This is a genomic window from Crossiella sp. SN42 (genome assembly GCF_023897065.1).
Taxonomy (GTDB): domain Bacteria; phylum Actinomycetota; class Actinomycetes; order Mycobacteriales; family Pseudonocardiaceae; genus Crossiella.
In genome coordinates this window covers 113693-207720 of record NZ_JAMHIV010000018.1, presented here as the reverse complement: position 1 = coordinate 207720, position 94028 = coordinate 113693, and the positions used below count along the sequence as shown (strand labels likewise).

Annotated in this window: 91 protein-coding genes and 1 pseudogene; 44 read left to right on the top strand and 48 right to left on the bottom strand. The window is 71.4% G+C overall.

From position 1 onward, the window contains the following. The 5 genes from M8C13_RS22760 to M8C13_RS22740 form a co-directional block, all read right to left on the bottom strand. Positions 1-1084: hypothetical protein (locus M8C13_RS22760; RefSeq protein WP_252482691.1), on the bottom strand; the 1084-nt coding region annotated here is incomplete at its 3' end. Next, on the bottom strand, positions 1072-1692 hold the full coding sequence (locus tag M8C13_RS22755) for a hypothetical protein (RefSeq protein ID WP_252482690.1): 621 nt from the start codon (positions 1690-1692) through the stop codon (positions 1072-1074). The genes M8C13_RS22755 and M8C13_RS22760, both read right to left, overlap by 13 nt. An 86-nt stretch (positions 1693-1778) precedes the next feature. Further along, positions 1779-2297, bottom strand: a complete 519-nt coding sequence (locus tag M8C13_RS22750; protein WP_252482689.1) for an SLATT domain-containing protein — start codon at positions 2295-2297, stop codon at positions 1779-1781. 15 nt (positions 2298-2312) lie between these two features. Continuing rightward, entirely contained in the window at positions 2313-3056 is a 744-nt protein-coding gene (locus M8C13_RS22745) for a glycerophosphodiester phosphodiesterase family protein (protein WP_252482688.1), read from the bottom strand. Positions 3057-3196: 140 nt separating this feature from the next. Continuing rightward, entirely contained in the window at positions 3197-4075 is an 879-nt protein-coding gene (locus tag M8C13_RS22740) for a LysR family transcriptional regulator (RefSeq protein WP_252482687.1), read from the bottom strand. A gap of 84 nt (positions 4076-4159) precedes the next feature. On the opposite strand from M8C13_RS22740, the gene M8C13_RS22735 reads away from it, so the two are divergent. Then, positions 4160-4999 (top strand): PhzF family phenazine biosynthesis protein, encoded by an 840-nt coding sequence (locus M8C13_RS22735; RefSeq protein ID WP_252482686.1) that lies wholly within the window; start codon positions 4160-4162, stop codon positions 4997-4999. A gap of 8 nt (positions 5000-5007) precedes the next feature. Further along, on the top strand, positions 5008-5637 hold the full coding sequence (locus M8C13_RS22730) for a GNAT family N-acetyltransferase (protein WP_252482685.1): 630 nt from the start codon (positions 5008-5010) through the stop codon (positions 5635-5637). A 4-nt stretch (positions 5638-5641) separates the two neighbouring features. Here M8C13_RS22730 and M8C13_RS22725 read toward each other — a convergent pair whose 3' ends face one another. From M8C13_RS22725 to M8C13_RS45510, 10 genes and pseudogenes are all read right to left on the bottom strand, one after another. Further along, a complete protein-coding gene (locus M8C13_RS22725; protein ID WP_252482684.1) occupies positions 5642-5788 on the bottom strand; it encodes a hypothetical protein in 147 nt (48 codons plus the stop codon). Positions 5789-5935: 147 nt separating this feature from the next. Next, entirely contained in the window at positions 5936-7642 is a 1707-nt protein-coding gene (locus M8C13_RS22720; RefSeq protein WP_252482683.1) for an EAL domain-containing protein, read from the bottom strand. 109 nt (positions 7643-7751) lie between these two features. After that, positions 7752-8921, bottom strand: coding sequence for a lycopene cyclase family protein (locus M8C13_RS22715; protein ID WP_256509487.1), 1170 nt, complete (start codon positions 8919-8921; stop codon positions 7752-7754). A gap of 14 nt (positions 8922-8935) precedes the next feature. Continuing rightward, positions 8936-9850 carry a ribonuclease Z gene (locus tag M8C13_RS22710; protein WP_252482682.1) on the bottom strand — a complete coding sequence of 305 codons (915 nt, stop codon included), beginning with the start codon at positions 9848-9850 and terminating at the stop codon, positions 8936-8938. 38 nt (positions 9851-9888) lie between these two features. Further along, positions 9889-10557 (bottom strand): response regulator transcription factor, encoded by a 669-nt coding sequence (locus M8C13_RS22705; protein WP_252482681.1) that lies wholly within the window; start codon positions 10555-10557, stop codon positions 9889-9891. After that, positions 10557-11642 (bottom strand): sensor histidine kinase, encoded by a 1086-nt coding sequence (locus M8C13_RS22700; protein ID WP_252482680.1) that lies wholly within the window; start codon positions 11640-11642, stop codon positions 10557-10559. The genes M8C13_RS22705 and M8C13_RS22700 overlap by 1 nt, the downstream gene beginning before the upstream one ends. A gap of 15 nt (positions 11643-11657) precedes the next feature. Further along, on the bottom strand, positions 11658-12395 hold the full coding sequence (locus tag M8C13_RS22695) for a hypothetical protein (protein ID WP_252482679.1): 738 nt from the start codon (positions 12393-12395) through the stop codon (positions 11658-11660). A 62-nt stretch (positions 12396-12457) separates the two neighbouring features. Continuing rightward, a pseudogene (locus M8C13_RS22690) lies at positions 12458-13111 on the bottom strand (ATP-binding cassette domain-containing protein); the annotation flags it as partial. 85 nt (positions 13112-13196) lie between these two features. Continuing rightward, positions 13197-13865: a response regulator transcription factor gene (locus M8C13_RS22685; protein ID WP_252482678.1), complete on the bottom strand. Its 669-nt coding sequence runs from the start codon at positions 13863-13865 to the stop codon at positions 13197-13199. Beyond that, positions 13858-15933: an ATP-binding protein gene (locus tag M8C13_RS45510; RefSeq protein WP_252482677.1), complete on the bottom strand. Its 2076-nt coding sequence runs from the start codon at positions 15931-15933 to the stop codon at positions 13858-13860. The genes M8C13_RS22685 and M8C13_RS45510 overlap by 8 nt, the downstream gene beginning before the upstream one ends. 226 nt (positions 15934-16159) lie before the next feature. Here M8C13_RS45510 and M8C13_RS44640 point away from each other — a divergent pair, with 226 nt between their 5' ends. Beyond that, complete coding sequence (locus M8C13_RS44640) at positions 16160-16282, top strand: hypothetical protein (RefSeq protein ID WP_256509486.1); 123 nt, start codon at positions 16160-16162, stop codon at positions 16280-16282. Positions 16283-16306: 24 nt separating this feature from the next. Here the strand turns inward: M8C13_RS44640 and M8C13_RS22675 are convergent, their stop codons facing one another. The 5 genes from M8C13_RS22675 to M8C13_RS22655 form a co-directional block, all read right to left on the bottom strand. Next, entirely contained in the window at positions 16307-17314 is a 1008-nt protein-coding gene (locus M8C13_RS22675) for a LacI family DNA-binding transcriptional regulator (protein WP_252482676.1), read from the bottom strand. Between the two features lie 94 nt (positions 17315-17408). Then, positions 17409-18824 carry a Gfo/Idh/MocA family protein gene (locus tag M8C13_RS22670; protein WP_252482675.1) on the bottom strand — a complete coding sequence of 472 codons (1416 nt, stop codon included), beginning with the start codon at positions 18822-18824 and terminating at the stop codon, positions 17409-17411. A 498-nt stretch (positions 18825-19322) separates the two neighbouring features. Further along, positions 19323-20228: a 1-phosphofructokinase family hexose kinase gene (locus M8C13_RS22665; protein WP_252482674.1), complete on the bottom strand. Its 906-nt coding sequence runs from the start codon at positions 20226-20228 to the stop codon at positions 19323-19325. Beyond that, positions 20225-21064, bottom strand: coding sequence for a class II fructose-bisphosphate aldolase (locus M8C13_RS22660; protein WP_252482673.1), 840 nt, complete (start codon positions 21062-21064; stop codon positions 20225-20227). Before M8C13_RS22660 ends, M8C13_RS22665 begins: the two co-directional genes overlap by 4 nt. A 35-nt stretch (positions 21065-21099) precedes the next feature. Continuing rightward, positions 21100-21987 carry an SIS domain-containing protein gene (locus M8C13_RS22655; RefSeq protein WP_252482672.1) on the bottom strand — a complete coding sequence of 296 codons (888 nt, stop codon included), beginning with the start codon at positions 21985-21987 and terminating at the stop codon, positions 21100-21102. 149 nt (positions 21988-22136) lie between these two features. Between M8C13_RS22655 and M8C13_RS22650 the strand changes: the two genes are divergently transcribed. The 5 genes from M8C13_RS22650 (at position 22137) to M8C13_RS22630 (ending at position 28146) form a co-directional block, all read left to right on the top strand. Beyond that, positions 22137-22922 carry a DeoR/GlpR family DNA-binding transcription regulator gene (locus M8C13_RS22650; protein WP_252482671.1) on the top strand — a complete coding sequence of 262 codons (786 nt, stop codon included), beginning with the start codon at positions 22137-22139 and terminating at the stop codon, positions 22920-22922. Between the two features lie 146 nt (positions 22923-23068). Beyond that, entirely contained in the window at positions 23069-24364 is a 1296-nt protein-coding gene (locus M8C13_RS22645; RefSeq protein ID WP_252482670.1) for an ABC transporter substrate-binding protein, read from the top strand. Beyond that, complete coding sequence (locus M8C13_RS22640) at positions 24364-25323, top strand: carbohydrate ABC transporter permease (protein WP_252482669.1); 960 nt, start codon at positions 24364-24366, stop codon at positions 25321-25323. Before M8C13_RS22645 ends, M8C13_RS22640 begins: the two co-directional genes overlap by 1 nt. 16 nt (positions 25324-25339) lie before the next feature. Further along, positions 25340-26206 carry a carbohydrate ABC transporter permease gene (locus tag M8C13_RS22635; RefSeq protein ID WP_252482668.1) on the top strand — a complete coding sequence of 289 codons (867 nt, stop codon included), beginning with the start codon at positions 25340-25342 and terminating at the stop codon, positions 26204-26206. Next, positions 26203-28146: a DUF5107 domain-containing protein gene (locus tag M8C13_RS22630; protein WP_252482667.1), complete on the top strand. Its 1944-nt coding sequence runs from the start codon at positions 26203-26205 to the stop codon at positions 28144-28146. Before M8C13_RS22635 ends, M8C13_RS22630 begins: the two co-directional genes overlap by 4 nt. On the opposite strand, the gene M8C13_RS22625 is transcribed toward M8C13_RS22630, so the two are convergent. Beyond that, a complete protein-coding gene (locus tag M8C13_RS22625; RefSeq protein WP_252482666.1) occupies positions 28111-28905 on the bottom strand; it encodes an alpha/beta fold hydrolase in 795 nt (264 codons plus the stop codon). The genes M8C13_RS22630 and M8C13_RS22625 overlap by 36 nt on opposite strands. A 64-nt stretch (positions 28906-28969) precedes the next feature. Here M8C13_RS22625 and M8C13_RS22620 point away from each other — a divergent pair, with 64 nt between their 5' ends. Continuing rightward, positions 28970-30265, top strand: coding sequence for a cytochrome P450 (locus M8C13_RS22620; RefSeq protein WP_374213117.1), 1296 nt, complete (start codon positions 28970-28972; stop codon positions 30263-30265). Here the strand turns inward: M8C13_RS22620 and M8C13_RS22615 are convergent. Together M8C13_RS22615 and M8C13_RS22610 are read right to left on the bottom strand one after the other, a co-directional pair. Then, entirely contained in the window at positions 30246-30620 is a 375-nt protein-coding gene (locus M8C13_RS22615) for a hypothetical protein (RefSeq protein WP_252482664.1), read from the bottom strand. The two genes, M8C13_RS22620 and M8C13_RS22615, sit on opposite strands and share 20 nt — an antisense overlap. 112 nt (positions 30621-30732) lie before the next feature. Continuing rightward, positions 30733-32514 carry a discoidin domain-containing protein gene (locus M8C13_RS22610; RefSeq protein WP_252482663.1) on the bottom strand — a complete coding sequence of 594 codons (1782 nt, stop codon included), beginning with the start codon at positions 32512-32514 and terminating at the stop codon, positions 30733-30735. Between the two features lie 292 nt (positions 32515-32806). Between M8C13_RS22610 and M8C13_RS22605 the strand changes: the two genes are divergently transcribed. The 3 genes from M8C13_RS22605 to moaA are packed head-to-tail and all read left to right on the top strand — an operon-like array spanning position 32807 to position 34886. Further along, positions 32807-33379: a hypothetical protein gene (locus tag M8C13_RS22605; RefSeq protein ID WP_252482662.1), complete on the top strand. Its 573-nt coding sequence runs from the start codon at positions 32807-32809 to the stop codon at positions 33377-33379. Positions 33380-33419: 40 nt separating this feature from the next. Continuing rightward, a complete protein-coding gene (arfB, locus tag M8C13_RS22600; RefSeq protein WP_252482661.1) occupies positions 33420-33845 on the top strand; it encodes an alternative ribosome rescue aminoacyl-tRNA hydrolase ArfB in 426 nt (141 codons plus the stop codon). Between the two features lie 42 nt (positions 33846-33887). Next, entirely contained in the window at positions 33888-34886 is a 999-nt protein-coding gene (gene moaA, locus M8C13_RS22595; protein WP_252482660.1) for a GTP 3',8-cyclase MoaA, read from the top strand. On the opposite strand, the gene fdhD is transcribed toward moaA, so the two are convergent. Genes fdhD through M8C13_RS22580 form a run of 3 tightly spaced genes read right to left on the bottom strand, consistent with a single transcriptional unit; the run spans position 34883 to position 38199 of the window. Further along, the gene (gene fdhD / locus M8C13_RS22590) at positions 34883-35716 is read right to left on the bottom strand and encodes a formate dehydrogenase accessory sulfurtransferase FdhD (RefSeq protein ID WP_252482659.1); all 834 of its coding nucleotides are present in this window, start codon (positions 35714-35716) and stop codon (positions 34883-34885) included. The genes moaA and fdhD overlap by 4 nt on opposite strands. Before the next feature lies 1 nt (position 35717). After that, the gene (locus tag M8C13_RS22585) at positions 35718-37163 is read right to left on the bottom strand and encodes an NAD(P)H-dependent oxidoreductase subunit E (protein WP_252482658.1); all 1446 of its coding nucleotides are present in this window, start codon (positions 37161-37163) and stop codon (positions 35718-35720) included. A 43-nt stretch (positions 37164-37206) separates the two neighbouring features. Then, positions 37207-38199, bottom strand: coding sequence for a 2-dehydropantoate 2-reductase (locus M8C13_RS22580; RefSeq protein WP_252482657.1), 993 nt, complete (start codon positions 38197-38199; stop codon positions 37207-37209). A gap of 105 nt (positions 38200-38304) precedes the next feature. On the opposite strand from M8C13_RS22580, the gene M8C13_RS45505 reads away from it, so the two are divergent. The 7 genes from M8C13_RS45505 (at position 38305) to M8C13_RS22545 (ending at position 48645) form a co-directional block, all read left to right on the top strand. Further along, a complete protein-coding gene (locus M8C13_RS45505; RefSeq protein WP_252482656.1) occupies positions 38305-40080 on the top strand; it encodes a selenocysteine-specific translation elongation factor in 1776 nt (591 codons plus the stop codon). Between the two features lie 220 nt (positions 40081-40300). After that, positions 40301-42028 (top strand): thiamine pyrophosphate-binding protein, encoded by a 1728-nt coding sequence (locus M8C13_RS22570; protein WP_252482655.1) that lies wholly within the window; start codon positions 40301-40303, stop codon positions 42026-42028. Positions 42029-42049: 21 nt separating this feature from the next. Next, positions 42050-43279: a formyl-CoA transferase gene (gene frc, locus M8C13_RS22565; RefSeq protein WP_256509483.1), complete on the top strand. Its 1230-nt coding sequence runs from the start codon at positions 42050-42052 to the stop codon at positions 43277-43279. A gap of 3 nt (positions 43280-43282) precedes the next feature. Next, positions 43283-45421, top strand: a complete 2139-nt coding sequence (locus M8C13_RS22560; RefSeq protein ID WP_252482653.1) for an acetate--CoA ligase family protein — start codon at positions 43283-43285, stop codon at positions 45419-45421. Between the two features lie 113 nt (positions 45422-45534). After that, entirely contained in the window at positions 45535-47052 is a 1518-nt protein-coding gene (locus M8C13_RS22555) for an Nramp family divalent metal transporter (RefSeq protein WP_252482652.1), read from the top strand. 4 nt (positions 47053-47056) lie between these two features. Continuing rightward, entirely contained in the window at positions 47057-47611 is a 555-nt protein-coding gene (locus tag M8C13_RS22550) for a hypothetical protein (RefSeq protein ID WP_252482651.1), read from the top strand. Beyond that, entirely contained in the window at positions 47611-48645 is a 1035-nt protein-coding gene (locus M8C13_RS22545) for a TerC family protein (RefSeq protein WP_252482650.1), read from the top strand. Before M8C13_RS22550 ends, M8C13_RS22545 begins: the two co-directional genes overlap by 1 nt. A 73-nt stretch (positions 48646-48718) precedes the next feature. Here the strand turns inward: M8C13_RS22545 and M8C13_RS22540 are convergent, their stop codons facing one another. The 3 genes from M8C13_RS22540 to M8C13_RS22530 all read right to left on the bottom strand — a co-directional run bounded on the left by M8C13_RS22540 (position 48719) and on the right by M8C13_RS22530 (position 51378). Next, positions 48719-48922 (bottom strand): hypothetical protein, encoded by a 204-nt coding sequence (locus M8C13_RS22540; RefSeq protein ID WP_252482649.1) that lies wholly within the window; start codon positions 48920-48922, stop codon positions 48719-48721. A gap of 108 nt (positions 48923-49030) precedes the next feature. Continuing rightward, on the bottom strand, positions 49031-49795 hold the full coding sequence (locus M8C13_RS22535; protein ID WP_252482648.1) for a GntR family transcriptional regulator: 765 nt from the start codon (positions 49793-49795) through the stop codon (positions 49031-49033). A 239-nt stretch (positions 49796-50034) separates the two neighbouring features. Next, complete coding sequence (locus M8C13_RS22530) at positions 50035-51378, bottom strand: MFS transporter (protein WP_252482647.1); 1344 nt, start codon at positions 51376-51378, stop codon at positions 50035-50037. A 120-nt stretch (positions 51379-51498) separates the two neighbouring features. Here M8C13_RS22530 and sucC point away from each other — a divergent pair, with 120 nt between their 5' ends. From sucC to M8C13_RS22490, 8 genes are all read left to right on the top strand, one after another. After that, the gene (gene sucC, locus M8C13_RS22525; RefSeq protein WP_252482646.1) at positions 51499-52671 is read left to right on the top strand and encodes an ADP-forming succinate--CoA ligase subunit beta; all 1173 of its coding nucleotides are present in this window, start codon (positions 51499-51501) and stop codon (positions 52669-52671) included. A gap of 4 nt (positions 52672-52675) precedes the next feature. Next, the gene (gene sucD / locus M8C13_RS22520) at positions 52676-53569 is read left to right on the top strand and encodes a succinate--CoA ligase subunit alpha (RefSeq protein WP_252482645.1); all 894 of its coding nucleotides are present in this window, start codon (positions 52676-52678) and stop codon (positions 53567-53569) included. 188 nt (positions 53570-53757) lie between these two features. Continuing rightward, entirely contained in the window at positions 53758-54966 is a 1209-nt protein-coding gene (locus M8C13_RS22515) for a transposase (RefSeq protein WP_252482644.1), read from the top strand. Then, complete coding sequence (locus M8C13_RS22510) at positions 54932-55852, top strand: hydroxypyruvate isomerase family protein (RefSeq protein WP_252482643.1); 921 nt, start codon at positions 54932-54934, stop codon at positions 55850-55852. The genes M8C13_RS22515 and M8C13_RS22510 overlap by 35 nt, the downstream gene beginning before the upstream one ends. Continuing rightward, positions 55849-56739, top strand: coding sequence for a 2-hydroxy-3-oxopropionate reductase (locus tag M8C13_RS22505; RefSeq protein WP_252482642.1), 891 nt, complete (start codon positions 55849-55851; stop codon positions 56737-56739). The genes M8C13_RS22510 and M8C13_RS22505 overlap by 4 nt, the downstream gene beginning before the upstream one ends. Continuing rightward, the gene (gcl, locus tag M8C13_RS22500) at positions 56736-58451 is read left to right on the top strand and encodes a glyoxylate carboligase (protein WP_252482641.1); all 1716 of its coding nucleotides are present in this window, start codon (positions 56736-56738) and stop codon (positions 58449-58451) included. The genes M8C13_RS22505 and gcl overlap by 4 nt, the downstream gene beginning before the upstream one ends. Positions 58452-58639: 188 nt before the next feature. Beyond that, on the top strand, positions 58640-58834 hold the full coding sequence (locus M8C13_RS22495; RefSeq protein WP_252482640.1) for a hypothetical protein: 195 nt from the start codon (positions 58640-58642) through the stop codon (positions 58832-58834). A gap of 34 nt (positions 58835-58868) precedes the next feature. After that, positions 58869-61823 carry a helix-turn-helix transcriptional regulator gene (locus M8C13_RS22490; protein WP_252482639.1) on the top strand — a complete coding sequence of 985 codons (2955 nt, stop codon included), beginning with the start codon at positions 58869-58871 and terminating at the stop codon, positions 61821-61823. A 6-nt stretch (positions 61824-61829) separates the two neighbouring features. Here M8C13_RS22490 and M8C13_RS22485 read toward each other — a convergent pair whose 3' ends face one another. Then, entirely contained in the window at positions 61830-62222 is a 393-nt protein-coding gene (locus M8C13_RS22485) for an NUDIX domain-containing protein (RefSeq protein WP_252482696.1), read from the bottom strand. 47 nt (positions 62223-62269) lie between these two features. Between M8C13_RS22485 and M8C13_RS22480 the strand changes: the two genes are divergently transcribed. Then, a complete protein-coding gene (locus M8C13_RS22480; protein WP_252482638.1) occupies positions 62270-62818 on the top strand; it encodes an EF-hand domain-containing protein in 549 nt (182 codons plus the stop codon). A gap of 52 nt (positions 62819-62870) precedes the next feature. Next, a complete protein-coding gene (locus tag M8C13_RS22475; protein WP_252482637.1) occupies positions 62871-63605 on the top strand; it encodes a DUF4429 domain-containing protein in 735 nt (244 codons plus the stop codon). Between the two features lie 7 nt (positions 63606-63612). Here the strand turns inward: M8C13_RS22475 and M8C13_RS22470 are convergent, their stop codons facing one another. Next, a complete protein-coding gene (locus M8C13_RS22470; protein ID WP_252482636.1) occupies positions 63613-64611 on the bottom strand; it encodes a LysR family transcriptional regulator in 999 nt (332 codons plus the stop codon). 116 nt (positions 64612-64727) lie between these two features. Between M8C13_RS22470 and M8C13_RS22465 the strand changes: the two genes are divergently transcribed. Continuing rightward, positions 64728-65660, top strand: a complete 933-nt coding sequence (locus tag M8C13_RS22465; RefSeq protein WP_256509480.1) for a trypsin-like serine protease — start codon at positions 64728-64730, stop codon at positions 65658-65660. 41 nt (positions 65661-65701) lie between these two features. On the opposite strand, the gene M8C13_RS22460 is transcribed toward M8C13_RS22465, so the two are convergent. From M8C13_RS22460 to M8C13_RS22450, 3 genes are all read right to left on the bottom strand, one after another. Next, positions 65702-65902, bottom strand: coding sequence for a hypothetical protein (locus tag M8C13_RS22460; protein WP_252482634.1), 201 nt, complete (start codon positions 65900-65902; stop codon positions 65702-65704). Positions 65903-66011: 109 nt separating this feature from the next. Next, positions 66012-66995: a helix-turn-helix domain-containing protein gene (locus M8C13_RS45500; protein WP_252482633.1), complete on the bottom strand. Its 984-nt coding sequence runs from the start codon at positions 66993-66995 to the stop codon at positions 66012-66014. A 169-nt stretch (positions 66996-67164) separates the two neighbouring features. Further along, positions 67165-67728 (bottom strand): TetR/AcrR family transcriptional regulator, encoded by a 564-nt coding sequence (locus M8C13_RS22450; protein ID WP_252482632.1) that lies wholly within the window; start codon positions 67726-67728, stop codon positions 67165-67167. A 109-nt stretch (positions 67729-67837) separates the two neighbouring features. Between M8C13_RS22450 and M8C13_RS22445 the strand changes: the two genes are divergently transcribed. From M8C13_RS22445 to M8C13_RS22435, 3 genes are all read left to right on the top strand, one after another. Then, complete coding sequence (locus M8C13_RS22445) at positions 67838-68302, top strand: hypothetical protein (RefSeq protein WP_252482631.1); 465 nt, start codon at positions 67838-67840, stop codon at positions 68300-68302. Positions 68303-68364: 62 nt separating this feature from the next. Further along, on the top strand, positions 68365-68784 hold the full coding sequence (locus M8C13_RS22440; RefSeq protein ID WP_252482630.1) for a VOC family protein: 420 nt from the start codon (positions 68365-68367) through the stop codon (positions 68782-68784). Between the two features lie 6 nt (positions 68785-68790). Continuing rightward, positions 68791-69510, top strand: a complete 720-nt coding sequence (locus M8C13_RS22435; RefSeq protein WP_252482629.1) for a DNA alkylation repair protein — start codon at positions 68791-68793, stop codon at positions 69508-69510. On the opposite strand, the gene M8C13_RS22430 is transcribed toward M8C13_RS22435, so the two are convergent. Further along, the gene (locus M8C13_RS22430) at positions 69500-70504 is read right to left on the bottom strand and encodes an MBL fold metallo-hydrolase (RefSeq protein WP_252482628.1); all 1005 of its coding nucleotides are present in this window, start codon (positions 70502-70504) and stop codon (positions 69500-69502) included. The two genes, M8C13_RS22435 and M8C13_RS22430, sit on opposite strands and share 11 nt — an antisense overlap. A gap of 87 nt (positions 70505-70591) precedes the next feature. On the opposite strand from M8C13_RS22430, the gene M8C13_RS22425 reads away from it, so the two are divergent. Then, positions 70592-71545 carry a LysR family transcriptional regulator gene (locus M8C13_RS22425; protein ID WP_252482627.1) on the top strand — a complete coding sequence of 318 codons (954 nt, stop codon included), beginning with the start codon at positions 70592-70594 and terminating at the stop codon, positions 71543-71545. Further along, positions 71542-72396, top strand: coding sequence for a serine hydrolase (locus M8C13_RS22420; protein ID WP_252482626.1), 855 nt, complete (start codon positions 71542-71544; stop codon positions 72394-72396). Before M8C13_RS22425 ends, M8C13_RS22420 begins: the two co-directional genes overlap by 4 nt. Here M8C13_RS22420 and M8C13_RS22415 read toward each other — a convergent pair. Beyond that, the gene (locus tag M8C13_RS22415; protein WP_252482625.1) at positions 72393-73406 is read right to left on the bottom strand and encodes a helix-turn-helix transcriptional regulator; all 1014 of its coding nucleotides are present in this window, start codon (positions 73404-73406) and stop codon (positions 72393-72395) included. The genes M8C13_RS22420 and M8C13_RS22415 overlap by 4 nt on opposite strands. A 115-nt stretch (positions 73407-73521) precedes the next feature. Further along, complete coding sequence (locus M8C13_RS22410) at positions 73522-74187, bottom strand: DUF6766 family protein (RefSeq protein WP_252482624.1); 666 nt, start codon at positions 74185-74187, stop codon at positions 73522-73524. Between the two features lie 301 nt (positions 74188-74488). Between M8C13_RS22410 and M8C13_RS22405 the strand changes: the two genes are divergently transcribed. From M8C13_RS22405 to M8C13_RS22395, 3 genes are all read left to right on the top strand, one after another. Then, positions 74489-75562, top strand: coding sequence for a type III PLP-dependent enzyme (locus M8C13_RS22405; protein WP_308202841.1), 1074 nt, complete (start codon positions 74489-74491; stop codon positions 75560-75562). A gap of 104 nt (positions 75563-75666) precedes the next feature. Then, positions 75667-76074, top strand: coding sequence for an adenosylmethionine decarboxylase (gene speD, locus M8C13_RS22400; protein ID WP_252482623.1), 408 nt, complete (start codon positions 75667-75669; stop codon positions 76072-76074). Then, positions 76071-76952: a spermidine synthase gene (locus tag M8C13_RS22395; protein ID WP_252482622.1), complete on the top strand. Its 882-nt coding sequence runs from the start codon at positions 76071-76073 to the stop codon at positions 76950-76952. The genes speD and M8C13_RS22395 overlap by 4 nt, the downstream gene beginning before the upstream one ends. Positions 76953-76997: 45 nt before the next feature. On the opposite strand, the gene M8C13_RS22390 is transcribed toward M8C13_RS22395, so the two are convergent. From M8C13_RS22390 to M8C13_RS22370, 5 genes are all read right to left on the bottom strand, one after another. Beyond that, positions 76998-78248, bottom strand: a complete 1251-nt coding sequence (locus M8C13_RS22390) for a hypothetical protein (RefSeq protein ID WP_252482621.1) — start codon at positions 78246-78248, stop codon at positions 76998-77000. A 1-nt stretch (position 78249) separates the two neighbouring features. Further along, entirely contained in the window at positions 78250-78849 is a 600-nt protein-coding gene (locus M8C13_RS22385) for a DUF3558 domain-containing protein (RefSeq protein WP_252482620.1), read from the bottom strand. Continuing rightward, entirely contained in the window at positions 78846-79277 is a 432-nt protein-coding gene (locus M8C13_RS22380) for a hypothetical protein (protein ID WP_252482619.1), read from the bottom strand. Before M8C13_RS22380 ends, M8C13_RS22385 begins: the two co-directional genes overlap by 4 nt. 196 nt (positions 79278-79473) lie before the next feature. Next, complete coding sequence (locus M8C13_RS22375; RefSeq protein WP_252482618.1) at positions 79474-80334, bottom strand: trypsin-like serine protease; 861 nt, start codon at positions 80332-80334, stop codon at positions 79474-79476. Continuing rightward, the gene (locus M8C13_RS22370; RefSeq protein WP_252482617.1) at positions 80331-81188 is read right to left on the bottom strand and encodes a trypsin-like serine protease; all 858 of its coding nucleotides are present in this window, start codon (positions 81186-81188) and stop codon (positions 80331-80333) included. The genes M8C13_RS22375 and M8C13_RS22370 overlap by 4 nt, the downstream gene beginning before the upstream one ends. A gap of 493 nt (positions 81189-81681) precedes the next feature. On the opposite strand from M8C13_RS22370, the gene M8C13_RS22365 reads away from it, so the two are divergent. The 5 genes from M8C13_RS22365 (at position 81682) to M8C13_RS22345 (ending at position 87337) form a co-directional block, all read left to right on the top strand. Continuing rightward, a complete protein-coding gene (locus tag M8C13_RS22365; RefSeq protein ID WP_252482616.1) occupies positions 81682-83214 on the top strand; it encodes an MFS transporter in 1533 nt (510 codons plus the stop codon). A 10-nt stretch (positions 83215-83224) separates the two neighbouring features. Continuing rightward, on the top strand, positions 83225-83827 hold the full coding sequence (locus M8C13_RS22360; RefSeq protein WP_252482615.1) for a class I SAM-dependent methyltransferase: 603 nt from the start codon (positions 83225-83227) through the stop codon (positions 83825-83827). Positions 83828-83911: 84 nt separating this feature from the next. Continuing rightward, positions 83912-85288, top strand: a complete 1377-nt coding sequence (locus M8C13_RS22355) for a serine hydrolase (RefSeq protein WP_252482614.1) — start codon at positions 83912-83914, stop codon at positions 85286-85288. 115 nt (positions 85289-85403) lie between these two features. Beyond that, a complete protein-coding gene (locus M8C13_RS22350) occupies positions 85404-86492 on the top strand; it encodes a M20 family metallopeptidase (protein WP_252482694.1) in 1089 nt (362 codons plus the stop codon). Then, positions 86489-87337 (top strand): GNAT family N-acetyltransferase, encoded by an 849-nt coding sequence (locus M8C13_RS22345; RefSeq protein ID WP_252482613.1) that lies wholly within the window; start codon positions 86489-86491, stop codon positions 87335-87337. The genes M8C13_RS22350 and M8C13_RS22345 overlap by 4 nt, the downstream gene beginning before the upstream one ends. A 6-nt stretch (positions 87338-87343) precedes the next feature. Here the strand turns inward: M8C13_RS22345 and M8C13_RS22340 are convergent, their stop codons facing one another. Both M8C13_RS22340 and M8C13_RS22335 read right to left on the bottom strand, forming a co-directional pair. Further along, a complete protein-coding gene (locus tag M8C13_RS22340; protein WP_252482612.1) occupies positions 87344-88435 on the bottom strand; it encodes a winged helix DNA-binding domain-containing protein in 1092 nt (363 codons plus the stop codon). 125 nt (positions 88436-88560) lie between these two features. Continuing rightward, positions 88561-89190 carry an HD domain-containing protein gene (locus M8C13_RS22335; protein ID WP_252482611.1) on the bottom strand — a complete coding sequence of 210 codons (630 nt, stop codon included), beginning with the start codon at positions 89188-89190 and terminating at the stop codon, positions 88561-88563. 114 nt (positions 89191-89304) lie between these two features. On the opposite strand from M8C13_RS22335, the gene M8C13_RS22330 reads away from it, so the two are divergent. Further along, positions 89305-90267, top strand: a complete 963-nt coding sequence (locus tag M8C13_RS22330) for a GlxA family transcriptional regulator (protein ID WP_252482610.1) — start codon at positions 89305-89307, stop codon at positions 90265-90267. On the opposite strand, the gene M8C13_RS22325 is transcribed toward M8C13_RS22330, so the two are convergent. The 4 genes from M8C13_RS22325 to M8C13_RS22310 form a co-directional block, all read right to left on the bottom strand. Next, complete coding sequence (locus M8C13_RS22325) at positions 90264-92174, bottom strand: neutral/alkaline non-lysosomal ceramidase N-terminal domain-containing protein (RefSeq protein ID WP_252482609.1); 1911 nt, start codon at positions 92172-92174, stop codon at positions 90264-90266. The genes M8C13_RS22330 and M8C13_RS22325 overlap by 4 nt on opposite strands. Then, positions 92171-92626, bottom strand: coding sequence for a flavodoxin family protein (locus tag M8C13_RS22320; protein WP_252482608.1), 456 nt, complete (start codon positions 92624-92626; stop codon positions 92171-92173). Before M8C13_RS22320 ends, M8C13_RS22325 begins: the two co-directional genes overlap by 4 nt. A gap of 44 nt (positions 92627-92670) precedes the next feature. Further along, positions 92671-92901 carry a hypothetical protein gene (locus tag M8C13_RS22315; protein ID WP_252482607.1) on the bottom strand — a complete coding sequence of 77 codons (231 nt, stop codon included), beginning with the start codon at positions 92899-92901 and terminating at the stop codon, positions 92671-92673. 88 nt (positions 92902-92989) lie between these two features. Then, a complete protein-coding gene (locus M8C13_RS22310) occupies positions 92990-93937 on the bottom strand; it encodes a LysR family transcriptional regulator (protein WP_252482606.1) in 948 nt (315 codons plus the stop codon). Positions 93938-94028: the final 91 nt, after the last annotated feature.

Sequence of the window (94028 nt, the reverse complement as noted above, 5' to 3'; positions counted from 1 at the left end):
GGTGGCCGTTGGCCTGGCCGAAGCCGTTCGGGCCGGTGATCTCCATCGGGGTCGGCCCCGCGACCTGCCAGGGGCCGGGCTTGCCCGCCTTGGGCTTCTGCTCGCGTTCGGCCAGTTCCTGGTGCAGCTGGCGGAGCAGGCCGCGTTCCCGGTCGGTCAGCTTGGCCTCGGCGGAGCTGGTGACCTGTTCCGGCGGCGCGGGCAGCTCGGCCAGCGCGGGGGAGGACAGGGCGGGCGACGGCAGCGGGGCGTCCAGGTCCGGGTCGGCCGGGATGGGGTCCATGGCGTGCACCGTGGTGGCGGCCACCGGGTCCTCGTCCGGCCGGGAACGCGGCGGCAGCGACAGCTCGGTGTCGGCCATCGCGGGCGGGTCCGGGGTGGCCACCACCTGGGTGACCTCGGGCGAGGGGGCGGGCGGCGGTGGCGGCGGAGGTTCCGACCGGGCGCGCCTGGAGACCGGGCGCTCCCGGACCGGCTCGGCCTCGTAGCCGGGCAGCTCGATCCGGCGCGCGGTGGCCAGGGCCTTCTCGTGGTACTCGGGCAGTTCCTCGCCGGTGCGGAAGACCTCGATCGAGGCCCGCACACCGGCCTGCTGCATGGCCCGGTTCAGCTGGTAGACCACGGCCGAGGGGAAGCCCTCCTGGCCGATCTCCATCAGCAGCACCTGGTGCGGCACCGCGCCCGCGGCCGCGCCTGCCGGGGTGGTGCGCCAGGTGCCCCACACCGAGCGCAGCGCGGGCAGCCTGCGCAGCACGCCGGAGAGCACCCGCTCCAGTCCGGGGACCGGGTCGTTGCTGCTGTTGAAGCGGTGGCCGTCGCCGAGGCGGACCTCGGAGACCACCACCTGGTCGGCCAGCGCCGGGTCGATGCGCACCTCGCCGAGCATGTGCCGCAGCCGGTACTGCTCGGCCGGGGTGATGGAGATCCGCCCGGCGAGCAGGCAGCCGAGCATCAGCTCGGTGGCGCGCTCGTACTCCAGCAGCGCGGCGTGCTCGCGGGCGGCCAGCACCGCGTCGTCGTCGATCCGGCCCGCCAGCTCCAGCAGCAGCTGGTGGATCCGGTCGGCCAGGGTCATGCCGTCCATGCCACGCCTCCCTCGACCCCGACACACACCAGCTCAGCGGCCTCCCAGGCCGCGTGGTGGTAGTCGGGAAGCTCCATGCCCGATGGCAGCACCTCGACGCACGGTTCGTGTTCGCCGAGTGCGCGCAGCACCCGCTGCACCTCGCCGGCCAGCCCCGCCAGCTCGGTGGCGGCGGTGACCAGGATGATCCGCTTGCTCGGCTCGCCGGGACGCTGACCACGCCGCCAGGTGCAGCGCACCTCGCGGACCCCGGTCCGGCTGCGCAGCGAGGCGGCCAGCACCACCGACACCGCGTCGCTGCCGGTGGGGGACTCGGGGTGGTCCAGGCTGAACTTGTGCCCGCTGCGCCCCACCTCGTCCACGACCGTGATCGCGGCCAGTGCCGCGCGGTCCGCGCCGAAGGGGGTGAGCGAGTCCGACAGCAGCCGGTGTTCGCGTTCGGTCAGGGCGATCCGGTGTTGCAGCAGGCTGGCCGGCAGCGATCTGGCCAGCACCACCTGCGCTCCGCTGGCGAGCCAGTCCCGGAATCGCCACAGCTGGGCATCGGGCAACCGGCCGGCCAGCCGGAGGAGCAGCTCGTGACAGTCGAGCTCGGCAACCTCATGCATGGCCCGCAGCCTAGACCGAAGGGGGCAGCCTTTCAGTCCTTCGGGGGGTTAAGTTGGGGAAAGACCCGAAGGATTACGGGTATGCGTCACGGAGCGTCCGCCTTCTTTTCCCCGGTAGAGCCAGGCTTTTGGGGGAACTGGAGGGCGTCGAAGTAACTCTCCGATTCTTTTCCGCGGATCACGCTGGCCTTGTCCAGCAGGGCCTTGGTCGCGTCGTAGCGGCGCTGCTCCTTGTTCGGCCCGTCCACCAGTGACTGGGCGTGGTGCATCTCCAGCTCCCAGGCCGAGTAGGCCTCGGTGAGCTTGAAGTCGCTGCGGCGCAGCAGGCCCCAGTTCTTGTCCCACTGGTAGAAGGAGTGCAGCCCGGTGCACAGCGCGATCAGCACGCCGATCACCGCGATGGTGAGGTCCTTGTACGGGAAGGTGATCACCGTGATCAGCGGCAGGCTGATGCTCAGCACCGTGACCAGGATGCCGGAGAGCCGGAAGAACCTGCGGTTCCACCGGGACCGGAACCGGTAGCGGTCGCGCAGGTCGATCACGTACTGGCGGGCCACCCGCCCGTACTCGCCGTGGTCGGGATTGGCCGCGGACTTGTTTGCCACCGGTACCGCCCTGGGTCAGTGCTCACTGGAGGGGACGAACCCGGAGAATATGATGTTGTCGGCCGATTCGTGAGCCCTTCTCGCCTGAGCGGCCGAACCGACCGGCCAGGCGAGCACCGGCCGCCCCCGCTCGCGCCAGTAGGCCGCGGCCCTGGACGGCAGCCCGGCCAGCTCGAAGCTGATGAAGTCCGGCCTGGTCAGGAAGTTGGTCACCAGGCTGCGGCCGAGGGCCCGGCTGACCGGGTCGGCGTTGGCCAGCGCCCCGGAGATCTGCCCGAGCGGGCACCGGATGCCCAGCCGCCGCAGTCGGAACACCGCCACCGGGTCGAAGGAGTGCACCGCGACCTCACCCCGGTAGGCCCGCAGATGCCCGAGCAGCGCGGCCTCGATGCCGCGGCCGTCCAGCGGGTGCGCGTGCTTGGTCTCCACCAGCAGCGGCACCCGGCCGTCGACCAGGTCGAGGACGTCGGTGAACCGGGGAATGCCGTGCTCGGTGCCGCTCAGGCGCAGCGCGCGGAGCTCGGCGGCGGTGCGGCCGCTGACCGGTCCGGGCAGGCCGGTGAGCCGGGCCAGGTCGGCGTCGTGGATGACCACCAGGTGGCCGTCGGCGCTGAAGCGCACGTCGAGCTCGCAGGGGAAGCCCTGGCGGATCGCGGACTCGAAGGCGGGCAGCGAGTTCTCCGGGATGCCGGCGGAGGGGTCGTGCAGGCCGCGGTGCGCGATCGGCACGGCGGTCAGCCACTGCGGCAGGTCGCCCATCGGTTCAGGCTAGGGCGTCGGCGGGCGGGATGGGGAGCAGCGGCGCGCCGGGACCGGCCGTGGGGGCGCTGAGGGCGGGGAGTGGCGGTGGGCGCGGGGATGCGCCGTGGTGCGGCGGGGGCTGGGACTCGTGGGGCGGCTCAGGGGCGCCAGTGGGCGCGCAGGGCGGCGGCGACCGCGTGGGTGGCGGGGCTGGGGGAGCGGCGCGGGTCGTAGGTCAGCAGCACCGGGGCCTCGGTGTGCGCGGGCAGTGGCAGCTCGGCCAGGCGGCCCTGCTCGACCAGCTCGCGCACCGCGGCGGTGGGGAACAGGCCGAGGCCGAGTCCGCCGGCCACGCAGGCCCTGGCGGCCTCGATGCTGCCGAAGCGGGTCAGCCGGGGCTGGGCGTCCGGGACCGCGAGCAGCCGGTGGGCCAGCCGGTCGCTGTAGAAGCAGCCGGGCTCCAGCAGGAAGAAGCTCTCCCTGGCCAGCTGGGACCAGCGCGGCCTGCGCCCGGCCAGCCGGTGCTCCGGCGCGCACACCAGGCTCAGTGGTTCCTGGCCGAGGGGTTCGGCGGCCAGGTCGGGCTCGGGGGTGGCGTCCAGGACCAGGGCGAGCTGGGCGCGGCCGGTGTGCAGCAGCCTGCCGCCGAGGGCGGTGCCCGCCGGGATCAGGTGCAGCTCGATGCGGGGCTGCTCGACCCGCAGGGCGGTGATCAGCTCGGGCAGCCGGTAGGCGCACAGGGACTCGGTGGCGGCCAGGGTGACCTCGCCGCTGGGCGGGCCGTCGGCGCCCGCGGCGGTGTGCAGGGCGGCCTCGGCGGCGAGCAGGTCCTCGGCGGGGCGGAGCAGGCGGCGGCCGGCCGCGGTGAGCTCGGCCCCGCCGGGCAGGCGGTCGAACAGGCGGGCGCCGAGCTGTTTCTCCAGGGTGCGGATCTGCACGGTGACGGTGGACTGGGCCAGGTGCAGCTCGGCGGCGGTGCTGGTGAAGTTCCCGTTGCGGCTCAACGAGAGGAAGGTGTGCAGCAGCCGGGTGTCCACCCCGCCAGCCTATCGCGAAACTCGATCGGCACAATGAGAAACGATCGTTGGACAGCATGACGAACCGGGACGAGGCTTGGGGCCATGACCACAGACGTGTTGCGCTACACCGCCTTCACCGCCGACCCGGCGGGCGGCAACCCCGCCGGGGTCGTGCTGGACGCCACCGGCTGGACCGACGACCGGATGCAGGCCGTGGCCGCCGAGATCGGCTACTCCGAGACCGCGTTCGTGCTGCCCGGCCCCGATCCCCGGCAGGCCGTGCTCCGCTACTTCAGCCCGCTGGCCGAGGTGGCCTTCTGCGGGCACGCCACGGTGGCCACCGCGGCCGCGCTGACCGAGCGGCACGGGGCCGGGGACTACGTCTTCAGCACCCCGGCCGGGGTGATCCCGGTGCACACCCGGATCACCGACGGGGTCGCCAGCGCGACCCTGACCAGCGTGCCCACCAGCTTCACCCCGGTCTCGCCCGCGGTGCTCACCGAGGTGCTGACCTACCTGAACTGGCATCCCAGGGACCTCGACCCCGGCCACCCGCCGGTGGTCGCCTTCGGCGGCGGCCACCACCTGGTGCTGGCCACCCGCACCCGCAAGCGCCTGGCCAACCTCTCGTATGAGTTCGACCCGCTGGCCGCGCTGATGCGGCAGGAGAACTGGACCACCCTCCAGCTGGTGTACTTCGACCCGGACGGAACCATCCACTCCCGCAACCCGTTCCCGGTCGGCGGCGTGGTGGAGGACCCGGCCACCGGGGCGGCCGCGGCCGCGCTCGGCGGCTACCTGCGGCCGAACCTGGACCGCCCGGCGCTGCTGACCATCCGGCAGGGCGAGGACATGGGCAGGCCGAGCCTGCTGGTGGTGGAGATCGACCCGGCGGACCCGCGGATCAGGGTCACCGGCCAGGCCGTGCCGCTGCCGGGTTGAATGGCCCGGTGAGCGATCAAGCGCTGAGCGAGCTGTTGCGGCGGGCCGCCGAGGGCGATCCGCCGCCGCCCGACGGCGGGGTGAGCGTGCTGCCGCAGGGCGCCGAGGCGACGCCCGCGGTGCTGGCCTTCACCGCGCACCACGTGGTGGTGGCCGATGTGCCCGAGGAATGGGTGCGGGCGCGGCTGCCGGCCGATGACCTGTCCGCGCCGCTGAACCCGCCGTTCCTGACCGCGCTGTGCGCCGCCACCGGCCGCGCGGTCAACAACATCGACGCGGTGCTGGTGGCCACGGGTCCGGCGGTCGCGCCCGAACTGGGCCTGACCCCGGCCGACGACCGCACCCACGAACGGGTGCGGCGGGCCGAGGACTTCCGCACCGACATCCGGGTCTGGACCTGCCCTGGCGGGCTGGTGCTGCTCGGACGCGGTGTCGGCGGCCGCTGGGAAGTCGCGGCCGAGGTGGACCCGGGGTTCCGGGGCAAAGGGCTCGGGCGGGCGTTGTTCGCCGCGGCCCGAGCGCTGGCTCCGCAAGGTGTGCCGGTGTGGGCACAGGTCGCGCCCGGCAACGCGGCCTCACTGCGAGCGGTGCTCGCCGCGGGCTATCGGCCGGTGGGCGCGGAGGTGCTGCTGAAGTAGCCGGTCAGTTGGCGTACTCGTGGTCCGCGCTGAGGCCCTCGGGCTCGTGGAACAGGGCATCGTGCGCCCAGGTGGTGGCGGCGGTCCGCTGCGCCACGATCTGCGGCTGGTCCCCGGCGGGGTGGCTGAACAAAGTCTGCTGAAGTGCCATGTGTGTTTCCGATCTGTCCCGCGCTCCCTGGCCACGGCCCCGGAATGGGCGTACGTCGGCACGGCGCGGATGACGTGAAGAAGGGGAGTGTGAACTCCCGGCACCCACCACGGTACACGAAGATCGTGGTGGGATGCCGGAATTAGCTCAACCAGTGCGTTGCATGGCCGGTGCGGGCGGCGCGGGCTGGCCGCGCAGCACGTCCGTGCGGGTGGACCCCGGCCGCCCGAGCACCCAGCTGGATCCGCGCAGTGACTTGGCTTGCTGCTTCAGCGGCGCGAGCAGCCGGGAGGTCTCCCGGTGGTCGTGCACGCTGCCCGCGGCGCACACCAGGGTGGCCATGGACACCGTGATGGAGCGCCCGTGCACCCGCCGGTCCGGGTCCAGCACCGCACTGGCCAGGCGGACCAGGTCGTCCAGCTCGCAGACCACCAGGAAGTCGTCGCCGCCGATGTGGCCGACGCAGGCGTGCCGCAGCGCGGCGGCGACGTCGGTGAGGCCACGGCCCAGGTGCCGGATCAGGTCGTCGCCCGCGGCGAAACCGGCGTTGTCGTTGACCCATTTGAAGCTGTCCACGTCCAGCCAGGTGACGGCGAAGATCTGACCGGTGGCGATGCGCTGGCTCAGGTCCCTGGCGATGGCGTCGCTGCCGGGCAGCCTGGTCAGCGGGTTGAGCGCGGCGGCGTGCTCGACCTTCATCTCGGCCATGCCGCGGAAGAGGTCCGACAGCCGGACCACGCCGAGGCAGTGGCCGCCCTCGTCCAGCACCACCAGGTCGTCGTACATCCGGTCGGAGGAGCCGCCGGACATCAGGTTCAGCGCCTCCATCGCGGTGGCGTCGGTGCCCACCGCCCTGGGCTCGTCGGCCAGCCGGGAGGCCGGGCGCTTGGCGTGCAGCGCATGGCCGTAGGGGCCGGTGACGGCGAGCAGGAACCGGTTCCGGTCGATCGTCCACTGTGGACGTTCTTCGTCGTCGACCAGGACGATGCTGGTGATGTCGGGGCGGTCGGCGAAGACCTTGCGGGCGTCCTCGGCGGTGGCGTTCTGGGCCAGCATGGTGGCCGGGCACAGGTAGTCGGTGACCCTGGGGCCCGCGGTGGCCACCGGCAGCTGCACCGCGCCCACGTCGGAGAGCTCGTTGAGCGCGGCGGAGAGGGTGACCCTGGTGTTGGGTCGGCGGCTGGGCGGGGCGATCAGGTCGCCCTGCACCAGGTGGATGCCTGCCGCGCGCACCGCCTGGAGCTGTTCCCTGGTCTCCACGCCCTGCGCGATCACGGTGGCGCCCGCCTGCGTGCAGGTGTGCGCCAGCCCTTCCAGCAGGGCCTGCTTGCGGGTGTCCTCCGGCAGTCCGGCCAGCACCGCCCGGTCCAGCTTGACCAGGTTGGGCTGCACGTCCAGCAGGAAGGTCAGTGGGATGTCGCCGCCGCCGATGCCGTCGAGGGCGACCTGGAAGCCGATGGTGCGCAGCCGCCGGAGCCGTTCCAGCAGCAGGACGCGGTCCAGGTGCGAGATCGGGTCGCCGATCTCCAGGATCACCTCGCGCGGGCGGCGGCCGGTGGCGCGCAGCGCGCCGAAGAGCGCCTCCATCCCGGCCGGGTCCTCCACCACGGTGTCGGCCAGGATGTTGAGGTGCAGGGGCAGCAATGTCTCGTGTTCGGAGGCGAACTGCACCGCGAGCACGGCCAGTTCGATGTCGAGGTCGGTGAGACGACCGGCTTCAGCGGCCGTCCGGAACAGGTCGTGCACGTGACCCCGGAGCGGCCGGGCTAGCGCCTCGACCGCGACCACACCGCCGGTGTTGGTATTGACCAGCGGCTGGAAGGCGACATGCACTTGGTCCAGCAGCGTGGGCACAGTGCAGATCGTGCCCGGTAAATCACTCTCCGACGAGGTCGTTCACCACAAGTTCACGGAGTCTGTGTCGCTTCGTCTCACAACCGGCCGGTAGGGCGCGCAAAGGTGCTCACAAGCGGCCAAGAAACGCCATCCGGGTGCGGGTGGCCCACGGCGCGTGCCGGAACAGCCCGGCCATGGCCAGCGCGGTGCCGCGCACGTCCTCCCGGCCGGAGAGGTAGTGCGCCTGCTCGGCCTCGGGCATGGCGAAGAACAGCTCGAAGAACCGCGGCAGGTCACCGGCGGGCAGCGCGAGCAGCACCCGCAGCCCGCTGCGGCGCAGCGCGTGCACCGCCTTGGCCGAGGGCGACCACAGCACCCGCCACCCGGCGGCCACCGCGGCCGGGGCCCCGGCGGGCAGCGCGGCGTGCACGGCCTCGGCCACCCTGGGCGCCAGGGCGAGCGCGGCGGCCACGCTGAACCCGGTGGCCGGGTGCACCAGTCCGGCGGCCGCGCCGAAGGGCAGCAGGTCGCGCACCCTGGGCGGCGGATCGTCCACTCTGAACCGGACGCGTTCCTGGGTTTCGTTGCCGGACAAGGAGATTCCGTACTCGCCGAGCCGGTCGGCGAGCTTGCGGCGCAGCTCCGGGTAGCCCAGTCCGGGCCGCCGGGCCAGCGAGGTCTCCTCCAGCAGGGTGCGGCCGTCGCCCAGCGGCTGGGCGTAGAGGAAGGTCGGCCAGTCCGAAGGCCCGTTGCTGGCGTGCCGCCAGTCCATGAACACCGACTCGCCCGGCGGCACCAGTTCGGCGACCCGCTCGCTGGGCAGCAGCACCCCGTAGGCGGTCTGCTCGGCCGCGGGCCGCCGGGGGCGTCCGCCGCAGAGGGCGCGCCGGTCGCCGGTGGCGTCGACCACCAGCCGGGCGGCCAGCGCCTGCCCGTCGGTGAGCTGGACCAGGCTGCCGTCGCAGGTGTGCGCGACGGTGACCGCCGAGCCCTGCCGCACGGTCAGCTCCGGGTGCCGCAGGTGCTCGCGCAGGGCGGCGTTGTCCAGCAGCGCGTAGCGGCGGGTCAGCTCGTGCCGGGTCTCGGCGATGGCGACCGTGCGCTCCGGGCAGCTGCGCACCACCGAGCCGGGCAGGTCGATGGGCAGCTCGTCGGTCCAGGCCGCGTAGGTCTGCCGCCAGGGCCTGCCCGGCGCGGGATCGAGCACGGTGGTGCGCAGGCCCAGCCGCGCACAGGCGCCGGCGAGCGCGAACCCGGCCGGTCCGCCGCCGACGACCACAACGTCCTGCACGTGCATCAGCGAATCATGCGCTACCGCCGCTGGGGAACCGCGATCCGGTCGAGATCGGCGGCGACCACCAGTTCGCCGTCGAAGTGCCGGGCCGCCTCGGCGCGGAAGGCCTCCAGGTCGGGGTAGCGCTGGGAGAAGTGGGTGAGCACCAGTTTCCGCACCCCGCACTCGGCCGCGACCAGCCCGGCCTGACCCGCGGTGAGGTGCCCGACCTGGGCGGCCAGTTCGGCCTCGCTGTCCAGGAAGGTGGACTCGATGACCAGCAGGTCCACCCCGTCGGCCAGCTCGAAGACGTTCGGACAGAGCCGGGTGTCCATGATGAAGGCGAACTTCTGCCCCGGCCTGGGCACGCTGACCTGGCTGAGCTCGATCCGCCGGCCGTCCAGGTCGAGGTGCCCGTCCTGGCGCAGCTGCCGCACCAGCGGCCCGCGCACCCCGGCCGCGGCCAGCTCCTCCGGCAGCATGCGCAGCGAGTCCGCCTCGACCAGCCGGTAGCCGAAGGCCTCCACCGGGTGCGCCAGCCGCCGCGCCTCCAGGGTGCCGAAGGAGCCGGTGGCGATCACCCCGTCGGCGTGCACGGGTTCCTCGCGCAGGTCGGCGGTCTCGAAGAAGGAGGTGGCGTAGCGCAGCCGGTGGAAGTAGTCCGCGCCGGAGGCCGGGTAGTGCGCGTGCACCGGGTGCGCGACCTTGTCCAGGGACAGCCGCTGCACGATGCCGGGCACGCCGAGGCAGTGGTCGCCGTGGAAGTGGGTCAGGCACAGCCGGGTGATCGAGCTGGCCGGGACTCCACTGTGGACCATCTGCCGCTGGGTGCCCTCGCCCGGGTCGAACAGGAAGCCCTGGTCGTCCCAGCGCAGCAGGTAGCCGTTGTGGTTGCGCTGCCGGGTGGGCACCTGGCTGGCGGTGCCCAGGACGATCAGTTCGCGGTTCGACACGGTGGGGACTGTAGGCGGGGGAGCCTGGCCGGGCACGCCTATTCGCGGCCGGGGCGGACGATGCCGTGCTCGTAGGCGAAGACGATCACCTGGGCGCGGTCGCGCAGGCCGAGCTTGGTCAGGATGCGGCCCACGTGCACCTTGACGGTGAGCTCGGACAGGTGCACCCGCGCGCCGATCTCCCGGTTGGACAGTCCCTTGGCCAGCGCGCGCAGCACCTCCTGCTCGCGGGCGGTGAGCGGGTCGGGCAGCCGGTCGAGCGGGTTGGGGCGTGCCGGGGCGGGCAGCTGGTCGGCGAAGCGCTCGATCAGCCGCCGGGTGACCGCGGGGGCCAGTGCGGACTCCCCGGCGGCGACCACCCGGATGCCGTGCACCAGTTCGGCCGGCATGGCGTCCTTGAGCAGGAAGCCGGACGCCCCCGCGCGCAGTGCGCCGTAGACGTACTCGTCCAGGTCGAAGGTGGTCAGCACGAGCACCCTGGCCCCGGCGCTCTCGGCCACGATCCGCCGGGTGGCCTCGATGCCGTCCATGCCGGGCATGCGCACGTCCATCAGCACCACGTCCGGGCGCAGCGCCCTGGCCAGGGCGATCGCCTCCGGCCCGGTGCCTGCCTCGCCGAGCACCTCGAGATCGGGTTCCGGGCTGAGCACCGAGCGGAAACCCAGGCGCAGCAACGGTTGGTCGTCCACCAGCAGCACGCCGACCATCAGGCCTCCCAGGGCACCCGCGCGCGGACCAGCCAGCCACCGTCGGCCGAAGGTCCGGCGCTGACCGCACCACCATAGGCCGCGGCGCGTTCGGCGATCCCGGACAGCCCGTGCCCGCCCTCGCCCGGCCGCCCGGTCCCGTTGTCGGCGACGGTGAGTTCGAGCGTGTTGTCCTTGTGCCGCAACCGGACCTGGGCGCGCGCGCCGGGTCCCGCGTGTTTGAGCGTGTTGGTCAGCGCCTCCTGGGTGATCCGGTGGACGAGCAGGCCGAGGCCGGGATCCTCGTTGTCCGGCAAGGCTTCCCGGCACAGCTCCACCGGCAGCCCGGCCACCCGGAACTGCTCGGCCAGGTCCCCGAGGTCGGCCAGACCCGGTTGCGGGGCAAGGGGTTGCTCGCCTTCGCGGAGCAGGCCGACCAGGCGGCGCATGTCGGCCAGCGCGGCGCGTCCGGTGGCCGAGGTCTTGGCCAGGAGGTCCTTGGCGTTGGCCGGGTCGGCGGCCGCGCCGTCGGCCAGGGCGATCATCACGGCCAGGTTGTGCGCGACGATGTCGTGCACCTCCCTGGCGATCCGGGTCCGCTCGGCGGTGGCCGCGGCGCGGGCCTGGTGGTCCAGCTGTTGCCGCCGGTGGTCCTGGCGCAGCCGCTGGCTGAGGCCGAGCAGCGCGGTGGCGGCCAGGGTGGAGAGCACGCCGATGAGCACCTGGGTCGGCGGTCCGCCCGTCAGCCAGGCCCAGCCGACCAGCAGCGCGCATACCGCCACCGCAGGCCACAGCTGCCGGGCCGTGGTGTGCCGGGCCACCGCGTAGAGCGCGAACAGCGGCGCGGACACCAGGAACGCCCCGGTGTGCCCGGTCAGGTAGCAGCCCAGGGCGAGCGCGGCCACCAGCCAGAACACCGGCGCCGGCGCCCGCCGCCGCCACACCAGCGGCAGGTGCACGGCGGCGAAGAACAGCCAGCCCAGGTCGTGCACGCCGGTGCCGGGTTCGAGCACGCCGGGCGCGTCGTCACCGCCGAGGGTCACCGGCAGCACCAGCGCCGCGGCCAGCGCGGCCAGTCCGGCGTCGTGCAGTCGCTGTCGGTTCATGGTGTGCCCCCCCGGTCACAGCTCGCGGCGGCGCAGCACCGCGCCGCCGCACCCCAGCAGGAGTATGGCCCAGCCCAGCGCCACCGCCGCGCCCCAGCCGGGCGAGGGCAGCGGGCCCTCGCCCGCGCTGAACATGGCCTGTAGCGCGAGGGTGGGCAGGTAGGGCAGCACGGCGTCCTGGAGCCCGGCGGGCAGCGAGCCGAGCAGCGCCTGCGGCAGGACCACCAGCCCGAGCACGAACACCCCGATCGCACCGGCCAGGTGCCGCACCAGCGTGCCCACCGCCAGACCGAACAGCGCGGCGAGCACGGTGGCCTCCGCCGCCCCGGCGATGGCGAGCAGCACCCCGGGGTCGCCGAGGGAGATCGGGGCGGTCGCGAACGCCTGGTGCGCCAGGAAACCGGCCAGGTAGCCCAGGAGCAGCGCCGGCGTGGTCACCGCCACCAGCACCACCGCCTTGGCCCACAACACCGGCAACCGCGCCGGCACCGCGAGCAGGGTGGTGCGGATCAGGCCCGAGCCCTGCTCACCGGCCATGCCCAGCACGCCGAAGATGCCGATGGCCAAGGCGTAGACCAGGAATCCACCGCCCACCGCCTCGGCCACGGTGGCCGGGCGGAACCGCTGGTGCCAGCCGATCAGCCCGGCCAGCCCGGTCAGCGCCACCGGCAGCCCCAGCAGCACCAGCCAGGTGGAGCGGGTGGCGACCAGCTTGGTCCACTCCGCGTGCACCACCCGGCCGAAGGTGATCACCTGGCCTCCCCGAACTCGACCGCGTCCCTGGTCAGCGCCAGGTAGGCGGGTTCCAGCGAGCCGTCCGCCGCGGTCAGCTCGGCGATCGGCGCGTCGGCCAGCAGCCGCCCCCTGCCGATGACCAGCAGGTGCTGGGCGGTCAGCGCCATCTCGCTGAGCAGGTGGCTGGAGACCAGCACGGTGCGGCCCTGCGCGGCCAGCTCCCGCAGCAGCAGGCGCAGCCAGCGCACGCCGTCGGGGTCGAGGCCGTTGGTCGGCTCGTCCAGCACCAGCGCGGCCGGATCGCCGAGCAGCGCGCCCGCGATGCCCAGCCGCTGCCGCATGCCGAGGGAGAACCCACCGGCTCGCCGGTCGGCCGCCGGACCGAGCCCGGCCGTGGCGAGCACCTCGCCGACCCGGGAGTCGGGCAGGCCGTGGGTCTGGGCCAGGGCGCGCAGGTGCTGCCGGGCGGTGCGTTCCGGGTGTGCCGGGGTGGCCTCCAGCAGCGCGCCGAGGCGGCGCAGCGGATCCGGCAGGCCGGGGTAGCGGCGGCCGTCGACGGTGGCGCGGCCGCTGCTGGGCCTGCTCAGGCCGAGCAGCATCCGCAGGGTGGTGGACTTGCCCGCGCCGTTGGGGCCGAGGAAGCCGGTGACCCGGCCCGGCCGCACCGTGCAGGTCAGCCCGTCCACGGCGGTGGCGCCGCGGTAGCGCTTGGTGAGCCCGATGAACTCAATCATGGCGCTGAGGCTAGGAATCAGCGCCGGTCGCCGTCGTCTGCCACAGGTCGGCGGGATGGGGCCGCCGGTACGACCAAGGGCGTACTCAGGCGTGCCGCAGGTAGGTCAGCACCGCGCTGACCCGCCGGTGCACCTGCGGCTCCTCGGCCAGGCCGAGCTTGGCGAAGGTGGAGTTGACGTGCTTCTCGATGGTCGACTCCGACAGCGTGAGGTGCTCGGCGATGGCCCGGTTGGTCTTGCCCTGGGCCATGTGCCGCAACACTTCCAGCTCGCGCGGGCTCAGCCTGGTCAGCGGCGCGTCGGCGGCCTTGGCCCGGCTGCCCAGCAGCACCTCCACGATCCGCGGGTCGATCACCGAGCGGCCGGAGCGGACCTCGTGCAGGGCCCGCAGCAGCTCGTCGACCTCGCCGATGCGTTCCTTGAGCAGGTAGGCCAGGCCGTCGGTGCCGTGCTGGAACAGGGCGAAGGCGTACTGCTCGTTGGCGTGCTGGGAGAGCACCACCACACCGATGTCCGGGTGCTGGCTGCGGATCTGGTGCGCGGCGGTGATGCCCTCGGTGTGGTGGCCCGGCGGCATCCGGATGTCGGTGATCACCGCGGCCGGCTTGAACCGGGGCACCGCGTCCAGCAGCTCCTCCGCGGTGCCGACCGCCGCGACCACCCGCACCTCGCCGCTGTCCTCCAGCAGCCGCCTGGTGCCCTCGCGCACCAGGTAGTGGTCCTCGGCGATGACGATCCGCAGCGGTTCAGGCATCAGCGGTCTTCTCCACGATCTCGATACGACAGTCCACAGTGGACTCAGGTCGGGCGGTGGCCGGTAGCCGGGCGGTGATGGTGGTGCCCGCGCCGGGGGAGCTGGCGATGCGCAGTCTGCCACCGACCGCTTCGGCCCGGTCGCGCATCCCGGTCAGCCCCAGTCCGCCGCGGCCGTCCCGGAAACCGCGGCCGTCGTCGTGCACGGAGACCACCAGCTCGCCGTCCTGGAGTTCGAAGTGGACGGTCACCGCGGTGGCCTCGGCGTGCTTGAGCACGTTGGTCAGCGCCTCGGAGACCAGGAAGAAGGCCGACTCCTCCACGTCGATGCCGAAGCGGGCCGCGCGCAGCTCGGGCGCGCAGTCCACGGTCACCGGGATCGGCAGCCGCCGGGCCCGCGAGGTGACCGCGGCGATCAGGCCCTGGTCGGTGAGCACCGGCGGGTGGATGCCGTGCGCCAGCTCGCGCAGCTCGTCGATCACCCGGTAGGCGTCCTCGCGCACCTCGGCCAGCGTGCCCTCGGCCGCCTCGCCGCCGCGCTTGAGCTGGTTGCGGGCCAGCGCCAGCTTGGCCACCAGCGCGACCAGCTCCTGCTGGATGCCGTCGTGCAGCTGCCGTTCGATCCGCCGCCGCTCGGTGTCCTGGGCCTGCACGATCCGGGTCCGGGAAGCCTCCAGCTCCTTGGCCTGCCTGGACACCTGCTCGACCCGCTCGCCCAGCTCCCCGGCCAGGTTGGCGTTGTGCACCGCGAGCGCGGCCTGCCGGGCCAGGGTCTCCACCAGGTCGTGGTCCTCCGGGGTGAACCGGCCCTCCACCTTCGGCCCGTACTCCAGCACCCCGAGCTGTTCCTCGGCGTGCCGCAGGGGAAAGCGGGTCGCCTGTTCCTCGGTCACCGTGCCGGCCACGCTGACCACCGGCGGACTGCCGGGATCGCCCGGCCTGCCGAGCTCGACCCGCGCCCACTTCAGGTTCAGCCCGCTCTGCAGGCTGCGCGCCAGGTGCGGGGCCAGCCTGGGCAGGTCGTAGGCGTGCTCCAGGGTGGTGCCGAACTGCACCAGCAGCTCGAACCCGGTCAGCCTCGGCCCGTAGACCCGGCGCGCGGCGGCCTGGTTGAGCTGCTCGCGCAGTGGCTGGAACAGCAGCATCGCCGCGGCGGTGACCAGCGCGACCAGCCCGACCGGCAGGTACTGGCCCGCGGTCCAGCCCAGCATGGTCGCGGTGCCCAGGTACCAGCCGCCGATGACCAGCCACAGCAGGCCGTAGACCACCGAGCGCGGCACCACCAGGTCCACGCCGAGCAGCCGTCGGCGCAGCGCGGCGACCACCACGACCACCGGGATCAGCGAGTACGGCAGGGTGCCGATCAGGCGGCCGATGACGTACAGCCAGCCGGTGTCCACGTCCACCCGCCAGGACCGGGTGACCAGCAGCACCGCGCGGGCCAGCATGATCGTCGTGGTCAGCACGGCCAGCGAGAGCAGCCACGGCTGGGATGTGCCCGCGCGCCTGGCCAGCACGCAGCGGATGAGCAGCATGATCCCGGCGCCGACGTGCAGCCAGGCGAAGGGTTTCTGCGACCACAGGTACATCGAGGAGATGGGCAGCCCGCTGGCCGCCACGAACAGCGGCACCGGCAGCAGGAACCACAGCGCGCGCAGCAGCACCCGCTCGTAGCGGTGCCGGAAGCGGCCGTCGGGCAGCAGCGCGACCAGGTAGATGATCAGGATGTTGAAGACGAACTCGAGGACCTCGTTGCCGATCGCGCCGAACCACATCCAGAAGCCCGGCGAGAGCCAGTCCGCGTCCGAGGTGAGGAAGTGCAGCGGGTAGTTGGTGGCCAGCCCCACCGCCAGCAACGAGCCGAAGACCAGCAGCAGCCGCGCCACCGGATGGTTGGGGGCGGCCCGCCACACCAGCAGGCCCGCCGCGTAACAGGGCAGCACCGCGGTCAGCGCCCAGGACAGGGTCAGCCGCGCGGGCAGCAGGAACAGCGTCACCGGAATCGTGACCACCAGGCTCAACGCCCCAGCGGCAGCCACCAGCCGCAAGGGCGTGTCCTTCCCCGTCACCCGCTCATTCTGCGGCTTGCCCAGCCCGCCCGCCAGGAAGGCCCCCCTACACCGCGATGGCGGAAAACCTCCATCGCGACTGACGGCGCACCTGGTTCTGCGCGCGGGCCCGTCCCGGCAGACTCGGTGTCGCAAGAGATGACGGAAGGGCCCCCTTTCGACGCGGGTTCCTGGAGCACCTGGGGGTGTCCAGGAGCCCGCGTCCAGGCGCTGTGGAGGCCGTGCGATGGGTGTTCGAATCCGGCGACGCGAGCCGGAGCGGGGCGAGATCCCGCTGGTCAGGACTACGCGGATCGTGTTCTTCCTGCGCAGGATGCGGCGCGGGCCGCTCGGCGCGAGCTGTCGCTGACCAAGCCGGCTGTCGCTGACCGGGTCAGCGCGGCGGTGCGGTGGTCGCGCGCACGACCAGCTTGGTGTCCAGCCACTCCTGGCGCACCGGAGCCTCGCCGTCCTCGCCCGGACCGGCCAGCAGCAGCTCCACCGCGAGCCGTCCCGCCTCGCGCACCGGCATGGCCACCGTGGTCATCGCCGGATCGCAGAGCCCGGCGATGATCAGGTCGTCGAAGCCGGTCAGGCTGATGTCCTCGGGCACCCGGACGCCCTTCTCGCGCAACCGGGAGAGCACGCCGAGGGCCATCACGTCGTTGTAGGCGATGATCGCGGTGGGCTCGGCGCGCAGGGCCTCGTCGGCGGCGGCGACCCCGCCTTCGTAGCGGGGCGGGAACGGGCCGAGCTCGGTCACGGTCAGGCCGTGCCGGGGGGCCGCGGCGCGCAGGCCCTTGCGGCGCTGGTGGTTGGACCAGGAGGTGTCCGGGCCGCTGAGGAAGACCACCCGCTGGTGGCCCAGCTCGGCCAGGTGCGCGATGAGTTGGGCGATGCCGTCGGCGGCGTTCATCAGCGCGGCCGGCACCTCCGGCAGCACGCGGTTGACCAGCACCAGGCTGGACTTGGCCGCGACCTCCAGCAGTGACTCGTCGGTCAGCCCGGGCGCGCACACGATCAGCCCGTCGACCTGCTGGGCCATGGTGCGGACCAGCTTCTCCTCCAGCACCGGGTCCTCGTCGCTGTCGGCCACGAACACCGAGTAGTCGGCCTGCACCGCCGCGGCCTGCACCGCCTTGAGCATTCCGGTGAAGAACGGGTTCTCCACATCGGGCACCACGATGCCCAGGTTGCCGGTGCGCCCGGTGATCAGTCCGCGCGCCGCGCGGTTGGGCTGGTAGCCCAGCTCCGCGGCCGCGGTGAGCACCCGTTCCCTGGTCTGCTCCCGCACCAGGTTCGGCGCGCTGAGCGCCCGCGAGACCGTGGCCACCGACACCTGCGCCTGGCGCGCGACATCGCGGATGGTCGCCGGCGCTCCCGAAGTACCCCGTTGTCGCACTCGATCATCCTAGCCAGTGGGACCGCACGGTATGGGGACGCGCTGGTAACGGCGGTGCGACCGTTTTCATCCGGTCGCACCGCCGTCGGTCGCGCTACGCCGGTTTGGGTGAATCCAGGGTGGGCCGGGAACTATCCCGCCACCGGCCCCTGGTGAAGTCCGGGATGGGCACCGCCGCGCCCTTGCGCCGGATGGACTCCGCGCTCAGCGGCACCGGCGCGCTCCACACCGCCGAGTCGTAGACGTCGACCTCCGGCACCAGACCCAGGCGCATGGTCTGCATGGTCCGGTAGAGCATCAGGTAGTCCATGCCGCCGTGTCCGCCGGGGCCCGGCCCGATGTCGGTCCACAGCCAGTGGTCGTAGGACTTGAAATCGTCGAAGGAGCCCCACTTGTGCCCGGAGTGCTTGGGCTCGACGTAGATCCGCGGCGGGTAGTCCTCGAACACGCCCTTGGTGCCCGCGACCTGGTTGAGCCTGCTGTACGGGTAGGGGTTGGACACGTTGTGCTGCAACCGGATCACCTTGCCGCCTGCGGTCTGCAGCAGGCTCATCGTGGTGTCGCCCTTGACGTAGTGCTCCTTCCACGAGGAGTCACCCGGCTCCTCGTGCGCCTTCCGGTACTCGGCCATGCCCAGTGCCGGGGTGGCCATCGAGGTGATCCGCACCAGCCGGTCCCCGCGGTTGATGCCGAAGTACCCGGCCACCGGCCCGAGCCCGTGGGTGGGGTAGTGGTCGGCGTTGAGCTTGGTGTGCCAGGCCCGCCGCCACTCCGCGGCGTAGTAGGTGTCGGAGAGCAGCAGCTCGCGCAGGTCGTGGATGTAGGCCCCGGCGCCGTGCAGCACCTCGCCGAAGACCCCGGCCCGCACCATGCGCAGCAGCCGCAGCTCGTTGCGCCCGTAGCAGCAGTTCTCCAGCTGGATGCAGTGCCGCCGGGTCCGCTCCGAGGCGTCCACCAGCTGCCAGAGCTCGTGCACGGTCAGCGCCATCGGGCATTCGACGCCGACGTGCTTGCCGCCGTGCATCGCGGCCAGCGACATCGGCACGTGCCACTCCCACGGCGTGGCGATGTAGACGAAGTCCACGTCCTCGCGCCCGCACAGCTGCTCGTAGGCCCGCTCGCCCTTGCCGAAGGTCGCCGGTTCCGGCTGACCCGCGTCCCGGACCGCCTTGGCCGCCTTGGCCAGCGCCGCCGGGTTGGTGTCGCAGAGGGCGGTGACCCGGACGCCGGGCACGGCCAGGAACAGCGGCAGCATCGAGGCGCCGCGGTTGCCCAGGCCGATGATGCCGACCCGCACGGTCTCGTACCGCGCGAACGGCACGCCGATCATGGTCTTGCCGCGTGCGGGTGGCACGCGTTCCTCGTCAGCTCCGGTCTCGGCCGCGCCGCCCGGCGTGGCCCCAGCCGTGCCCGTGCCCAGCCCCGCGATGCCCAGCCCCGCGACCGCGGCACCGGTGCCCAGCAGCGACCGCCGTGACAGCGATGAGGTGGGCCGGTCCTGCTCCGTCATGACGCCTCCTGATTAAAGCTGACTGAAACTTCGTCGTTTCACGCAGTAGTGATCAGTAGGGGCAGGCTTACACAGGTTCGGGGACGAGGGGACCCGACGATCGGAGGGTGTGAGGGGAGGGGGTGTGGGTTGAATGTGACCGGTCGTCTTAAAGGGGGAGTGATCGAGCCGCTGGGAGCCCGTCAACCCGTCGGCTCGGCTCGACCGCCACTCGCCAGCCCCGCCGCCACTCATCCCGCCACTCACGCCGTCACCCACCCCGCCGCTCACGCCGCCACTCACGCCGCCACTCGCGCCGCCACTCACGCCGCCAGGCACCCCGCCCATCTTTAAGACGACCGGTCATATTCAGCTTTGGGCTAAGACGACCGGTCATCTATTCCAATGGGTCTGCCTGCCTGCCGTTCGGCGGGCGCGGAGGCGGGGCAGCAGTGAATATGACCGGTCGTCTTAGGGGCGACTCGCGTGACTCGACGACCGGGCCGATCGGCGGCTGAATCAGGCGATCTCGACCATCACCGTCGGCAGGAACCGCTCGTAAGCCCCAGCGTCAAAGCTCCCCGCCTGCGGATGCAACACCGCGGCCGCCGACAGCGCCGCCGCCTCCCGCAAGATCCGCGGCCACTCCCGCCCGTGCGCCAGACCAGCCGCCAGTGCCGCCACGCAGGCGTCCCCCGCTCCGGTCGGGTTCCCGGCCAGTCGCCGGGGCGGCCGCGCGCGCCACGACCCCTCGTCGGTGATGGCCAGCAGGCCCGCGGGGCCGCCTGAGGCCAGCACTGCCTCCGCGCCACCCGCGACCAGGGCCCTGGCCGCCGTGGCTGGGTCGGCGATGCCGGTCACCGCGCGCAGTTCGGCGGCGTTGGGCTTGATCGCGGTGGGGTTGCCGCCCAGGCCGTGGCGCAGGGCGTCGCCGTCGGCGTCCAGGACGGTGGGGGCGCGGCCGTCCACGATCTCCAGCAGTTCTCGGTAAGCCGTGGTGGGTAAGCCGGGGGGCAGGCTGCCGGAGAGGACCACCACTGAAGCAGTGGGGGCCAGGCCGGCGAAGTGCTCGCGGAAGCTGGCCCACTCCGCCTCGGTGACCTCCGGGCCGGGTTCGTTGAACAGGGTGGCGTCGCCGCCGCTGACCACGGCCACCGTGCGCCGGGACTCCGCGGCGATCTCCACCAGGGCCGAGGGCAGGTCCGACTCGGCCAGTTCGGCGCGGATGGCCCGGCCGGTGTCGCCGCCGGTCAGGCCGGTGACCACGGTGCTGTGGCCGAGGGCGTGGAGCACCCTGGAGACGTTGACGCCCTTGCCGCCCGCGCGGGTGCGCACCGTGCGCACCCGGTGTGTGGTGTGCGGTTGCAGGTCGTCGACGGTGTAGGTGACGTCCAGGGCCGCGTTCAGCGAGACGGTCAGGATCACGGGGCGGCTCGCAGCACGCCGAGCAGGCGCTCGGCCTCCACGGCCACGGCTTCCCGGCCGGCGGCGAAGTACTTGCGGGTGTCCACTGTGGACGGATTGGCGGTCAGGAACTCGCGCACCGCGGCGGTGAAGGTCTTGTTCAGGTGGGTGGCGATGTTGATTTTGGTCATGCCGGACTCGACGGCGGTGGTGAGGTCCTCGTCCGGCACGCCCGAGGAACCGTGCAGCACCAACGGAACCGGGACCTTGGCGTGCAGGCGGGCGATCAGGTCGAAGTCCAGTGCGGCGTCGCGGGTGAGCATGGCGTGCGAGCTGCCCACCGCGACCGCGAGGGCGTCCACCGTGGTGGCCGCGACGAAAGCAGCCGCCTCGTCGGGGTCGGTGCGCACACCCGGTGCGTGCACCCCGTCCTTGCCGCCGACCTCGCCGAGCTCGGCCTCCACGAAGACCCCGTGCGCGTGGCAGTGCTCGGCGATCTCCTTGGTGGCCTTGACGTTGTCCTCGTAGTCCATTGTGGACGCGTCGAACATGACGCTGGTGAAGCCCAGCGCCACCGCCTCGCGCACCAGCTCCGGGTCCTCGGCGTGGTCCAGGTGCACCGCGACCGGCACCGCGGCCGCGCGGGCCACCGCCAGGGTGGCCAGGCCGATCGGGGCCAGCGCGCCGTGGTACTTCACGCAGTTCTGGCTGATCTGCAGCACCACCGGCGCGCCTGCCCGTTCGGCCCCGGTGACCAGGGCCTCGGCGTGTTCGAGCTGGATGACGTTGAAGGCGGCCACACCGCGGCCCTCCCGCGCGGCCGCGGCGACGATCTCTCCGGTTGCTCTCAACGGCACGGCGCTGGCCCTTTCCTCAAGCGGTGGCGGTGGTTTCAGGAGTGGTCGAGGATGACCGAGCGGGTCAGGTGCCTCGGCTGGTCGGGGTCAAGGCCCTTGGCCGCCGCGATGGCCACCGCGAGGCGCTGCACCACCACCAGCTCGGCCATCGGGTCGGCCGCGCGCTGCCGGAACGCGCCGCCGGTGGCGGCCACGTCCTCGGCCAGGCCCTCCGGCGCCTGGCCGAACATCCAGGCCACCCGGTTCGGGCCGGTGATGCTGATCGGGCCGTGCCGGTACTCCATCGCCGGGTAGGACTCCGTCCACGCGCAGGCGGCCTCGCGCATCTTCAGCCCGGCCTCCTGCGCGATCCCGTAGGTCCAGCCCCGGCCGAGGAAGGTGAACTGCTCCGCGCCCACCAGCTCCGGCGCCAGCTCCTCGGTCAGCGCGGCCTCGGCGTCGGCGATCGCGGCGTCCAGGGACTCGCCGAGGCTGGCCCGCAGCAACGCCAGCGCGGTGGTGGCGAACCGGGTCTGCACCACCGAGCGCTCGTCGGCGAAGTCCAGCAGCACCAGGGCGTCGGCCGCGGTGCGGATCGGTGTGTCCGCGTCGCCGGTGATCGCCACGGTCGGGTCGCTGACCCGGCGGGCCAGGTCCAGCACCTCGGTGGTGGTGCCGGAGCGGGTGATCAGCACGATCCGGTCGTAGCGGCGGCCTGCCGGATACTCCGAGGCGGCGAAGGCGTCGGTGTGCCCGCGCCCCGCCGACTCGCGCAGCGCCGCGTAGGCCTGCGCGATGAACCACGAGGTGCCGCAGCCGACCACCGCGACCCGTTCCCCGTCGCGCGGCAGGACCCCGGCGTGTCCACTGGCCAGCGCGGCGGCCCTGCGCCAGCATTCCGGCTGGCTGCTCAGCTCGGTCACCACGAACGGCTGCACGGTCATGGCGCGCCTCCCTTTGTCCCCTGTATGTCCCCAGATGCGCTGAAGTATGCGCGTTGCTGCGTGTAAGTGCGCACAATAAGCAACAATAGTGCACGATCGACCATTCACAGTCGAGTGTGGCATGCGCGATCATGGTCGCGGAGGTGTGTGTGAACCGGTACGAGCGGCTGAACACCCTGTTGGAGATCCTGGCCGAGCGCGGGCGGGTGGAGGTCGACGAGATCGCCGCCGAGCTGGACGCCTCGGCCGCGACCATCCGCAGGGACCTCGACCACCTGGCCGGTCAGCAGCTGCTGACCAGGACCAGGGGCGGCGCGGTGGCGCACGCGGTCTCCTACGACCTGCCGTTGCGCTACAAGTCGGTGCGGCACGCCGATGAGAAGCAGCGCATCGGCAAGGAGGCCGCGGCACTGGTCGCGCGCGGCTCGGTGGTCGGCCTCAACGGCGGCACCACCACCACCGAGGTGGCCCGCGCGCTGGCCACCCGCGGCGACCTGCCGCACGTGGAGGGCGAGACCGCGATCACCGTGGTCACCAACGCGCTCAACATCGGCAACGAGCTCGCGGTGCGCCCGCAGGTGAAACTGGTGCTCACCGGCGGGGTGGCCCGCCCGCAGTCCTATGAGCTGATCGGCCCGCTGGGCACCAAGATCCTGGACGAGCTGACCCTGGACATCACCTTCCTCGGCGTGGACGCCATCGACCCGGTCAGCGGGGCCGCCGCCCACCACGAGGGCGAGGCCAGCATCAACCGGCTGCTCGCGGCCAGGGCGCGGAAAGTGGTCGTGGTCGCCGACTCCTCGAAGATCGGCGGTAGTGCCTTCGCCCGCATCTGCGGTATCGAGGACGTGGACGTGTTGGTCACCGACATCGACGCGAGTGAGGAGGACGTCCGCCGGTTCACCGAACGGGGGGTGGACGTGGTTCGGGTCTAGTGTCCTGAGCCGGGTGTCACGCAGGGCGGGCATGCGGTTACGGTTCGCGCAGTAGTGTTGACTACTGCGCATTTCACGGCGAGCATGAGCGAAATCACGCAAGTTGTGACCACTCTTCGCTCATCGGCGAGACTAGGGGAGAAGTCATGATCCAGTCGTCCAGGACAGCCAGGCGGACACTGTCCGTGCTGCTGGCCGCGGGCCTTGGCCTGACGGTCGCGGCGTGCGGAGGTGCGGGAGGCAGCGGCGACAAGGCGCTGACCTACTGGTCGATGTGGCGGGAGAACGAACCGCAGGCGCAGGTGCTCAAGGAGAGCGCGGAGGCGTTCAAGAAGAGCACCGGCATCGAGGTCAAGATCGAGTGGCAGGGCCGGGACGTGCTCAAGAAGGTCGCCCCCGCACTGCGCGGCGGTGATCTGCCGGACCTGGTGGACCAGGAAGAGAACCAGATCCGGGCCACCCTGGTCGCCAACAACGCCCAGCGTGATCTGAGCGGGCTGTACGGCTCGACGACGCCCAGTGGCGCGAAGGTCTCCGAGGTCGTGCCGGACCGGTACCTGACCAACGCCAAGAAGGACGGCAAGCTCTTCATGCTGCCGTACACCCTGCTCGGCTTCGGCCTGTTCTACAACGGCGCGGCGCTGCCGGAGGTGGCGAGCAAGCCGCCGGCGCGGTGGGCCGACTTCACCCAGTTGCTGGCCAAGCGCAAGAGCGAGGGCAAGACCCCGCTCGCGCTGGACGGCGATGTCGGTGACTACAACTCCTACTGGACCATCGCGGTGCTGCAGGGCGCGCTCGGCGTCGGCAAGGTCTCCGAGCTGGCCAAGGACCACGCGGGCACCGCGTGGAACACCGAGGCGGTCAAGAACGCGCTCGGCGAGGTGCGCAAGCTGGTGCAGAACGGCTACTTCATCCCCGGTTACGACGGCAGCAAGTTCCCGGCCGTGCAGGAGAAGTGGGCGCAGGGCGAGGCGGACTTCGTCAACGTGGGCAGCTGGGTGCCCAGCGAGGTCGGCAAGAAGGCCGTACCCGGCTTCCAGTTCAAGTTCATGCCGTTCCCGGCGATCAGCGGCAAGGTGAACGTGCCGTCCTCCACCGTCGGTTTCGCCATCCCGCAGCGCGCCAAGCAGGCGGAGAACGCGGAGAAGTTCGTCGCGTTCTTCCTCGGTGACGAGCACCTGGGCAAGATCTCCTCGGTGGCCAAGAACCTCACCCCGAACGCCAAGCTGACCGCGCCGCCGGAGCTGGCCGACGTGGGCAAGGCGCTGGCGGAGCACGAGTTGAGCCGTCCGCTCGACGGGGTCGACGCCGACTACCCCGGCTACAACAACGAGGTCTTCAACCCGGTCAACGACCAGCTGATCAAGGGCAAGATCGACGTGGACCAGTTCCTCACCCAGCTGGCCGCCGCGCAGGCCAACTACTGGAAGAAGAACGGCTGATGGCCGCCCCCGCCGTGCCGGTGGCCGTGGCCGCACCGGCACGGCGGGTCAGCGCCGGCGCGGCCGCGTCCGGACCGCTGGCCCGCCGTCGCCGCCAGATCTTCTGGCCGTTCCTGCTGCCCGCGCTGCTGCTGTACCTGGTCTTCTTCATCGGCCCGACCGCCGCCTCGGTGTGGATCTCCTTCCACCGCTGGAACGGCATCGGCGAGATGGAGCCCCGCGGCGTGCAGAACTACCTGCTGCTGCTGAACGACTCGATCTTCCTGACCTCCTTCGCCAACACCATGATCATCCTGGTCGGGGTCGGGCTGGCCACCTTCGCGGTCAGCTTCGCCCTCACCATGGTGCTGCGCGAGATGCGCGGCAAGAAGATCGTGCGCGCGGTGCTGTTCTTCCCCTACATCGTGGCGCCGCTGGTGCTGTCCATCCTGTGGGGCTTCCTGTTCTCCAGTGACGGCTTGGTGAACAAGGCCTGGCAGGCGATCGCCGGCGGCACCGGGCCGAACTGGATCGCCGACCACCTGTTCCTGATCGTGGCGATCGGCCTGGTGTGGATCAACACCGGCTTCTACACCACGGTGATCATGGCTGGCGTGGACCGGATCCCGCCCGAGCTGTACGAGGACTGCTCGCTGGCCGGGGCCAACGCCTGGCAGCGGTTCCGCTACGTGACACTGCCGCTGTCCTGGGACGTGGTGGCCACCGCGGCGGTGATCTGGACGATCTCCTCGCTGAAGATCTTCGAGTTCATCTACGCCTTCGGCGGCACCACCAACGACATGCCCACCCCGGGCATCTGGAACAGCGCGTTGTTCGTCTACGGCAACACCTTCGGCAACCGGGTGCCGCAATACCAGTTCGGCTACGCCTCCGCCGCGGCGGTGGCCACGCTGGCGGTGATCATCGTGCTGGTCGTGCTGCTGCGCCGGTTGATGCGGCGCGAGGCCGTCCAGTTCTGAGCGGGAAGGTCTTCTCATGACTGCGACCACGGAGGCCGCGCCGAAGGCCCGCCAGGAGCGGCAGCCGCTGCGCGCGGCCGGGCTCGGGCTGGTCTGGCTGCTGGTGGCCTTCAACATCGGCGTGCTGGGCTGGATGCTGATCGCCGCGCTGCGCGAGCACACCGCGATCTTCCGGCAGCCGTGGGGGCTGGACAGCTTCGGCGAGTTCGGCAACTTCGTGCGTGCCTGGGTGGACAGCAACTTCGGGCAGGCCGCGATCAACACCGTGGTGGTGGTGGCCGCCGCCTCCATCGTGGTGGTGCTGGTGTGCGCGCCCGCCTCCTACGTGCTGTCCAAGACCCGCACCCGGCTCTCCGGCGCGACCGCGGTGTTCTTCGCCATGGGCATCGGAATCCCGGTGCAGGTCATCGTGATCCCGCTGTACGTGCTGATGCAGGAACTGGGCCTGATCAACAACCTGTTCGGGCTGTTCGTGCTGTACGTGGCGCTGTCGGTGCCGTTCACCGTGTTCCTGCTGACCGGGTTCTTCGGCTCGCTGCCGGATGAGATCGAGGAGGCCGCGGCCATCGACGGCGCCGGGTCGGTGCGCACGTTCGTGCAGATCGTGCTGCCCTTGGCGCGCAACGGGTTGCTGACCGCGTTGATGCTCAACGTGATCGGGCTGTGGAACGAGACCTTCATCGCGCTGGTGTTCATCCAGAACACGGACAAGAACACGTTGTCGCTGTCGCTGCTGGGCTTCCTGCAGACCCAGCAGTACGCGGGCCTGGACTACGGCACGCTGTTCGCCGGGGTCAGCATCCTGGTGCTGCCGATGGTGGCGATCTACGTGTGGCTGGGCAGGCGGATCATCGAGGGACTCACCGTGGGGGCGGTCAAGTGACCACGATCGAACAGGGTCGTCTCACCCTGCCGGTGTCGGCGGTCGGGCCGGAGAACCCGTTGCCGCCCTTGGCCGGGCTGCCCGACGGCGCCGGCGCGGTAGACCTCTCCGAGGTGCCTGCCGACCTGGCGGCGGCCGCGGCCTACGGGCACGTGCGCGGCATGCTGCCCTACCTGACCCAGGACTCGTATCAGCGCGCCCCTGAAGAGTCCACTGTGGACACCGTGGTGCTGGACAACGGCCTGCTGCGCGCCACCTTCGTGCCCGCGCTCGGCGGCAGGCTGTGGTCGCTGGTGGACCTGGCGCAGGACCGCGAGCTGCTGCACGTGCCCAGGCTGCTGCAACCGGCGAACCTGGCGCTGCGCAACGCCTGGTTCGCCGGCGGGGTGGAGTGGAACATCGGCACCAGGGGGCACAGCCCGTTCACCTGCGCGCCGCTGCACGCGGCCAGGGTGCGCGGCCCCGGCGGGGTGCCGGCGCTGCGGATGTGGGAGTTCGAGCGGCTGCGCGGGCTGGTGTTCCAGGTCGACGCCTGGCTGGCCGAGGGCTCGCCGGTGCTGCACGTCGGGGTGCGGGTGCACAACCCGCAGGCGCACGAGGTGCCGATGTACTGGTGGTCCAACACCGCGGTCACCGAGACCCCGCGCACCAGGGTGCTCGCCCCCTCCACCAGCGCCTTCCGCACGCACTACAGCGGCAAACTGTCCAGAGTGGACGTTCCGGTGCACGAGGGGCTGGAGACCACCTACCCGGCCGGGATCCCGGATGCCGCCGACTTCTTCCACGACCTGCCGGAGGACCTGGACGGCAGGCCGTGGATCGCCGCGCTGGACGAGCACGGCTACGGCCTGGCGCAGGCCTCCACCGGGCGGCTGCGCGGCCGGAAGCTGTTCTGCTGGGGCGGTTCGGTCGGCGGGCGGCACTGGCAGGAGTGGCTTGGCGGTCAGGACACCCAGCCCTACTGCGAGATCCAGGCCGGCCTGTCCCGCACCCAGTACGAGCACCTGCCGATGCCCGCGGGCGTGGACTGGACCTGGGTGGAGACCTACGGTCCACTGCGGACGGACCCGGCGCTGGTGCACGGCGACTGGCCCGGCGCGGTGGCCGAGGTCGAGCGCGCGCTGGCCGGGACCAGCCCGGCGGACTGCCTGCGCGCCGCGCTGCACGAGTACGCCGAGGTGACCGCGAAGCTGCCGCCGGTGGCCGTGCTGCACACCGGAAGTGGCTGGGGCGCGCTGGAACGGCACCGCAGGGCCGCGGCGGGGGAGAACCCGCTGCCGCCGGAGGCCACGCCCTTCGCCGAGGACACCCTCGGCCCGGACCAGGCCCCGTGGCTGGCGCTGCTGCGCACCGGCGAGCTGCCCGAACCGGAACCCGCCAGCCCACCTCTGTCCTATGTGGACGGACCGGACTGGGCGGCCAGGCTGGCCGCCGCGCCGGAGCACTGGGCCACCGCCTACCACCGCGGCGTGCTGGCACACGGCGCGGGCGCGCTGGACGAGGCGGCCGAGGACTACCGCCGCTCCCTGGAGCTGCGCCCCTCGCCCTGGGCGGCGCGGGCGCTGGCCCTGGTCGCGGCCGAGCAGGGCGAACTGAGCACCGCCGCGGACCTGCTCCGGCAGGCCCTCGGCGGGGCGCCGCTGGTGTGGCAGCTGGCGGTGGAGACGGTGTCCGCGCTGCTCAAGGCGGATGACCCCGCCGCGGCGCTGACGGTGCTGGACGCGCTCGCGCCGGAGGTCGCCGGGCACGGGCGGGTGCAGCTGCTGCGGGTGCAGGCGCACCTCGCGGCCGGTGAGCGGGACCGGGCGGCCGAGCTGCTGCGGGCCGGCATCGAGGTGCCGGACCTGCGCGAGGGCGAGATCAGCCTGGACCACCTGTGGGCCCAGGCCTGTCCGGAGACCCCGCTACCCGCGCGCTACGACTTCCGCATGCACGTCTGACAACAGCGGCAGCAGGTCGGCCGGGGCTTCCACGTGCGCGTTGTGGCCCCGGCCCGGCAGGATCACCGGATCGTCGACCAGTGCCCTGAGGTGCTCGACCGGGCTCATCGGGTCGTGCTCGCCGGCGGCCAGGACCGTGCGGCACTTCGCGGTGGCCAGCAGACCGGGCAGGTCCGGCGCGCCGACGGCGAAGGCCCGCTGGTCGAAGGCCAGTCGCCAGCCACCGTCGGCGTGCACGTAGTCGGTGGCGACCAGGCCGCCGCCGTTGGTGGCGACCAGGCCGGTGCGCACCGCGCGGGAGTCCTCGGCGACCAGGCCGAGCAGGCCGGAGACCTTCAGGTGCCGGTCCGCGGCCTCGGCGCGGTTGTCGAACTCCTTGGCCGGTTTCGCGGCCAGCGCGGCCGCCTTGGCCAGCTCCTCCGGCTTCCAGCGCACCTTGACGCCCAGCCCGATCGCGGCGGCCACCGGCACGCCGAACCAGCCGGAGGCCAGGGTCAGCGCCAGCACCCCGCCCAGGGAGTGGCCGAGCAGGACCACCGGCCGGTCGACGGGCAGCCGCTCGGCGAGCGCCGCGGCCATGCCGCCGAAGGTGTAGCGGGGCAGGTGCTCGGCGGCCCCGTGTCCTGGCAGGTCAGGGGCCATCCAGTCGCCCGGCCAGTGCTCGGGCAGCAGCTCGTCCAGGCCGTCCCATACCGCGCCGGTCGCGCCGAGTCCGTGCAGCAGGACCAGCAGCGGGCCGACGTCGTGCGTGTCTCCCATGGCCGAGATCCTGCCGGAAACTGCCCGCGCCGGTAAGAATCCATCCGTGGCCGATGCGACCGAGGTGATCTTCAACCCGGACACCTACCTGACCGGGGTGCCGCACGCCGAGCTGGCCGAGCTGCGGGCGCGGTCGGCGGTGGTGTGGGTGCCCGAGCCCGCGGTGGACCGCTGGCCGGCCGGGCCGGGGTTCTGGGCGGTGCTGCGGCACGCCGAGGTCAAGCAGGTGCTGCGCGATCCCAGGGTGTTCTCCTCTCAGCTGGGCGCCACCCAGATCCGGGACCCGGCCACGCCCGCGGACCTGGCCTACGTGCGGCGGATGATGCTCAACCTGGACCCGCCGGAGCACGCCCGGCTGCGCACCCTGCTGGCCAAGGCGTTCACGCCCAGGACCATCGCCCGGCTGGAGCACCGCATCCAGGGCTGGGCGCACGAGCTGGTCGCGGCGGTGGCCGGGCGGGGGGAGTGCGACTTCGCCAAGGAGGTGGCCGCCGACCTGCCGCTGCTCACCCTGGCCGAGGTCTTCGGCGTGCCCAGGGAGGACCGCTGGCTGATGTTCGACTGGAGCAACCGCGCCATCGGCTACCAGGACCCCGAGTACGCGGTCAGCGCCAGGGTCGACGGCAGCGGCTCCAGCCCGATGGCCCGGCAAGCCCTGGCGCTGCGCCCGGTGCCGGATGAGCACGGCCGGGTGCCGGACCCGCGCACCCGCGCCGGGATGCCGGACCTGTACGCCTACGCGCGGGCCCTCGGCGAGCACAAGCGGCGCAACCCGGGCGAGGACGTGATGAGCAACCTGATGCGGCACGGCGAGACGGTGAGCATCGAGGAGTTCGAGAACCTGTTCTGGCTGTTCTCGGTTGCGGGCAACGAGACCCTGCGCAACGGCATCCCCGGTGGGTTGATCGCGCTGATGTCCAATGTGGACGAATACCGCCGGGTGCTGGCCGACCGGTCGCTGCTGCCGGGGCTGGTGGAGGAGATGCTGCGCTGGTGGACACCGGTGATGCACTTCCGCCGGACGGCCACTGTGGACACCCGGCTGGGCGGGGTGGACATCGCGGCGGGGGAGAAGGCGGTGGTGTGGTTCAGCTCGGCCAACCGGGACGAGCGGGTCTTCGCCGATCCGGACCGGTTCGACCCGGCCCGGCAGCCGAACGACCAGCTGAGTTTCGGTCACGGGCCGCACTTCTGCCTCGGCGCGCACCTGGCGCGGGTGCAGCTGCGGGCGATGTTCACCGCGGTGTTCGACCAGCTGGGCGAGGTCGAGCTCGCGGGCGAACCGGTGCGGTTGCGCTCGAACTTCCAGCACGGCGTGAAGCGGCTGCCGATCCGCTGGTCTAGTCGATCCGCTGGCTGACCGTCCCCGGCGCGCAGCTGTTCACGGTGACCCTGGGCGTGTCCTTGCCCGCCTGCACGCCGAGCTTGCAGCGCAGCGCGCCCTCGGCTGCCGGCAGCAGCTTGGCCTCCACCTGGAGCACTGTGCCGTCCGGCACCACCTGGGCGTGCGGGCCCTCACCGACCCGCAGCGTCTGGGTGAGCCGGATCTCCACCTTGCCGTCGGTGCTCTTGCCGGTGCGTTCCGCCGTGGCCTCACCCTGGCGGACCGGCGCGCCGCTCAGGTCGGTCATGATGCCGCGGATGAAGTAGCCAGCCGCGCCGATGGCGGCCAAGCAGCAGGTCAGCAGCAGGATGTCCCGAGTTCGTTTCCCCACGACCTCCACCATGCGGCAGCGGCGGCGCGTCCGGCTCGGACTTTTGGCCAAGGTCACTCGGCCGACTGGCCAGAGCCGGGCGCACCGTCGGTGGCCGGCCGGTCGCGCTGGGTCAGCTCACGTGCGCCGAGCCCAGCCAGGCCTCGTCCACCCGCAGCTGCTTGTGCCGCTTGCCGTCGCTGGCCGCGGCCCAGGTGCTGACCACCTCCAGGCGGACGTGCCGGGCCGTGGTCTGCGGGATGTCCACAAAGGACACGCCGCGGTGGCTGGGCAGCTGGCCGGAGGCGACCGGGGAGCCCCAGTTGGCGCCGTCCTCACTGACGTGGACCCGGTAGTCCTTGATCCGGGCGGACTGCTCGGTGGCCGAGCGGGCGTAGCTGACCGAGTCCTCCCGCTGGTTCAGCGCCAGGTAGCGCACCGGCTTGCGCGCGCCCAGGTCGAAGCGCAGGGACACCGGGGTGGTCTTGTCGCTGTCCCAGTAGGTCGCGTGGTCGCCGTCGTTGAGCAGCGCGGGGCCGTGCCCGGCGGCTGAGGCGGAGGCGGTCACCGTGACCGCGTTGGCCGGGTACACGCCGGTGCGGCCGCCGGTGTCCACCCGGAAGACCGTGTCGTACTGGTCCCAGTCGGTGACGCCGGTCAGGGTGAGAGAACCGTTGGCCTGACTGAACTTCACCGGGGCCCCGGTGCGCAGGTTGGTCACCTTGAGCACCCGGTAGCCGTTGTCCCGCAACCGGAGCGTGCTGCCGGAGGGGCGGGTGAGCGTGTGGATGTAGTGCCGGTCCGGGTTGTCCTTGGCCACCGTGGTGACGCCGTGCGCGCCGTCGTTCCAGAACCCCGGCTTCAGGCCGCCGTGGCCGTAACCGCCGCCGTGCATGCCGTGGATGGACTCGCGGATCTGGTCGAAGTAGCCCTTGAGGAAGTTGTTGAACGCCGCCTGCTTGGCCGGGAACTTGCCGTTCACCATGGCGGTCTCGGCCATCAGCGCCTTGACGTCGGAGCCGAGGTTGGTCACGTAGCGGCCGATGGTCAGCTGGTAGTCCACCGCCGAGTCGGAGCCGTTGTGCCACCAGGGGCCGGTGGAGGGCAGTTTGAAACAGGCCTCGATCAGTCGGGGCGCCGCGGTGTAGACCGCCTGCGGGTAGTCGTAGTCCGGGGACATGCCGGTCTTCTGCTCGTTGCTGATCGTGTCCATGATCGGCGTGTCCTCGTTGTTGTTGCTGAGCAGGAAGTGCGGCCGTTCCTTGCGCACCCGCTCATACAGGCCGTTGCGCTCCCAGAAGGCGTTGTCGTTGTCGATCCAGAACCCGGCCAGCTCCGGATACCGTTGCGCCACCTCGACGATGCTGTCGTAGCTGTACTCGCCGAAGCCGTCCCTGGTGGTGATGTCCACGTTGCGGCCCTTGTAGCGGGAGTAGGCGGCCGAGTCCAGCCAGCTGCCCGAGGGCCTGCCTTCCTGGTGCCACTGCGGATCGTCGGTCATGTACATGATGACCTTCATGTCCCGCTTGTCCGCCGCGTCCAGCAGCTCGCGGACGAAGTCCCGCTTGGTGGCGCAGCTGCCGGGCACCTTGGACGGCCACGCCTTGCCGTAGCCCAGCCTGCTGTGGAAGGAGGCCAGCACCAGGTACTGCGCGTGCAGCTTCCGCGCCTCGGTGATCCAGTAGTCCGGGCTCCAGCCACCGGCGGTGATCGCGTTCTCCCAGGCGGAACAACTGGTGTAGCCGGGCGAGGTGCGCATCCCCCAGTGCAGGAACAGCCCGGCGGTGGCGGCGCGCAGCCAGTCCTGGCGCGGGTGCACCACCTCGGCGGCGGCCGGGGTCACCCCGAGGCCGAGCAGGGCGAGCACGGAGAACAGGACGACGATGGCGGAACGTCGCCGGACGGGTGTCGACATCAGCTGCCTCCTCGGCGCGGCGGGTGCGGTTCAGGGGTACCGGCGGGCGCGGCGAGTAGGCAAGAGGTCATCGGAGGTCTAGACCGGACGGCGCGGGTTGTGTATCGATATAGTGCGATCGGAGGGATCTGGACAGCCGAGGTTTCACCGGATCGGCGTGACTCGCGGCTCCGGGGGAGTTCAGGGGCAAACCCCGAGGTGGAGGCCCGGCCGGGCGGGTGATGCTGCACTGGTAGGCCATTCGGGCTATTCGTTGTGGACACAGGAAAGTCGAGGCGTGCTGATGCCACCCATGTCTGATGAGCAGGTCCAGCGGGAACTGGTGGAGATGCGGATCTTCGCCGCGGCCTACCGGGCCGCCGAGATCGCGGGCACGCCGGTGGAGGAGGTCTCCCACGCGGGTTGGCGCGCGGGGGCACGGTTCGGGGCCGGTACCGACCGGGGCGAGGTGATGATCCGCAACGACTCCGGCGTGGACGGCACCTGCGTCTTCCGCGGCGAGCAGGACACCCTGTTCACCGTCCTGTCCACCGGGTTCGGCGGGGACTTCACCGAGCGCCCGTACGCGATCATGAGCAGGGCGCCCGCGGTGACCGGGACCCTCGCCCCGGAGGCGGCCAGGCTGGAGCTGGTCAGTGAGGACGGCACGGTCCACCCGGCGCACGTCGCGGCAGGCACCTTCGCGGTGGACCTCGACCTGAGCCGGACCAGGGTGGCCGGCACCGCGCCGGTGGAGGAGCGGCTGGACGCGATCTGGGCGGGCTCCGCCGAGGCGACCGAGCGGCTGCGCGGGTGCACGGTCCGGGTGTTCGACGGCTCCGGCGCGCTGCTCTACGAGGGACCGGCGATCGCCGACGAGGCCTAATCGGTTGGTGAGCCCGCGGACCGTGAGGCATCCTTGAGGTATGGCCGAGGACCTGCGGGTTAACGCCGCGCTGGTGATCCCCGGCGCGGAGCTGAGTGAACGGTTCTCCAGGTCCTCCGGGCCTGGCGGACAGGGCGTCAACACCGCCGACAGCCGGGTTGAGCTGTCCTTCGACGTGGCGGAGTCGCGGGCGCTGCCCGAGCACCTCCGGCGGCGCGCGCTGGCCCGGCTGGCCGACCGGCTGGTGGACGGCGTGGTCACCATCGCGGCCTCGGAGTACCGGACCCAGCTGGCCAACCGCAAGGCGGCCAGGGAACGGCTGGCCAGCCTGCTGCGGGACGCGGTGCTGCCGCCCGCGCCGCCGCGGCGGGCGACCAAGCCCAGCCGGGGCGCCAGGGAACGGCGGCTGGCCGCCAAGCATCAGCGCGGGGCGCTGAAGCGGGACCGGCGCGCGACGGGGGACTGAGGTCACGTACTGCTCGCCGACTTTTCGGCATACGATATGCAGATGACCGGGCTTGGGTTGCTGGACTCGTTTGGTCGAGTCGCGACGGACCTGCGAGTTTCCCTCATCGACAAGTGCAACCTGCGCTGCACCTACTGCATGCCGGCCGAGGGCCTGGACTGGCTGGCGAAGCCGGAGTTGTTGACCGGCGCGGAGTTCGTCCGGCTCATCGGCATCGCGGTGCGTGAGCTCGGCGTCACCGATGTCCGGTTCACCGGCGGGGAACCGTTGCTGCGCCGGGACTTGCCGGAGATCGTGGCCGGGGCGGCCGCGTTGACGCCCCGGCCGCGGATCGCGCTGACCACCAACGGCGTGGGCCTGGCCAAGACCGCGGACGCGCTCGCGGCGGCGGGGCTGGACCGGGTGAACGTCTCGCTGGACACCTTGCGGGCGGAGCGTTTCGCCCGGATCACCCGGCGGGACCGGCTGCCCGAGGTGCTGGCCGGACTGCGCGCGGCCCAGCAGGCCGGACTGGGGCCGGTGAAGGTGAACTCGGTGCTGCTGCGCGGGATCAACGAGGACGAGGCCGCGCCGCTGCTGCGGTTCTGCCTGGCCGCCGGTTACCAGCTGCGCTTCATCGAGCAGATGCCCCTTGACCCGCAGCACGGCTGGGACCGGTCGGCGATGGTGACCGCCGAGGAGATCCTTGGCCTGCTGCGCCAGGAGTTCGAGCTGACCCCGGAGCCGGGGGAGCGGGGCTCGGCGCCGGCGGAACGCTGGCTGGTCAACGGCGGACCGGACACCGTGGGCGTGATCGGCTCGGTGACCCGGCCGTTCTGCGCCGACTGCGCGCGCACCCGGCTCACCGCCGACGGCCAGGTCCGGTCCTGCCTGTTCGCGCACACCGAGACCGACCTGCGCGCCGCGCTGCGCGGCGGGGCCGAGGACACCGAGCTGGCCGAGCTGTGGCGGAAAGCCATGTGGGCCAAGCCTGCCGGGCACGGCATCGACCGGCCGGAGTTCGCCCAGCCGGACCGGCCGATGAGCGCGATCGGCGGTTAGCCGACCGGTTCGAGCAGCCGGTCGGCTCCGGTGTAGACGTTCATCGACGCGCCGCGCAGGAAGCCGATCACGGTCAGGCCGGTCTCCTCGGCCAGCTCGACCGCGAGCGAGGACGGGGCGGACACCGCGGCCAGGGCGGGGATACCGCCCATCACCGCCTTCTGCGCCAGCTCGAAGCTGGCCCGGCCGGAGACCAGCAGGATCGTCTCGCGCAGCGGCAAGCGATCCTGCAACAGTGCCCAGCCCAGCAGCTTGTCCACCGCGTTGTGCCTTCCCACGTCCTCCCGGACCGCCAGCAGGTCACCGTCCACTGTGCACAGTGCGGCGGCGTGCAGGCCGCCGGTGCGCTCGAACAGGAGCTGGGAGGCGCGCAGCCGGTCGGGCAGGGCGCGCAGCACCGAGGGGTCGAGCCGGATCGGGTCCTCGCGGATGCTCCAGCGGGCCACCGTGCGCACCGCGTCCAGGCTGGCCTTGCCGCACACCCCGCAGGAGGAGGTGGTGTAGACGTTGCGCGCCAAGGAGAACTCGCCGACCGGAACGTGCGCGGCCAGGGTGACGTCCAGGACGTTGTAGGTGTTGCCGCCGTCGGTGGTCGCGCCGGGGCAGTAGGCGATGCCCGCGACGTCACCGGCCGCGCCGACCACGCCCTCGCTGACCAGGAAGCCCGCGGCCAGCTCGAAGTCGTGGCCGGGAGTGCGCATGGTGATCGACAGCGGCGCGCCGTTGAGCCGGATCTCCAGCGGCTCCTCCACCACCAGGTCGTCCAGGCGACGGGTGCGGGTGTCCGCGCGCAGGCGGGTGATCATGCGGCGGGCGATGCGGCGGCCCATGTCAGTGCTCCCTCTCCTCATCCAGCAGCACCACCGAACCGGGACCGGCGGCGGGCAGCTGCCGGTCCAGTGCGGCCGGGAGGCTGAGCGCGCCGTTGACCAGTGCGGCGCGCAGGGTGCGGCCGGTGCGCACGCCACCGGCCGCGGCGACCAGGCGGTGCAGGGTGCTGCCGCGGGGCAGCTCGTACACCCCCGGCCTGCGGACGATGCCGGAGACGCAGTACAGCCGGTTCGGCACCGGTGTGCCGGTGATGACCGGGGGCACCGCGACCAGGGTCTCCACCGAGTGCACCACGGTGGGTTTGCCCAGCAGCACCGGCTCGGCCGGGAACGGCGGGGTGCCCCTCGGCTCGCCGCGCCGGCCGGGATAGGTGCCGCCGCCGCGCCGGACCTCCAGGTCGAAGCTGCGGCCCGAGCCCAGGATGTTACGGCCCAGCAAGCCTTTCTCCCTGGCCTGGGCCACCGCCTCGGTGAGAACGCGATGGGCCCGCGGATACTCCCCGCGCAGGTGCAGGTAGCCGTGGCGGCTGCCGGTGGCGATGCCCGCGATGGTCATCGCCTCCACCACCGCGAACGGGTCGCCCTCCAGCAGCACCCGGTCGGCGAAGGAGCCGGGATGGCTCTCATCGGCGTCGCACACCAGGTAGTGCGGCCGGTTCCGTTGCCCGGCAAGGACTTCCCAGCTCGTGGCCACCGGCACCCCGGCCCCGTCCCTGCTGGGCAGGCCGGATTCCAGCACCAGGCGGATGATCTCGGCCGGACCCATCCGCAGTGCGTGGTGCAGCGCGGTGTAGCCGCCGGTGTTCAGGTAGTCGGACAGGCTGGCCGGGTCGACCCGGCCGATCCGGCGCAGCAGCACCAGCTGCTCCGCGCCCGCCTGCGGCACGGCGGCCTCGGCCGGGGGTTCCGGCTGGGCGTGCCGCAGGTCCAGCGCGATGCTGATGGTGCTGTCCACAGTGGATGGTGCGGTGACCGCGGTGCGCGGCGGGTCACCGGCCTCGAAGACCAGGGCGGCCGGTGCGCGCTCGCACAGGCCGAGGCAGGGCGAGGGCTGCCAGAGCACCCCGCCCGCCGGGCGGTCGGCCGGACCCAGGCGACGTTCCAGGGTCCGGCACAGGGGAGTGGAACCCGTTGCGCGGCAAGCGGGTCCGGCGCAGACGTGCAGCACCCGGCGCGGCCGGGGCCGCAGCGAGAACAGGGCGCACGAGGTGGCCACGCCGAAGACCTCGGCAGCGGAGAGGGTCAGGCGGCGGGACAGGTAGTCCAGTGCCGCCTCGCTGATCCAGCCCACCCGGTCGTTGAGGGAGTGCAGGGCGGGCAACAGCGCGTCGTGCGGGTTGGCGATGGGCCCGCCGTCACTCCGACCGGAGGACGACGGGTCCAGCACGACATCGATGGCCGCGCGTTCCTCAGCGGAGGGTGCGGCGTCACGAAAACGGGAATCCATGAGCTGCCCCCGGGAGGTCAGGCAGGTGGGAGGGGAGAGACGGTCAGGAAGCGACGGCGGCAGGCTGCCTGGTCACCGATGCGTTGAGCAGGTCGGCCATCGCGTGGATCGCCCTGAGCGTGGGAACTTCCGCGCCGGTCAGCTCCGCGAGCTCGACGACCGCCGCGAGGATGACGTCCAGCTCCAGGGGTTTGCCCTTCTCCAGGTCCTGGAGCGTGGAGGTCTTGTGCTCGCCGGCTTTCTCGGCCCCGGCCAGCCGTCGTTCGATGGAGATCTCGGGGTGGGAACCCAGCCGTCGCGCGACCTCCAGGGTCTCCCGCATCATCGACACCACCAGTCGCCTGGCGTCGTGGTGCCGGCAGATGGCGGCCATGGTGGAGCGGGTCAGCGCGGAGATCGGGTTGAACGCGATGTTGCCCATCAGCTTGAGCCAGATGTCCCGGCGGAGGTCGGCCTCCACCGGGCACTTGAGCCCGCCTTCGATCATCGCGGTGGAGAACTCCAGGCAGCGCGCGGAGATCGACCGGTCCGGCTCGCCGATGGAGAAGCGGGTGCCCTCCAGGTGGCGGATCACGCCGGGAGCCTCGATCTCGGTGGCCGCGTAGACCACGCAGCCGATGGCCCGCTGGACCGGGAGAGCGGCGCTGACCGCGCCGCCGGGGTCCACGCTGTTGATGCGGTGGTTCTCGAAGGGGCCGGGCAGACCGTGGAAGTACCACCACGGAATCCCGTTCTGCGCGGCGATGATGGTGGTGCGCTCGTGCAACAGCGGCTCGATCATCCGGCCCGCGGCGGCGTACGAGTTCGCCTTCAGGCCTAGGAAGATGTGGTCCACCGGGCCGACCTCGGCCGGGTCATCGGTCGCGTGTGGGGTGGCGTGGAAGTCGCCGCGGTCGGAGAGCACCCGGACCCCGGCTTCGCGGATGGCCGAAAGGTGCGCACCGCGGGCGATGAGATGAACCTGCGCTCCGGCGCGGTGCAGGGCTGCACCCACGTACGCGCCGATGGCGCCGGCACCAAGAACAGCGATTCGCACATCACTCTCCTGTTCTTGTGTCGACAACTCATTCAGCATACAGTATGGAGTAGCCCGGTCAACGGGCCGCACGCGGCACGACCGCGTGGGTGAGGAGGCGTTGCGGTGCCTGAAGGGTTCGGGTTCCACTCGCCCCCGCCGATGCGCGTGGTCGCCACCGCCGGAGGCGCCGGAGCAGGCAAATCCACCTTGGTGCGCGCGCTCACCGGACGGGATCCGTGGGCTCGGTTGCCCTCGGGGCGGGTGCTGGCATTGGTGGACCGCGCGGCTGAGGCGGTCCTGACGAGCGTGGCCACCGCGGAGGCGGTGGTGTTCGTGGTGGCGGCCGACCAGGAGTGGTCGGCACAACTGGCCGTGCAGCTGGACGCGTTGCACGCCTTGGACATCCGGCACGGGTTGCTGGTGGTGACCCGGGCCGACCTGGCCGATCCCGGCCCGGTGCTGCGGCGGACCCGCCGCGCCATGGCCACCGGCGCGCTCGGCCGGATCGAGTCCGCGGTGGTCAGCGCGCGCACCGGCGCGGGCATCGACCGGCTGCGCCTGGTGCTGGACCGGCTGGCCGCCACGCTGCCGCCGCCACCGGAGGTCCCGGTGCGGCTGTGGGCCGACGGCTGCGCCGAGGCCGGCGCGGAGGACAAGGGCGTGCTGGTCACCGGCACCCTGCTGGCCGGGTCGATCGAGCGGGAGGCCGAGCTGGCCGTGGGCGCGCAGGACCGGCGGCTGCGGGTGGGCGGGCTGGAGTCGTTGGGGCGTCAGGTGTCCGCGATGTCCGCTCCGGCCCGGATCACGGTCCACCTGCCCGAGGCGCAACCGGATGAGTCCTTCACCGGCGCCGCGCTGGTGACCCCTGGCCGGTGGCGGCACGTGGACGTGGTGGACGTGCGGCTGCGCCCGCTGCCCGGCCGCAAGCTGGGCGGGGTGCACGGGCACCTGGAACTGGGGCTGGGCTCGGCCCGGCAGCCGGTGTTCCTGCGGGTGCTCGACGGCGACATCGCGCGGCTGCGGCTGAGCGAGCCGTTGCCGCTGCGCATCGGCGACAAGGCGCTGTTGCGCGGCTGTGACCAGGCGCCGCTGCGCAGCGGCGCGGAGGTGCTGGCCGGGTGCACCGTGCTGGACATCCTGCCGCCCGAGCTGGCCACCGAGGCGCAGCTGGCCGCCCGCGGCCTTGAACTGATGAGTCGGTCAGCGATCCCCAACGGCGGCGATGAGCTGCGCCGACGTGGCCTGGTCAAGGCCGGCGACCTGCTGGCCATGGGCTGTGCCCTGCCGGTCGCGCCCAGGGCGGGGGACTGGCTGATCGACCCGGCCAAGCTGGACGAGCTGTGCCGGCGACTGGCCGCCCTGGTGCGTGCCCGCGCGCGCGAACAACCCCATGACCCCGGCGTGCCCAAGGCGGAAGCGGTGGCACTGCTGGCTTTGCCACACCGAAGACTGCTCGAACCGGTGGCCAGAGCGGCTCGTGACCTCGGTGTGCGGATCAACCAGGGCCGGCTGGTGCTCACCGAAGGCGGGACCGAGCTCCCGTTGCCGGTGCGGCAGGCGGTGGAGAAGCTGCGCGCCGAGCTGGTGAGCAGCCCCTTCAGCGCGCCGGAGGCCGACCGGCTGGCCGCGTTGCGACTGACCCCCAAGTCGCTCGCGGCCGCCGTGCGCACCGGTCTGCTGCTCCGGCTGGCCGACGGCGTGTACCTCGGACCGGATGCGGTGGAACGGGCGGTCGCGGTGTTGTGCGCGCTCCCGCAGCCCTTCACCGTGGCCGCGGCCCGCACCGCGCTGGGCACCTCCCGCCGGGTCGCGGTGCCCCTGCTGGAACTGCTGGACACCCGGCGGATCACCGTCCGGCTACCCGACAGCAGACGTCGGATTCGCCCGGAACACGACTGATGAAGGGACCTCGACGGGTGAATTCCGTCGAGCGGCCCACGTGCGGACTCTGGACAACGTTACTGCGACGGAGTATCACTAAACCACCATACGGTATGCAGTATGGGGATCGAGTGGTGTGCGGTCCGCGCAACGTCGGCCTTCACCAGTCACCACCAAACACAGCCCGAGTCGACCCAGAGCAGGCGACCGGGCAGCGACGTGAGGAGATGACGCACCTATGGCGCAGACTGCCGAGGCTCTGCCCAGCGCCAGCCAGGTCGAGGTGAAGGAGACCGGAGAAGGTCTCATCTCGGGCGGCCATCTGGTGGCGAAGGCTCTCAAGGCCGAAGGCGTCGACGTGGTGTTCACTCTGTGTGGCGGCCACATCATCGACATCTACGACGGCTGTGTAGACGAAGGCATCGAGGTCATCGACGTCCGGCACGAGCAGGTGGCCGCGCACGCGGCCGACGGCTACGCCCGGATCACCGGCAAACCGGGCTGCGCGGTGGTCACCGCGGGACCGGGCACCACCGACGCGGTCACCGGGGTCGCCAACGCGCTGCGCGCGGAGAGCCCGATGCTGCTCATCGGCGGCCAGGGCGCGCTGAGCCAGCACAAGATGGGCTCACTGCAGGACCTGCCACACGTGGACATGATGGCCCCGATCACCAAGTTCGCCGCCACCGTGCCGGACACCGCCCGCGCGGCGGACCTGGTCTCGATGGCCTTCCGCGAGTGCTACCACGGCGCGCCCGGCCCGTCCTTCCTGGAGATCCCCAGGGACGTGCTGGACGCCTCGGTCCCCATCGAGAAGGCCCGCATCCCCAAGGCGGGCCACTACCGCGCCTCCACCCGTTCCGCGGGCGACCCCGCCGACATCGAGAAGCTGGCCGACCTGCTGACCAAGGCGGAGAAGCCGTGCATCCTGCTCGGCAGCCAGGTCTGGACCACCCGGGGCACCGAGTCGGCCATCGACCTGGTCCGCGGGCTCAACATCCCCGCCTACATGAACGGCGCCGGCCGCGGCACGCTGCCGCCCGGCGACCCGCACCACTTCCAGCTCTCCCGCCGCTACGCCTTCACCAACGCCGACCTGATCATCATCGTGGGCACCCCGTTCGACTTCCGGATGGGTTACGGCAAGCGGCTTTCCGCCGAGGCCACCGTGGTGCAGATCGACCTGGACTACCGCACGGTCGGCAAGAACCGCGACATCGACCTGGGCATCGTCGGCGACGCCGGCATGGTGCTCTCCCAGGTCTTCCAGGCCACCACCGGCCGGGTCGGCAACGGCGCCACCGGGCGCAAGGCCTGGCTGGAGGAGCTGCGCGCGGTGGAGGAGCAGTCGCTGGGCAAGCGGATGGCCCGGCAACTGTCCAACGCCAACCCGATCGACCCCTACCGCCTGGTGCACGAAATCAACGAGTTCCTCACCGAGGACTCCATCTACATCGGCGACGGCGGCGACATCGTCACCTTCTCCGGCCAGGTGGTCCAGCCCAAGTCGCCCGGCCACTGGATGGACCCGGGCCCGCTGGGCACCCTCGGCGTGGGCATCCCGTTCGTGCTGGCGGCCAAGTACGCCCGCCCGGACAAGGAGGTCGTCGCGCTCTTCGGGGACGGCGCCTTCTCCCTGACCGGCTGGGACTTCGAGACCCTGGTCCGGTACAACCTGCCGTTCGTGGGCATCGTGGGCAACAACTCCTCGATGAACCAGATCCGCTACGGCCAGGCGGTCAAGTACGGCGAGGACCGCGGCCGGGTCGGCAACACCCTCGGTGATGTGCCCTACGACCAGTTCGCCAAGATCCTCGGCGGCTACGGCGAGGAGGTCCGCGACCCCGCCGACATCGCGCCCGCGCTCCAGCGCGCCCGCGAGTCGGGGCTGCCGTCGCTGATCAACGTGTGGGTGGACCCGGACGTCTACGCGCCGGGAACCATGAACCAGACCATGTACAAGTAGGCCCGGAGGGGGAGTTCGGTTATGGGACAAGCACTTGAGGGTGTTCGAGTCCTGGACATGACCCACGTCCAGTCCGGGCCGTCGGCCACCCAGATCCTGGCCTGGCTGGGCGCGGACGTGGTCAAGCTGGAGGCGCCCAGCGGGGACATCACCCGCAAGCAGCTGCGCGACATCCCCGATGTCGACAGCCTCTACTTCACCATGCTCAACTGCAACAAGCGCAGCATCACGCTGAACATGAAGAGCGACAAGGGCAAGGAGCTGTTCACCAAGCTCGTGTCCGATGTGGACATCCTGGTGGAGAACTTCGGTCCGGGCGCGGTGGACCGGATGGGCTTCACCTGGGACAAGCTCCAGGAGCTCAACCCCAGGCTGATCTACGCCTCCATCAAGGGTTTCGGCGACGGGCCCTACACCCACTACAAGGCCTACGAGGTGGTCGCCCAGGCCATGGGCGGCTCGATGACCACCACCGGCTTCGAGGACGGCCCGCCGCTGGCCACCGGCGCGCAGATCGGCGACTCCGGCACCGGCATCCACACCGTGGCAGGCATCCTGGCCGCGCTGTACCAGCGGGAGTCCACCGGGCGCGGCCAGCGGGTCACCGTGGCCATGCAGCACGCGGTGCTCAACCTGTGCCGGGTCAAGCTGCGCGACCAGCAGCGGCTGGCGCACGGGCCGCTGGCGGAGTACCCCAACAAGGAGTTCAGCGACGAGGTGCCGCGCTCGGGCAACGCCTCCGGCGGTGGCCAGCCGGGCTGGGCGGTGCGGTGCAAGCCGGGTGGGCCCAACGACTACGTCTACGTGATCGTGCAGCCCGTCGGCTGGCAGCCCATCGCCGAGCTGATCGGCCGGCCGGAGCTGGCCGAGGACCCCGAGTGGGCCACCCCGGAAGCCCGGTTGCCCAAGCTGGACAAGATGTTTCAGCTGATCGAGGAGTGGACGGTCAACCACACCAAGCGCGAAGTGCTGGCCCTGCTCAACGCCAAGAACGTCCCTTGTGGACCGATCCTGTCCACCAAGGAGCTGATCGAGGACGAGTCGTTGGTGGCCAACGAGATGGTGGTGACGGTGGAGCACCCCGAGCGCGGGGCGTTCAAGACCGTGGGCATGCCGCTCAAGCTGTCCGACTCGCCGGCCAAGGTCGAGCGGTCCCCGCTGCTCGGCGAGCACAACGAGGACGTGTACGTGAAGGAGCTAGGGGTTTCCGTCCCGGAACTGGCCCAGCTCAAGGCGAACGGAGTGATCTGAGCCATGGTGGCTTACGACAGGGCCGCGGTGCGCGAAGTCCTGGACAAGGCGCGCGCCGAGGGCCGCGAGTCGCTGACCGCCCCCGAGGGCAAACGACTCTGTGACGCCTACGGCATCCCGACGCCGGGCGAAGGACTCGCCAACAGCGCGGACGAGGCGGTGAGCCTGGCGGCCGGGATCGGCTTCCCGGTGGTCATGAAGATCGTCTCACCGGACATCCTGCACAAGACCGAGGCCGGCGGCGTCATCGTCGGCGTCACCGACGAGGCGGGCGCCCGCGCCTCCTACGAGAAGATCATCGCCAACGCCAAGGCGTACAAGGCCGATGCCGACATCACCGGTGTCCAGGTGCAGCAGCTGCTCGCCGAGGGCCAGGAGGTGATCATCGGCGCGACCACCGACGACACCTTCGGCAAGATCGTGGTCTTCGGCCTGGGCGGGGTGCTGGTGGAGGTCCTCAAGGACGTCACCTTCCGGCTGGCGCCGCTGGAGCAGGCCGAGGCGCGGGCCATGGTCACCGACATCAAGGCGGTGGAGATCCTGCACGGGGTCCGCGGCGCCGACCCGGTGGACCTGGACGCGCTGGCCGAGGTGGTCAAACGGCTCTCCGACCTGGTCACCGACTTCCCGGAGATCCGCGAGCTGGACCTCAACCCGGTGTTCGCGGCCAAGGACTCCGCGATCGCCGCGGACGTCCGGGTGCTGGTGGAGACCGGGGAGATCACCGAGAAGCACGTCTACTCCGACGAGGAGATCATCACCGCGATGAACCGGCTGATGAAGCCGAAGAACATCGCGGTGATCGGCGCCTCCGCCGAGGACGGCAAGATCGGCAACTCGGTGATGAAGAACCTGGTCAACGGCGGCTACCAGGGCGGCATCTTCCCGATCAACCCCAAGGCCGAGGAGATCCTGGGCCGCAAGGCGTACCAGGCCATCGGCGACGTGCCGGCCGAGGTGGACGTGGCGGTCTTCGCCATCCCGGCCAAGTTCGTGGCCGGGGCGCTGACCGAGTGCGGCAAGAAGGGCATCCCGGCCGCCGTGCTCATCCCCTCCGGCTTCGCCGAGACCGGCAACCACGAGCTGCAGGACGAGGTCGTGGCGATCGCGCACCAGTACAAGATCCGGCTGCTCGGCCCGAACATCTACGGGTACTACTACACGCCGGAGAACCTGTGCGCGACCTTCTGCACGCCGTATGACGTCAAGGGCGGGGTGGCGCTGACCTCCCAGTCCGGCGGCATCGGCATGGCCATCCTGGGTTTCTCCCGCACCACCAAGATGGGTGTCTCGGCCATCGTCGGCCTCGGCAACAAGTCCGATGTGGACGAAGACGACCTGCTCACCTTCTTCGAGCAGGACGAGAACACCCAGTGCGTGGCCATGCACCTGGAGGACCTGAAGAACGGCCGGGCCTTCGTGCACGCGGCCAAGCGGATGACCAAGAAGAAGCCGGTGGTGGTGCTCAAGGCCGGGCGCACCTCGGCCGGGGCCAAGGCGGCCAGCTCGCACACCGGCGCGCTGGCCGGTGACGACAAGGTCTACGACGACATCCTGCGCCAGGCGGGTGTGGTCAGGGCTCCCGGGCTGAACGAGATGCTGGAATATGCCCGCGGGCTGCCGCTGCTGCCCACACCCAAGGGCGAGAACGTCGTCATCATCACCGGGGCCGGTGGCTCCGGGGTGCTGCTCTCGGACGCGTGTGTCGACAATGGACTGTCCATGATGGAGATTCCGCCGGACCTGGACGAGGCGTTCCGCAAGTTCATCCCGCCCTTCGGCGCGGCGGGCAACCCGATCGACATCACCGGCGGCGAACCGCCCTCGACCTACGAGGCCACCATCCGGCTCGGCCTTGAGGACCCGCGGATCCACGCGCTCATCCTCGGCTACTGGCACACCATCGTCACCCCGCCGATGGTCTTCGCCGAGGTCACCGCGCGGGTGGTGAACGAGGCCAGGGCCAAGGGCATCGACAAGCCGGTGGTGGCCTCACTGGCGGGTGACACCGAGGTGGAGCGGGCTAGTGAATACCTGTTCGACCATCGTATTGTCGCCTATCCCTACACCACGGAGCTCCCGGTCGCGGTGCTGGGCGCGAAGTACCGCTGGGCACGCGCGGCGGGACTGATCGACAAGTAGGCCGACGGCTGACCGGTAGCAGGGGTCCCGTCGGCCAGGCGGGACCCCTGCTACCAGGCCAGGGAGGTTCAACGGGCGGAGTCCGAGAGTTCTCGTGAAAGAGGTTTCTCATCATGGATCCTTCGAACACCCCGAGCGCGGGACCGGCCACCAGCGGGGGTAGCGACCTCGCCGGTGGCGGCCAGGAACGCGTGTGGCGGGCCGGTCGGCTCGATCCGATGCCCATCCGGAAGCTGCCCGACGCGCCACCGTCGGTGCACCTGATCGGCCCCACGGTGTTCCTGGTGGCACTCGGGGTCGGCATGGGCGAGTCCTACATGTGGCCCAGGCTGGTCCTGATCTTCGGACCGGAGATCCGCTGGCTGTTCCTGATCGGCGTCACCCTGCAGGCCGTGGTGATGCTGGAGATGGCCCGCTACGCCATGGCCACCGGCGAGAGCATCTTCGCCGGCGCGGCCCGCGTGTTCAAACCGATCATGTGGTTCTTCTTCGTGGTCGCGATCGCGGTCTACATCTGGCCGGGCCACCTCTCCGCGGGCATGTCGGCACTGGAGAACATCACCGGAATACCTTGGCAGCTCAGCGCAATCGTCGGCCTGATCCTGGTCGGCGTGATCTTCAGCCTGGCCAAGGTGATCTACAACCTGCTGGAGAACGTGCTCTCGGTGCTCATCGGGATCCTGGTGGTCAGTACCGCGGTGGTGGCGGCACTGGTCGGCACCTGGGGCGATCTGGCCAGCACGATCAGCGGCATGTTCACCTTCGGGTACTTCCCGAGCGAGATGTTCACCTCCACGTGGTTCCCGATCGTGGTGGGGTCCATCGCCTTCGCCGGGCCCTCCGGTATGCAGCAGATGTGGTACACGCTGCACCTGCGGGACTCCGGGGCCGGCATGGGCGCGCACATCCCGAAGATCAAGGGCCTGCGCAGCTCGGAGTCCGGCGCCGACGAACAGATGCCCGCCCGTGGCTTCATGTTCGACACCGAGGACCCGGAGGAGATGGCCAAGTGGAAGGGCTGGCGGCGCTGGGTCACCTTCGACGCGCTGCTGCTGTTCTGGGGCGTGACCATGTTGGTCACGGTCTCCTTCACCGTGCTGGCGCAGACCGCGGCCCGGCAGAACCCCAACGTCAAGGAGCTGATCGCGGCAGGCGACCGCGGCGCCGCGTTCAACGCGATGGCCGACGCCTTCTCCTCACTCGGCGGTCCCGCGCTGGGCACGGTGTTCTTCGGGTTCATCGCGCTGATCGGGCTGAACGCCACCCTGGGCCTGTTCGACTCCTTCTCCCGCGGCCAGGCCGACATGACCTACTTCTTCGTGCCCGGCGCCAAGAAGATCGGCATGTCCCGGCTCTACGCGGGCTTCCTGTGGGGCCTGATCCTCTTCGGCATCATCATCCTGCTGTGGGGCCCGGCCAAGGGCCCGGCGGCGATCCTGGACATCCTGGCGTTCCTGTCCGCCTTCGCCATGGGCGCCTACTGCATCGTGTTGCTGTTGGTGAACAACAAGATGCTGCCCAAACCGATCCGGCCGAAGTGGTGGACCAACGTCATCATCGGCTTCGGCGCGGTGTTCTACCTGAGCGGGTTGTTCTACTCCCTGTTCGCCTACGGCGTGGTATTGGACTGACATCATGAGTGAATCGCGGCAACCACCACGCATCAGCGCCTTCGCTCAGCTGGCCGCCCCCGGCGCGCTGGTGGGTGCGCTGGCCGGCTCGATCGCCGGCCTGCTGGCCCTGCTCGTCGGCCAGCCCCCTGGCTGGGCGCTGGTCACCGCACTCGGTCTCGGCCTGCCGCTGGCCCTGCTCGGCGGGCTCTACGGGCTGGGCGCGGCCACCGGCCGCATCCGGCTCGGCGTGTTCGCCCCGGCCGCGGTGTTCTGGCTCATCGGGTTCCCGCTGAGCAGGCTCATCCAGGAGGTCGCGCTGCCACTGGTGGTGGCCGGCGAGCTGCGGGTGCCCGCGGACCTGCTCGGGTTCCTCGCCTACCAAGGGATCGTGAGCGCCGGGTTCGCGATCGGCTTCATCTGGCTGCACGAACGCCTTGCACCGCAGATGTTCCGGCGGTTCGCCGCGACGAACCCGTTGGCCGCCCAGGCATTCACCCGCTACGCGACCCACGCGGAGACGGTGTGGGCAGCCAAGACCCGTGCCCGCGCCAACCGCGCGGCCGCCAGAGGAGCCTGATGACCTTCTCCATGTGGGTCTGGATCGCCACGGTGGGTGGCCTGGGCGCGATCCTCGCGTTCGACTTCTACCTGGCCGCCCGCAACCCGAGGGATCCCTCGTTCAGAGAATGTGTTGGCTGGACCGTCGCCTACGTCAGCCTGGCCGTCCTTTTTGGACTCGGGGTGCTGTGGCTGGCCGGTCCGCGCTACGGCGGGGAGTTCTTCGCCGGCTGGATCACCGAGTACTCGCTGTCGGTGGACAACCTGTTCGTGTTCATGCTGATCATGAGCCGGTTCGCGGTGCCCAAGCCGTACCGGCAGAAGGTCTTGCTGGTGGGCATCGTGATCGCGCTGCTGATGCGCGCGGTGTTCATCGCGGTGGGCGCGGAAGCGGTGTCCCGGTTCAACTGGCTGTTCTACGTCTTCGGCGCCTTCCTGATCTACACGGCGTGGAAGCTGCTCCGGCAGGACCCGAACGCGGAGGAGGAGTTCTCCGAGAACGTGGTGCTGCGCACGGTGAAACGGTTCGCTCCCACCACGGATGACTACGTGGGCGCGAAGATGGTGACCAGGATCGACGGGCGGCGGATGGTCACGCCGATGCTCATCGTGATGGTCGCGATCGGCACCACCGACCTGTTGTTCGCCCTGGACTCGATCCCGGCGATCTTCGGGCTGACCAAGGAGCCGTACCTGGTCTTCACCGCCAACGCGTTCGCGCTGATGGGGTTGCGCCAGCTGTTCTTCCTCATCGGCGGCCTGCTCGACCGGCTGGTCTACCTGTCCATCGGCCTGGCCGTGATCCTGGCGTTCATCGGCGTGAAGCTGGTGCTGGAGGCCATGCACACCTCCGGCGTGCCGTGGGCGCCAACGGTCTCGATCCAGCTGTCGCTGTCGTTCATTGTGGGGACACTGGCGGTGACGATCATTGCTAGTGTGATCAAATCCCGGCGGACCGAGCGGGCCGCTGCCGCGACCGCGGCACCGGAGCCCGTTCCGTCGGCTCAGGCCTCGTCCAGCTCAGCGGCGCTGGACGAGACCGGGACCGGATGACCTCCGTCCACTGGAGCTATCCCTGGATCCAGTGGACGGTAGTGCGGTTTCGGCGAGCAAGGGGTGGCCGGGGTCAGGAGGAGGCAACCTCCTGGCCCTGGTCCCGCCGCGTCGCGGTGGCACGTTGGCCTCGCAGGTAGTTCTCCACGTCCGCGGTCGGGTTCTTCTTGGCCTCGGCCATCGCCGTGGCCATGCCCAGACCCATCGGGCGGCTGCCGCGGTAGCCCGCGGGCTCCTGGGTCAGCGAGCGCAGCAGCTGCTTGAACTTGCGCATCATCGATACACCTCCTCACCTCAAGGGATACCCGAGGGCGTCGATGCCATTCGGGACTGTGTTGGGAAACTCTTCTCGCGGTCCGCCTGCTGGGATCGCGGCCGACGGAACCTAGACCTGGGGCTTCACGGCGGGCGAGGTGCGCGCCACGGTCCGCCTGCGGCGCCGCAGCGGCACCTCGGGGGCGGGGGTGGCGGCCTGCGTGCTCTGCCGGGCCTCCAGGTAGGACTGCCGGGTGCGGTCGGTGTGCTCGCGCATGATCTCCGCGGCCCGCTCGGCGTCGCCGGTGGAGATCGCGCTGATCAGCTTGCGGTGCTCCCGCCAGGACTGCTTGCCGCGCTGGCGGGCGACCGGGGTGTAGAACCAGCGGACCCTGCGGTCGACCTGGGCGGCCAGCTCCAGCAGCACCTTGTTCCCGGACAGCTCGGTGACCAGGCGGTGCAGGGCGGCGTTGGCCGCCACCGCGCCGTCCACGTCGTCGGCCAGCACCGCGGCCTCGCCCTGCTGGCAGATCTCCCGCAGGCGGGCCACCCCTTCCTTGTCCGTGTTCAGCGCGGCCAGCCGCGCCGACTCGGTCTCCAGCAGGGTGCGCACCGCGAGCAACTGGTCGGCTTCCTGCTCGGTCGGCACGTGCACGAACGCGCCGTAACCGGGTACCAGGTCCACCCAGCCCTCGTTGTTCAGCCACTGCAGCGCCTCACGGACCGGCTGGCGGGACACGCCGAGCATCTCGGCCAGCTCGCCTTCGACCAGGTGCTGGCCGGGGGCGAGGCTGCCGGTGATGATGAGGTCGAGCAGGGCTTCGAAGACCCGCTCCCGCAGGGGAACCGGCCGATCGATCCGGCGTGCGGCCGTGCCCTGCGCAAGCTCCGACATCGTGTGCTCCAGAGGTGAGGTGGGCGCTTTCGCCCGGTGTGCCGATCTTGATCTAATTGTGCCCGGTCGACTGCCTACAGCATACAGTGTTCCATATGCCCGAAATGCGTGAGGACTACCACAAGCATTGGATCACCCATACCGAGTACCTAATTGGGAAAGTAACCCACCGACTGCCCGCTGTAGGTGACCTTCTGCCACGGTCCAGATGTCCATAATGCCCCAAATGGCCGCGCATCTCAGCGGACACGCTGGGTTGTCCAGACTAATGGGATACGACCAGGTTGCCGCAGGCGCAGGCAGAGCAGTGCCGAACACAGTGCGAGCCCGCCCGCAAGGAGGAAAAGTACCGGGTACCCCGATGTGGGGACGGCCAGTGCGGCCAGGCCCACGCCGGCTATTCCGCCAAAGGCCTTCGCGCTGTAGACCACCGCGTGTATCTCGCCGTGCCGCCGGTCCCCGAAGTACTCCCGGACCAGGCTGGCCACCAGTGGGTAGCAGGCCCCGCCCGCGCCGGCCAGCACGGCCGCGGTCAGCAGCAGTGGCAGTGAGCGGTCGGTGGCACTGGCGGCCAGCGCGAGCTGTGACAGCGCGAGCACGGTGAGTGCGCCGGCCAGCGTGCGCGCCCGGCCGATCCGGTCGGAGACCCGCAGCACCACCGCCCTGGCCACCCCGTTGGCCGCCACCAGCAGCGCGGTGGCGGCGCCGATGACCGGCGCGGACAGCGCCATCCCGGTGGCGAAGGTGGCGAAGCCGGCCACGGTGAACAGGGTGACCGCGCTGGCGCAGAACAGGATCACCGCGAGCGCGGGCAGCGCGCCGTCGCGCACCGCCTCGCCGGGGGAGTACTCGCGCACCGCGGGCAGGTTGGCCGAGCCGGGGCCGCGGCGGCGGGAGAGCGCCCAGTCCCGCGGGTCCACGTGCGGCGGCCACCAGTTCGACGGCGGGTCGCGGAAGAACAGTCCGGCCGCGGCGATCACCAGGCCCAGCGCCAGGCCGGTGCCGTCGAGCACCGGGACCAGGTTGGCGGTGGTCACCGAGGGGAAGACGAAGAGCAGGAAGGGAACCGCGCCGCAGGCGAACGCGCCGGTGGCCAGGCTGACCCGCACCGCGGACCGGTCCGGGAACCACTTGGCCACGGTGGAGGCGCTGACCGCGTAGACCAGTCCCGCGCCCGCGCCGCCCAGCAGGGAGAAGCCCAGCAGCGCGCCCAGGTAGCTGGGCGCGTGCCCGAGCGCCACCGGGCCGGTCAGGCAGAGCGCCGCGCCCGCCAGCACCAGGGCCACCGGGCCGACCACTCCCCGTTCCCGCAGGTAGGCCACTGGCAAGCCGACGCCCGCCTGCGCCACGATCCACAGCGCGAGCAGCCAAAAGGTCTGCGTCGTGGACCAGCCGTGCAGGGCGGACAGGGCAGGCACCAGCGCGCCGAAGGAGTACTGGAGCACGCCCGCGGCGGCCATCGCGGCCAGCGGCAGGAGCAGCTGCCAGGTCCGGGAACGTCCGGTCAGTAGCTCGGCGGCAGGGCCGACGTGGTAGTCGCGGCCGAAGCAGTCGCGGAGCTCACTGGGTGGGGGAGTGGTCATCATGGCCTCCCTACTAGATACTGTATGCAGTATACACGAGGAGGCCGAGTTGGGGACCTGCTGAAATCCATGCGCGCAGGCACTGGTGCTGGGTCTCACATACTGTATACAGTAGGCGGCGTGGATCTGTACGAGTACCAGGCGAAGGATCTCTTCGCGCAGCACGGGGTCCCGGTGGGTCCGCCGCAGCGGGTCGTCGAGGATCCGGCCGACGCCCGCGCGGCAGCGGCCGAGTGGGGCGGCAGGGTCGTGGTCAAGGCGCAGGTGAAAACCGGCGGCCGTGGCAAGGCGGGCGGGGTCAAGCTCGCCGTCGACCCGGAGGACGCGGAAGTCAAGGCCGGAGCCATCTTGGGGCTGGACATCAAGGGGCACGTGGTGCGCCGGGTGCTGGTGACCCCCGCTTCGGAGATCGCCGAGGAGTACTACGTCTCCTTCTTGCTCGACCGGACCCATCGCACGTTCCTGGCGATGGCCTCGGTCGAAGGCGGGATGGACATCGAGGAGGTCGCGGCCACCAATCCGGCGGCCCTGGCCAAGGTGCCCGTGGACGCCATCGGCGGCGTCGACCTGGCCAAGGCCAGGGAGATCGTGACCGCCGCGCACTTCCCGGCCGAGGTGGCCGAGGACGTCGCCGCGGTGCTGGTGAAGCTGTGGCAGACCTTTGTCGCCGAGGACGCCACCCTGGTGGAGGTCAACCCGCTGGTCCGTGACCCCCAGGGCAGCATTCTCGCCCTCGACGGCAAGGTGACCCTGGACGAGAACGCCGGTTTCCGGCATCCGGGACACGGCGAGTTCGTGGACCGGGCCGCGGAGAACGAGCTGGAGCAGCGGGCCAAGGACAAGGGCCTCAACTACGTCAAGCTGGACGGCCAGGTCGGCGTCATCGGCAATGGCGCGGGCCTGGTCATGTCCACTTTGGACGTTGTCGCCTACGCCGGTGAGCGGCACGGCGGGGTGGAGCCGGCCAACTTCCTGGACATCGGCGGCGGCGCCTCGGCCGAGGTGATGGCCAACGGCCTGGAGATCATCCTGGGTGACGCCGACGTGCGCTCGGTGTTCGTCAACGTCTTCGGCGGCATCACCGCCTGCGACGCGGTGGCCAACGGCATCGTGGCCGCGCTGGAGATCCTGGGCGCGGAGGCCACCAAGCCACTGGTGGTGCGCCTGGACGGCAACAACGTCGAGGAGGGCCGCCGCATCCTGGCCGAGGCCGACCACCCGCTGGTGACCGTGGTGGAGACGATGGACGACGCGGCCGACCAGGCCGCCCAACTGGCAGCGGCGGGGGTGTGACTCGATGGCCATCTTCCTGACCGAGCACAGCAGGGTCATCGTGCAGGGCATGACCGGCGCCGAGGGCTCCAAGCACACCAGGCGAATGATTGCCGCTGGCACCAACGTGGTCGGCGGCGTGACGCCCGGGAAGGGTGGCCAGCGCGTCGACTTCGACGGGGTCAGCGTGCCGGTCTTCGGCTCGGTGGCCGAGGCTATGGCCGGGACCGGCGCGGACGTCACCGTGGTCTTCGTGCCGCCGCGCTTCGCCAAAGGCGCGGTGATCGAGGCCATCGACGCGGGCATCGGCCTGGCGGTGGTGATCACCGAGGGCGTGCCGGTGCACGACACCGCGGTGTTCTGGGCGCACGCCTGCGCCACCGGCAACAAGACCCGGATCATCGGCCCGAACTGTCCGGGGATCATCTCGCCCGGCAAGTCCAACGCGGGCATCATCCCGGCCGACATCTCCGGCCCTGGCAAGATCGGTCTGGTGTCGAAGTCGGGCACCCTGACCTACCAGATGATGTACGAGCTGCGGGACTTCGGTTTCTCCACCGCGGTCGGCATCGGCGGCGACCCGATCATCGGCACCACGCACATCGACGCGCTGCAGGCCTTCCAGGACGACCCGGAGACCGCGGCCATCGTGATGATCGGTGAGATCGGCGGCGACGCCGAGGAGCGCGCGGCGGCCTACATCGCCGAGCACATCACCAAGCCGGTGGTCGGCTACGTCGCGGGCTTCACCGCCCCCGAGGGCAAGACCATGGGCCACGCGGGCGCCATCGTCTCCGGCTCCTCCGGCACCGCCGCGGCCAAGCAGGAAGCGCTGGAAGCCGCGGGCGTCAAGGTCGGCAAGACCCCCAGCGAAGCGGCTCGCCTGATGCGGGAGTGCCTCAAACCCCTGACCGTGTAAGCAGAAGTCCGAAATCAGCGCAGGCCTTCTCGAACACGCCCCGGAGGAAGTCGTGGTGTTTCCCCGTCAACATGTTTGGCCGGTGCCTCGTCATCGAGACCACCTGGACGACCGTTCTGAAGGCACCGTGCCCGCTGGTCACAGGGCTCTGTGCGGTTCCCTTGGCCCTGTAGGGCAGGATAGTCGTTGTGCTGGCCCGTTTCCGCTATCGGCTCGAACCAACCGTGGTTCAGCGCTCGATGCTGGCACGTACCTTCGGATGTGTCCGAGTGGTGTTCAACGACGCACTTCGCTGCCGGGACAAGGCGTACCGGGCCGGGGAGACGCTGTCTTCAACCGAAGTGCAGCGCCGGACCATCACCGAGGCGAAGACCTGCGACGCTCGGGTGTGGCTGGCAGAGGTGGCGTCAGTGGCTTTGGTGCAGTCGGTTCGGGACGCGCACCGGGCGTACCAGAACTGGTTCGACTCGATTGCCAAGTGCCGAGTGGGGCGCAAGGTGGGGCATCCCAGGTTCAAGTCGCGCAAAGACAGCCGACAGTCGTTTCGGCTCACCCGCAACGGGTTCGTCCTGCGCCCGAACGGTCGACTGTATGTGGCGAAAGTCGGGGATGTGAAGGTCCGCTGGTCGCGGGAACTGCCCTCACCGCCATCGTCGGTCACGATCATCCGGGAACCGGATGGGCACTACTACGCGTCGTTCGTCGTGGACGTCCAACCGTCCCCCCTGCCACCGATCGACCGGGAGGCCGGGGTGGATGTGGGACTCGCCCGGCTGGCGACGATCGCCACCACGGATGGCCAGCGGCTGGACGTGGCGAATCCCAGGCATCTGGCCCGCAAGCTCCGGAAGCTGCGCAGATTGGAGCGGGAGAAGGTCCGTCGGGTCAAGGGCGGTGCGAACCGGGACAAGACCCGCCGGAAGGTCGCCCTGGCGCACAGCAAGGTCGTTCGTGCTCGGCGGGACTTTCACCACAAGCAGGCTCTGATGTTGGTCCGCGACAACCAAGCGGTCTACGTCGAGAACCTGAACGTGGCCGGCATGGTGAAGAACCGGCGGCTCGCAAGGGCCATCTCCGATGCCGGGTGGGCACAGTTCGTGCGCCTGCTGGAGGAGAAGGCCGAGAGGTACGGTCGCACCGTGCACAGGGTAAGCCGGTGGCTACCCAGTTCGAAAACGTGCTCGGTGTGCGGGCGGGTCAAGCGCGACATGCTGCTGAAGGACCGGTCGTGGAGGTGCCCGTGCTGCGGGGCCGCACACGACCGGGACCACAACGCGGCTCGGAACATACTCGCCGCCGGGCAGACGGAGAGACGAAACGCCTGTCGAGCCGGTGTCAGTCCTTCCTCCGGGGAGGCAGTCGGTGAAGAAGCAGGAAGCACCCCGATCACGGCCTAGCCAGACGGGAACCTCCGCGCAACAGGGCGGAGGGCATGTCAACAGTCCGATCCTGCGTTTCGACGTCAACCTCTCCATCCTGTTCACCGAGCTCCCGCTGCTCGAACGCTTCGCCGCGGCCAAGTCAGCCGGGTTCGACGCGGTGGAGCTGTGGTGGCCGCTGCCCGAAGCCGTTCCGCTGCAACGGGAACTGGACACGGTGCGGCACGCGATCGAGGACGCCGGAGTGCGCCTGGCCGGGCTGAACTTCGCCGCGGGCGACATGGCGGCGGGGGAGCGGGGCCTGCTGTCCCGGCCCGCCGACGTGCACCTGTTCCGGGAGAACGTGCACGTGGCCGTCGAGTTCGCCGGCCAGCTGGGCTGCAAAACGCTCAACGCCCTCTACGGCAACCGGGAACCCGGGCTGTGGCCGCAGGAGCAGGACGAGCTGGCCGTGGCCAACCTGACCTACGCCGCCCAGGCCGCCGACCGGATCGGCGCCACCGTGGTGGTGGAGGCGCTGAACTCGCACGAGAACCCCGTCTACCCCATCATCTCGCTCGCCTCCGCCTACCACGTGCTGGAGCTGGTGCGCGCGAACGGGCCGGGCAACGTGGCCTTCCTGGCCGACCTCTACCACCTGAGCCGGATGGGCGAGGACCTCGACACCCAGATCGACCGGCGGGCCGCGGAGTTCGGCCACGTGCAGATCGCCGACGCCCCCGGCCGCGGCCAGCCGGGCACCGGCGGCATCGACTACGAGAAGGTGCTCGCCCGCCTGCTGCTCGCGGGCTACCAGGGCCACATCGGCCTGGAGTACCGCCCCGTCGGCCCCAGCGCGGACAGCTTCGGCTGGCTGCCCAAGCTCAGGGCCGCGGTGGAGTCCACTGTGGAGGGATCGGCATGACGGCTGTCGGATTCATCGGCCTCGGCATCATGGGCGCGCCCATGGCCGTCAACCTGGTGCGCGCCGGGCACCGGGTGATCGGCCACGACGTCTTCGGCACCGGCCCGGCCCGGCTGGCCGAGGCCGGTGGCGAGACCGCGGGCAGCATCGCCGAGGTGCTGGGCCAGGCCGAGGTGGTGATCACCATGCTGCCGGACTCCCCGCAGGTGGAGCAGGTGGCCCTCGGTGACGGCGGGCTGTTCGAGCACGCCAAGCCCGGACTGCTGCACATCGACATGAGCTCCATCCGCCCGGAGACCTCCCGCAAACTCGCCGAGCTCGGCGCGGCGGCCGGGATCAGGGTGCTGGACGCCCCGGTCAGCGGCGGGGAGAAGGGCGCGGTGGACGGCTCGCTGTCCATCATGGTCGGCGGCACCGAGGAGGACTTCGCCGCCGCGCTGCCGCTGTTCGAGGTGCTCGGCGGCACCATCGTCCACGTTGGACAGTCCGGCGCGGGCCAGACGGTGAAGGCGGCCAACCAGCTGGTGGTCGGCGGCACCTACGCCCTCCTCGCCGAGGCGATCGTGCTGCTGGAGGCCGCCGGGGTGGACGCCGACCGCGGCCTGGACGTGCTGGCCGGTGGCCTGGCCGGGAGCAGGATCCTGGAGCTCAAACGCAAGTCCATGGTGGCCAGGGAGTTCGCGCCCGGCTTCCGGATCGACCTGCACCACAAGGACATGGGCATCGTGCTGGCCGAGGCCCGCTCGGCCGGGGTCGCCCTTCCCGTCACCGGAGTCACCGCGGCGCTGATCGCGGCGGCTCGTGGCCAGGGCTACGGCGCCCTGGACCACTCGGCCCTGCTGAAAGTGATCGAGAACCTCTCCGGACGAGGGAGCGACCCGCGATGAACAGCATTCCCTGCATGGAGGCCGTGGTCAGGGTGCTGGAGTCCGAAGGCGTGGACACCGTCTTCGGCATTCCCGGCGCCGCGATCCTGCCGCTCTACGCCGCACTCCAGCACAGCTCGATCCGCCACATCACCGTGCGCCACGAAGAAGGCGGCACGCACTCCGCGGACGGCTGGGCCAGGGTCACCGGCAACGTCGGGGTGTGCATCGGCACCTCCGGCCCGGCAGGCACCAACATGATCACCGGGTTGTACACCGCGCTGGCGGACTCGATCCCGATCATCTGCATCACCGGGCAGGCGGCCAAGGCCAAGCTGCACCAGGAGTCCTTCCAGGCCGTGGACATCGTGGAGATCGCCAAACCGGTCACCAAGTGGGCGGTGCAGCTCAAGGAACCGGCCCAGGCGGCCTGGGTGTTCCGCGAGGCGTTCCGGATCGCCCGGTCAGGGCGGCCCGGCCCGGTGCTGGTCGACCTGCCCATCGACGTGCAAAGAGGACTGTGCCGCTACGACCCGGCGCTGGACGCCCCGCTGCCGGTGGAGGTGCCGCAACCCAGGGCCGAGCCAGTGCGCGCGGCCATCGAGATGCTCCTGGCCGCCGAACGGCCGCTGATCCTGGCCGGCGGCGGGGTGATCGTGGCCGACGCTGCCGACGAGCTGCGCGGCCTCGCCGAGCACCTGGGCATCCCGGTGCAGGTCACCCTGATGGGCAAGGGCGCCTTCCCCGAGGACCACGAGCTGTTCGCGGGCATGGCCGGGTTGCAGACCCAGACCCGGTGGGGCAACGCGGCCTTCCTGGAAAGCGACTGCGTGCTCGCCGTCGGCGCCCGCTTCGGCGACCGGCACACCGGCGACCTGGAGACCTACACCAGGGGCCGCAAGTTCATCCACGTCGACATCGAGCCCACCCAGCTCGGCAAGGTCTTCGAGCCGGACCTGGGCATCGTCGGGCACGCCAGGCCCACCCTGGCCGCGCTCGCCTACCACGCCAAGGAGCTGACCAGGCCGCGCACCCCTGGCGAGTGGCCCAAGCGGATCGGCGAGCTGCGCGAGACGCTGCCCAGGCGGGACGACTTCGACGACGTGCCGATCAAACCGCCCAGGGTCTACCGGGAGCTCAACGAGTTCTACCCGCCGGACACCACCTTCGTCACCGCGATCGGCCTCTACCAGATCTGGTCCGGCCAGTTCCAGCGCACCTACCTGCCCCGCCGCTACCTGGTCTGCGGCCAGGCCGGGCCGCTGGGCTGGGAGATCCCGGCCGCGATCGGCGTCAAGTGCGCCTACCCGGAGCGCACCGTGGTCGCGGTCTGCGGCGACTACTCCTTCCAGTTCCTGATGGAGGAGGTCGCGGTCGCCGCCCAGTACGAGATCCCGTTCGTCATCGTCATGGTCAACAACGAGTACCTCGGGCTGATCCGGCAGGCCGAGATCCCCTACGAGATGAACTACGCGGTCGACCTGCACTACGGCAGCAGCGGCATCGACCACGTGAAGGTGATGGACGCCTTCGGCTGCGCCGCGGTCCGGGTGGAGGAACCCGGCAAGATCCGCGAGGCGCTGGCCTGGGCCACCGAGACCGCCGAACGCGAGCGCAAGCCGGTGCTGGTGGAGGTCATGGTCGAACGCGAGGCCAACGCGGCCATGGGGCAGTCCCTGGACGCGATCAAGGAGTTCGAGCCCGCACCCGAGCTGGCGCCGGCCGCGGACTGACCGCCTCGGGCGCGTGACCGGGGACCTCAGGCCCCCTTACCCCCTCAACCGGGCCGGGTAAGGGGGCCTGAGGGGTCTCGGGTAAGGCGTCCGACGCCCGGAAGGTAGGTGATCGTCGGACGCGGGCGGCCACCCCTCAGCAGGACAGTTCCCCTCACAACGACGAAAGTCCGAACGAGGAGAACACCATGATCACGTGGACTGACCAGGCACTGCGGGCCGAGATCGCCTACCGGGCCGAGCGCGCCGAGCACGCGATGGGGCACGGCGAGGGCAAGGACCGGGCTGCCCGCCGGTGGCTGGGCATCGCCCGCAAGGACGAGGAGACCCACCCCGAGCCCGACCCCGAGGAGCCCTCGGAACACTACCGCCACGCCGCCTGAAACCAGGTCAGGAATGTCGGCCGGGTATGCCACGATGCAGGACGTGGCACGGTTGGGTTCAGGAATTCCGCTCGTCGCGCGGGGCGCGCAGCTGCGCCAGCTCCGCGCGGCGTTGCGGCAGGCGGGGCGCGGCACGCCCGGCGCGGTGCTGGTGGCCGGGGACGCCGGGGTGGGCAAGTCCCGGCTGCTCACCGAGCTGAGCGAGCTGGCCGTGGCCGAGGACGCGCTGGTGCTCACCGGCCGCTGCCTGGACGTCGGCGAGGGCGGCCTGCCCTACCTGCCGTTCGTGGAGGCCCTCGGCCAGCTGCGCGAGGGCCACCTGGACGCGCTGCGCGCCCATCCCGCGCTGGCCAAGCTGCTGCCGGAGCTGCTGCCCGAGCACGTGGTGCCCTACGACCCGCGCGCGGGCGAGCAGGACATGAGCCAGCTGCAGATGTTCGACGCGGTGCACTCGCTGCTGGTCGAGCTGGCCGCCGGGCGCACCGTGCTGCTGGCCCTGGAGGACTTGCACTGGGCCGACGGCTCCACCCGGCACCTGCTCTCCTTCCTGCTCTCCCGGCTGCGCGTGGGCAGGCTGCTGGTGGTGGCCACCTACCGCAGCGACGACCTGCACCGCCGCCACCCGCTGCGCCCGCTGCTGGCCGAGCTGGTCCGGCTGCCCGCGGTGGAACGCCTTGAGCTGGCCCCCTTCACCGACACCGACGCGCGCACCTTCGTCCGGCGCCTGTCCGACGGCACCCTGGCCGAGGACAAGATCGCCCAGATCGCCGAGCGCTCCGAGGGCAACGCCTTCTTCGCCGAGGAGCTCATCGCCGCCTGCGCCGACCAGGACGATCGGGTGCCCATTGGCCTGGCCGACGTGCTGCTGGCCCGGATCGAACGGCTCGCCCCGGCCACCCAGCAGATCATCCGGGTCGCCTCGGTCTCCGGCCGCCGGGTCACCGACGCCCGGCTGCGCACGGTCAGCGGCCTGCCCGAGGCCGAGATCGAGGCCGCGCTGCGCGAGGCGGTCACCCACCACGTGCTGCTGTACAAGGACGACAACCACGCCTACGTCTTCCGGCACGCACTGCTCCGCGAGGCCGTCTACGCCGACCTGCTGCCCGGCGAGCGGGTCCGGCTGCACGCCGGGTACGCCCGGTTCCTGGCCGCCAAGGACGGCAGGCGCGGGGTGGCCGCCGAACTGGCCCACCACAGCCTGGAGAGCCACGCGCTGCCGCAGGCGCTGGCCGCCTCGGTGGTCGCCGCCCGCGAGGCCATGGAGGCCCGCGCCCCGGCCAAGGCGCTGCGGCACCTGGAACAGGCGATGAAGCTGTGGGGCGCGGTGCCCGACCCGGAGCAGGTCAGCGGCGGCGATGAGCTCAAGCTGGTGCACAAGGCGATGTACACCGCCAGCCTGGCCGGGGAGGACGACCGCGCGCTGGCCTACGGGCGCACCGCGGTGCACATGGCCGAGGAGCTGGGCGACCCGGTGCGCGCGGCCGAGGTGCGGCGCAAGTACGTGCAGACCCTGCTGGCCCTGGAAGGCAAGCGGGACAAGGCGCACCAGGTGATCGAACGCGCCTGGCAGCTGGTCGCCGACCAGCCCGCCAGCCCCACCCGCGCCTGGGTGCAGGCCATGCGGGCCAGGGTGGCGATGAGCGCGGACGAGCAGAGCTACGGCCCGGCCCGCGAGTACGCCGAGGGCGCGCTGGCCGACGCCAGGGCCAGCGACGCCGTCGGCGCGGAGACCGACGCGCTGGTCTCGCTGTCGGTGATCCTGGTCCGCGGCGGCGAGGTGACCGAGGCGGTGCGGCGGCTGCACGAGGCGGTGGAGCGGGCCCGCGCCGCCGACATCCCCAGCGTGGAGCTGCGCGCCTGGTTCAATCTGGCCGTCACCCACTACGAACAGGGCCTGCTCACCGAGGCGCTGGAAGCCGCGGCCAGCGGTGGCCGCCGGGCCGCGGACACCGGCCTCAACTGGAGCCCTTACGGCACCGAACTGCGAGTACTGCACATCCTGCTGCACTACGTGGCGGGCGACTGGGACGCCGCGCTGGCCACCGCCGACCTCGGGACTTGCTCGGTGCCGGACATCGCCAGCGCCCGGCTCACCGCGATCTCGCTGTTCCCGCTGGTCGGGCGGGGTGAGTCGGCCGCGGCGATGGAGCTGGTGCGGCGGCTGCGCCCGGAGTGGCACAAGGACTGGGACATCGCGGTGATCGCCGCGGCCTGCGCCGCCGACGCCGAGCTGTGGCAGGGCCGCCCGGACAAGGCCCTGGAGTGGATCGAGGAAGCCCTGTCGGTGGCCCAGCGCTACCGCGAGCTGGCGGTGATCCGGATCGGCACCCTCGGCCTGGCCGCGCACGCCGAGCTGGCGGCCAAAGCCAGGCAGCGCAAGGACATCGAAGCGCAGACCCGGCACCGGGAGGCGGCGGAGCGGCTGCTGGCCCAGATCCGCCGGGCGTCCACCGTGGCCGCCCCGCGCAGCGGCGAGCTGGGCCCGGAGGCCAGGGCCTGGCTGGCCCGCGCCGAGGCCGAGGCCGTCCGCGTGCACGGCGAGGACACCCCGGCGCACTGGAGCGCGGTGCTGGCGGCCTTCGGCTACGGCCACACCTACGAGCAGACCCTGGCCCGCTACCGCCTGGCCGCCGCCTGCCTGGCCGCAGGCGACAAACCCGCCGCCGAGACCGCGCTGTGCCAGGCCACCGAGGACGCCACCCGGCTCGGCGCGGCCCCGCTGCTGGACGCGCTGGCCAAGCTCGCCCGCCGGGCCCGACTCAACCTGACCGGACCGGCCCCGCAGCGCGACACCGTCGACCCGTTCACCCCGCGCGAACGCGCGGTGCTGGCCCTGGTCGCCCTCGGCCACACCAACCGGCAGGTCGGCGCGGAGCTCTACATCAGCGAGAAGACGGTGAGCGTGCACCTGAGCCGGGTGATGGCCAAACTGGGCGCGGCCAGCCGCACCGAGGCGGTCACCAAGGCCCACGAGAGAGCGTTGTTGTGACCGGGGTCAGCGCAGCGAACCGGCCGCGTGCAGCTCGTCGAAGATGATCTTGTCCACCGGCGCGACCCGCTCCCGGTCGGCGTAGCCCAGCCAGACCACCTCGGCGATCTCGCTGCTGGCCACCGGCGTGCCGGTGTACTCGGCCGAGTAGCAGGTCATCCGCACCAGCACGCCCTCGGCGTGCCCGTGCGCCTGCGCCTGGAAGGTGCCCACGTGCACCGCGGTCTCCGGCGCGACCGCCACGCCCAGCTCCTCGGCGATCTCCCGCACCAGGGTCTGCACGTCGGTCTCGCCGGGCTCGCGCTTGCCGCCGGGCAGGTAGTAGGCGTCCTTGCCGTGCGAGCGCGTGCTCAGCACCCGGCCGTCGGCCAGGTCGATCAACGCGATCTTGTCGATGATGCGCATGTTCCCCATTGTCGGCGACGGTCAAGCCCTACCATGTGCGCGTGACGCCGGAACTTCAGCGCAAGCTCGACCACGCCTTCGCCGCCTTCGACGAGGACCACGACGGCTACATCCAGCTCAGCGACCTGGAGGAGCGCAGCAGGCGCTTCTGCGTGCGGTTCAACGAAACCGACTCGCCCAAGGGCCACGCGGCCCTGGAGGGCATGCGGGCGCACTGGCAGGCGCTGGTCGAGCTGACCGACAGCGACAACGACGGCCGGATCAGCAGGGCCGAGTTCATCGAGGCCGTCGGCACCGCCCTGGCCGAACCGGACGCCGGTTTCGACCGGGTGTTCCGGCCCGCGCTGGCCGCCGGGTTCGCGCTGGCCGACACCAACGACGACGGGGCCATCGGGGTGGAGGAGTTCGTCGCCTTCATGTACCTGGCCGGTTTCTCGCTGGCCAAGGCGCCGAGGCTGTTCGCGCTGCTGGACACCAACGGCGACGGCAAGGTCAGCGTGGAGGAGTGGCTCACCGCCTTCAAGACCCACTACACCGAAGCCACCGCCGACCTCGACCTGCCGGTCAACGCGTTCTTCGGCAGCACGTGAGAGATCGGTCGCACACACACCGTCCACACGCGACGCTGACTACCATTGACCGGTGATTTTCGGGCCACCCAGCACCCTCCAGGGCCACGACGGCGAGGCTGTCCTGCACCAGGACGCCGTTGAGCTGCACTTTCCGCGACACCTGAGCACCAGGCAGGTCAAGAGCGCGCGCAGCCCCCGGCGGGTGCCGCTGTCCGCGATCACCGACGTGGAGTACGAGCCCGAGGGCCGCTACCCGTACCTGCGGCTGCGGCTGGCCGGTGAGCTGCCCGGGCACGAGCCGCCGCTGCCCGAGCTGGACGTGGACGCGCTGGTGCTCCAGCCCGCCCGCCGCGCCGAGAACGACGCCTTCGTGGCCGCGCTGCGCGCCGGCCTCTCCGCAGAGCCGGCCCCGGAGCCCCGGCTGCTGTCCCCGGACGCGCACGCGCCCGGCCTGCCCAGGGTCACCGGGCCGGTGGACCTGCGAGTGTCCACTTTGGACGGTGTGGTCAGCTTGGACGGGCAGCGGGTGGTCATCGAGTTCAACTCCACCATGCGCAAGCCGCGGCGCCGGGAGATCGCGGTGCGGGAGATCCAGGGCGTGGAGTTCGTGCCCGCCAAGCCGCACCGGTCCGGGCTGGTCCGGTTCCTGGTGCCGGGCGCGGAACTGCGGCCGGACCCCCGGCGCGATCCGCACACCGTCCGGTTCATGGCCGGCGCCGAGGAGGGCCGGATGGCCGACCTGGCCGCCGAGCTGGCCGCCCGGCTGGTGCCAGCCGCCGAATCCGTGCTGGTGGCCCAGAACTAGCGCCGGACTAGACCGCCAGCGGCGGGCACACCAGCATCGCCGCGTCCAGTTCCGCGTGCGCCTCGGGATGTTCGGCCCACCACTGGGCGAAGGTCGGGTTTCTGTCCACAATGGACCGATAGGCGTAGGCGGCGCTGGCGAAGACCTCGTGCGCCCGCCCGGCCAGCGCGCCGTCGGTGCGCACCCCGACCATGATCGGCACCTGTAGCGGGTCGCCGCGCAGCGGCCGCACCGCGATCCCGTTGCCACTGCGCGAAGCGGGCGCGGCCAGTGACACCGCGCCGTTCTCCACCAGCACCCGCGCCATGCCCGCTTCCCAGGTGTGGTGCCGGATCCGCGGCGTGAAACCCGCGGTGGCGCAGGCGGTGTGCAGCTGCATGCGCAGGCTGTTGGCCTCCGGCGGCGGCACCACCCAGTCGCAGTCGGCCAGCTCGTCGAGGGAGATCACCTCGCGGATGGCCAGCGGGTGGTCCTCGGCGACCGCGACGAACTGCGGCTCCAGCACCAGGGTGCGGATCTCCACCCCGCTGAGCTTGCGCCGCTCCAGCCCGTCGAAGCGCTCGAACACGGCCAGGTGCAGCCGCGCGGAGTTGAGCATCTCCACCAGGGTGTGGCCGACCGGCTCGATCTCGGTGCGCACCTCCGAGCAGGGCAGCCGGTTGCTCAGCTCGGCGACCAGCCGCGCCAGGAACAGCATCGGCATGCACCCGGCCAGCAGCGGCTGCGGGGTGAAGGTGCGCGCTCGGTCCTGCGCCGAGGCGAGCAGGTGGTCCAGGTCGTCGAGCACCAGGCGCGCGGTGTTGACCACGTAGCGGCCCAGTTCGGTGGGGGTGCTGCCGGTGGGGCTGCGGTCGAACAGCCGACCACCCACCAGGCGCTCGACCCGTTGCAGCTGCGCGGTGAGCGCGGGCTGGGTGAGGCCGAGCCGGACGGCGGCTTTGCTCATGCTGCCGGTCTCGACGATGGCGCAGACCGCACGGAGATGCCGTAACTCCAGGTCAGCCATCAGCCGAAGTTATCGCCAATTCCGATGACCGGGCACCCGACGTTCGGACGATATTTCAGTGCATCCGCCGGACTCCCTGCCCTGCTATTCCGGCGGCCCTGTGGAAAGGACGACTCATGTGGTCAAGCTGGAGGGGATGGGGCGCGTCACTGGTCGCCGCCCTGGCCCTGACGGCGGGGTTCACCTCGTCGGTAAATGCTGCGACAACCAACAATGACGATGTCGGTCCGCTGATCGTCGGTGGCCGCCCGGCCAGTCAGACGTATTCGTTCATGGCCTCCCTGCAAGGCGGCCAAGGACATTTCTGCGGCGGTTCGCTGATCACCCCGACCTGGGTGGTCACCGCGAAACACTGCGTCCAGGGCCAGAGCCCGGGCAGCTTCCGCGTCCGGGTCGGCACCACCACCTGGAACGCCGGCGGCGAGCTCGCCCAGACCGCGCAGATCGTGCCGGGCCAAGGCGACATCGCCCTGGTGCGCCTGAGTGCCCCGGTCAGCCAGACCCCGATCCCGATCGCCGCCGACGCCGGCCCCGCGGGCACCGGCACGCGGCTGATCGGCTGGGGCCAGACCTGCCCCACCCGGGGCTGCGGCGGCGCCCCGGTCCAGCTCCAGGAGATCGACGTCCAGGTGCAGGCCAGCGGCTGCACCGACAACTTCAACCCGCAGACCGAGCTCTGCCTCGGCGGCCAGCCCAGCGCCGGCGCCTGCTACGGCGACTCCGGCGGCCCCTCGGTCCGCCAGGCCAACGGCCGCTGGGAGCTCACCGGCGCGACCAGTCGCGCCGGCCGCGGCCAGCCCACCTGCGGCCAGGCCCCGGCGATCTACATGAACGTGCCCGCGCACAAGCAGTGGATCGACCAGGTGACCGGCGGCGACCCCGGCCCCGGCTGCGGCAGCACCGCGGCCTGGTCCGCCGAGGAGCTGTACCCACCGGGAACGGAGGTCGCGCACAACGGGCGCAAGTGGCGCTCGGCCTGGTGGAACAGGGCCCAGGAACCGGGCGCGGGCCCGTGGTACTGGCAGGACATCGGCGCCTGTACCGCGTGACCCCGGGGGCGGCGCACGGGTTCGCCCGTGCGCCGCTGCCCTCAGAACAGCCCGGACTCGTGCAGTGTCAGCAACACCGCCAGCACACCGGTGCTCCCGGTCAGCAGCCCGAAGCACAGTGCGAGGACGCGGTAGCCGTCCCGGCGGTGCCGCTCGTCCGTGCGGTAGAGCGCGACGTAGGCCGCGCAGCAGACGATGACGACCAGGACGCAGGTGAACGCGCCCAGTAACCAGCTCCACATGGGGGTGGGGTCCCTTCGATCTCGATCCGGATGAGCGGGATGTCCGGACCCGGGAGCGCTCTGGATGGTTGCCGCCATCGGGGAGCGAACGCCCGTGGGACCGGTGGGCCTATGGTGTCGGAACTCCGCCGTCAGCGGAAGGGTGCTCCGGGGCCAGGGCGAGCTGCCGGAGTGCCGCGAGATCCTTGACCTCGAGCGAGCGGTATCTGACGGAGACGAGCCCTTTGCGGCTCAAGCTCTTCAGGGCACGTTCGATCGCGGTCCTGGACACGAAGGTCAGGGAGGCGAGCTCTCGCTGGGTCAGACTGCCCGGCAACCGGACAGCGTCCGCGACCTGCTCACCCACCCGCTCGGCCAGCGCGGACACCGCACCGGCCACCGCCTGTTCCACCGGGTTCGCGCGCAGCTCCTGCAGCCGGAACGCCTGCCAGCGCAACTGGGTCATCAGCTCGTGGTGCACCGCGTCGGCCACCTCCGGCTCGCGGGCCGCCAGCCGGAACGAGGTGCCCGGGATGGACAGCGTCAGGCACTCGGCGGCCGCGCGCACGGTGTAGAGCGAGGTGCCCTCCAAGCCGATGAACCGGCCGGAGACCAGGACGTCGTGCAACTGCTCGGCGCCGTTGACCGAGCTCAGGAACTGCTTGGCGACCCCCGACTCCAGCAGGTGCACGACCTCGCTGGTCTCACCCTGCCGGACCAGCACGCTGTCCGCCGGGAACACCCGTCGGACCGCGACCCTGGCGAGCCGCTCATAGGTCGACCGGGCCATCCGCGGCCAGGTGAGCTCGGTCGGGTGGATCGGCCGCGTGGGGTGGCCGGTGTGCCCGCCGGCCTGCGCCGGCCGCTCGTGCAGGGCGATCCAGGCCTCGCGCCACGGGCCGGTGTCGGTGACCTCGAGGGCGGTGAGGATTTCGTGCAGGGACTCCCAGCGGGGGGTGCGGTTGGTCCGGTCGCACTGGAAGACTCGGTGCACGGTGTCGTGGCTGACACCGGTGCGGGCGGCGATGGCCCTGGTGCTCGGCATGCCCGCGCCCAGCCGGAGCCGCCGCAGCCGGTCGGCGAACTCGGCGAGGGAGCCCGGCTCATCGCGCACGCTGTCAGACTATGTCAGACGGCAGTTGCCACCAAGCGGCTTTGCGCGTGGGCGGCCGAACCCCGAACCTGTCAGGTGCCTGGTCTGATCTCTTGATCCGGATGAGCACCGGGAATCGGGGTCCTCCGTTGCCGCGGAGGGCCCTTTCCGCATTCCGGGAGACGGCCGGTCAGAGCCCCTTGGTCAGCATGCCGGTGATCGTCCGTGCCGCCGACTCCGGGTCGCGGCCCAGGTCAGCCGGCAGTGCCCCGGACAGCCACAGCGTGGCGAAGCCGTGCACCAGGGACCAGGCCGCGATCTCGCCCAGTTCCACGCCCTCGGGGCGGACCGAGCGCACGCCGCTGACCAGGACCTCGTTGGCCCGTTCGCGGGCGGTGGTCAGCGCGGGGTCGTCGGTGCGGTACAGCTCGGGGCGGAACATCACCTCGAAGTGGGCGCGGTGGCCGATCGCGAAGCGCACGTAGGCCACGCCGACCTCGGCGAAGCTGCCCGTGCGCTCGGCCGCCTCTGCCAGGGTCTCGGCCAGCTTGTCGAAACCCTCGGTGGCCAGGGCGGTGAGCACGCCTGCCTTGTCGCCGAAGTGGTGGACCGGCGCGGCGTGGGAGACGCCTGCGCGGCGGGCCAACTCGCGCAGGCTGAAACCGGCGGGGCCCGCGTCGGTGATCGCGGTGACGGCCGCGTCCAGCAGCGTTCGGCGCAGGTCGCCGTGGTGGTAGGAGCCCTTGGTGCTCATGGGGAGCAAGCCTAGCCGGAATCTTGTCGTTGACAAGATGGCTGGTGGCAGGGCATCTTGTCGGTGACAAGTTGTCAGTGACAAGATTGGTCTGGGGAAGGGTGGGGCGATGGCTCCGTTGGTGATCTTGGTGGTGGTGACGGCCGGGTTGTGGGTGGCCGGGCGGGCCGGGGTGCGGGCGCTGCGGCCGTGGACGGTGCCGTTGCGGGGCGGGCTGGCGGCGATGTTCACCGCGACCGGGCTGGCGCACTTCATCGGACTACGGCAGGAGCTGATCGCGATGGTGCCGCCCGCGCTGCCCGCGCCGGAGCTGCTGGTCACGGTCACCGGGGTGCTGGAGCTGATCGGGGTGGCCGGGCTGCTGTGGACGCCGACCGCGCGCTGGACCGCGGGCGCGCTGACCGTGCTGCTGGTGGTGATGTTCCCGGCCAACGTCTACGCCGCGCTCAACGGTCTCTCGCCCGGCGTGGTGGACGAGCTGTGGCCGCGGACCGCGATCCAGGTCGTGTTCCTGGCTGCCACCATCGGGGTGTTCCTGGGCGCTCGGGGAACTTTTTCGCCGGTGCGGCGATGAGTTCCGTGCGCTCGGCTGGTCTACCCGGTGTACTGGCAGCCAGCCGTAGGAGGAGAACAGCGATGAAGTGGACCCTCGAAGTGGTCGTGGTCCCGGTGTCCGACCTCGCCCGTGCCCGCGAGTTCTACGCCGGCAAGCTCGGCTTCGCCGTCGACCACGACACCCGGATCAGGGAGGACCTGCACATCATCCAGCTGACCCCGCCCGGCTCCGGCTGCTCCATCGTGATCGGCCGCGGCGTGGCCCAGATGGAGCCCGGTTCGCTCAAGGGCGTGCAGCTGGTGGTCGGGGACGTGCGGGCCGCGCGCGCCGAGCTCGCCGCACGCGGGGTCGAGGTCTCCGAGGTCCAGTTCGCCGGGCCCGAGGGCTTCCGGGCGGCCACCGATGAGGACGACCTGAACAACAGCGGCTTCGTCTTCTTCGACGACCCGGACGGCAACAGCTGGGCCGTCCAGCAGATCACCAGCCGCGGCACCGGCTGAGGCCGCATGGACGCCGCCGCCTTCACCGCCAGGGTGCACGCGCTGGCCGATCCGGTGGAGAAGGAGAAGCTCCAGCGCTACTTCAAGACCGGGCCCGGCGAGTACGGCGAGGGCGACGTCTTCCTCGGTGTGCGGGTGGCCCGGTTGTCCGTGCTGTGCAAGGAGTTCATCGACCTGCCCCCGGCGGAGCTGGACATCCTGCTGGGCAGTCCGCTGCACGAGGTCCGGGCCGGCGCGCTGTCCATCATGGACAGACAGGCCCGCCGCAAGCGCACCCCGGAAGACCGTCGCCGGGAGCTCTACGAGCTGTACCTGCGGCGACTGGACCGGATCAACAACTGGGACCTGGTGGACATGGCCGCCCCGTACGTGGTCGGCGGCTACCTGCACCGGCGGGACCGCGCCCCGCTGTACCAGCTGGCCGCCTCGCCGAACCTGTGGGCACGGCGCACCGCCGTGCTGGCCACCGCCTACTTCGTGCGCGCCGGTGAGTTCGGCGACACCCTGGCACTGGCGGAGATCCTGTTGCACGACAAGGAGGACCTCCTGCACAAGGCGGTCGGCTGGTGGCTGCGCGAGGTCGGCAACCGGGACCAGGGACGGCTGCTGGCGTTCCTGGACCGGCATGCGGCGGCGATGCCCCGGGTGATGCTCCGCTACGCCATCGAGCGGCTGCCGGAGGACCGCCGCCGCCACTACCGGGAGCTCAAGCGCGTCACAGCGTGAACGGGGTCAGGTGGCCCGCCGGCTCGATCACCGTGCTGCGCGGGCTCACCCTGGCCACCGCGGCGCGGAACTCCGGCAGCAGCCGGGGGTCGATGTCCGGCTGGCCCAGCGGGGTGTCCATCTTGTCGTGGTGGCTGGGGATGACGAACCTCGGCTTGCCCAGCGTGGTCAGCGCGCGCTCGACGAACTGGTAGGTGCCGCCGTTGCCCGCCGCGCTGAGCACCACCACGTCCGGGCGCTGACCGGCCAGTTCGGTCTCGATGAAGTTGCCGGTGCCCAGGAACAGCACGGAGAGCCGGTCGGCGATGTCGATCCGGTAGGCCAGCGTGCCGCCCTCCACCAGTTCGCCGACGGTCTTGGGCCGGGGCGGGGTGCTGACCAGGGTGCCGGGCAGGAAGTACTGGTGTGAGGCGCCGATGCTGTGCAGGCTGTGGAAGGCGCGCATGGTGAAGCCGCCGAAGTCCAGGTACTCGCCGCCGTGCAGCCCGCCGACCCGCTTGGGGTCCGCGCCCATCGCGGTGAGCAGGAGCCGGTTGGTCTCGGTGCCGACCGCCTTCGGTGTGCCCTTGTCCTTGCGGTGCAAGGCGTTCATCAGGTACGGCACATCGGCCATGTGGTCCCAGTGGCTGTGCGTCACCATGATCAGCTCGACCGGGGCCGGGTCGTCGACGACCGCGGCCAGGTTGCGCGGGTTGTTCGACAGCGGGGTGTTCAGGTCCACGTTGCCGTCCGGGCCGGTGTGCCGGAAGCGGCTCAGGTACGGGTCGAGCAGGACGCGGCGGTTGTCGAAGGTCAGCTCCCAGCCGGCCACGCCCAGCCAGCGGAACCGCACGCCGGCTGACCGCCAGCGGCCGAAGGCGGGTGCGGAGTCGGCGGCCGCGGCCGGGGTGGTGACGGCGGCGGCGGTCAGCGCGGCGCCCGCGGTGCCGGCCAGCGCGCCGCGCAGCAGGGAGCGGCGGCCCAGGGTCGAGGTGTCGGTGCAGTCGAGGCACATGCCGGCGAGTTGATCAGACGCCGAACCGGCATGTCCAACATCGGTATCGCACCCACTGCGATAAGTGATCCGATATCATCCCTGGTCGTGGACCTGGTTCGGCATCTCCGCTACTTCCTCGCGGTGGCCGAAGAGCTGCACTTCGGCCGGGCCGCGCAGCGCCTGGGCATGGCGCAGCCGCCGCTGTCCCAGCGCATCCAGCGGCTGGAACGGGAGCTCGGCGTGCGGTTGTTCGACCGCTCGGCGCGCGCGGTGGCGCTCACCGAGGGCGGACGGCTGCTGCTGGCCGAGGCGCGGGAGCTGGTCGAGCGGGCCGAGCGGCTGCGCGCGCTGGCCGGGCAGGTGGCGCGCGGGGAGATCGGCACCGTGCGGGCCGGCATCCTGCCCGACCTCGGCGGCGGGGTGATCGCGGCGCTGGTGGCCGCCTTCCGGGCCCGCTGCGCCGGGGTGGAGCTGGAGCTGCACGAGATCACCACTGCCGAACAGCAGCGCGGGCTGGCCGAGCGGCGGCTGGACGTGGGCATCCTGCGGCATCCTTTTGACGTCCACAGTGGACTGGCGCTCGGACCGGTGCTGGTGCGGGACCTGGGCGTGGCGCTGCCCGCGCGACATCCCCTGGCGGAGCGGGAGGAGATCGGATTGGCCGAGCTGAGCGGGGGACTGGTGCTCTTCCCCAGACAGGCCGCGCCCGCCCTGCACGATGAGCTGCTCACCGGCTGCGCCCGGCACGGGTTCACCCCGGCCGAGGTGCACCCGGCCAGCAACCCGGAGTTCGCGGCCGGGCTGGTGCTCAGCGGCGCGGCGGTCGCCCTGGACGACGGCAGCCTCGCGGGCAGGCACCCCGATCTGGTGACCCGGCCGCTGCGCGGGGCCCCGCTGACCCTGCGCACCTCCCCGGTCTGGCCAGCCGACCGGCCCACCGCGGCCACCGCCGCCTTCGCGGCCGCGGTGGCGGAAGTGCTGTGCGCGGCCGGGATGCGGCGGGCCGGGGGAGCGGGCGGCACCCTGCACCCGCGGCCGGTCTCGGAGTTCTGGGTATGAGCGGCATCCGCGACCGGATCGAGGCCGCCTTCGCCGGGGCCGGGGTCACCGGCTGCCTGCACGCCGCGCACATCGACGGCCCTGGCCAGGTCGCCGTGCGCGCGGACACCCCGGTCACCCTGGCCAGCGTGTTCAAGGTGCCGCTGCTGATCGCCTGGCACCGCAGCGGACTGGACCCGGCCGAACAGGTCACCCTGCGCCCCGGTGAGCGCAGCGGCGGGCCGACCGGGATCGGCGCCATGCTCGACCCGGTCACCATGTCCCTGCGCGACCTGGCCTACCTGGCCATCGCGGTCAGCGACAACGCCGCCGCGGACGCCCTGCTGGACCGGGTCGGCCTGGCCGCGGTGAACCGCGCGATGGCCGAGCTGGGCCTGACCGGCACCACCATCCGGCACGGCGGCCGGGATTTCGCCGCCACCATGGCCGAAGACGCCGGCGGCCCAGACCCCGCGCTGCTGGCCGACCCGGCCGTGCTGGCCCGGCTGCGGGTGCTCGATCCCGCGCGCACCAACCGCTCCACCGCCCGCGAGATGACCAGGATGCTCGGCATCCTCTGGCGGGAGGAGACCCCCGGCGCGGCGCAGATCCGGCGGCTGATGGGACTCCAGGTCTGGCCGCACCGGCTGTCCTCCGGCTTCCCGTTCGACGACGTCCGGGTCTCCGGCAAGACCGGCACGCTGCCCACGGTGCGCAACGAGATCGGCGTGGTGGAGTACCCCGACGGCGGCCGGTACGCGGTCGCGGTGTTCACCCGCAGCGCCAGCACCGCCTTCGCCCTGCCCGCCGCCGACGCGGTGATCGGCGCGGCGGCCCGCCTCGCCGTAGACCACTTGCGAGCGCGTGGCTAACGCGGCTGGCGGGGAGCCAGGCGCGGCTGCGCCAGCGAGGTGTCCAGCAGCGCCGAACCGCCCGCGCTGAGCCGGTGGTAGGCCGCCCCGGCCCGCCGCTCGGTGGTGATCAGCCCCGCGTTGCGCAGCACGCTGGCGTGCTGGCTGGCCCCGGCCAGCGAGATGTGCAGCAGCTTGGCCAGCTCGGTGGTGGTCAGGCTCGGCGTGGTGGCGATGGTGTCCAGCAGTTGCGCCCTGGTCCGCCCCAGCAGCGTGCCCAGCGAGGCGCTGCCGGCCGGGCGGTCCCGCAGCGACCAGGCCCAGTTGTCCACCCTGGTCACCGGGTAGACCAGCACCGGCGGCTGCTCCGGGTCCTCCAGCGTGATCGCGTGCCCCCAGCAGAAGAACGAGGGGATCAGCCGCAGGCCACGGCCGCCCAGGTGCAGGTCCTGCTCGACCGGGTAGTCGACCTCCAGCACCGGGGCGCGCCAGCGCACCGAGGAGTGCAGCGTGCCGAACAGGGCGTCCAGGCCCCCGCCCAGCAGGGTCTCGCCCCTGCTCTGGCGGTCCAGCCGCACCGCGGCGGTCACCGCGGGCCAGTACGGGGCCAGCGCGACCCGGTGGTACTGCCGCAGCGCCGCGCCGAGGCGGTTCATCATGGTCGCCTCGCCCCTGGCCAGCTCCCCGGCCCAGCTGGGCAGCCTGCGCTCGACGGCCAGCCTGCTCAGGTCCCGGTGCAGCACCGGTTTCGCGGTGCCGCACAGCTGCTCGATCCCGCCGAGCAGGGTCTGCCCATCCGTCGGCGGGGTCAGGAAGTCCACCGAGTAGCCGTGCGGCGGGGCGAGCATGGTCAGCAGCCCGGCCGAGGCGTCCAGCTCGGCGCGGGCGGTCTTGCGCCAGTGGCCGAAGGTCTGCGATCCGGTGGCCGCCTGCAACAGGTGCAGGCTGAGCAGGATCTCCCACAGCGGGTCAGCGCTGTCGTTGATCCGGACCCTGGCCAGGTCGGCTGGCGTGAAGTGGATGCGGAGCACGGGCGACTTCCAGCACAAGTCGGGTGGACGGGGCGCGGCTGGCGGACCGCTCCCCTATATGTTACAGCCTGCAACAGTTAGTCAACCCGTTAAATCTTGAACATCGAAAACTCTGTCAGGCGCCGGTCTCGTGGTGCGGCTCCGCCACGTTCTTGGACTGCGCGGAGTTGCGCTGCCGCAGGAAGATGGTGAACACGATCAGCACCCCGACCGCGAGGAACTCCGACTGCCAGTTCTGCATCGACTGCGACCAGAACTCGCTGCTGCCCAGGAACTCCCCGACGCCCACCGGCGGCTTGCCGTGCAGCGACTGCTGGTCGTTGTAGGCCGCGGTGCCGGTGAGCAGGTGCAGGGTGAAGGAGAGCAGGAACATGCCGATCAGGGCCAGGCCGAGGCTGTTCTCGTAGAGCTTGAGCACCCAGCCGCCGCGCTTGACCGGCGCGGGCGCGTCCGGGTGCGGCCGAGACTCCGGATCCTTGTAGCCGTCGAGCGGGTTGGACTCCGGCGACCCCTTCTGCACCAGGAAGGCGGTCAGCAGCACGTAGGAGCCCATCTGCAGGAACTCCGACTCCCAGTTCTCGAAGGTCTGCTCGCCGAAGTCGCCGCTGAGCACGTAGTCCCAGTACGCCAGGGCCGGTCGGCCGAAGTCGGCCAGCTCGTTGTTGTTCGCCTGCCAGCCGAAAACGCTCTGCAACACCAGGAAGATCAGGAAGCTGCCGAACATGACCAGCGACAGGCCGTTGAGCCACAGCCAGTGACGTCCGTCTCGTTTCGCGCCCATGTTCGCTGGGGTACCCGCTCTGACCTGCGTTGATGCCTGTCTATTTCGGACAGACCCGGGGTCGGACCGGATCGGAGTATGGATCACCCCTGGCGGTGGCCTAGAGTTGCAGGCTGCGCTGCGTGTCGTGCGTAGCGGGATGGAGGTAGTTAGCGGAATGGTCGAGCGCCTCGCCGTTGCCGGAGTGCACACGGATTCACGCACCCGCCCCACGGTCGCTTCGACTTTTCCGCCGACAGCCGCCGATACCGGCCGAGTCCAGCGTTTTCTGGACACCCAGCGGCCGGCCACCCCTTGCCTGGTGATCGACCTCGAGATCGTGCGGCAGCGCTACCTCGACCTGCGCGCGGCGCTGCCCGGCGCGGAGATCTTCTACGCGGTCAAGGCCTGCCCGGCGCCGGAAGTGGTGGCGCTGCTGGTGGAGCTGGGTGCCTGCTTCGACGTGGCCAGCCCGGCCGAGATCGACCTGTGCCTGGCCCAGGGCGCCCGCCCGGAGACCATCTCCTACGGCAACACCATCAAGAAGGCCGCCGACATCGCGCACGCCTACGCCGCCGGGGTCCGCCTCTACGTCACCGACAGCGCCGAGGACCTGGCCAAGCTCGCCGAGCACGCGCCGGGCTCGGCGGTGTTCTGCCGCGTGCTGGTGGTCAACGAGAGCGCGGGCACGCCCTTCGGCAAGAAGTTCGGCTGCGCCGAGGACATGGCCCTGGACCTGCTGGCGCAGGCGCGCGAGCTCGGCCTGCGCCCGGCCGGGGTGTCCTTCCACGTCGGCTCCCAGCAGCTCGACCCGCACGCCTGGCGCGACGGCATCGCCCAGGCCGGCCGGATCACCGCCACCCTGCGCGCCCGCGGGATCGAGCCGGACCTGGTCAACCTGGGCGGCGGCTTCCCGGCCCGCTACACCGAGGCCGCGCCGCCGCTGGCCGAGTACGCCGAGGCGATCGAGCAGGCGCTCACCGAACACTTCGGCCCGGCCCGCCCCAGGGTGCTGATCGAACCCGGCCGCGCGATCGCCGCGGACGCCGGGATCATCCGCACCGAGGTGGTGCTGGTCGCGCGGAAGTCCTATGTGGACGACCGACGCTGGGTGTACCTGGACATCGGCCGCTACAACGGACTCGCCGAGACCGAGGGTGAGATGATCACCTACCGGCTCGCGGCGGGAGCGCAGGACAGCGAACGCGGTCCGGTGGTGCTGGCCGGGCCCACCTGCGACGGCGACGACGTGTTGTACCAGCGCACGGTGTACGAGTTGCCCTTGGCGCTGCGCGCCGGGGACCACCTCGACATCCTCAGCGCGGGCGCGTACACGGCCAGCTACGCCTCGGTGGAGTTCAACGGCTTCGCGCCACTGCCCACGCACTGCGTCTGAGGACGACACCACCCCACACCCATCCAACTCCCCATTCCCATGCGGGATGGGCCTTCCCTGCGCGCGAACCCCGCGCGCTACTTCGACAGTAGGGAGGTTGATAGATGTCCATTGCTCCTGAAGCAGTGCAGACCGTCGGTTTGTTCAGCGGACAGCATGTCCTCGCTGAATTCGACGGGATCGACACCGCGTTGCTGGATGACGAGGTGTTCCTCTGCCAGATCCTGGATGACGCCCTGAAGCGGGCAGGCGCCACCGTGCTGCAAGTCATCTCCAAGCAGTTCGACCCGCAGGGGGTGACGGTGCTCGCCCTGCTGTCGGAGTCCCATGCCTCCCTGCACACCTATCCGGAGAACGGGTCGGTGTTCGTCGACGTGTTCACCTGCGGCACCAAGGCGCAGCCGGAACTGGCGGTCGCGCTGCTGGCCGAGGCCATGGGCGCCAAGTCCGCGCAGAGCCGCACCATCCGGCGCGGCCTGGAGAACGAGAACGAGATGAAGGTGACCCCATGACCAGTGTCATCGAGTCCACGCGGGTCATCCGCGAGCCCGTGGGCGCGGGCCTGACCCGCGTCTGGGAGCTGAACGAGGTGCTGTGGGAGGGCGACACCGCCTTCCAGCACGTGGTGATCGGCCGCACCGAGCAGGGCGTGTCGCTGTTCTGCGACAACGACCGGCAGAGCACCGAGCTCAGCCAGGTGACCTACCACGAGGCGCTGCTGGTGCCCGGCCTGCTGCTGGCCGATCAGGTCAAGCGGGTGCTGGTGGTCGGCTCCAGCGAGGGCGTGGTCTGCCAGATGTCGGTGGCCTTCGGCGCGGAGGTGGTCGACCACGTCGACATCGACGCCGAGTGCGTCAAGGTCTGCGCCGAGCAGCTGCCCTACGGCTACACCCCGGCCGAGCTGGCCGCGGCCGAGCGGCACGAGGGCCCGGTGCGGGTGCACTACACCGACGGCTGGCAGTACCTGCTCGACGCCGCGGCCGATGAGAACCTGCGCTACGACATCGTGCTGGTCGACCTGCCGGACGAGCGCGAGGAGGAGGCCCAGCACAACCGTCTGTACGGCGAGGAGTTCCTCGGCATGTGCAAGGCGGTGCTGGCCCCCGGCGGCGTGGTGATCACCCAGGCCGGCTGCCAGACCATGTGGCGCAACACCACCCTGGTCCGCTCCTGGCAGCGGTTCAACGACACCTTCGGCACCGTCGTCTACTACGGCTCCGACGAGCACGAGTGGGCCTACCTGTTCGGCCGCGCCGACGAGGTGGACAACCCGGTGGAGAAGATGGTCGACCGGCTCAAGACGAGCAGCTATGTGCCGGAGTCGATCGACGCGGATGCCTTGCGTGGCAACAGCGTGCCGCCGTACCTGGTGCGCAAGAGCTACCGCTGAGTCGCACCTGCCGGTCCGCTGTGGTGGCGGACCGGCAGCGCGGCCTCAGCCGTAGGGGCCGCCGGACTCGCCGATCACCGGCGGCGCCACCGTCCTGATGTCGCCGAAGATGTCCTCGGTCTCGATCAGGTACTCCGGCCGCCGGTGCTCCTTGTCCTCCTCGCCGCGGTTCCCGGCCCCGGCGCCCATCGGCCCGCCCGGCGCGCCCGCGGCACCCCTGGCCCCCGCGCCCCCGGCGCCACCGCGCCCGGCCGCACCGTGCGCGTCCGCGCCGATCCCGGCCGATCCGCCCGGCCCGAACCCGCCCCGGATCCCGCCCTGACCACCGGATCCGCCAGGCCCGAACGCCCCGCCACTGCCGCGCGGCCCGAACCCACCGCTACCGCCACGACCACTGCCACCGCCGGGCGGCGTCCCGCCACCGGGCGGGAAACCGGGCGGCGGCACGGGCATCGGCAGCGGCGACGGCCCCGGTCCGGGGAGCGGACCCGGCCCGGGAATCGGCTGCGGCAGCGGCGGACCGCCCACCGGCGGCGGAGCCGGGATGTTCCAGTCGTTGCGCACCTGGTCGTTGCCGGTGCCTCCACCGCCACCCCCGCCGCCACCGCCACCGGTGACGCCGCCGGGCGGGTCGAAACGGCCCGGCTGGCCCGGGAGTCCGCGCGGCGGGTCCACGCGGCCGGGGTCGCGGCGACCGGGGTCGACCTCGCCGGGGTTGCCGTTGCCGGTGTCCAGGGTCAGCTCGGGCTGTGGCTGGAACTGGTACTGCGGCAAGGAGTCCACGGTGCCCTGGGTGTTGCCCCGGTAGGACTCGAAGCGCTCCTGGTTGCGCTTGACCGCCTCGCCCTCGGCCTGCTTCGCCTTGTCGAAGTCGGTGTCCATCGGGATGAAGTCGTTCAGCCACGGCTCCGGCGGCACATCCGGCACCTTCTCCATGGCCTGCTGCGCCGCCCGCGCGTGATCCCCCTGCGCGGCCACCTGCAGCGCCACGCTGTCACAGACCCCCTTGGCCTGGGTCGCGATGGCCACCACGGGCGCGATCTTGTTCTGCATGGCGTCGGCGCCCTTGCCCTCAAAGGCGATCTTGCCAACGGCCATGGCCTCCTCGATCAGCCGCGCCACCTTGTCATAGCGCTTGCCGAACTCGGTCCACTTTTCCTTGTTCGCGTCAGTGGTCGGTCCAGTGCCCTTGACGTTGTTGTTGAAGTACTCGTAGATCGTGCGCCCGTCGAAGGCCTGGGCACGCGGGAGACTGCCGTCCTTGCTGATCGCGGCGTATCGGACAACCTCGCTCATGTCAGCCTCCTGCCCGCAGGTTCTGGATCACGAAGGTCGCCATCCGGTCGGAGACCTTGCACGGCGTCTTGTAGTCCGGTGACTTCAGCGGGAGGTTCACCGACACGTGCATCATGAGTTCCTTGCTCAGGCCCAGGTTGGTGGTGCAACCGCCGCGTTCGGCCACCTTCTCGTCATGGGTGTGCACGGCCGGAGTCCCCGCCAGTTCACCAACGGGCTCGAAGAACGGGTTCCGGTCACGCTCCTCGAAGAAGCGCTCCCACTTGATGGCCTCGGGTTTGGTGTAGAGGGTCGCGGAGACCCTGGTGTCCTCGCTCACGTCCTTGGCGTCCCAGGTGCAGGCCGGTCCGAGGACGGACTCTCGCGGCTCGGGTGTCTCGGTTGCCCCCACGGTCGCCCGCTGTTGCGGGGTGAGCAGGTCGCACACCCGATCCTTGAACCGGTCGGCGGAGAGCGGGTTGTTGATCGGTGGCGCCACGCCCTGCTTGCTGGTGCTGGCCGGCGCGCTCGTCTGGGCCGGCTCGGGGGCACCACCGCCACAAGCTGCCAGCATCAGCGTGCTCAGTGAGATGATGGCGGCGAGCTGGACTGTGCGGGTCACGACCGGTTGCCTCCGATGCCGACGTTCTTGTCCTCGGTGTTCTGGTGCTCGCGCACCATAGCCTTGATGTTTTCGATCATGTTCTGGATCGTGGTTTCCAGATCCTTGTTGGCCTTGCCGTGGCAGCCCTGCTCGTCGCTGGCTCGCTGCACGATCGACTTGACCGCCGCCTTGCTGTACGGATCGTTGTACGGCGGGTCAAGCCGTTGAAGCTCGCGAGCTGCCTCGCCGATCGACCGGACCTCCTTCAGCGCTTCTTGCAGCTTGGCCAGGGCCTTGCTGGCGTGCGCCGGGTCTATCCGGTACCGGCCCGCCTGGCTCAGCGACCCCTGCACATCCACCGGCCTTGGGCTCGGGTTCGCGCGTTTCTGCTGGTCCAGCAGGTGGCGCTGGCTGGGCGTGAGCAGGTGCTCGTCTGGATCCGCCATGGTCCCCCCTTGGCAACGCGGCGATTATCCACCGCGGTTGGCAATTTCCATCCCCCAGGCATCGTAACCATGGACGGATCGGGAACGGCAGCGGATCCACTCGACGGCAGGATCCCTCAAAAGGAGTAGTACTACGCAGGAAAAAGTGACGCTCCGCCAGTGCAATTGACTGGCGGAGCGTCACTTGGTCAATAGGTCAGGCTTTTGCCTTTGGGGAGATGTACTCGCCGATCTCCACATTGGACAGCTTGGCGTAGACACCGGGGTAACCGATGGCCGCGCAGCCCTGGCCCCGGCTGACCACACCGATCTGGATGAAGGTGTTGCGGCTGGGCAGGGAGACGAACAGCGGGCCGCCGGAGTCGCCCTGGCAGGTGTCCTTGCCGGTCCGGCCGGCGCACAGGTCGCGGTCGGAGGTCTCGGGGTAGGAGACCGCGCACTCGTCGTTGGAGATCAGTGGCAGCTCGACCTCCTGCAGGCGGTCCGGCCGGTTCACCACGCCGCCGCCGGGGAAGCCCGGCTGGGCCTCCATGTTGCCCCAGCCGATGCCGGTGACCAGACGACCCGGCCGCTCCAGCGCGTCGGTGCCGGGGGTGACCAGCTGGATGGGCTTGATGGTGGTGATGGGGGTGGCCAAGTACAGCAGCGCCACGTCGTAGCTGCCGTCCGCGAGGTACTTCTCGTGCATCTCGAAGCCGACCACCGGGCGTTCCTCGCCCTGGGTGGCCGAGAGCGCGGTGCGGCCGACGAGCACGGAGACGTTCTTGATGGTCTCCGCGTCGTAGCCCTCCACGCAGTGCGCCGCGGTCAGCACCACCCGCGGGCCCACCAGCGAACCGCCGCAGCGGTGCCGGTTGTACGCGGTCGGGCCGCGCCGGGAGTCCTGCAGGGTGGCCATGAACGGGTACTTGCCGTCGGGCACCGGGGTGCCGCCCACGACCAGCGCGCCCGGGTCGCCCGGCGGGGTGGACGGGGACGCGGCGGAGGTCCCCGTCAGCAGGCCGAGGCTGAGAGCGGCGGTCAGGGCGGCGAAGAGCACGCGCTTGCCACGGTTCACTGGGTGACCCCCAGGGTGGCCAGGGTGGTGGGGGCCTGGATCCAGCCGCCCAGCTCCTCGTTCGACAGCTTGCTGTACACGCCGGGGAAGCCGTGCGCGGCGCAGCCACGACCGCGGCTGACCACGCCGATCTGGATGAAGGTGTTGCGGCTGGGCAGGGAGACGAACAGCGGGCCGCCGGAGTCGCCCTGGCAGGTGTCCTTGCCGGTCCGGCCGGCGCACAGGTCGCGGTCGGAGGTCTCGGGGTAGGAGACCGCGCACTCGTCGTTGGAGATCAGCGGGACGTCGACCTCCTGCATCCGGTCCGGGTAGTTGACCACGCCGCCACCCGGGAATCCGGGCTGCGCCTCGGTGTTGCCCCAGCCGATGCCGGTGACCAGGCGGCCCGGGCGCTCCAGCGCGTCGGTGCCCGGGGTGACCAGCTGGATCGGCTTGATCGTGGTGATCGGCTGGTCGAGGGACAGCAGCGCGATGTCGTAGCTGCGGTCGGCCTTGTACTTCGGGTGCACCGTGACGAAGCGGACCTTGCGCTCCTCGCCCTGGTTCATCGAGAGCTGGGTGCGCCCGGCGATGACGGTCAGGCTGGGCAGGGTTTCCGGCGTGTAGCCGACGACGCAGTGCGCCGCGGTCAGCACCACGCGCGGGCCCACCAGGGTGCCGCCGCAGTTGTGCCGGTCGTAGGCGGTCGGCCCGAACCGGGCGTCCTGCAAGGTGACCATGAACGGGTACTTGCCGTCCGGCACCGGAGTGCCGCCGACCACGAGCGCGCCCGGGTCGCCGGGGTTGTGCGGCGGCGCGGCCGCGGCTGCCCCGGCGGTGGCCACCACGCCGAGGGTCGCGGCCAACACGGCCATGAGGAGACGTTTGCCAAGCATGAGTGCCCCTTTTGTCTCTGCGCTGGCAGAAAGGTGTGCAGACCCCGTTCCCGGAAGATCGGAAATGGGGTGCCCGCGACGCTATGCGCAGGTGAGAGGGGGCCACATCAGACGATCGACGGGAGCTCGACCGCCCATCGGCGTGGGCCGATCGGACGGTGATCCAGGTCACTTTCAGTTCGGGCAACTCGGTTCGCGGGTCGCGCGTCTGGATTTACGGCCCACTTGTGCGCGCCGGGCAATCGATGGGCCCTGGCACCGACCTTCGTCAGCGGGGCACTCGACGAAAGCCCACTGACCGGCCCTGGTTGAAACACTACTGTCTCTTCTGGAACCAAGTTGCCGCGTTCGGCGTTGGTTCATCGTAAGTTCTCAACTACGGGGCAGACCTGAAGCCCAGCTGAAGCTCGGTTAGGGTCGGTGCCGCGCCAGGGGAACGTCCCTGGTGGCGAGCAGGGGAGGGAATCACCCGATGGACACCGCACCCACCGCGGTCGTCTCGCGTCGGCGCTGGGCCGTGCTCACCGTGTTGTCGGTGAGCCTGCTGCTGGTCGCGGTGGACGCCACCGTGCTGCACACCGCGGTCCCCTCGCTCGCCGCTGATCTCAAGCCGGGCCCGGTCGGGCTGCTCTGGATCATCGACGTCTACTCGCTGCTGGCCGCCCCGCTGCTGATCGCCTTCGGCACCCTCGGCGACCGGTACGGCCGCCGCCGCATCCTGATGTACGGCTACCTGGTCTTCGGCGCCGCCTCGATCGCGGCGGCGCTGTCCACCAGCACCGGCATGCTGATCGCCGCGCGCGCCGGGCTGGGCATCGGCGGCGCGATGATCATGCCGGCCACCCTGTCGGTGCTGCGGCACATCTTCCCCGACCGCAAGGAACGCCAGTTCGCCATCGGCGTGTGGAGCGCGGTGGCCGCCTCCGGCGCGGCGCTCGGACCGCTGCTGGGCGGCGTGCTGGTGGAGTTCTTCTCCTGGCACGCGGCCTTCCTGATCAACGTGCCGGTCATGGTGGTCGCCATCCCGCTGGCGCTGTGGCTGGTGCCCGAGTCGGCCGACCCGGCCAAGGGCCGCTGGGACATCCTCTCCGCGCTGCTGTCCGCGCTCGGCGTGCTCGGCATCGCCTACGGCGTCAAGCAGGCCGGGCACCACGGCGTGCTCGACCCGGTCGCCATCGCCACCGGCCTCGGCGGCCTGCTGATGCTGGTCTGGTTCGTCCGGCGGCAGCTGAGCATGGAAAAACCGTTGCTGGACATGCGGATGTTCCGCAACGCCACCTTCAGCACCGCGGTCGCCTGCGTGGTGCTGGTGATGAGCTCGCTGGCCGGTCTCGGCCTGACGTTCTCCCAGTACCTCCAGTACGTGCTGCAACTCGGCCCGCTCGAGGCCGGGGTGCGGCTGATGCCCGCGATGCTCGCGGCCATCGCCGGTGGCCTGGTCGCCGCGCCGCTGCTGCAGCGCTTCTCCACCAGCGTGGTCACCGCGGGCGGCTTCACCATCACCGCGATCGCGCTGGTGCCCGCCGGGTTCTGGCTGGACACCCAGGACCACCCGTGGCTGCTGGTGCCCTGCCTGCTCGGCGTCGGCCTCGGGGTGTCCGCGGCCTTCACCGCCTCCTCCGACGCGCTGCTGGCCTCCGCGCCGCCCGCGCAGGCAGGCGCCGCGGCCGCGGTGGAGGAGACCGGCTACGAGCTGGGCACCGGGCTGGGCACCGCGATCGTGGGCAGCGTGATGTCCGCGGTCTACACCGCGCACCTGGCCGCCGTGCCCGGGGTGCCGCAGGGCAGCCTGGACCTGGCGCGGCAGTCCATGTCCGAGGCCGACCGGGCCGGGCGCGAGCTGGGCGGACCGGCCGGTGAGGCGCTGCTCGGCGCCGCCCGGCAGGCCTTCGTGGACGGGCTCACCGTCACCCTGGTGATCGCCGCGGTGGTGCTCACCCTGGCCGCGATCGTCGCCTCCCGACTCCTGCCCCGGCAGGTCATCAAGTCCGCAGGACACGACTGAGAGAGAAGCTGTGACCCCCACCGCTACCGAGTCCGAGCCCCAGGTCCGCAAGGGCTGGCGCACCCCGGCCGTGCTGTACCGGCTGATCAGCCACCCCGTGCTGCGCTTCGTGCTGGGCTGGGACCTGCCCAGCAGGGACGTGCGCAAGTGGGTGCCGAGCAGGCCGGGCAGCACCACCGTGGAGATCGGCAGCGGCGGCGGCTTCTTCACCAAGGCGCTGCGCGAGCACCTCGGCGGCGAGGCCCGGCTGATCGGGCTGGACCCGGCCGCGGGCGCGCAGAAGAAGCTCGCCGACAAGCACGCGGGCACGCCGGGCGCGGAGCTGGTGCTGGTGGCGGGGGACGGCTGCAAGCTGCCCTTCGCCGACAACAGCGTGGACACCATCTTCTTCACCTACAGCCTGGAAGAGGTGCCCGACCCGCTGGCCGCGGTGCGCGAGGCGGTCCGGGTGCTGCGGCCCGGCGGGCAGTTCGTCGCGTTCGTGTGGCGGCCGGTGATCCTGCACAAGCGGCGCAAGCCGGTGCAGCAGCTCATCGACTCGCTGCTGACCAAGCAGAACCTGAGCAAGGGCCCGCAGAACCTGCGCATGGCCTACCGCAAGCCAGCGGCCTGACCTGACGGCGGGCGGCCGGATCCCGGCCACCCGTCCCTGCTTTGCCGCGAGCTTTAACGTACTAAGTACGCTAATCTGGCCGGTATGACCCGTATCGACGACATCCGCGCCCGGCTCCAGGAGCAGCTGCCCGAGCTGGCCGCCACGCACGGGGTGCCGGGGGCCCAGGCCGCGGTGCTGGTGGACGGCGAGATCGTCACGGCCGCCACCGGGGTGCTCAACCTGGGCACGGGGGTCGAGGCCACCACCGACTCGCTGTTCCAGGTCGGCTCGATCACCAAGCTGTGGACCGCGACCCTGGTGCTGCAGCTGCTCGACGACGGCCTGCTGGAGCTGGACCGGCCGGTGCGCGAGTACCTGCCGGAGCTGACTCTGGCCGATGCGGGCGCGGCCGCGGTGATCACCACCCGGCAGCTGCTCGCGCACACCGCCGGGTTCGCCGGGGACCTCTTCCGGGACACCGGTCACGGCGCGGACGCGGTCGAGAAGTTCGTGGCCACCCTCGGCGACGCCGCGCAGCTGTTCCCGCCCGGCGAGATGTTCTCCTACAACAACGCCGGCTACATCGTGCTCGGCCGCCTGGTCGAGGTGCTGCGCGGCAAGCCCTTCGGCCAGACCCTGCACGAGCACCTGATCACCCCGCTCGGCCTGGCGCACACCGCGACCGACGCCACCGAGGCCATCCGCTACCGCGCCGCCCTCGGCCACCTGCCCGGCCCGGACGGCGAGCTGCTCCCGGCCCCGGTGTGGTCGCTGGCCGCCTCCGCCGCGCCCGCCGGCGCGCTGCTGTCCATGCGCGCGGCCGACCTGCTGGAGTTCACCAGGCTGGCCCTGGACGGCGGCCGGGAGGGCGTGCTGTCCGCCGAGTCGGCCGAGGCGATGCTGGAGCCGCGGGTGGCCGTGCCCGAGGTTGGCCTGCTGCCCAGCCACTACGGCCTGGGCTGGGGTGTGTGGGACCTGCCGGGCAACCGGGTGGCCGGGCACGACGGCGGCACCATCGGCCAGAGCGCGTTCCTGCGCGTGGTGCCCGCCGCCGGGGTGGCGGTGGCGCTGCTGACCAACGGCGGCGACACGTACCGCCTCTACCAGGACCTGGTGCGCCCCTTGGTCGCCGAGCTGGGCGGGGCGGAGCTGCCCGGCGCGCTGGTCCCGCCTGCCGAACCGGTCGCGGTGGACCCCGGCCGGGCGGTCGGCCGGTACGACGCGGTCCTGGCCAGCCAGGAGGTCACCGTCGACGAGCAGGGCCGGTTCTGGCTGACCACGCTGCCGCTGACCGAGGCGGCCAAGATTTTGCTGACCTCGGAGGCGCCGGTGGAACTGCTCGGGCTCACCGCGGACTCGTTGATCGCCACGGAGCCGAGGATGGGCCTGTACCCGGTGTACGTGCTGGTGGGGGAGCCGGGGCAGCCCGCGCGGTTCCTGCACAGCAGCCGGGCGGCGGCCCGGATCCCGGGCAGCTGAGCGACGCGGCCTGACCTCAACCGGCCACCACGCCCACCCGGGCAAGACTGACCGGGTCGTCATCTCGCAGACTGTGCCGGTGACCTCCGACCTGCTCCGGCGCGCGACCCAAGCCCTGCCCGCCCTGCTCGACGACCTCGGCGAGCTGATCTCCTGCGAGTCGCCCTCGGCCGACCTGGCCGCAGTGGCACGCAGCGCGGACCTGGTGGCCGAGCAGGGCACGCGGCTGCTCGGCGCGGCCCCGGAACGCCTGGAGCTAGGCGGGGTCAGCCACCTGCGCTGGCGCTTCGGTGATCGGCCCAGGGTGCTGGTGCTGGCCCACCACGACACGGTGTGGCCGATCGGCACCCTGGCCCGGCTGCCGTTCTCGGTCACCGACGGCGTGCTGCGCGGGCCCGGCTGCTTCGACATGAAGACCGGGCTGGCCCAGGCCCTGCACGCGCTGTCCTGGCTGAACAGCCTGGACGGGGTGAGCGTACTGGTCAGCGGGGACGAGGAGGTCGGCTCGCTGACCTCCCGGGAGCTGATCGAGGACACCGCGCGGGGCTGCGCCGCGGTGTTCGTGCTGGAGGGCAGCGGCGAGCAGGGCGCGCTCAAGACCGAGCGCAAGGGCACCAGCATGTACCAGCTGGCCATCACCGGCCGCGCCGCGCACGCCGGGCTGGAACCGGAGCTGGGCGTCAACGCGGGCATCGAGCTCGCGCACCAGGTGCTGGCGCTGGCCGCGCTGGGCGATCCCGGACTGGGCACCACGGTCACCCCGACCGTGCTCTCCGCGGGCACCACCACCAACACCGTGCCCGCCGCGGCCGTGGTGCACTGCGATGTGCGCGCCCGCACCGCCGCCGAACAGCAGCGTGTGCACCAGGCCATCCGCGCCTTCGCCCCGGTGCTGCCGGGGGTGGAGCTCGATCCGCTGGGCGGCCCCAACCGGCCGCCGATGGAGGCCGCGTCCTCGGCGGCGCTCTACGCCCGCGCGGTCGCGCTGGCCGCCGGGCTCGGGCTGCCGCCGCTGAGCTCGGTCGCGGTCGGCGGGGCCTCCGACGGCAACTTCACCGCCGGGATCGGCGTGCCCACCCTGGACGGGCTCGGCGCGGTCGGCGGCGGCGCGCACGCCGAGCACGAACACGTGCTCACCGCGCACATCCCGCCCCGCGCCGCGCTGCTGGCCGCACTCGTCGACGACCTGCGGAGCCGTGGATGAGCGCCGAAGCGGCCCTGGTGGAGACCGCCAAGCGGGACGCGCTGGCCGCCGCGCACGCCGCCGGGGTGGAGATCGCCGAACTGGCCGAGCTCAGCGACCTGCAACGCGCTTTCCGGCTGTTCCAGGACATCTGGCTGCCCAAGCCGGGCAGCGAGCCGATCACCGTCGAGCTGATGCGGGTGCTGGAGCACACCGGCGGTTACGTGGCAGGCGCGTTCAGCGCCGACGAGCTGGTGGGCGCGGGGGCGGGTTTCCTGGCCGCGCCGATCGGCCGCGGTCTGCACTCGCACGTGGCCGGGGTGGCCGGCCAGGCCCAGGGCCGCTCGGTCGGCTACGCGCTCAAGCTGCACCAGCGGGCCTGGGCACTGGTGCGCGGCCTGGACGTGGTCAGCTGGACCTTCGACCCGCTGGTGCGCCGCAACGCCTTCTTCAACCTGGCCAAGCTGGGCGCGCTGCCCGCGGAGTACCTGCCCGACTTCTACGGCCCGATGGCCGATGAGATCAACGACGCCGGGCCCAGCGACCGGGTGCTGCTGTCCTGGCGGCTCACCGGCCCCGCGGTCGCCGCGGCCTGCGCCGGGCGCCCGCTCACCCCGGACATCACCACCGCCGAACCACTTCTGTCCGATGTGGACGGTCGGCCGGTGCGGCGGGAGACCGGGGCGGGCACCGTGCTGGTCGCGGTGCCCGCCGACATCGAGACCTTGCGTGGCAAGGATCCCGTGCTCGCGGTGGAGTGGCGGTTCGCGGTCAGGGACACCCTGGGCGAGCTGCTGGACGCCGGCGCGACGGTGACCGGGTTCCTGCGCAGCGGGTCCTACGTGGTGTCCCGGCCGGACCGCTGAAGCGGGTCAGGGCGCGACGGTCACCTCGACCGTGCCCGCCTCCGGCTCCTGGAAGCGCAGCAGCGCCTCGCCCTCCTCGACCAGCTCGTCCAGGGTGCTGCGGGACAGCGGCAGGAACGGGCGCAGGGTGAGGATCGCCTTGTCCTTCTTGCGGGTGGTCTCCCACACGCCGCGGACCTGGCCGTCGACCAGGAAGGTGGCCCGCACCCGCAGGTTCTTGGTCACCACCTCGCCGCGGTGCGCGTCGGCCAGCACCCTGGTGCGGTCGGCGTGCGCCAGCACCAGGTTGTCGAACTCCGGCAGGTAGCGGACCGGGGCCGGCACGTCCGCCTCCGGGCGCGGGGCCTCCGGCAGGTCGAAGAGCTCGCGCCCGTTCTCGTCCTGGAAGACCTCCAGCTTGTGCCGCAGCCGGTCCATGATCTGCTTGGCCTCGGCCAGCCCGGACCAGGTGTGGAAGTCCTGCGCGGAGGCCGGGCCGAACGCGCCGAGGTAGCGCAGCGCCAGCCGGTCCGTCTCGTCCACAGTGGACAGTGGATCGGGCAGCCACTCGTCGGCCAGGGTGAAGGCGGCCACCGTCGGGAACGACCAGCGGTCCTGGGTCGGCCGCATCACCAGCGGCAGCTGGGTGCGCACCGCGTAGCCCAGTGCGCGGTCGTTCACCGCGGGGAAGGCCTCCTGCAGCAGCGGGCGCAGCTCGGTGAAGCTGCGCGGCGCGGCGGCCAGGATCGCCCGCGCGGTGGGCAGCAACCGCTCCAGGTCCAGGCCGTTGGCGCGGGAACCCAGCACCCGCAGCGAGGCGGTCAGCATCGGTTGCAGGGTGTGCCGGAACCGGAGGTAGTCCGCCGAGCTCATCAGGTGCAGGGTGCCGCGCAGCAGGGTGGCGCGGACGATCCGGCGCTCGTGCAGCGCCTCGTGCAGCTCCCGCCGCTCGAAGCCGGCGATCCGGGTCCACAGCGCCACGAACGGCGGCCGCGCCTCCTGCGCCTGGATCCCGCACAGTCGCTCCACCAGGTCGACCGCGGAGACCTGCTCCCTGCTCAGCAGGTGCTGGCGCGCCAGCGTCGCCCGGTTGAGCCGGCCACGGGTCACGATGTCCATACCGGCCAGCTCATCATGTTCCCGTCGCGGACCGGGCACAATCCGGGCAAGAACCCGAGGATGTTACCCGTTTGATGAGTAGCCCGCTGGCCCGTCCGGTCGTCGGTTGTCCGCTCGGACAACCATTACTCAGCCCAGGCCGACTCCAGGATCACGTCCACGAAATCCCTGCGCACGAACCCGGGCCCGTACCGCGCCAGCACATCGGCCTTGATGTTGCCGAAGGTCGTCTCCGGCCGGTGCGCCAGTCCACGGTGGAACGCTTCCAGAATGCGCCGCTTGAACTCCGGCCGGGGATGCGCGGCGACCACGGCCTCCCGGTCGGCGTTGGTCATCTCGTCCAGGCCGGCGCCGACCACGTCGACCTCCACCCCGGCGATCACCAGTGCGATCTCCGGGGCCATGTGGTGCGGGATCTCCATCGTGGTGTGCAAGGCGATCGCGGTCCACACCGTGGTCACCGCCCGCTCGGGCAGGCCGTGGCGGCGCAGGAACTCGGCCGCGTCGTCCGCGCCGTCGATCTCGAACCGTTGCCGGGACTGGCGATGCCGTTCGGTGAGGCCGAGGTCGTGGAACATCGCGCCCACGTAGAGCAGCTCCCGGTCGAAGGTCAGGCCGCGGTGCTCGCCGCGCAGCGCGCCGAAGTGGTAGACGCGGCGGGAGTGGTGGTAGAGCAGGTCATCGGTCAGGTCGCGCACGAGTTCGGTGGCCTCGGCGGCCAGTGCGCTGTCCGGGACGGTCAGGGTGGCGGGCACGCGGTTCTCCGTTGCGCTGGAAGAGGATCGGTCCGGTTCAGACTGTCAGCGGACCCGCCTCGGCACGCGCGGTGATCCGGCCGCGAATCCCTCGGATCCGGACATACTGGGGAGGTGCCAGCCACGCCCCGCACCGTGCTCGTCCTGCTTTACGACGGCTTCCGCCTGCTCGATGTCACCGGACCGCTGGAGGTCTTCGCGGTGGCCAACGAGCAGGGCGGGAACTACCGGCTGCTGCTGGCCGCGCCCGGCGGGCAGGACGTGCGGGCCAACACCGGATCGCGGCTGGGCGCCGATCTCGACCTGGCCGAGGCGCAGGCGCACGGGGCCACCCTGGTGGTGCCGGGCGGGCCGAACTGGGCGCACACCATCAGCGACACCGAACTGCTGGCCCAGGTGCGGCGGCTGGCCGGTCAGGCCGAGCGCACCGCCTCGGTGTGCGCGGGCGCGTTCGTGCTGGCCGCGGCCGGGCTGCTGGACGGGCGGCGGGCCACCACGCACTGGGACCTGGCCGACGCGCTGGCCAGGAAGTTCCCCGCGATCGAGGTGGACGCGGACGCGATCTTCGTCCGGGACGGGCCGGTGATCACCTCCGCCGGGGTCACCTCCGGCATCGACCTGGCGCTGAGCCTGGTCGAGGAGGACCTGGGCGTGGCGACCGCGCGGCTGGTGGCCAAGCACCTGGTGGTGTTCCTGCAACGGCCGGGCGGGCAGTCCCAGTTCAGCGCGCGGCTGCGGGCCGGGCGGCCGCGCACCGAGGGCCTGCGCCGGTTGCTGGACACCGTGGTCGCCGACCCGGCGGGCAGGCACTCGCTGGCCGAACTGGCCGCCAGGGCCGGGATGAGCGCCCGGCACCTCACCCGGCTGTTCCGCGAGGAGCTGGACACCACCCCGCAGCGCTACGTGGAGCAGGTGCGGGTGGAGGCGGCCCGGCAGCACCTGGAGGGCACCGCCGATCCGCTGGACGTGGTGGCCCGGCAGGCCGGTTTCGGCTCGGTGGAGACGCTGCGCCGGGCCTTCCACCGGGAGACCGGGGTCTCGCCCAGCGGCTACCGCACCCGGTTCCGCCGCGGCTAGCCGACCCGGAACTCCCGCGTGCAGCCGGAAACCGGACGGCACCGGCCATCCGTGGTGCGCGCATCGCCCTGGTAGCGCAGCCGGAAGGTGCCCGCGGTCCCGGCGGGAATGTCCCAGGTGATGGTGACGCGCTGCCTGACCCAGTGCAGCTTCGTGCACCAGTCGCCGTCGTCGGCCACCGTGACCCAGTCCGCGCCCGCCCGCCGCTGCACCTGGAGGAACGTGCCGCCGCGCCGCAGGTCGTTGGCCAGGTGCGCGCCCGCGAACACCGCCCGCACCAGCTCGCCCGGCCGGTAGGAATCCCGTGGCTGGACCAGCACATCGCCGAACTCCCGGCCCGCGGGCGGGGTGTCCAGCCCGCGCCGCCGGTGCGCGCGCACCCGCTTGGCGAGATCCGGTGGCGGAGTGCCCGGTGGCACTGGGACTCCGTCGCGCAGCGCGGTGGCCAGACCGGCCGCGACCTGGGTCAGCGCGGGCAGCTGCCAGCGGCCGAACAGTGTGCTGCCGCCCTCGTAGCGCTGCGCCAGGTACTCCTCCGGCGTGGTGACGTAGTGGAAGTAGCCGTTGCTGTACCCGGCCACCAGCACATCGGACAGCTCCGCGCCGACGATTGCGGCCACCGCGCGCCGCAGCCGCAGCCCGGCGGTGATGGTGACCTCGCCGGGAATGCCGATCAGGTGCAGCTGCCCGATCCGCAGCAGCTGCACCGGATACCGCTCCTGCACCAGCCGCCCGGCCCGCCGCACCAGCCGCGCGGGCAGCGCGATTCCCTTGGGGGACTGGGTTTCCCGCAGCCGGGCGGACCATCGGTACCAGACCCGGCGGGAGAGCACGTCCAGCACCGAGTCCCGCCCCTGCCGGAAGCCGGGGAACCCGGGGCCTTCATCTGTGCCAGCCAGGCAGGCCGCTCCGGTCACCGGCGGACCGGTCCGGTGCACCCGGCCGTCGCCGGTGAACTCCGGCCGGACCTCCACCTCGGACAGGTCCACATAGGTCAGTCGCGCGTCCACGCCCCCGGTCACCGGCGTGCCGGGCTCGGCGGCCAGCGCCGCGGCGGCCTCGTACTGGCGCAGGCCGATCAGCCGGGTGCTGTCGAACTCGTCCTCGGTGGGACCGCTGTGCGGGCGCAGGTTCAGGTTCGGCGACATGTCCCCGGCGTTGGTCTGGGCGAACGCGCCGATGAAGGCGGGCTGTTCGTCGGCCAGGTAGTCCACGCCGGTGACCAGGCGCTCCCAGTGGTAGGCGGCGTAACCCTTGTTGTCCCCGCTGAGCAGCCGGTTCGTGTTGCACATGCTGGTGCCGTGGGTGGCGAAGAAGTTGACCGCCCCGGCCAGCCGCCCGTCCCGCTCGACGCGCAGCAGCGTGGTCTGCGGGTCGATGGCCGCCGGGAACACCGCGCGCTCGGCGGGCGGGTTGCGCAGCCAGGCCGCGCGGGAGCGGTTCACGCTGGCCCCGCGGAGCTCACCGTGCGCCAGGGTCAGCGTGGCCGGCGCGAGGTCGGCGTGCGCCCGCTCGACGGCTTCCACGATCCCGGCCACGATCGCGGCGAAGGTCTTGGGCCGGAAGCCGGGCACGGTCAGGTTGTACAGCGCGTGGTGGCTGTAGCCGCCGGGTCCGGCGTGCGTGTGGGTGACCGTGAGCAGGGTGTTCCGCGCGGTGTAGAGCTCGCCGAAGCGGGCGCGCAGCCTGGTCAGCACCGCCCGGTGCACGCTGTCGAACATCAGCGGCAGCTCGCTGACCACCAGCAGCACCCTGGACTCGCCGTGCGCCACCACGAACGCCCTGGCCCGCAACCGCAGGTGGATGCCCGCGCTGCGCTGGGAGGCCTTGCCGTAGCCGAGCAGTCCGCACCCGGCGGCCTCGCCGGTGATGTCGGCGATGCCGCGCCCGACGAGGTAACCGGTCACTGGTCCAGCAGGCTCGCGGCCACGGTCGCGCCCAGCTCCCAGCAGGACTCCAGATCCTGCTTGCCGGGCTGGCCGAGCACGGTCACCGGGGGGAAGGCCTTGCGCCACTTCAGGCCGGTCGCGATGGACTCCACCGCGCGGACCGCGCCCTCCACGCCTTCGTTGCCGTGCACGTAGAGGCCATAAGGCCGGCCGATGGTCGCCGACAGGCACGGGTAGTAGACCGTGTCGAAGAAGTGCTTGAGCGCGCCGCTCATGTAACCGATGTTCGCCGGGGTGCCCAGCAGGCAGCCGTCGGCGCCGAGCACGTCCACCGGCGAGGCGGTCAGCGCGGGTCTGACCTGGACCTCGATCCCGTCCAGCTCATCGGTGGACGCGCCGGAGACCACCGCCTCCAGCAGGGCCTGGGTGGCGGGGGAGGGGGTGTGGTGGACGATCAGCAGGGTTGGCATCGTCCACCCACCTTGGCAGCTGGCGGGGAGGGCCGCCAGTCACGTCAACCGGGGCTGCCGTGTGCCAGGTCCCGCAGCGCGAGGGGGCGCGTCAGGGCCTGGACCGTGCGGTTGAGGAACAGGGAGTCGAACGGGCTGGGGGCGGCCAGCGGACCGCCGAACTGGCGGAAGTAGTGCAGGTCGGTGTCATTGTCAGGCTGATGCAGGGGGAGCTGCCTGGCCACGTGCCGGTAGTCCTCGATCTGCCGTTTGAGGTCCCAGTAGCGAGGTGACATAACATCACAGTGCGCCAGATCACAACGGTTGGGTAATGTCAGCAGGCCATAGCTTCCGCGTATGACCCCCGTTGCCTGTCCTTCACCTTTAAGACAGGCTCCCGTGGCGGTCCAGCCAGTACGCGTAGACCGGGTGGTACTCGACCTGCTCGGCGTAGTCCTCCACCAGGAAGCGCAGCAGCTTGTCCGACTGGCGGGCGATGGTGCCCTCGCGGTGGTGCACCAGCAGCCGGGTGGTGCGCAGCGGCGTGTCCCGCAGCGGCCGGTTCACCGTGCCGGCGGGCGGGTCCGACAGCGGCGGGCAGAGCAGCACCGCCTGCTGGCTGCGCACCAGCTCATCGGCCTGCGGCAGGTCCACCCGGTGCCGGATGCGCGGCACGAAACCGGCCCGGCCGCAGGCGGCGTAGATGGACTCGTCGTCGTTGTTGCCGCACGGTGAGGGCGTGGCCCAGTCCTCACCGGCCAGGTCGCCGAGGCTCACCTCGCACTGGGCGGCCAGCGGGTGGCCGGAGGCGAGGCGGACGAACACCGGTTCCACCACCACCACGTGGTAGGCCAGGGTGGGCCGCCTGCGCAGCTCGTAGCCGTCGCACTCGTTGAGCAGCGCGATGTCCAGCCTGCCGCTGTCCAGCACCTCGGCCACCGCGTGCGAGGACGGGCCCTCCTCGGTGCGCAGCTCGGCCGCCGGGTGCAGGGTGTTCAGGCCGCGCACCAGGCTGGGCAGCAGCGGACCGGGGCGCACGCCGATGCGGATCTCGCGCAGCTCCTCGTCCTCGGCCAGTCCGCGCGAGGGCGCGAGGCCGTCCAGCACCGGCAGTACGGAGTTGGCGCGGACCAGGATGAACTCGCCCAGCGCGGTGGGCCGCACGCCGTCGCGCTCGCGCACGAACAGCGGCCCGCCCATGAAGCGCTCCAGGCGCTGCACCTGGCGGGTCAAGGTGGGTTGGGACAGCCCGAGAACCGCGGCCGCCTTGGTCATGCTGCCGGCCTCGGCGATCGCGCACAGCATCCGCAAGTGACGGACCTCCAGGTCCATGCGGCCATCGTATGGACCCGAACGTCCGGGTGAAAGGCGCAAACGACTGAGGGCCCCGGTTGGCCAATACTGTTTTGTTCAGTTGTCGAGA

Excerpts from the sequence above, each read along its gene's own strand:
- M8C13_RS22755 (WP_252482690.1), bottom strand. The coding sequence starts at position 1,692 with ATGCATGAGGTTGCCGAGCTCGACTGTCACGAGCTGCTCCTCCGGCTG.
- M8C13_RS22745 (WP_252482688.1), bottom strand. The coding sequence starts at position 3,056 with ATGGGCGACCTGCCGCAGTGGCTGACCGCCGTGCCGATCGCGCACCGC.
- M8C13_RS22735 (WP_252482686.1), top strand. The coding sequence starts at position 4,160 with ATGACCACAGACGTGTTGCGCTACACCGCCTTCACCGCCGACCCGGCG.
- M8C13_RS22725 (WP_252482684.1), bottom strand. The coding sequence starts at position 5,788 with ATGGCACTTCAGCAGACTTTGTTCAGCCACCCCGCCGGGGACCAGCCG.
- M8C13_RS22715 (WP_256509487.1), bottom strand. The coding sequence starts at position 8,921 with ATGCACGTGCAGGACGTTGTGGTCGTCGGCGGCGGACCGGCCGGGTTC.
- M8C13_RS22705 (WP_252482681.1), bottom strand. The coding sequence starts at position 10,557 with ATGGTCGGCGTGCTGCTGGTGGACGACCAACCGTTGCTGCGCCTGGGT.
- M8C13_RS22700 (WP_252482680.1), bottom strand. The coding sequence starts at position 11,642 with ATGAACCGACAGCGACTGCACGACGCCGGACTGGCCGCGCTGGCCGCG.
- M8C13_RS22685 (WP_252482678.1), bottom strand. The coding sequence starts at position 13,865 with ATGCCTGAACCGCTGCGGATCGTCATCGCCGAGGACCACTACCTGGTG.
- M8C13_RS44640 (WP_256509486.1), top strand. The coding sequence starts at position 16,160 with ATGGGTGTTCGAATCCGGCGACGCGAGCCGGAGCGGGGCGAGATCCCG.
- M8C13_RS22670 (WP_252482675.1), bottom strand. The coding sequence starts at position 18,824 with ATGACGGAGCAGGACCGGCCCACCTCATCGCTGTCACGGCGGTCGCTG.
- M8C13_RS22655 (WP_252482672.1), bottom strand. The coding sequence starts at position 21,987 with ATGACCGTGCAGCCGTTCGTGGTGACCGAGCTGAGCAGCCAGCCGGAA.
- M8C13_RS22645 (WP_252482670.1), top strand. The coding sequence starts at position 23,069 with ATGATCCAGTCGTCCAGGACAGCCAGGCGGACACTGTCCGTGCTGCTG.
- M8C13_RS22640 (WP_252482669.1), top strand. The coding sequence starts at position 24,364 with ATGGCCGCCCCCGCCGTGCCGGTGGCCGTGGCCGCACCGGCACGGCGG.
- M8C13_RS22635 (WP_252482668.1), top strand. The coding sequence starts at position 25,340 with ATGACTGCGACCACGGAGGCCGCGCCGAAGGCCCGCCAGGAGCGGCAG.
- M8C13_RS22625 (WP_252482666.1), bottom strand. The coding sequence starts at position 28,905 with ATGGGAGACACGCACGACGTCGGCCCGCTGCTGGTCCTGCTGCACGGA.
- M8C13_RS22610 (WP_252482663.1), bottom strand. The coding sequence starts at position 32,514 with ATGTCGACACCCGTCCGGCGACGTTCCGCCATCGTCGTCCTGTTCTCC.
- M8C13_RS22605 (WP_252482662.1), top strand. The coding sequence starts at position 32,807 with ATGTCTGATGAGCAGGTCCAGCGGGAACTGGTGGAGATGCGGATCTTC.
- arfB (WP_252482661.1), top strand. The coding sequence starts at position 33,420 with ATGGCCGAGGACCTGCGGGTTAACGCCGCGCTGGTGATCCCCGGCGCG.
- moaA (WP_252482660.1), top strand. The coding sequence starts at position 33,888 with ATGACCGGGCTTGGGTTGCTGGACTCGTTTGGTCGAGTCGCGACGGAC.
- fdhD (WP_252482659.1), bottom strand. The coding sequence starts at position 35,716 with ATGGGCCGCCGCATCGCCCGCCGCATGATCACCCGCCTGCGCGCGGAC.
- M8C13_RS22585 (WP_252482658.1), bottom strand. The coding sequence starts at position 37,163 with ATGGATTCCCGTTTTCGTGACGCCGCACCCTCCGCTGAGGAACGCGCG.
- M8C13_RS22570 (WP_252482655.1), top strand. The coding sequence starts at position 40,301 with ATGGCGCAGACTGCCGAGGCTCTGCCCAGCGCCAGCCAGGTCGAGGTG.
- frc (WP_256509483.1), top strand. The coding sequence starts at position 42,050 with ATGGGACAAGCACTTGAGGGTGTTCGAGTCCTGGACATGACCCACGTC.
- M8C13_RS22560 (WP_252482653.1), top strand. The coding sequence starts at position 43,283 with ATGGTGGCTTACGACAGGGCCGCGGTGCGCGAAGTCCTGGACAAGGCG.
- M8C13_RS22555 (WP_252482652.1), top strand. The coding sequence starts at position 45,535 with ATGGATCCTTCGAACACCCCGAGCGCGGGACCGGCCACCAGCGGGGGT.
- M8C13_RS22550 (WP_252482651.1), top strand. The coding sequence starts at position 47,057 with ATGAGTGAATCGCGGCAACCACCACGCATCAGCGCCTTCGCTCAGCTG.
- M8C13_RS22545 (WP_252482650.1), top strand. The coding sequence starts at position 47,611 with ATGACCTTCTCCATGTGGGTCTGGATCGCCACGGTGGGTGGCCTGGGC.
- M8C13_RS22540 (WP_252482649.1), bottom strand. The coding sequence starts at position 48,922 with ATGATGCGCAAGTTCAAGCAGCTGCTGCGCTCGCTGACCCAGGAGCCC.
- M8C13_RS22535 (WP_252482648.1), bottom strand. The coding sequence starts at position 49,795 with ATGTCGGAGCTTGCGCAGGGCACGGCCGCACGCCGGATCGATCGGCCG.
- M8C13_RS22530 (WP_252482647.1), bottom strand. The coding sequence starts at position 51,378 with ATGACCACTCCCCCACCCAGTGAGCTCCGCGACTGCTTCGGCCGCGAC.
- sucD (WP_252482645.1), top strand. The coding sequence starts at position 52,676 with ATGGCCATCTTCCTGACCGAGCACAGCAGGGTCATCGTGCAGGGCATG.
- M8C13_RS22505 (WP_252482642.1), top strand. The coding sequence starts at position 55,849 with ATGACGGCTGTCGGATTCATCGGCCTCGGCATCATGGGCGCGCCCATG.
- gcl (WP_252482641.1), top strand. The coding sequence starts at position 56,736 with ATGAACAGCATTCCCTGCATGGAGGCCGTGGTCAGGGTGCTGGAGTCC.
- M8C13_RS22495 (WP_252482640.1), top strand. The coding sequence starts at position 58,640 with ATGATCACGTGGACTGACCAGGCACTGCGGGCCGAGATCGCCTACCGG.
- M8C13_RS22490 (WP_252482639.1), top strand. The coding sequence starts at position 58,869 with ATGCAGGACGTGGCACGGTTGGGTTCAGGAATTCCGCTCGTCGCGCGG.
- M8C13_RS22470 (WP_252482636.1), bottom strand. The coding sequence starts at position 64,611 with ATGGCTGACCTGGAGTTACGGCATCTCCGTGCGGTCTGCGCCATCGTC.
- M8C13_RS22465 (WP_256509480.1), top strand. The coding sequence starts at position 64,728 with ATGTGGTCAAGCTGGAGGGGATGGGGCGCGTCACTGGTCGCCGCCCTG.
- M8C13_RS22460 (WP_252482634.1), bottom strand. The coding sequence starts at position 65,902 with ATGTGGAGCTGGTTACTGGGCGCGTTCACCTGCGTCCTGGTCGTCATC.
- M8C13_RS22450 (WP_252482632.1), bottom strand. The coding sequence starts at position 67,728 with ATGAGCACCAAGGGCTCCTACCACCACGGCGACCTGCGCCGAACGCTG.
- M8C13_RS22445 (WP_252482631.1), top strand. The coding sequence starts at position 67,838 with ATGGCTCCGTTGGTGATCTTGGTGGTGGTGACGGCCGGGTTGTGGGTG.
- M8C13_RS22440 (WP_252482630.1), top strand. The coding sequence starts at position 68,365 with ATGAAGTGGACCCTCGAAGTGGTCGTGGTCCCGGTGTCCGACCTCGCC.
- M8C13_RS22435 (WP_252482629.1), top strand. The coding sequence starts at position 68,791 with ATGGACGCCGCCGCCTTCACCGCCAGGGTGCACGCGCTGGCCGATCCG.
- M8C13_RS22430 (WP_252482628.1), bottom strand. The coding sequence starts at position 70,504 with ATGTGCCTCGACTGCACCGACACCTCGACCCTGGGCCGCCGCTCCCTG.
- M8C13_RS22420 (WP_252482626.1), top strand. The coding sequence starts at position 71,542 with ATGAGCGGCATCCGCGACCGGATCGAGGCCGCCTTCGCCGGGGCCGGG.
- M8C13_RS22410 (WP_252482624.1), bottom strand. The coding sequence starts at position 74,187 with ATGGGCGCGAAACGAGACGGACGTCACTGGCTGTGGCTCAACGGCCTG.
- speD (WP_252482623.1), top strand. The coding sequence starts at position 75,667 with ATGTCCATTGCTCCTGAAGCAGTGCAGACCGTCGGTTTGTTCAGCGGA.
- M8C13_RS22395 (WP_252482622.1), top strand. The coding sequence starts at position 76,071 with ATGACCAGTGTCATCGAGTCCACGCGGGTCATCCGCGAGCCCGTGGGC.
- M8C13_RS22390 (WP_252482621.1), bottom strand. The coding sequence starts at position 78,248 with ATGAGCGAGGTTGTCCGATACGCCGCGATCAGCAAGGACGGCAGTCTC.
- M8C13_RS22380 (WP_252482619.1), bottom strand. The coding sequence starts at position 79,277 with ATGGCGGATCCAGACGAGCACCTGCTCACGCCCAGCCAGCGCCACCTG.
- M8C13_RS22370 (WP_252482617.1), bottom strand. The coding sequence starts at position 81,188 with ATGGCCGTGTTGGCCGCGACCCTCGGCGTGGTGGCCACCGCCGGGGCA.
- M8C13_RS22365 (WP_252482616.1), top strand. The coding sequence starts at position 81,682 with ATGGACACCGCACCCACCGCGGTCGTCTCGCGTCGGCGCTGGGCCGTG.
- M8C13_RS22355 (WP_252482614.1), top strand. The coding sequence starts at position 83,912 with ATGACCCGTATCGACGACATCCGCGCCCGGCTCCAGGAGCAGCTGCCC.
- M8C13_RS22345 (WP_252482613.1), top strand. The coding sequence starts at position 86,489 with ATGAGCGCCGAAGCGGCCCTGGTGGAGACCGCCAAGCGGGACGCGCTG.
- M8C13_RS22340 (WP_252482612.1), bottom strand. The coding sequence starts at position 88,435 with ATGGACATCGTGACCCGTGGCCGGCTCAACCGGGCGACGCTGGCGCGC.
- M8C13_RS22320 (WP_252482608.1), bottom strand. The coding sequence starts at position 92,626 with ATGCCAACCCTGCTGATCGTCCACCACACCCCCTCCCCCGCCACCCAG.
- M8C13_RS22315 (WP_252482607.1), bottom strand. The coding sequence starts at position 92,901 with ATGTCACCTCGCTACTGGGACCTCAAACGGCAGATCGAGGACTACCGG.
- M8C13_RS22310 (WP_252482606.1), bottom strand. The coding sequence starts at position 93,937 with ATGGACCTGGAGGTCCGTCACTTGCGGATGCTGTGCGCGATCGCCGAG.